The sequence below is a fragment of the Pseudomonas oryzihabitans genome, from assembly GCF_007665395.1.
In the GTDB taxonomy this organism is placed as follows: domain Bacteria; phylum Pseudomonadota; class Gammaproteobacteria; order Pseudomonadales; family Pseudomonadaceae; genus Chryseomonas; species Chryseomonas psychrotolerans_C.
In genome coordinates this window covers 56,515-165,120 of sequence record NZ_VDND01000010.1, presented here as the reverse complement: position 1 = coordinate 165,120, position 108,606 = coordinate 56,515, and the positions used below count along the sequence as shown (strand labels likewise).

General features: G+C 63.5%; 116 protein-coding genes, 1 tRNA gene and 1 pseudogene (2 of these 118 cut by a window edge). 65 read left to right on the top strand and 53 right to left on the bottom strand.

The features are described from left to right. The 14 genes from fliG to flhB form a co-directional block, all read left to right on the top strand. A protein-coding gene (fliG, locus tag FSV73_RS19650) for a flagellar motor switch protein FliG (RefSeq protein ID WP_145010165.1) crosses the window boundary here: on the top strand, window positions 1-410 show its 3' end. The gene continues 601 nt to the left of window position 1, outside the view; the window shows 410 of its 1,011 coding nt (coding positions 602-1,011); its start codon lies off the left edge, out of view; the stop codon is at window positions 408-410. Between the two features lie 67 nt (window positions 411-477). Then, complete coding sequence (gene fliH, locus FSV73_RS19645; protein WP_145010162.1) at window positions 478-1,257, top strand: flagellar assembly protein FliH; 780 nt, start codon at window positions 478-480, stop codon at window positions 1,255-1,257. Beyond that, window positions 1,247-2,593: a flagellar protein export ATPase FliI gene (gene fliI / locus FSV73_RS19640; protein WP_145010159.1), complete on the top strand. Its 1,347-nt coding sequence runs from the start codon at window positions 1,247-1,249 to the stop codon at window positions 2,591-2,593. Before fliH ends, fliI begins: the two co-directional genes overlap by 11 nt. A gap of 6 nt (window positions 2,594-2,599) precedes the next feature. Beyond that, window positions 2,600-3,043, top strand: a complete 444-nt coding sequence (gene fliJ, locus FSV73_RS19635) for a flagellar export protein FliJ (protein ID WP_145010156.1) — start codon at window positions 2,600-2,602, stop codon at window positions 3,041-3,043. A gap of 51 nt (window positions 3,044-3,094) precedes the next feature. Continuing rightward, on the top strand, window positions 3,095-3,451 hold the full coding sequence (locus FSV73_RS19630) for an Hpt domain-containing protein (protein ID WP_145010152.1): 357 nt from the start codon (window positions 3,095-3,097) through the stop codon (window positions 3,449-3,451). 78 nt (window positions 3,452-3,529) lie between these two features. After that, window positions 3,530-4,933 (top strand): flagellar hook-length control protein FliK, encoded by a 1,404-nt coding sequence (locus tag FSV73_RS19625; RefSeq protein ID WP_145010149.1) that lies wholly within the window; start codon window positions 3,530-3,532, stop codon window positions 4,931-4,933. Window positions 4,934-5,058: 125 nt separating this feature from the next. Further along, entirely contained in the window at window positions 5,059-5,580 is a 522-nt protein-coding gene (gene fliL, locus FSV73_RS19620; protein ID WP_145010146.1) for a flagellar basal body-associated protein FliL, read from the top strand. Window positions 5,581-5,588: 8 nt separating this feature from the next. Further along, window positions 5,589-6,560: a flagellar motor switch protein FliM gene (gene fliM / locus FSV73_RS19615; protein WP_145010143.1), complete on the top strand. Its 972-nt coding sequence runs from the start codon at window positions 5,589-5,591 to the stop codon at window positions 6,558-6,560. A 55-nt stretch (window positions 6,561-6,615) separates the two neighbouring features. Further along, complete coding sequence (fliN, locus tag FSV73_RS19610; protein ID WP_145010140.1) at window positions 6,616-7,071, top strand: flagellar motor switch protein FliN; 456 nt, start codon at window positions 6,616-6,618, stop codon at window positions 7,069-7,071. 3 nt (window positions 7,072-7,074) lie between these two features. Then, window positions 7,075-7,488: a flagellar biosynthetic protein FliO gene (gene fliO, locus FSV73_RS19605; RefSeq protein WP_145010137.1), complete on the top strand. Its 414-nt coding sequence runs from the start codon at window positions 7,075-7,077 to the stop codon at window positions 7,486-7,488. Beyond that, a complete protein-coding gene (gene fliP / locus FSV73_RS19600) occupies window positions 7,485-8,282 on the top strand; it encodes a flagellar type III secretion system pore protein FliP (RefSeq protein WP_145010134.1) in 798 nt (265 codons plus the stop codon). Before fliO ends, fliP begins: the two co-directional genes overlap by 4 nt. A gap of 27 nt (window positions 8,283-8,309) precedes the next feature. Beyond that, the gene (gene fliQ, locus FSV73_RS19595; RefSeq protein ID WP_027597972.1) at window positions 8,310-8,579 is read left to right on the top strand and encodes a flagellar biosynthesis protein FliQ; all 270 of its coding nucleotides are present in this window, start codon (window positions 8,310-8,312) and stop codon (window positions 8,577-8,579) included. 3 nt (window positions 8,580-8,582) lie between these two features. Next, entirely contained in the window at window positions 8,583-9,359 is a 777-nt protein-coding gene (gene fliR, locus FSV73_RS19590) for a flagellar biosynthetic protein FliR (protein ID WP_145010131.1), read from the top strand. A 12-nt stretch (window positions 9,360-9,371) separates the two neighbouring features. Beyond that, complete coding sequence (gene flhB, locus FSV73_RS19585; protein WP_145010128.1) at window positions 9,372-10,520, top strand: flagellar biosynthesis protein FlhB; 1,149 nt, start codon at window positions 9,372-9,374, stop codon at window positions 10,518-10,520. Here flhB and sodC read toward each other — a convergent pair. Further along, a complete protein-coding gene (sodC, locus tag FSV73_RS19580) occupies window positions 10,513-11,040 on the bottom strand; it encodes a superoxide dismutase family protein (RefSeq protein WP_145010125.1) in 528 nt (175 codons plus the stop codon). The two genes, flhB and sodC, sit on opposite strands and share 8 nt — an antisense overlap. Before the next feature lie 250 nt (window positions 11,041-11,290). Here sodC and flhA point away from each other — a divergent pair, with 250 nt between their 5' ends. The 14 genes from flhA (at window position 11,291) to FSV73_RS19510 (ending at window position 25,551) form a co-directional block, all read left to right on the top strand. Beyond that, on the top strand, window positions 11,291-13,390 hold the full coding sequence (gene flhA / locus FSV73_RS19575) for a flagellar biosynthesis protein FlhA (RefSeq protein WP_260856124.1): 2,100 nt from the start codon (window positions 11,291-11,293) through the stop codon (window positions 13,388-13,390). 10 nt (window positions 13,391-13,400) lie between these two features. Further along, a complete protein-coding gene (gene flhF / locus FSV73_RS19570; RefSeq protein WP_145010118.1) occupies window positions 13,401-14,729 on the top strand; it encodes a flagellar biosynthesis protein FlhF in 1,329 nt (442 codons plus the stop codon). Window positions 14,730-14,821: 92 nt separating this feature from the next. Beyond that, window positions 14,822-15,652, top strand: coding sequence for a flagellar synthesis regulator FleN (gene fleN / locus FSV73_RS19565; RefSeq protein WP_145010115.1), 831 nt, complete (start codon window positions 14,822-14,824; stop codon window positions 15,650-15,652). Next, the gene (gene fliA, locus FSV73_RS19560) at window positions 15,649-16,389 is read left to right on the top strand and encodes an RNA polymerase sigma factor FliA (RefSeq protein WP_027597968.1); all 741 of its coding nucleotides are present in this window, start codon (window positions 15,649-15,651) and stop codon (window positions 16,387-16,389) included. The genes fleN and fliA overlap by 4 nt, the downstream gene beginning before the upstream one ends. Window positions 16,390-16,476: 87 nt before the next feature. Further along, the gene (locus FSV73_RS19555; RefSeq protein WP_169853335.1) at window positions 16,477-16,851 is read left to right on the top strand and encodes a chemotaxis response regulator CheY; all 375 of its coding nucleotides are present in this window, start codon (window positions 16,477-16,479) and stop codon (window positions 16,849-16,851) included. Between the two features lie 19 nt (window positions 16,852-16,870). Next, complete coding sequence (locus tag FSV73_RS19550) at window positions 16,871-17,659, top strand: protein phosphatase CheZ (protein WP_145010112.1); 789 nt, start codon at window positions 16,871-16,873, stop codon at window positions 17,657-17,659. Between the two features lie 26 nt (window positions 17,660-17,685). Beyond that, window positions 17,686-19,923, top strand: coding sequence for a chemotaxis protein CheA (locus FSV73_RS19545; protein ID WP_145010109.1), 2,238 nt, complete (start codon window positions 17,686-17,688; stop codon window positions 19,921-19,923). 82 nt (window positions 19,924-20,005) lie between these two features. Beyond that, window positions 20,006-21,130 (top strand): protein-glutamate methylesterase/protein-glutamine glutaminase, encoded by a 1,125-nt coding sequence (locus FSV73_RS19540; RefSeq protein ID WP_145010105.1) that lies wholly within the window; start codon window positions 20,006-20,008, stop codon window positions 21,128-21,130. 34 nt (window positions 21,131-21,164) lie between these two features. Further along, window positions 21,165-21,905 carry a flagellar motor protein gene (locus FSV73_RS19535; RefSeq protein WP_145010102.1) on the top strand — a complete coding sequence of 247 codons (741 nt, stop codon included), beginning with the start codon at window positions 21,165-21,167 and terminating at the stop codon, window positions 21,903-21,905. 11 nt (window positions 21,906-21,916) lie between these two features. Continuing rightward, complete coding sequence (gene motD, locus FSV73_RS19530) at window positions 21,917-22,780, top strand: flagellar motor protein MotD (protein WP_145010099.1); 864 nt, start codon at window positions 21,917-21,919, stop codon at window positions 22,778-22,780. Window positions 22,781-22,815: 35 nt separating this feature from the next. Next, on the top strand, window positions 22,816-23,604 hold the full coding sequence (locus FSV73_RS19525) for a ParA family protein (protein ID WP_145010096.1): 789 nt from the start codon (window positions 22,816-22,818) through the stop codon (window positions 23,602-23,604). A 57-nt stretch (window positions 23,605-23,661) separates the two neighbouring features. After that, on the top strand, window positions 23,662-24,582 hold the full coding sequence (locus FSV73_RS19520) for a chemotaxis protein CheW (RefSeq protein WP_145010093.1): 921 nt from the start codon (window positions 23,662-23,664) through the stop codon (window positions 24,580-24,582). A gap of 73 nt (window positions 24,583-24,655) precedes the next feature. Next, entirely contained in the window at window positions 24,656-25,135 is a 480-nt protein-coding gene (locus tag FSV73_RS19515; protein ID WP_007160357.1) for a chemotaxis protein CheW, read from the top strand. After that, entirely contained in the window at window positions 25,135-25,551 is a 417-nt protein-coding gene (locus FSV73_RS19510) for a DUF2802 domain-containing protein (RefSeq protein ID WP_145010090.1), read from the top strand. The genes FSV73_RS19515 and FSV73_RS19510 overlap by 1 nt, the downstream gene beginning before the upstream one ends. Before the next feature lie 34 nt (window positions 25,552-25,585). On the opposite strand, the gene FSV73_RS19505 is transcribed toward FSV73_RS19510, so the two are convergent. Then, complete coding sequence (locus FSV73_RS19505) at window positions 25,586-26,509, bottom strand: aspartyl/asparaginyl beta-hydroxylase domain-containing protein (protein ID WP_145010087.1); 924 nt, start codon at window positions 26,507-26,509, stop codon at window positions 25,586-25,588. Between the two features lie 171 nt (window positions 26,510-26,680). On the opposite strand from FSV73_RS19505, the gene FSV73_RS19500 reads away from it, so the two are divergent. Then, the gene (locus tag FSV73_RS19500; protein ID WP_145010084.1) at window positions 26,681-27,220 is read left to right on the top strand and encodes a DUF2058 domain-containing protein; all 540 of its coding nucleotides are present in this window, start codon (window positions 26,681-26,683) and stop codon (window positions 27,218-27,220) included. A gap of 9 nt (window positions 27,221-27,229) precedes the next feature. Here the strand turns inward: FSV73_RS19500 and FSV73_RS19495 are convergent, their stop codons facing one another. Next, entirely contained in the window at window positions 27,230-27,874 is a 645-nt protein-coding gene (locus FSV73_RS19495) for a YciC family protein (RefSeq protein WP_145010081.1), read from the bottom strand. 30 nt (window positions 27,875-27,904) lie between these two features. Continuing rightward, window positions 27,905-28,471 carry a cysteine hydrolase family protein gene (locus FSV73_RS19490; protein ID WP_145010078.1) on the bottom strand — a complete coding sequence of 189 codons (567 nt, stop codon included), beginning with the start codon at window positions 28,469-28,471 and terminating at the stop codon, window positions 27,905-27,907. Window positions 28,472-28,759: 288 nt separating this feature from the next. Here FSV73_RS19490 and FSV73_RS19485 point away from each other — a divergent pair, with 288 nt between their 5' ends. Continuing rightward, window positions 28,760-29,545: a DUF2076 domain-containing protein gene (locus FSV73_RS19485; protein WP_145010075.1), complete on the top strand. Its 786-nt coding sequence runs from the start codon at window positions 28,760-28,762 to the stop codon at window positions 29,543-29,545. A gap of 62 nt (window positions 29,546-29,607) precedes the next feature. On the opposite strand, the gene FSV73_RS19480 is transcribed toward FSV73_RS19485, so the two are convergent. Beyond that, window positions 29,608-30,045: an Lrp/AsnC family transcriptional regulator gene (locus tag FSV73_RS19480; RefSeq protein WP_145010072.1), complete on the bottom strand. Its 438-nt coding sequence runs from the start codon at window positions 30,043-30,045 to the stop codon at window positions 29,608-29,610. Between the two features lie 154 nt (window positions 30,046-30,199). Here FSV73_RS19480 and yedA point away from each other — a divergent pair, with 154 nt between their 5' ends. Together yedA and FSV73_RS19470 are read left to right on the top strand one after the other, a co-directional pair. Then, the gene (gene yedA / locus FSV73_RS19475; protein WP_145010069.1) at window positions 30,200-31,105 is read left to right on the top strand and encodes a drug/metabolite exporter YedA; all 906 of its coding nucleotides are present in this window, start codon (window positions 30,200-30,202) and stop codon (window positions 31,103-31,105) included. Window positions 31,106-31,364: 259 nt separating this feature from the next. Continuing rightward, on the top strand, window positions 31,365-32,030 hold the full coding sequence (locus tag FSV73_RS19470) for a YceH family protein (protein WP_145010066.1): 666 nt from the start codon (window positions 31,365-31,367) through the stop codon (window positions 32,028-32,030). On the opposite strand, the gene FSV73_RS19465 is transcribed toward FSV73_RS19470, so the two are convergent. From FSV73_RS19465 to FSV73_RS19440, 6 genes are read right to left on the bottom strand one after another with little or no spacing between them, the layout of a single operon-like run. Continuing rightward, window positions 32,018-33,598: a BatD family protein gene (locus FSV73_RS19465; protein WP_145010063.1), complete on the bottom strand. Its 1,581-nt coding sequence runs from the start codon at window positions 33,596-33,598 to the stop codon at window positions 32,018-32,020. The two genes, FSV73_RS19470 and FSV73_RS19465, sit on opposite strands and share 13 nt — an antisense overlap. Next, entirely contained in the window at window positions 33,595-35,274 is a 1,680-nt protein-coding gene (locus FSV73_RS19460) for a vWA domain-containing protein (protein WP_145010060.1), read from the bottom strand. The genes FSV73_RS19465 and FSV73_RS19460 overlap by 4 nt, the downstream gene beginning before the upstream one ends. Beyond that, the gene (locus FSV73_RS19455; protein WP_145010057.1) at window positions 35,271-36,269 is read right to left on the bottom strand and encodes a VWA domain-containing protein; all 999 of its coding nucleotides are present in this window, start codon (window positions 36,267-36,269) and stop codon (window positions 35,271-35,273) included. Before FSV73_RS19455 ends, FSV73_RS19460 begins: the two co-directional genes overlap by 4 nt. Then, a complete protein-coding gene (locus FSV73_RS19450; protein WP_145010055.1) occupies window positions 36,262-36,756 on the bottom strand; it encodes a DUF4381 domain-containing protein in 495 nt (164 codons plus the stop codon). The genes FSV73_RS19455 and FSV73_RS19450 overlap by 8 nt, the downstream gene beginning before the upstream one ends. Next, window positions 36,753-37,691, bottom strand: coding sequence for a DUF58 domain-containing protein (locus FSV73_RS19445; protein WP_145010052.1), 939 nt, complete (start codon window positions 37,689-37,691; stop codon window positions 36,753-36,755). The genes FSV73_RS19450 and FSV73_RS19445 overlap by 4 nt, the downstream gene beginning before the upstream one ends. Window position 37,692: 1 nt before the next feature. Next, window positions 37,693-38,652, bottom strand: a complete 960-nt coding sequence (locus tag FSV73_RS19440; protein ID WP_145010049.1) for an AAA family ATPase — start codon at window positions 38,650-38,652, stop codon at window positions 37,693-37,695. Window positions 38,653-38,967: 315 nt separating this feature from the next. On the opposite strand from FSV73_RS19440, the gene FSV73_RS19435 reads away from it, so the two are divergent. After that, window positions 38,968-41,058, top strand: coding sequence for an LTA synthase family protein (locus FSV73_RS19435; RefSeq protein ID WP_145010046.1), 2,091 nt, complete (start codon window positions 38,968-38,970; stop codon window positions 41,056-41,058). A gap of 69 nt (window positions 41,059-41,127) precedes the next feature. On the opposite strand, the gene FSV73_RS25850 is transcribed toward FSV73_RS19435, so the two are convergent. From FSV73_RS25850 to FSV73_RS19425, 3 genes and pseudogenes are all read right to left on the bottom strand, one after another. Further along, window positions 41,128-41,343 (bottom strand): cold shock domain-containing protein, encoded by a 216-nt coding sequence (locus tag FSV73_RS25850; protein WP_160923550.1) that lies wholly within the window; start codon window positions 41,341-41,343, stop codon window positions 41,128-41,130. Window positions 41,344-41,463: 120 nt separating this feature from the next. Further along, window positions 41,464-41,772, bottom strand: a pseudogene (locus FSV73_RS25930) (cold shock domain-containing protein membrane protein); the annotation flags it as partial. A 166-nt stretch (window positions 41,773-41,938) separates the two neighbouring features. After that, a complete protein-coding gene (locus FSV73_RS19425) occupies window positions 41,939-42,409 on the bottom strand; it encodes a Dps family protein (RefSeq protein ID WP_145010043.1) in 471 nt (156 codons plus the stop codon). Window positions 42,410-42,621: 212 nt separating this feature from the next. Here FSV73_RS19425 and aspS point away from each other — a divergent pair, with 212 nt between their 5' ends. The 15 genes from aspS to FSV73_RS19350 all read left to right on the top strand — a co-directional run bounded on the left by aspS (window position 42,622) and on the right by FSV73_RS19350 (window position 54,521). After that, on the top strand, window positions 42,622-44,397 hold the full coding sequence (gene aspS / locus FSV73_RS19420; RefSeq protein WP_145010040.1) for an aspartate--tRNA ligase: 1,776 nt from the start codon (window positions 42,622-42,624) through the stop codon (window positions 44,395-44,397). A 109-nt stretch (window positions 44,398-44,506) separates the two neighbouring features. Further along, a complete protein-coding gene (locus tag FSV73_RS19415; RefSeq protein WP_059226922.1) occupies window positions 44,507-45,253 on the top strand; it encodes a YebC/PmpR family DNA-binding transcriptional regulator in 747 nt (248 codons plus the stop codon). Beyond that, window positions 45,253-45,813: a crossover junction endodeoxyribonuclease RuvC gene (gene ruvC, locus FSV73_RS19410; RefSeq protein WP_145010037.1), complete on the top strand. Its 561-nt coding sequence runs from the start codon at window positions 45,253-45,255 to the stop codon at window positions 45,811-45,813. Before FSV73_RS19415 ends, ruvC begins: the two co-directional genes overlap by 1 nt. 47 nt (window positions 45,814-45,860) lie before the next feature. Beyond that, window positions 45,861-46,463: a Holliday junction branch migration protein RuvA gene (ruvA, locus tag FSV73_RS19405; protein ID WP_145010034.1), complete on the top strand. Its 603-nt coding sequence runs from the start codon at window positions 45,861-45,863 to the stop codon at window positions 46,461-46,463. Window positions 46,464-46,467: 4 nt separating this feature from the next. Further along, complete coding sequence (gene ruvB / locus FSV73_RS19400) at window positions 46,468-47,520, top strand: Holliday junction branch migration DNA helicase RuvB (RefSeq protein ID WP_145010031.1); 1,053 nt, start codon at window positions 46,468-46,470, stop codon at window positions 47,518-47,520. 51 nt (window positions 47,521-47,571) lie between these two features. Further along, complete coding sequence (gene ybgC, locus FSV73_RS19395) at window positions 47,572-48,021, top strand: tol-pal system-associated acyl-CoA thioesterase (RefSeq protein WP_145010028.1); 450 nt, start codon at window positions 47,572-47,574, stop codon at window positions 48,019-48,021. 2 nt (window positions 48,022-48,023) lie between these two features. Next, entirely contained in the window at window positions 48,024-48,716 is a 693-nt protein-coding gene (gene tolQ, locus FSV73_RS19390) for a protein TolQ (protein WP_145010026.1), read from the top strand. 11 nt (window positions 48,717-48,727) lie between these two features. After that, complete coding sequence (gene tolR, locus FSV73_RS19385; protein ID WP_145010022.1) at window positions 48,728-49,174, top strand: protein TolR; 447 nt, start codon at window positions 48,728-48,730, stop codon at window positions 49,172-49,174. Continuing rightward, window positions 49,174-50,277: a cell envelope integrity protein TolA gene (tolA, locus tag FSV73_RS19380; protein WP_145010276.1), complete on the top strand. Its 1,104-nt coding sequence runs from the start codon at window positions 49,174-49,176 to the stop codon at window positions 50,275-50,277. Before tolR ends, tolA begins: the two co-directional genes overlap by 1 nt. Then, window positions 50,274-51,572, top strand: coding sequence for a Tol-Pal system beta propeller repeat protein TolB (gene tolB / locus FSV73_RS19375; RefSeq protein ID WP_145010019.1), 1,299 nt, complete (start codon window positions 50,274-50,276; stop codon window positions 51,570-51,572). Before tolA ends, tolB begins: the two co-directional genes overlap by 4 nt. A 59-nt stretch (window positions 51,573-51,631) precedes the next feature. After that, a complete protein-coding gene (gene pal, locus FSV73_RS19370) occupies window positions 51,632-52,153 on the top strand; it encodes a peptidoglycan-associated lipoprotein Pal (RefSeq protein ID WP_007160328.1) in 522 nt (173 codons plus the stop codon). A 6-nt stretch (window positions 52,154-52,159) separates the two neighbouring features. Continuing rightward, window positions 52,160-52,987 (top strand): tol-pal system protein YbgF, encoded by an 828-nt coding sequence (gene ybgF, locus FSV73_RS19365; protein WP_145010017.1) that lies wholly within the window; start codon window positions 52,160-52,162, stop codon window positions 52,985-52,987. A gap of 71 nt (window positions 52,988-53,058) precedes the next feature. Next, window positions 53,059-53,709, top strand: coding sequence for a 7-carboxy-7-deazaguanine synthase QueE (gene queE / locus FSV73_RS19360; protein ID WP_186309287.1), 651 nt, complete (start codon window positions 53,059-53,061; stop codon window positions 53,707-53,709). A gap of 2 nt (window positions 53,710-53,711) precedes the next feature. Further along, on the top strand, window positions 53,712-54,386 hold the full coding sequence (gene queC, locus FSV73_RS19355; protein WP_145010011.1) for a 7-cyano-7-deazaguanine synthase QueC: 675 nt from the start codon (window positions 53,712-53,714) through the stop codon (window positions 54,384-54,386). A gap of 59 nt (window positions 54,387-54,445) precedes the next feature. Beyond that, a tRNA-Lys gene (locus FSV73_RS19350) sits at window positions 54,446-54,521 on the top strand. A 178-nt stretch (window positions 54,522-54,699) separates the two neighbouring features. Here the strand turns inward: FSV73_RS19350 and FSV73_RS19345 are convergent. Together FSV73_RS19345 and mobH are read right to left on the bottom strand one after the other, a co-directional pair. Beyond that, window positions 54,700-55,830 carry a tyrosine-type recombinase/integrase gene (locus tag FSV73_RS19345; protein WP_186309285.1) on the bottom strand — a complete coding sequence of 377 codons (1,131 nt, stop codon included), beginning with the start codon at window positions 55,828-55,830 and terminating at the stop codon, window positions 54,700-54,702. Further along, window positions 55,827-57,692: a MobH family relaxase gene (gene mobH / locus FSV73_RS19340; protein WP_145010006.1), complete on the bottom strand. Its 1,866-nt coding sequence runs from the start codon at window positions 57,690-57,692 to the stop codon at window positions 55,827-55,829. The genes FSV73_RS19345 and mobH overlap by 4 nt, the downstream gene beginning before the upstream one ends. A 381-nt stretch (window positions 57,693-58,073) precedes the next feature. Between mobH and FSV73_RS19335 the strand changes: the two genes are divergently transcribed. The 5 genes from FSV73_RS19335 to FSV73_RS19315 all read left to right on the top strand — a co-directional run bounded on the left by FSV73_RS19335 (window position 58,074) and on the right by FSV73_RS19315 (window position 65,354). Next, a complete protein-coding gene (locus FSV73_RS19335; protein WP_145010003.1) occupies window positions 58,074-58,331 on the top strand; it encodes a hypothetical protein in 258 nt (85 codons plus the stop codon). Between the two features lie 1,351 nt (window positions 58,332-59,682). Beyond that, window positions 59,683-62,145, top strand: coding sequence for an ATP-binding protein (locus FSV73_RS19330; RefSeq protein ID WP_186309288.1), 2,463 nt, complete (start codon window positions 59,683-59,685; stop codon window positions 62,143-62,145). Window positions 62,146-62,335: 190 nt separating this feature from the next. Beyond that, window positions 62,336-64,435: a hybrid sensor histidine kinase/response regulator gene (locus FSV73_RS19325; RefSeq protein WP_145010000.1), complete on the top strand. Its 2,100-nt coding sequence runs from the start codon at window positions 62,336-62,338 to the stop codon at window positions 64,433-64,435. A gap of 93 nt (window positions 64,436-64,528) precedes the next feature. Beyond that, entirely contained in the window at window positions 64,529-64,897 is a 369-nt protein-coding gene (locus FSV73_RS19320; RefSeq protein ID WP_145009997.1) for a response regulator, read from the top strand. An 88-nt stretch (window positions 64,898-64,985) separates the two neighbouring features. After that, the gene (locus FSV73_RS19315) at window positions 64,986-65,354 is read left to right on the top strand and encodes a response regulator (protein ID WP_145009994.1); all 369 of its coding nucleotides are present in this window, start codon (window positions 64,986-64,988) and stop codon (window positions 65,352-65,354) included. Here FSV73_RS19315 and FSV73_RS19310 read toward each other — a convergent pair. The 3 genes from FSV73_RS19310 to FSV73_RS19300 form a co-directional block, all read right to left on the bottom strand. Beyond that, window positions 65,351-66,718 carry an IS3 family transposase gene (locus FSV73_RS19310; protein ID WP_145009991.1) on the bottom strand — a complete coding sequence of 456 codons (1,368 nt, stop codon included), beginning with the start codon at window positions 66,716-66,718 and terminating at the stop codon, window positions 65,351-65,353. The two genes, FSV73_RS19315 and FSV73_RS19310, sit on opposite strands and share 4 nt — an antisense overlap. Window positions 66,719-66,848: 130 nt before the next feature. Next, complete coding sequence (locus tag FSV73_RS19305) at window positions 66,849-67,202, bottom strand: type II toxin-antitoxin system RelE/ParE family toxin (RefSeq protein ID WP_145009989.1); 354 nt, start codon at window positions 67,200-67,202, stop codon at window positions 66,849-66,851. Window positions 67,203-67,205: 3 nt separating this feature from the next. Continuing rightward, window positions 67,206-67,487 carry a type II toxin-antitoxin system ParD family antitoxin gene (locus FSV73_RS19300; RefSeq protein ID WP_145009986.1) on the bottom strand — a complete coding sequence of 94 codons (282 nt, stop codon included), beginning with the start codon at window positions 67,485-67,487 and terminating at the stop codon, window positions 67,206-67,208. Window positions 67,488-67,611: 124 nt separating this feature from the next. Here FSV73_RS19300 and FSV73_RS25995 point away from each other — a divergent pair, with 124 nt between their 5' ends. Next, the gene (locus tag FSV73_RS25995) at window positions 67,612-67,968 is read left to right on the top strand and encodes a DUF3742 family protein (RefSeq protein WP_145009983.1); all 357 of its coding nucleotides are present in this window, start codon (window positions 67,612-67,614) and stop codon (window positions 67,966-67,968) included. 47 nt (window positions 67,969-68,015) lie between these two features. On the opposite strand, the gene FSV73_RS19290 is transcribed toward FSV73_RS25995, so the two are convergent. From FSV73_RS19290 to FSV73_RS19270, 5 genes are read right to left on the bottom strand one after another with little or no spacing between them, the layout of a single operon-like run. Next, window positions 68,016-69,554 (bottom strand): conjugal transfer protein TraG N-terminal domain-containing protein, encoded by a 1,539-nt coding sequence (locus FSV73_RS19290; RefSeq protein WP_145009980.1) that lies wholly within the window; start codon window positions 69,552-69,554, stop codon window positions 68,016-68,018. A 22-nt stretch (window positions 69,555-69,576) separates the two neighbouring features. Continuing rightward, window positions 69,577-69,957 (bottom strand): hypothetical protein, encoded by a 381-nt coding sequence (locus FSV73_RS19285; RefSeq protein ID WP_186309284.1) that lies wholly within the window; start codon window positions 69,955-69,957, stop codon window positions 69,577-69,579. 2 nt (window positions 69,958-69,959) lie between these two features. Next, window positions 69,960-71,330 carry an integrating conjugative element protein gene (locus FSV73_RS19280; protein ID WP_145009973.1) on the bottom strand — a complete coding sequence of 457 codons (1,371 nt, stop codon included), beginning with the start codon at window positions 71,328-71,330 and terminating at the stop codon, window positions 69,960-69,962. 17 nt (window positions 71,331-71,347) lie between these two features. Continuing rightward, window positions 71,348-72,295, bottom strand: coding sequence for a TIGR03756 family integrating conjugative element protein (locus FSV73_RS19275; protein ID WP_186309283.1), 948 nt, complete (start codon window positions 72,293-72,295; stop codon window positions 71,348-71,350). Beyond that, on the bottom strand, window positions 72,292-72,729 hold the full coding sequence (locus FSV73_RS19270) for a TIGR03757 family integrating conjugative element protein (protein ID WP_145009970.1): 438 nt from the start codon (window positions 72,727-72,729) through the stop codon (window positions 72,292-72,294). Before FSV73_RS19270 ends, FSV73_RS19275 begins: the two co-directional genes overlap by 4 nt. A 384-nt stretch (window positions 72,730-73,113) precedes the next feature. Between FSV73_RS19270 and FSV73_RS19265 the strand changes: the two genes are divergently transcribed. Beyond that, window positions 73,114-75,408, top strand: a complete 2,295-nt coding sequence (locus FSV73_RS19265; RefSeq protein ID WP_145009967.1) for a PAS domain-containing protein — start codon at window positions 73,114-73,116, stop codon at window positions 75,406-75,408. Between the two features lie 172 nt (window positions 75,409-75,580). Here the strand turns inward: FSV73_RS19265 and FSV73_RS19260 are convergent, their stop codons facing one another. From FSV73_RS19260 to FSV73_RS19195, 14 genes are all read right to left on the bottom strand, one after another. Continuing rightward, on the bottom strand, window positions 75,581-75,979 hold the full coding sequence (locus tag FSV73_RS19260) for a hypothetical protein (protein ID WP_145009964.1): 399 nt from the start codon (window positions 75,977-75,979) through the stop codon (window positions 75,581-75,583). Next, complete coding sequence (locus tag FSV73_RS19255) at window positions 75,963-76,142, bottom strand: hypothetical protein (protein ID WP_145009961.1); 180 nt, start codon at window positions 76,140-76,142, stop codon at window positions 75,963-75,965. The genes FSV73_RS19260 and FSV73_RS19255 overlap by 17 nt, the downstream gene beginning before the upstream one ends. Further along, window positions 76,123-76,818 (bottom strand): DsbA family protein, encoded by a 696-nt coding sequence (locus FSV73_RS19250; RefSeq protein ID WP_145009958.1) that lies wholly within the window; start codon window positions 76,816-76,818, stop codon window positions 76,123-76,125. The genes FSV73_RS19255 and FSV73_RS19250 overlap by 20 nt, the downstream gene beginning before the upstream one ends. Continuing rightward, window positions 76,815-77,123 carry a hypothetical protein gene (locus tag FSV73_RS19245; protein ID WP_145009955.1) on the bottom strand — a complete coding sequence of 103 codons (309 nt, stop codon included), beginning with the start codon at window positions 77,121-77,123 and terminating at the stop codon, window positions 76,815-76,817. The genes FSV73_RS19250 and FSV73_RS19245 overlap by 4 nt, the downstream gene beginning before the upstream one ends. Beyond that, entirely contained in the window at window positions 77,120-80,128 is a 3,009-nt protein-coding gene (locus tag FSV73_RS19240) for a conjugative transfer ATPase (protein ID WP_145009952.1), read from the bottom strand. Before FSV73_RS19240 ends, FSV73_RS19245 begins: the two co-directional genes overlap by 4 nt. Then, on the bottom strand, window positions 80,128-80,535 hold the full coding sequence (locus FSV73_RS19235; protein WP_260856120.1) for a TIGR03751 family conjugal transfer lipoprotein: 408 nt from the start codon (window positions 80,533-80,535) through the stop codon (window positions 80,128-80,130). The genes FSV73_RS19240 and FSV73_RS19235 overlap by 1 nt, the downstream gene beginning before the upstream one ends. 16 nt (window positions 80,536-80,551) lie before the next feature. Continuing rightward, window positions 80,552-82,072 carry a TIGR03752 family integrating conjugative element protein gene (locus tag FSV73_RS19230; protein ID WP_145009946.1) on the bottom strand — a complete coding sequence of 507 codons (1,521 nt, stop codon included), beginning with the start codon at window positions 82,070-82,072 and terminating at the stop codon, window positions 80,552-80,554. Continuing rightward, entirely contained in the window at window positions 82,056-82,967 is a 912-nt protein-coding gene (locus FSV73_RS19225) for a TIGR03749 family integrating conjugative element protein (RefSeq protein ID WP_145009943.1), read from the bottom strand. The genes FSV73_RS19230 and FSV73_RS19225 overlap by 17 nt, the downstream gene beginning before the upstream one ends. After that, window positions 82,964-83,620: a PFL_4703 family integrating conjugative element protein gene (locus FSV73_RS19220; protein WP_145009940.1), complete on the bottom strand. Its 657-nt coding sequence runs from the start codon at window positions 83,618-83,620 to the stop codon at window positions 82,964-82,966. The genes FSV73_RS19225 and FSV73_RS19220 overlap by 4 nt, the downstream gene beginning before the upstream one ends. Next, window positions 83,617-83,997, bottom strand: a complete 381-nt coding sequence (locus FSV73_RS19215) for a TIGR03750 family conjugal transfer protein (RefSeq protein WP_145009937.1) — start codon at window positions 83,995-83,997, stop codon at window positions 83,617-83,619. Before FSV73_RS19215 ends, FSV73_RS19220 begins: the two co-directional genes overlap by 4 nt. A gap of 15 nt (window positions 83,998-84,012) precedes the next feature. Then, window positions 84,013-84,381 (bottom strand): TIGR03745 family integrating conjugative element membrane protein, encoded by a 369-nt coding sequence (locus tag FSV73_RS19210; protein ID WP_145009933.1) that lies wholly within the window; start codon window positions 84,379-84,381, stop codon window positions 84,013-84,015. 19 nt (window positions 84,382-84,400) lie between these two features. Next, complete coding sequence (locus tag FSV73_RS19205) at window positions 84,401-84,640, bottom strand: TIGR03758 family integrating conjugative element protein (protein ID WP_145009930.1); 240 nt, start codon at window positions 84,638-84,640, stop codon at window positions 84,401-84,403. Then, complete coding sequence (locus FSV73_RS19200; protein WP_145009927.1) at window positions 84,637-84,990, bottom strand: RAQPRD family integrative conjugative element protein; 354 nt, start codon at window positions 84,988-84,990, stop codon at window positions 84,637-84,639. The genes FSV73_RS19205 and FSV73_RS19200 overlap by 4 nt, the downstream gene beginning before the upstream one ends. A 107-nt stretch (window positions 84,991-85,097) precedes the next feature. After that, window positions 85,098-85,457 carry a hypothetical protein gene (locus FSV73_RS19195; protein ID WP_437179301.1) on the bottom strand — a complete coding sequence of 120 codons (360 nt, stop codon included), beginning with the start codon at window positions 85,455-85,457 and terminating at the stop codon, window positions 85,098-85,100. A 118-nt stretch (window positions 85,458-85,575) separates the two neighbouring features. On the opposite strand from FSV73_RS19195, the gene FSV73_RS19190 reads away from it, so the two are divergent. From FSV73_RS19190 to FSV73_RS19175, 4 genes are all read left to right on the top strand, one after another. Then, a complete protein-coding gene (locus FSV73_RS19190; RefSeq protein WP_145009924.1) occupies window positions 85,576-85,875 on the top strand; it encodes a hypothetical protein in 300 nt (99 codons plus the stop codon). Window positions 85,876-86,005: 130 nt separating this feature from the next. Continuing rightward, complete coding sequence (locus FSV73_RS19185) at window positions 86,006-86,368, top strand: response regulator (protein WP_145009921.1); 363 nt, start codon at window positions 86,006-86,008, stop codon at window positions 86,366-86,368. A 458-nt stretch (window positions 86,369-86,826) separates the two neighbouring features. Next, window positions 86,827-87,078: a hypothetical protein gene (locus FSV73_RS19180; protein ID WP_145009918.1), complete on the top strand. Its 252-nt coding sequence runs from the start codon at window positions 86,827-86,829 to the stop codon at window positions 87,076-87,078. 173 nt (window positions 87,079-87,251) lie between these two features. Next, a complete protein-coding gene (locus tag FSV73_RS19175) occupies window positions 87,252-87,482 on the top strand; it encodes a hypothetical protein (protein ID WP_145009915.1) in 231 nt (76 codons plus the stop codon). A 90-nt stretch (window positions 87,483-87,572) separates the two neighbouring features. Here FSV73_RS19175 and FSV73_RS19170 read toward each other — a convergent pair whose 3' ends face one another. The 11 genes from FSV73_RS19170 to FSV73_RS19125 all read right to left on the bottom strand — a co-directional run bounded on the left by FSV73_RS19170 (window position 87,573) and on the right by FSV73_RS19125 (window position 95,750). Then, window positions 87,573-87,836, bottom strand: a complete 264-nt coding sequence (locus FSV73_RS19170) for a hypothetical protein (RefSeq protein ID WP_145009912.1) — start codon at window positions 87,834-87,836, stop codon at window positions 87,573-87,575. A 171-nt stretch (window positions 87,837-88,007) separates the two neighbouring features. Next, entirely contained in the window at window positions 88,008-88,196 is a 189-nt protein-coding gene (locus tag FSV73_RS26215; protein WP_437179300.1) for a hypothetical protein, read from the bottom strand. 6 nt (window positions 88,197-88,202) lie between these two features. Then, the gene (locus FSV73_RS19165; RefSeq protein ID WP_437179299.1) at window positions 88,203-89,468 is read right to left on the bottom strand and encodes a UvrD-helicase domain-containing protein; all 1,266 of its coding nucleotides are present in this window, start codon (window positions 89,466-89,468) and stop codon (window positions 88,203-88,205) included. Window positions 89,469-89,576: 108 nt separating this feature from the next. Next, the gene (locus FSV73_RS19160; protein ID WP_145009909.1) at window positions 89,577-90,323 is read right to left on the bottom strand and encodes a TIGR03747 family integrating conjugative element membrane protein; all 747 of its coding nucleotides are present in this window, start codon (window positions 90,321-90,323) and stop codon (window positions 89,577-89,579) included. After that, window positions 90,323-90,805, bottom strand: a complete 483-nt coding sequence (locus FSV73_RS19155) for a hypothetical protein (protein WP_145009906.1) — start codon at window positions 90,803-90,805, stop codon at window positions 90,323-90,325. Before FSV73_RS19155 ends, FSV73_RS19160 begins: the two co-directional genes overlap by 1 nt. Beyond that, window positions 90,802-92,958 carry a type IV conjugative transfer system coupling protein TraD gene (traD, locus tag FSV73_RS19150; protein WP_145009903.1) on the bottom strand — a complete coding sequence of 719 codons (2,157 nt, stop codon included), beginning with the start codon at window positions 92,956-92,958 and terminating at the stop codon, window positions 90,802-90,804. Before traD ends, FSV73_RS19155 begins: the two co-directional genes overlap by 4 nt. 2 nt (window positions 92,959-92,960) lie before the next feature. After that, the gene (locus FSV73_RS19145; RefSeq protein ID WP_145009900.1) at window positions 92,961-93,218 is read right to left on the bottom strand and encodes a hypothetical protein; all 258 of its coding nucleotides are present in this window, start codon (window positions 93,216-93,218) and stop codon (window positions 92,961-92,963) included. An 8-nt stretch (window positions 93,219-93,226) separates the two neighbouring features. Further along, window positions 93,227-93,721: an integrating conjugative element protein gene (locus FSV73_RS19140; protein ID WP_145009897.1), complete on the bottom strand. Its 495-nt coding sequence runs from the start codon at window positions 93,719-93,721 to the stop codon at window positions 93,227-93,229. Beyond that, window positions 93,718-94,284 carry a transglycosylase SLT domain-containing protein gene (locus FSV73_RS19135; protein ID WP_145010264.1) on the bottom strand — a complete coding sequence of 189 codons (567 nt, stop codon included), beginning with the start codon at window positions 94,282-94,284 and terminating at the stop codon, window positions 93,718-93,720. Before FSV73_RS19135 ends, FSV73_RS19140 begins: the two co-directional genes overlap by 4 nt. After that, window positions 94,281-95,033 carry a TIGR03759 family integrating conjugative element protein gene (locus tag FSV73_RS19130; RefSeq protein ID WP_145009895.1) on the bottom strand — a complete coding sequence of 251 codons (753 nt, stop codon included), beginning with the start codon at window positions 95,031-95,033 and terminating at the stop codon, window positions 94,281-94,283. The genes FSV73_RS19135 and FSV73_RS19130 overlap by 4 nt, the downstream gene beginning before the upstream one ends. A 12-nt stretch (window positions 95,034-95,045) precedes the next feature. Beyond that, window positions 95,046-95,750: a hypothetical protein gene (locus FSV73_RS19125; protein ID WP_145009892.1), complete on the bottom strand. Its 705-nt coding sequence runs from the start codon at window positions 95,748-95,750 to the stop codon at window positions 95,046-95,048. 909 nt (window positions 95,751-96,659) lie between these two features. Between FSV73_RS19125 and FSV73_RS19115 the strand changes: the two genes are divergently transcribed. Then, complete coding sequence (locus FSV73_RS19115; RefSeq protein WP_145009885.1) at window positions 96,660-97,928, top strand: OprD family porin; 1,269 nt, start codon at window positions 96,660-96,662, stop codon at window positions 97,926-97,928. Between the two features lie 33 nt (window positions 97,929-97,961). Here FSV73_RS19115 and FSV73_RS19110 read toward each other — a convergent pair whose 3' ends face one another. Then, window positions 97,962-99,200, bottom strand: coding sequence for a LysR family transcriptional regulator (locus tag FSV73_RS19110; RefSeq protein ID WP_145009882.1), 1,239 nt, complete (start codon window positions 99,198-99,200; stop codon window positions 97,962-97,964). 132 nt (window positions 99,201-99,332) lie between these two features. On the opposite strand from FSV73_RS19110, the gene galB reads away from it, so the two are divergent. From galB to FSV73_RS19095, 3 genes are read left to right on the top strand one after another with little or no spacing between them, the layout of a single operon-like run. After that, window positions 99,333-100,070, top strand: a complete 738-nt coding sequence (gene galB / locus FSV73_RS19105; RefSeq protein ID WP_144959534.1) for a 4-oxalmesaconate hydratase — start codon at window positions 99,333-99,335, stop codon at window positions 100,068-100,070. Beyond that, window positions 100,067-100,783, top strand: a complete 717-nt coding sequence (locus FSV73_RS19100; protein ID WP_145009879.1) for a 4-carboxy-4-hydroxy-2-oxoadipate aldolase/oxaloacetate decarboxylase — start codon at window positions 100,067-100,069, stop codon at window positions 100,781-100,783. The genes galB and FSV73_RS19100 overlap by 4 nt, the downstream gene beginning before the upstream one ends. Before the next feature lie 2 nt (window positions 100,784-100,785). Continuing rightward, on the top strand, window positions 100,786-101,874 hold the full coding sequence (locus FSV73_RS19095) for a 4-oxalomesaconate tautomerase (protein WP_145009876.1): 1,089 nt from the start codon (window positions 100,786-100,788) through the stop codon (window positions 101,872-101,874). 423 nt (window positions 101,875-102,297) lie between these two features. Here the strand turns inward: FSV73_RS19095 and FSV73_RS19090 are convergent, their stop codons facing one another. Beyond that, window positions 102,298-103,557, bottom strand: a complete 1,260-nt coding sequence (locus FSV73_RS19090) for a gallate dioxygenase (protein ID WP_145009873.1) — start codon at window positions 103,555-103,557, stop codon at window positions 102,298-102,300. Window positions 103,558-103,577: 20 nt separating this feature from the next. Then, window positions 103,578-104,915: an MFS transporter gene (locus FSV73_RS19085; RefSeq protein WP_145009870.1), complete on the bottom strand. Its 1,338-nt coding sequence runs from the start codon at window positions 104,913-104,915 to the stop codon at window positions 103,578-103,580. Window positions 104,916-105,493: 578 nt separating this feature from the next. Between FSV73_RS19085 and FSV73_RS19080 the strand changes: the two genes are divergently transcribed. Both FSV73_RS19080 and FSV73_RS19075 read left to right on the top strand, forming a co-directional pair. After that, window positions 105,494-106,810, top strand: coding sequence for a cation:dicarboxylate symporter family transporter (locus tag FSV73_RS19080; protein ID WP_145009866.1), 1,317 nt, complete (start codon window positions 105,494-105,496; stop codon window positions 106,808-106,810). Continuing rightward, window positions 106,807-107,700: an NAD(P)-dependent oxidoreductase gene (locus tag FSV73_RS19075; protein ID WP_145009863.1), complete on the top strand. Its 894-nt coding sequence runs from the start codon at window positions 106,807-106,809 to the stop codon at window positions 107,698-107,700. Before FSV73_RS19080 ends, FSV73_RS19075 begins: the two co-directional genes overlap by 4 nt. A gap of 440 nt (window positions 107,701-108,140) precedes the next feature. On the opposite strand, the gene FSV73_RS19070 is transcribed toward FSV73_RS19075, so the two are convergent. Beyond that, window positions 108,141-108,606, bottom strand: partial view of a hypothetical protein gene (locus FSV73_RS19070; protein WP_145009861.1) — the 3' portion only. Its footprint extends 380 nt past the window's final position; only the last 466 of its 846 coding nucleotides appear in the window; its start codon lies beyond the right edge, outside the window; its stop codon occupies window positions 108,141-108,143.

Below are 108,606 nucleotides of genomic sequence, written 5' to 3'. Positions count from 1 at the left end.
AGCGCGCGGCCGACATCATGAACTACCTGGACAGCTCGGTCGAAGGCCCGCTGATGGATGCGATCCGCGACGCGGACCAGGATCTGTCGGGACAGATCGAGGACCTGATGTTCGTCTTCGACAACCTGTCCGACGTCGACGACCGTGGCATCCAGGCGCTGTTGCGCGAGGTGTCTTCCGATGTGCTGGTGCTGGCGCTCAAGGGCGCCGACGAGGGTATCAAGGAGAAGTTTTTCCGCAACATGTCCAAGCGCGCGGCCGAGCTGCTGCGTGACGACCTGGAAGCCAAGGGGCCGGTTCGGCTGTCCGAGGTGGAAGGGGCGCAGAAAGAGGTGCTGGCCGTGGCCCGGCGCATGGCCGATGCCGGCGAGATCGTGCTCGGTGGCAAGGGCGGCGAGGAAATGGTCTGACGGCTTGCGGGGATTGGCCTGCGCTTTGCTAAGGTCTGGTTAGTAGCGGTTTTCTGACGGACAGGTAATGAGCAAAGAAGCGGCGAGCGAACTGATCAGGGCGCGGGACCTGGAAGCGGTCGATGTCTGGCGACTGCCAGCCTTCGACAGCTTCGACGAGCCCGACGTAGTGGCTGCGCCCGCCGCTGTCGAACCCGAGCCCCAACCGGAACCCCAGATCGAGGAGGTGCCGGTCGAAGAGGTCCAGCCGATCACCCTCGAAGAGCTGGAGGCGATCCGCCAGGAAGCCTACAACGAAGGCTTCGGCACCGGCGAGCGTGACGGCTACCACGCCGGCCAGATCAAGGCACGCCAGGAGGCCGAGGCGGCGCTGACCGCCCGGCTGGCCAGCCTGGAAACCCTGATGAGTCATTTGCTCGATCCTATCGGCGAGCAGGACCAGGCGCTGGAGGCCGGCATGGTGCAGCTGGTCCGCCACATCACCCGCGAAGTCATCCAGCGCGAACTCACGCTAGACTCCAGTCAGTTGGTTCAGGTGGTGCGCACGGCGCTGAAGCTGCTGCCCATGGGTGCCGAGAACATCCGTATCCAGGTCAGCCCCCAGGACTTCGAGTTGATGAAGGCCCTGCGTGACCGCCACGAGGAAAAATGGCGCATCCTTGAGGACGAGACCCTGATGCCTGGCGGTTGCCGGATCGAGACCGAGAGCAGCGTCATCGACGCCAGCATCGAGACCCGCCTGACCCAGGCATTGACGCAGCTGGCCGAACAGCAGCGCCACCAGGCGACCCAGCCGCAGGAAGCCGATCTGCACATCGATATCGAGGATGCCCCCCATGCGTCTTGAGCGTCTGAGTTTCGAACGCCGTCTTGGCGGCTACGATGAAGCCATCCGCGTCGAGCAGCAGCCGGTGATCGAAGGCCGCCTGCTGCGCATGGTCGGCCTGACCCTGGAGGCCGAAGGCCTGCGTGCCGCCGTGGGCAGTCGCTGCCGACTGATCAATGGCGGTGGCTACCAGCCGGTGGAAGTCGAAGCCGAGGTGATGGGCTTCAATGGCAACAAGACCTTTCTCATGCCGGTGGGCAGCCTGGCCGGCATCGCGCCCGGCGCTCGCGTCGTCCCGGTGCCGGACACCGGCCGCCTGCCCATGGGCATGTCGATGCTCGGGCGGGTGCTCGATGGCCTGGGCAATGCGCTGGACGGCAAGGGCCGCATGCGCGCCGAAGACTGGGTGCCGATGGATGGGCCCACCATCAACCCGCTCAAGCGCGAACCCATCAGCGAGCCGCTGGATGTGGGCATCCGCAGCATCAACGGTTTGTTGACGGTGGGCCGTGGCCAGCGCCTCGGCCTGTTCGCCGGTACCGGCGTGGGCAAGAGCGTGCTGCTCGGCATGATGACCCGGCTGACCAAGGCCGAGATCATCGTCGTCGGGCTGATCGGCGAACGGGGTCGCGAGGTGAAGGAATTCATCGAGCACATCCTCGGCGAGGAGGGCATCAAGCGAGCGGTGGTGGTGGCCTCGCCGGCGGACGATGCGCCCTTGCTGCGCCTGCGTGCCGCCATGTACTGCACCCGCATCGCCGAATACTTCCGCGACAAGGGCAAGAATGTCCTGCTGCTGATGGATTCCTTGACCCGCTATGCCCAGGCGCAGCGGGAGATCGCCCTGGCCATCGGCGAGCCGCCGGCCACCAAGGGCTATCCGCCGTCGGTGTTCGCCAAGCTGCCGCGGCTGGTGGAGCGCGCCGGCAATGCGGAAAAGGGTGGGGGTTCGATTACGGCGTTCTATACTGTGCTTTCGGAAGGCGACGACCAGCAGGACCCCATCGCCGACTCGGCGCGGGGTGTGCTGGATGGGCACTTCGTGCTGTCGCGGCGGCTGGCCGAGGAAGGTCACTATCCAGCGATCGATATCGAGGCGTCCATCAGCCGGGTGATGCCCCAGGTGGTCAGCCCTGAGCACCTGCGCAACGCCCAGCGCGTCAAGCAGCTCTGGTCGCTCTACCAGCAGGCCAAGGACCTGCTCAGCGTCGGTGCCTATGTGCCCGGCGGGAACGCCGAAACCGATCTGGCCATCGCCCGCTACGCCCCGATGCAGCAGTTCCTGCGCCAGGGCCTGCGCGAGAGCGAGTCGCTGGAGCAGAGTTCCGCCAATCTCCAAGCCGTATTGGGAGGCTGATAGATCATGAAGGGCAGAGCCGAGCGTCTGGGTCCGGTGGTGGAGATGAGCGAGCGCGAGGAGCGCGACGCCGCCCAGCGCCTTGGGCAGTGCCAGCAGCAACTGGCCCAGGCCGAATTCAAGCTGGGTGAATTGCAGCGCTATCGCGAAGACTATCAGCAGCGGTTGGTGACCAACGGCAGCCGTGGCGTCACCGGGCAGTGGCTGATCGGTTACCAGCGCTTTCTCAGCCAGCTGGAAGAAGCCATCGGGCAGCAGGAGCGCAATGCCCAGTGGCACCGTGACGTGGTGGCCAAGGCCCGGACCCAGTGGCAGGAGCGCTACGCCCGCCTCGAAGGCCTGCGCAAGCTGGTCGAGCGCTACAAGCAGGAGCAGCGCCTGGTCGAGGACAAGCGCGAGCAGAAGCAGATGGACGAGTATGCCCAGCGGGCGCGCTCGGCCTATCTCTAGGTCCTGGGCTGGCGGCTTCCGTCCTTCGCCCCGTCGTCAGTGAGAGTCTCGATGTTTTCTTCGCATCTCGATCCGGAAACCCTCGCCGCCCTGCGCGACTGCATGGAGGAGGAGTATCCCGGTCTCATCGACACCTTCCTCCTCGATTGCGAGGAGCGACTCGCCGACCTCAAGCGCAGCGTGATCGCCAACGATGCCGAGCAGGTTCGTCAGCTGGCGCACAGTTTCAAGGGCTCGGCCGGCAATATGGGCGCCATGCCGCTGGCGGAATTGTGTCGGGACGTGGAGGAGGGCGCGCGCCGCCGGGCCGCCACGGCCGAACTGGCCATGGGCGTGTCCGCCATGGAGCGCGAGTTCGCCGTCGTCCGCATTCTGTTCAGGGTCGAGCGGCAACGCTACGCTCCCTGAATCCTCGTCAAAGCCCTGGCGGTTTCGACTGGCGCGCAACTTGCTAGATATCGGAAAACCCGTCATTCGGAGCATTCCATGGCCGTCGTGCCCGATTTCCTGTTGAACACCACGACCTCCGCCGTCACTGCCGGCCGGGGCACCGTCAAGACACCTTCCGCGCAGGATCGTCCAGCCGCGCAGGAGCGCTTCGCCGATGTCTTCGCCCAGGAGCAACCCCGGGAGAGCGCGCGCAGCGAGAAGCCGCGTGACCCCAACGACGCCAAGGCTGCGAGCCAGACGCGCCAGGGCGACGCCGCGCGCGCGCGGGACGGCGACGATCACGTCAAGCGCTCCGCCGATGACGACCGTAACGCGGACGCCAAGTCACCGGCGGATGCGGCGGCAACGAGCGATCAGCCGCCGGCAACCGCTGCCGACGATACCGGCAAGGCCTTGCCGGTGGCCGAGGGCGACAATCCCCAGCAGCCCGCTACGGCGGTACTGGATCCGCTGTTCCTGCTCGGCATGACCGGCCAGTTCCCGCCAACGGCGACCCCCGCCGCGGCAGCACCGGCGCCCGCTACCACGGCGACGGCCGGCGCGGTCACCACCACCGACACGCCCACCCTCGATCCGGCCATGCTCCTGGGCACGGCGGTGACCGGGGGCACCCAGGCCAGCGCCGGCGTCGCGACCGGCCCCGCGGCCACCACGGCCCAGCCCGGTGACCAGGCGGCCCAGGCCGATGGTCTGGCGCAACTGCTCGGCCAGCTAGCACCCGGTCAGGGCGAGGCCGGCAAGGCGGGCAACGCCGCCAACAACCTGGCGGCGACCCAGCTACAGGGCCTGCTGCCAGGCGATGGGGCGCCCGTTCCCGGGGCCGACCAGGCCGCCAGCGCGGCCCTGGTCGCGACCCTGGACTCCAGCGACACCAAGGACGCCGCCGTGCCGAGCAAGAGCGAGGCCTTCGCCGACAAGCTCACGGCCCTGTCGCAGGCGCTCAGTACGCCGGCGGCAACCGCTCGCCCGGTCACCGCCACGGCGCCTGGCCAGGCCCTCAATCCCCAGGCCGGCAATTTCAGCGAGGCGGTGGTGGACAAGGTCATGTGGATGTCCAGCCAGAACCTCAAGACTGCCGACATCCAGATGGAGCCAGCGCAGCTGGGCAAGCTGGAGGTCCGCATCGACATGACCCAGGACCAGACCCAGGTCACCTTCGCCAGTCCCCATGCCGACGTCCGGGAGGCCCTGGACAATGGCAGCCAGCGGCTGCGCGAACTCTTCGCCCAGCAGGGCATGAACCTGGCCAACGTCAACGTCTCCGACCAGTCGTCCGGTCAGGGCTGGCAGCAGGCGCAGCAGGGTACCCAGCAGGAGGGCTCGCGGCGGGGACGTGGCGGCGTCGCCGGGGGCAGCGAAGAGGAGCCGGTGGCCAGCGTGGCGGAGACCCGCGGCACCACCAGCCTGGCGGCCCGCAGCCTGGTCGACTACTACGCCTGAGGCCAACGAGCTGCCGGGCGCCAGGTGACAGTCCTCGCTGTACCTGCTATATCCCCTTCGTATCAATAAGTTAGCTGCGTCACTCGTGGAGAGTGACGCCTGGCACAGGATTCGGTCGAGCATCTATGGCGAAGAAGCAGGCGCCCGCGGCAGAGGGTGCCGCCGCGGAAGGCAAGGGCAAAGGCAAGCTCAAGCTCATCATCATCATCGTCGTGGCCCTGCTGCTGGTCATCGGCGCCTCGGTGGGCGCGACCTGGTTCCTGCTCGGCAAGAAGGGCGCCGAGCCGGAACACGCGGCGGCAGCCGCGCCGGCGGCGCCGGTGCACCTGGCGGCGGTCTACCAGGCGTTGGTACCGGCCTTCGTGGTCAACTACAACGCCGAGGGTCGCCAGCGCTACATGCAGGTGACGGTCACCCTGATGGGACGTGACCAGGCGCAGATGGATGCGCTCAAGGCGCAACTGCCCCAGGTCCGCAACCAGCTGGTCATGCTCTTCTCCGGGCAGGACTTCAATAGCCTGATCACCCCGGTCGGCAAGGAAATGCTGCGCCAGCAGGCGACCAGCAAGGTTCAGGAGCTGGCGAAGAAACTGACCGGCCAGACGGCCATCGAACAGGTATTGTTCACCAACCTCGTCCTGCAATAGGAAACCCCATGGCCGTGCAAGATCTGCTCTCCCAGGATGAAATCGATGCCCTGCTGCACGGGGTCGACGATGGCATCGTCGAGACCGAGACCGATGCCGAGCCGGGCACCATCAAGGGCTACGACCTCACCAGCCAGGATCGTATCGTCCGCGGACGCATGCCGACCCTGGAGATGATCAACGAGCGCTTCGCCCGCTACACTCGGGTGAGCATGTTCAACCTGCTGCGGCGCTCGGCGGACGTGTCCGTGGGCGGCGTGCAGGTCACCAAGTTCGGCGAGTACATCCATTCGCTGTACGTGCCCACCAGCCTCAACATGGTCAAGATGAAGCCCTTGCGCGGGACCGCGCTGTTCATCCTCGACGCCCGGCTGGTGTTCAAGCTGGTGGACAACTTCTTCGGCGGCGACGGCCGCCACGCCAAGATCGAAGGCCGCGAATTCACCCCCACCGAGTTGCGCGTGGTACGCATGGTGCTGGACCAGTGCTTCATCGACCTCAAGGAAGCCTGGGGCGCCATGCTCGACTGCCAGTTCGAGTACATGAACTCCGAGGTCAACCCAGCGCTGGCCAACATCGTCAGCCCCAGCGAAGTGGTGGTGGTGAGCACCTTCAACATCGAACTGGACGGTGGCGGCGGCGAGTTGCACGTGACCATGCCCTATTCGATGATCGAGCCGATCCGCGAGATGCTCGACGCCGGTTTCCAGTCGGACGTGGACGACCAGGACGAGCGCTGGGTCAAAGCCCTGCGCGAGGACCTGCTGGATGTCCGGGTACCCCTGGAGGCGACGGTTGTCCGGCGCCAACTCAAACTCCGCGATATCCTCAACATGCAGCCCGGCGATGTGATTCCGGTGGAGATGCCGGAGGAAATGCTGATGAGGGCCAATGGCATGCCGACCTTCAAGGTCAAGATGGGGGCGCGCAAGGGCAACCTGGCCCTGCAGATCCTCGAACCGGTCAGCCGCAGTCGCTGAGCGAAAACAGTTTTTCCGTTCGGGCCGAGGCCCGGCGTAGCACGAGACCCAGACGATGGCAGACAACCCCGAAGAACAAGCCCTGGCGGACGAATGGGCCGCGGCCCTGGTCGAGGCCGGCGATGCCAGCCAGGATGACATCGACGCCCTGATGGCCCAGGGCACCCAGGTGGAAGCCCCCAAGCCACCCAAGGCACCGGTCGAGGAATTCGGGCACAGCAGTGGCGGCCTGGCGGTGAGCGGCATGGAAGGTCCCAACCTGGACGTGATCCTGGACATTCCGGTGACCATTTCCATGGAGGTGGGCCACACCGACATCTCCATCCGCAACCTGCTGCAACTCAACCAGGGCTCGGTGATCGAGCTCGACCGTCTGGCTGGCGAGCCACTGGACGTGCTGGTGAATGGTACGCTGATCGCCCACGGTGAGGTGGTGGTGGTGAACGAGAAATTCGGGATCCGGCTGACCGACGTCATCAGTCCTACGGAACGTATCAAGAAGCTGCGGTGATCCATGAAGAGTCTGCTCCTGCCGCTGGGTCTCCTGCCCCTGACCGCGCGCGCTGCCGAAGCCACCAGCCCGGGGTTGGATGTAGGGGCCCAGCTCGGGCAGTTGCTGCTGGGCCTGCTGCTGGTCATCGGCCTGATCCTCGGCCTGGCCTGGCTGGTGCGCCGCGTGCAGCAGCAGGGCCCGCGAGGCCAGCAGGCGATCAAGGTGATCTCGACCCAGCATCTGGGTCCGCGCGAGCGCCTGGTGCTGGTCCAGGTCGGTCAGGAGCAGTTGCTGATCGGCGTCGCGGGCGGCCGCATCACGCCGCTGCACACCCTGCGCGAGCCGGTACGGCTGGGCGAGACGGATACGCCGCCGCCGGAATTCGCCCAGCGGCTGCTGGAACTCATCAGCCGCGACCCCAAGGCGAAGCCATGACCCTTTCGCGTCTACCGGCCGGCCTGGGCCGTAACCTGGGGTGGCTGTTGGGGCTGGCCGTGCTGCTGTTCGCGCCCCTGGCGCTGGCGCAGCAGGCCGGGCAGGGCAATCCGCTGTCGGTGCCGGCCATCACCCTGAGCACCAACGCCCAGGGCCAGCAGGAGTACTCGGTCAGCCTGCAGATCCTGCTGATCATGACGGCGCTGAGCTTCATCCCGGCGTTCGTCATGCTGATGACCAGCTTCACCCGCATCGTCATCGTCTTCGCCATCCTGCGCCAGGCGCTGGGCCTGCAGACTACGCCGTCCAACCAGGTGCTGGTGGGCATGGCGCTGTTCCTGTCGCTGTTCATCATGGCGCCGGTGTTCGATCGCATCAACACCACCGCCGTGCAGCCCTACCTGAACGAGCAGCTCAGCGCCCAGGATGCCATCGACCGCGCCCAGGTGCCGATGAAGGACTTCATGCTGGGGCAGACCCGGCAATCGGACCTGGACCTGTTCATGCGGCTGTCCAAGCGCACCGACATCCCCAGCGCCGACCAGGCGCCGCTGTCGATCCTGGTCCCGGCCTTCGTCACCTCCGAACTCAAGACCGCCTTCCAGATCGGCTTCATGATCTTCATTCCCTTCCTGGTCATCGACCTGGTGATCGCCAGCGTGCTGATGGCCATGGGCATGATGATGCTGTCGCCGATGATCATCTCCCTGCCGTTCAAGCTGATGCTGTTCGTGCTGGTGGACGGCTGGGCGCTGATCATGGGCACCCTGGCCAGTAGCTTCGGCACCGTCTAGCGGTGCCCCTAAGCGTGGAGAAGCGCAATGACCCCTGAAGTCGCCGTCGATCTGTTCCGCCAGGGTCTCTGGCTCACCGCCCTGCTGGTGGCGGTATTGGTGGTGCCGAGTCTGATCGTCGGCCTGATCGTGGCGGTGTTCCAGGCCGCGACCCAGATCAACGAACAGACCCTGAGCTTCCTGCCGCGCCTGATCGTCACCCTGCTGACGCTGATCGTCCTGGGGCCCTGGATGGTCAGGCAGCTGATGGAATTCATCCAGACCTCGGTCGCCAACATCCCGCGGCTGATCGGCTAGCCCATGCTCGCGCTCAGCGACGCCCAGATCGGCGGCTGGGTCGGCAGCTTCCTGTTCCCGTTGTTCCGCATCGCCGCGCTGCTGATGACCATGCCGATCATCGGCACCACCCTGGTCCCGGTGCGGGTGCGGATGTACCTGGCGCTGGCGCTCAGCCTGGTGCTGGTCCCCACGCTGCCGCCCATGCCGCAGGTGGACGCCATCAGCGTCCAGGCGCTGCCGCTGATCGTCGAGCAGATCCTCATCGGCGCAGTGATGGGGTTCAGCCTGCAGCTGTTCTTCCATGTCTTCGTGGTGGCGGGGCAGATCATCTCGACCCAGGCCGGCCTGAGCTTCGCGTCCATGATCGATCCGGTCAACGGCGCCTCGGCACCGGTGATGGGCCAGTTCTTCACCATGCTGGTGACCCTGCTGTTCCTGGCCATGAACGGCCACCTGGTGGTCTTCGAGATCCTCGCGGAAAGCTTCGTCACCCTGCCAGTGGGCGACACCCTGAGCGTCGAGCACTTCCGCCAGCTGGCGGGTCGCCTGGGCTGGGTGATAGGTGCGGGAATCCTGCTGGTATTGCCGGCGATCACCGCGCTGCTGGTAGTCAATATCGCCTTCGGCATCATGACCCGCGCGGCGCCCCAGCTGAACATCTTTTCCGTTGGCATGCCGCTGATCGTGGTGCTGGGCATGGTGATCGTCTGGCTCGGTACCGCGGATATCCTGTCCCATTACGAAAGTCTCGCCAGCGAGGCGCTGCAATGGCTGCGCGAACTCGCCCGAGCCCGCTAGGAGGGCTATCGCATGGCTGAATCCGATGGCGAAGACCGGACAGAAGACCCCACCGAGAAACGCAAGCGTGAGTCTCGGGAGGAGGGTCAGCTCCCGCGCTCACGCGAACTCGGCACCGTGGCGGTCATGCTGGCGGGGGTGGGTGGCCTGCTGATGTATGGCGCCTTCCTCGGCGGCAAGCTGCTGGAAGTGATGCGCGCCAATTTCTCACTCCGCCGGGAAGAGGTGATGGACGAGCGCTTCATGGGCACCTTCCTGCTGGCCTCGGGCAAGGCGGCGATGCTGGGCATGCTGCCGATGATCGTCCTGGTGGTGATCGCGGCCATCGTCGGCCACATCGCCCTGGGCGGCTTCCTGTTCTCCAGCAAGGTGCTGGCGCCCAAGGCGAGCCGGATGAACCCGCTGTCCGGCATCACCCGGATGTTTTCCAAGAATTCCCTGGTGGAGTTGCTCAAGGCGCTGGGCAAGTTCTTCATCATCCTCGGCGTGTCGGTGCTGGTGCTGATGAACGAGCGCACGGCGCTGCTGCAGATCGCCAAACTGCCGGTAGAGCAGGCGCTGCTGCACAGCATCCAGGTGGTCGGCCATGCCACCCTGTTGCTGGCCTTCGGCCTGCTGATCATCGCCGCCATCGACGTCCCCTTCCAGATCTTCAGCAACCGCAAGAAGCTGATGATGACCAAGCAGGAGATCAAGGACGAGTACAAGGACAGCGAGGGCAAGCCGGAGGTCAAGGGCAAGATCCGCCAGATGCAGCGGCAGATGGCCCAGCGGCGGATGATGGCGGAGGTGCCCAACGCCGATGTGGTCATCACCAACCCGACCCACTTCGCCGTGGCGCTGAAATACGATGCGGCCAAGGGCGGGGCCCCGGTGCTGGTGGCCAAGGGCAGCGACTTCACCGCCCTGAAGATCCGCGAGATCGCCCAGGAGCATCAGGTCTCGCTGCTGGAATCGCCCGGCCTGGCGCGGGCGGTGTACTACTCCACCGACGTGGACCAGGAAATTCCCGCCGGTCTCTACGTGGCGGTGGCCCAGGTACTCGCCTACGTCTATCAGCTCCGGCAATTCCGCGCCGGGCGCGGCCGCAAGCCCAAGCTCGCCGACCTGCCCATCCCGCAGGATCTGCGACGGGACGAGCAGGGCAAGGCTCCTACTTGATGACGCCGCAGATGATGCGGGCGCCGCCACCGCCCAGGGGCTTGGGCTGGTCGGCGTAGTTGTCGCCGCCGGCGTGGATCATCAGGGCATGGCCCTTGAGTTCTTCCAGGCGCTTCAGGCGCGGGGCCAGCACCGGTTGGGTCGCCTGGCCATCGGCCGTCACGTACAGAGCCGGCAATTCTCCCAGGTGGCCGTCATCCGACCAGGGCGCGCTGTGCTTGCCGGTGTTGCGCGGATCGAGGTGGCCGCCCGCGGCGCCTCCGGCGGTCGTCTTGCCATCCACCTCGGCCGGGCCGCAGTTGGGCTTGGTATGCACATGGAAGCCGTGGATGCCAGGTTCCAGGCCCTTGAGCTCGGGCGTGAACACCAGGCCGTACTTGGAGCGGGTCACCTGGACGCTGCCGACGCTTTCGCCCACGCCGTCGGTCGAGATCTTGTTCATGGGAATGCTCAGGGAGTCGGCGGCCTGGGCGGTACCGGCCAGGCAGGTGGCCAACAGCGTCGCGGTCCAGATTTTCATGGTGATGATGCTCCGATGGGCGCGCTAGCGCGGGTCCTAGACAGACCCGCGTCCTTCCCGCGCGGTTCAGCGAGCGCCGCGAGCGATCCGTTACCAGTCCTGTAGCACCCGTGGAAAACCTCGCTGATTCAAGGTGTTGAGCAGTTGGCCCGGAGCTTGCTCAAGCCCCTGCGAACAGTGCGCTGCGTCAACTTTCCGTGACGACGGCGCCGCCAAGCGAGGAATGGGTGTGAAAGTCGACAAATCCCTGATGATGGGCAACATGCGCGGTCTGGCCCGTGGCAACCTGGGCGTGCCGCTGGCCGTCCTGGCGATGCTCGCCATGATGACCCTGCCGATGCCGCCGTTCCTGCTGGACGTGCTGTTCACCTTCAACATCGCCCTGTCGATCGTGGTCCTGCTGGTCAGCGTCTATGCCCTGCGGCCGCTGGATTTCGCCGTCTTCCCGACCATCCTGCTGGTGTCGACCCTGCTGCGCCTGGCGCTCAACGTGGCCTCCAGCCGTGTGGTGCTGCTGCACGGCCAGGACGGCCACGATGCCGCGGGCAAGGTCATCCAGGCCTTCGGTGAGGTGGTGGTCGGCGGCAACTACGTGGTCGGTGCGGTGGTGTTCGCCATCCTCATGATCATCAACTTCGTGGTGGTGACCAAGGGTGCCGGCCGGATCTCCGAGGTCTCGGCCCGTTTCACCCTGGACGCCATGCCCGGCAAGCAGATGGCCATCGACGCCGACCTAAACGCCGGCATCATCGACCAGGCCGAAGCCAAGAAGCGCCGGACCGAAGTGGGCCAGGAAGCCGACTTCTACGGCTCGATGGACGGTGCCAGCAAGTTCGTCCGCGGTGACGCCATCGCCGGCCTGCTGATCCTCTTCATCAACCTCATCGGCGGCATGGCCATCGGCATGGCCCAGCACGGCCTGCCGTTCGGCGACGCCGCGCGCATCTACGCCCTGCTGACCATCGGTGACGGCCTGGTCGCCCAGGTCCCCTCGCTGCTGCTGTCGGTGGCCGCCGCCATCATGGTTACCCGGGTGTCCTCCGCCGAGGACATGGGCCAGCAGGTCAACCGCCAGATGTTCGCCTCGCCCAAGGCGCTGGCGGTGTCCGCGTTCATCATCATCGCCATGGGCCTGGTGCCGGGCATGCCGCACCTGCCGTTCCTCGGCCTGGGCGGTGGCGCCGCCGCCGGTGCCTGGATGATCTACAAGCGTCAGCGCCAGGCCAAGCAGACCGCCGAGGTGGAAGCCAAGAAGCAGCAGGAACTGGCACCGGTGCAGCGTCCGGCGGAGGCCAAGGAGCTGGGCTGGGACGACGTGACCCCGGTGGACATGGTCGGTCTGGAAGTCGGCTACCGCCTGATCCCCATGGTCGACCGCAACCAGGGTGGCCAGCTGCTGGCGCGGATCAAGGGCGTACGCAAGAAGCTCTCCCAGGACCTCGGCTTCCTCATGCCGTCGGTGCACATCCGCGACAACCTGGACCTGCTGCCCAACGCCTATCGCCTGACGCTCATGGGCGTCAGCGTCGCCGAGGCCGAGATCTATCCCGACCGCGAGCTGGCCATCAACCCCGGCCAGGTCTATGGCACCCTCAATGGTGTCGCCGCCAAGGATCCGGCATTCGGTCTGGAAGCCGTCTGGATCGACGTCACCCAGCGCGACCAGGCCCAGTCCCTCGGCTACACCGTGGTCGACGCCAGCACCGTGGTCGCCACCCACCTCAACCAGATCCTCTTCAAGCACGCCCACGAGCTGATCGGCCACGAGGAAGTCCAGCAACTGCTGCAGGTGCTGGCCAAGAGTTCGCCCAAGCTGGCCGAGGAGCTGGTTCCCGGCATCGTCTCCCTGTCAACCCTGCTCAAGATCCTCCAGCAGCTGCTGCAGGAGCAGGTGCCGGTGCGCGACATCCGCACCATCGCCGAAGCCATCGCCAATGTCGGGCCGCGGAGTCAAGATCCCGCCGCCATTGCCGGTGCCGTGCGGGTCGCGCTATCGCGCGCAATCGTCCAGAACATCGTTGGAATGGAGCCTGAGCTGCCTGTTATCACCCTTGAGCCAAGGTTGGAACAGATGTTGCTAAGTAGTATGCAGAAGGCCGGTCAAGGCGCCGAGGACGGCATGTTCCTCGAGCCTGGCATGGCTGAAAAACTGCAGCGTTCCCTCGTCGAGGCGGCGCAGCGTCAGGAAATGATGGGTAAGCCAGTGGTGCTGCTGGTGGCCGGTGCGATCCGCGGGATGATGTCCCGCTTCGCACGGATGGCGGCGCCGAACATGAGTGTACTGGCCTACCAGGAAATTCCGGACAACAAGCAGGTCACCATCGTCGCTACCGTTGGCCAGAATGGCTGAGGTCTAGATCATGCAAGTCAAACGTTTCTTCGCCGCCGATATGCGTCAAGCCATGAAGCTGGTACGCGACGAGCTGGGCCCCGACGCCGCCATTCTCAGCAACCGCCGGGTCGCCGGCGGGGTCGAGTTGACCGCGGCGCTGGACTACCAGGCTCCCGCACCGGCTGCGCCCAACGCGGAGCTGCAGGCGGAGTTGCGCAAGACCCACGCGAAGATCGCCCAGGCCCATGCCGACCTCAGCATCCGCGCACCGGGTGTGCCCTCGGCCGCGCCCAAGGACAAGCAGCTGCTCGGCGCCATCAGCGCTGCCGACAGCCGTCGCGAGCCGCTGCTCGACGCCCCCCGCGCCGCCCAGTCGGCCGCCGCCGCTCCTGCCGCCAGCGCCGCGCCGGAAGACCGTCGCGCCCTGGAAGCCATGCGCAGCGAACTCAGTGGCCTGCGCGAACTGCTGGAAGTCCAGCTCGGTTCCATGGCCTGGACCCAGGTGCAGTCCACCCGTCCGCAGCAGGCCGGCCTCTGGCGCCGCCTGCAGCGCATGGGCCTGCCGGCCGACCTGGCCCGCCACCTGCTCGACAGCGTCGCCAAGATCCAGGACCCGCGCCACGCCTGGCGCATGCTGCTGGCCAATTTCGCCCAGCTGGCCAAGACCACCGACGCCAAGATCCTGGAGGAGGGCGGCATCGTCGCCTTCGTCGGTCCGGCCGGCATGGGCAAGACCACCACCCTGGCCAAGCTCGCCGCCAGCTACGTGCTCAAGTACGGCCCCCAGAGCCTGGCCCTGGTCAGCATGGACAGCTTCCGCATCGGCGCCCAGGAGCAGATCAAGACCCTCGGCCGCATCCTCGACGTACCTGTGACCCTGGTCGATCCGGGCCAGTCCCTGGCCCAGGCCCTGGCGCCCCTGGCGCGCAAGCGCCTGGTGCTGATCGACACCGCGGGCATGCCCGCCAACGATCCGGCGCTGAAGGCCCAGCTCGAAGCCCTGGCCAACCGCCAGCTGAAGATTCGCAACTACCTGGTGCTGGGTGTCACCAGCCAGAGCCAGGTGCTCAAGGCCGCCTACCACAGCTATCGCCGCTGCGGCCTGAGCGGTTGCGTGCTGACCAAGCTGGACGAGGCCGCCAGCCTCGGCGAAGCCCTGGGCCTGGCCATCAGCCAGCGCCTGCCGGTGGCTTATATCGCCGACGGCCCGCGCATCCCGGACGACCTGCATCCGGCCCGCAGCCACCAGCTGGTGAGTCGTGCGGTGAGCCTGCAGGCGCCGGAAGAGCCGAGCGAAGAAACCATGGCCGGGATGTTCGCCGGTCTGTACCAAAGCAATGCCCGCCGCGCCGGTTAGCGCAGACGAACGGTAGTGGTGCATTGCATGCCTGGGCACGCCAAATGCACTTAGTCTAAAGTGTGACGGATTTCAATCAAAGGTATCAGGCAATGGGTAGCATGCATCCCGTCCAAGTCATCGCGGTAACGGGCGGTAAAGGCGGTGTCGGCAAGACCAACGTGTCGGTCAACCTGGCCTTGGCCCTGGCCGATATCGGGCGGCGCGTCATGCTGCTCGACGCCGACCTGGGCCTTGCCAACATCGACGTTCTGCTGGGGCTCTCGCCCAAGCGCACCCTGGCCGACGTCATCTCCGGCGAGTGCGACCTGCGCGACGTCCTGCTGCAGGGACCGGGCGGCATCCGCATCGTCCCAGCGGCCTCGGGCACCCAGGCGATGGTCAATCTGACGCCGGCCCAGCACGCCGGCCTGATCCAGGCCTTCAGCGACATCAGCGAGAACCTCGACGTGCTCATCGTCGACACCGCGGCCGGTATCGGCGATCAGGTGGTCAGCTTCGTGCGCGCCGCCCAGGAAGTCCTGGTGGTGGTGTGCGACGAACCCACCTCCATCACCGATGCCTACGCCCTGATCAAGCTGCTCAATCGCGACCATGGCGTCACCCGTTTCCGGGTCCTGGCGAACATGGCGCTGACACCCCAGGAAGGCCGCAATCTCTTTGCTAAGCTGACCAAGGTGACCGACAGATTCCTGGATGTCGCCCTGCAGTACGTAGGTGCCATTCCGTTCGATGAAGCGGTGCGCAAAGCCGTGCAGAAACAGCGCCCCGTGTTCGAAGCCTTTCCGCGTGCCAAGGCCTCGCTGGCCTTCCGTGCGGTGGCTCAGAAAGTCGATGGCTGGCCACTGCCGGCCAATCCGCGCGGCCATCTCGAGTTTTTCGTCGAGCGCCTTGTGCAACCAGCCATCGGTACCCACGCATGACAGCATCCAGCGGGCTTCGCATGTACAGCAAAACCTCGGAACGTACCCAGCAGGAGCAGCTCATCAACCGCTATGCGCCGTTGGTGAAACGCATCGCCTACCACCTCCTGGCGCGGCTGCCAGCCAGCGTGCAGGTCGAAGACCTGATGCAGGCCGGCATGATCGGCCTGCTGGAGGCCTCGCGCAAATACGATGCGGGCAAGGGCGCCAGCTTCGAGACCTACGCCGGCATCCGCATCCGTGGCGCCATGCTCGACGAGGTCCGCAAGGGCGACTGGGCACCGCGCTCGGTGCACCGCAACACGCGCATGGTCACCGACGCCATTCGGGCGGTGGAAGCGCGCACCGGTCGCGACGCTAAAGATTCCGAAGTCGCGGCCGAACTTAAATTGAGTCTGGATGAGTACTACGGCATCCTTGGCGACACCATGGGGAGTCGCCTGTTCAGTTTCGACGACCTCATGGAGGGTGGTGAGCATGGGCTCGAGGAGAGCGGTTCGCATGAACTCGAACCCGGTCGCGGTCTGGAAGACGAGCGCTTCCGCAAGGCCCTGGCCGACGCCATCGCCAATCTTCCGGAGCGTGAACGCCTGGTGCTCTCGCTGTATTACGACGAGGAACTCAACCTCAAGGAAATCGGCGAGGTACTGGGCGTGAGCGAGTCACGCGTCTGCCAGCTCCACAGTCAATGCGCGGCACGCCTGCGGGCGCGGCTGGCGGAATGGCGTTCGCGTTAACCGGCTGGTACTCAGGCTACTACGATTGCTTAGGCGCGCCTCACGGCGTGTGTGCGGATTAGGACGGAGGTCGACTTGGACAAGAACATGAAAATCCTCATCGTGGACGATTTTTCCACGATGAGACGCATCATCAAGAATTTGCTGCGCGATCTGGGCTTCACCAACACCGCCGAAGCGGATGACGGCAACACCGCGCTGCCGATGCTGCAGAGCGGCAACTTCGATTTTCTCGTCACCGACTGGAACATGCCGGGCATGACCGGGATCGACCTGCTGCGCCAGGTCCGTGCCGACGCCCGCCTGAAGACCCTGCCGGTGCTGATGGTGACCGCCGAGGCCAAGCGCGAGCAGATCATCGAAGCCGCTCAGGCCGGGGTGAACGGCTATGTGGTCAAGCCTTTCACCGCCCAGGTGCTGAAAGAAAAGATCGACAAGATCTTCGAGCGGGTGAACGGCTGAAGAAAGCCGCGGGGACGTTATGGATCAGGTTGGCAGCAACAGCTTCAGCGACTTCGAGTCGAATCTAAAACAGCACGCCCAGGAACTGGTGAAATGCCTGGAGGGCGGCGACTTCGCCCAGGCCGTGCAGGTCATCAATGAACTCAATCAGCTTCGCGACCGGGGTCTCTACCAGGAAGTCGGCAAGCTGACCCGCGAGCTGCACAACGCCATCGTCAACTTCGAGATCGATCCGCGCGGCATGGCCGGCGAAGAGGTCTCCCAGATCAGCGATGCCACCGATCGTCTTTCCTACGTGGTGAAGATGACCGAGAACGCCGCCAACCGGACCATGGATCTGGTGGAGGAGAGCGCGCCCCTGGTGGGCAACTTCGGCGACGAGGCGCGCGCCGTGCACGCCGACTGGAAGAAGTTCATGCGCCGGGAAATGGGCGCGGACGAATTCCGCGAATTGGCCAAGCGCGTCGACACCTTCCTCAGCCACAGCGAGAGCAGCGCCGGACAATTGTCGGCCAAGCTCAACGACATCTTGCTGGCGCAGGACTACCAGGACCTCACCGGTCAGGTGATCAAGCGCGTGGTGAACCTCGTTGGCCAGATCGAGAAAGACCTCGTCAAGCTGGTGATGATGGCCAGCCAGGTCGATCGTTACACCGGCTTCAGTCACGATCACACCGCGCTGATCGAACAGAATCGAAAAGAAAAGACGATGAAGGGTGAAGGTCCGCAGATTCATGCCGATAAGCGTGAAGACGTTGTGGCTGCTCAGGTCGACGTCGACGATCTTCTATCCAGTCTGGGCTTCTGACCCAGACCCTTTTGGGGAGTGCAGGAATGAGCTTCGACGCCGATGAAGAAATCCTCCAGGATTTCCTGGTAGAGGCCGGCGAGATTCTCGAACAGTTGTCGGAACAATTGGTCGAGCTGGAAAGCCGCCCGGATGACATGGATCTGCTGAACGCCATTTTCCGTGGCTTCCATACCGTCAAGGGCGGTGCCGGGTTCCTGCAGCTCCATACCCTGGTCGAGTGCTGCCATATCGCGGAAAACGTGTTCGACATCCTGCGCAAGGGCGAACGCCGCGTGGATGCCGAATTGATGGATGTGGTGCTGCAGGCACTGGATTCCGTCAACGAAATGTTCAGTCAGGTCCGGGAGCGCCAGGAACCGACCCCGGCGACGCCCGAATTGCTGGCGGCGCTGGCCCGGCTGGCCGATCCGGCCGGCAGCGAGCCGGCTCCGGTCCCGGTCGCCCCCGTGCCTGCCGCGCCGGTGGTGGCTGCGCCAGCGCCCGCACCGGTCGCCGCCGAGGCGGCCACGCCGGAACTGAGCGACGCCGATTTCCAGAATCTGCTCGATGCCCTGGGCAGCGAGCCGGGCGCTGCGGTGGAAACCACCGCGAGCGCCGGTGGCGACGACATCACCGACGACGAGTTCGAAGCCCTGCTCGATCAGTTGCATGGCAAGGGCAAGTTCAACGATGCCCCGGCGGCGACGCCGACCGCCCCCGCCGTGGCCGCTGCTCCCGCAGCCGGCGCCGCGAGCGGCGACGACATCACCGACGACGAATTCGAAGCCCTGCTCGACGAGCTGCACGGCAAAGGCAAGTTCGTGGCGAGCGAGGCTGCAGCATCGGTTGCCTCCGCGCCCGCTGCCGCGGCGCCGGCAGCGGCCGGTGGCGACGACATCACCGACGACGAATTCGAATCCCTGCTCGACGAATTGCATGGCAAGGGCAAGTTCAGCGGACCCGCCGCGGCGGCCGAAGCGGTCGTGGCACCGGTTGCCGCGGTACCGGTAGCCGCTGCGCCACCGGCGCCTGCGCCGAAACCCGCTGCCGTGGCCGAGGCCGCCGCGCCCAAGCCGGCAGCGGCGCCCCCGGCCGAGCGCCCCACCAGCGAAGCGGAGACCACCGTACGGGTCGATACCGCGCGGCTGGACGAGATCATGAACATGGTCGGCGAGCTGGTACTGGTGCGTAACCGCCTGGTGCGCCTCGGCCTGAACAGCGGCGACGAGGCCATGGCCAAGGCAGTGTCCAACCTCGACGTGGTCACCGCCGATCTGCAGACCTCGGTCATGAAGACCCGGATGCAGCCGATCAAGAAGGTCTTCGGTCGCTTCCCGCGCCTGGTCCGCGACCTGGCGCGCAGCCTGAAGAAAGAGATCAACCTGGAGCTGGTCGGCGAAGAAACCGACCTGGACAAGAACCTGGTCGAGGCCCTGGCCGATCCGCTGGTGCACCTGGTGCGCAACGCGGTCGACCACGGCATCGAGGGGCCGGCCGAGCGCGAAGGCAACGGCAAGTCCCGCGCCGGGCGCGTGGTGCTCTCCGCGGAACAGGAAGGCGACCACATCCTGCTGTCGATCTCCGACGACGGCAAGGGCATGGACGCGGACCTGCTGCGCAACAAGGCGGTGGAGAAGGGCCTGCTGGACCGCGACGCGGCCGACCGCCTGACCGAGACCGAATGCTTCAACCTGATCTTCGCCCCGGGTTTCTCCACCAAGGCCGAGATCTCCGACATCTCCGGCCGTGGCGTGGGCATGGACGTGGTCAAGACCAAGATCAGCCAGCTCAACGGGACCCTGAACGTCTTCTCGACCAAGGGCCAGGGCTCCAAGATCGTCATCAAGGTGCCCCTGACCCTGGCGATCATGCCGACGCTGATGGTGATGCTGGGCAACCAGGCCTTCGCCTTCCCGCTGGTCAACGTTAACGAGATCTTCCACCTTGACCTGTCCCGCACCAACGTGGTGGACGGCCAGGAAGTGGTGGTGGTGCGCGACAAGGCGCTGCCGCTGTTCTACCTCAAGCGCTGGCTGGTGCCCAATGCGGCCCACGTCGAGCAAGGGGAGGGCCACGTGGTGATTCTCTCGGTGGGCACCCAGCGCATCGGCTTCGTGGTCGATCAACTGGTGGGCCAGGAAGAGGTGGTCATCAAGCCGCTCGGCAAGATGCTGCAGGGCACCCCCGGGATGTCCGGCGCCACCATCACCGGTGATGGCCGCATCGCACTGATCCTCGATGTGCCCAGCATGCTCAAGCGCTACGCCCGTCGCGGGCTCTGAGTCGGCCGAGTACGAGCGGCGTCGGGCCTGCGCCCGGCGCCTTCGGGTGGCCTGCGCCGCCCCAGGTTAGGAGTTTCAAGGTATGCCGGTAAAAGTACTGGTGGTGGACGATTCCGGCTTCTTCCGGCGTCGGCTCAAGGAAATCCTGGCGGCCGATCCCAACATCTCGGTGGTGGGCACGGCCAGCAACGGGCGCGAAGGGGTCGACCAGGCCCTGGCGCTGCGGCCCGATGTCATCACCATGGACTACGAGATGCCGATGATGGACGGCATCACCGCCGTTCGCCACATCATGCAGCAGTGTCCGACCCCGGTACTGATGTTCTCCTCGCTCACCCACGAAGGCGCCCGGGTCACCCTGGATGCCCTGGATGCCGGCGCGGTCGACTACCTGCCGAAGAATTTCGAGGACATCTCGCGCAATCCGGCCAGCGTGCAGAAGCTGCTGTGCGAGAAGATCCATCATATCGCCCGTTCCAACCGGCGTTTCGCCGTGGCGCCCAGCGTCGCCGCCGCGCCGGCCGCTGGGGCACCCGCTGCCCCGGCGAGTGCCCGTCCGGCCGCGCGTCCGGCGCCCAGCGCCGGCGCCCAGGCCCAGGCGCCGCATGCCCCGGCTGCGCCCTCGTCACCGCCGCCCAAGCGCAAGCACTACCGGCTGGTGGCCATCGGCACCTCCACCGGTGGCCCGGTGGCGCTGCAGCGGGTCCTGACCCAGCTGCCGGCCAATTTCCCAGCGCCGCTGGTGCTGATCCAGCACATGCCCGCCGCCTTCACCAAGGCCTTCGCCGAGCGCCTCGACAAACTCTGCCGCATCAGCGTCAAGGAAGCCGAGGATGGCGACCAGCTGCGCCCGGGACTGGCCCTGCTGGCACCCGGTGGCAAGCAGATGATGGTGGATGGCCGTGGCACGGTGAAGATCCTGCCCGGTGACGAGCGCCTCAACTACAAGCCCTGCGTCGACGTGACCTTCGGCTCGGCCGCCAAGGCCTATGCCGACAAGGTCCTGGCGGTGGTCCTCACTGGCATGGGCGCCGATGGCCGGGAAGGCGCGCGGATGCTCAAGCAGGTGGGTAGCCAGGTCTGGGCCCAGGACGAAGCCAGCTGTGTCATCTACGGCATGCCCATGGCCATCGCCAAGGCCAACCTGGCCGATGCCATCTATGGCCTGGACGATATCGGCCGGCACCTGACCGAGGCCTGTTCGTGACGGCAGGCGTTCCCCCGCGAGCAGGTCGTTGAGCGTGGACGTCCTCAGCCTCATCGGCATCCTGCTGGCCTTCACCGCCATCATGGGGGGCAATCTGCTCGAAGGCGGTTCCTTCGCCGCCCTGGCCAACGCCCCGGCGGCGTTGATCGTGGTCGGCGGTACCCTGGGCGCCGTGCTGCTGCAGACCCGCTTGCCGGTGCTGCGACGGGCCCTGACCATGCTGGCCTGGGTGTTCGTGCCGCCGCGCCTGGACCTCCCTGGTGGCATCCGCAAGGTGGTCAACTGGAGCACCGTGGCGCGCAAGGAAGGCCTGCTCGGCCTCGAGCCGCTGGTCGCCCGGGAAGCCGATCCCTATGCTGCCAAGGGCCTGCAACTGCTGGTCGACGGTACCGAGCCCGAAGCCCTGCGCAGCATTCTGGAAGTGGACCTCTACGGCCAGGAAGACCGTGACCTCGCCGCTGCCAAGGTCTACGAGGCTATGGGGGGCTATGCGCCCACGGTCGGCATCATCGGCGCGGTGATGGGTCTGATCCACGTCATGCAGAATCTGGCCGATCCTTCGCAATTGGGCAGCGGCATCGCCGTGGCCTTCGTCGCCACCATCTATGGTGTCGGCTTCGCCAACCTGCTGCTGTTGCCGGTCGGCAGCAAGCTCAAGGCGCTGGCGCAGCAGCAGTCCCGCTACCGGGAAATGCTGCTGGAAGGGTTGATGTCTATAGGCGAGGGCGAGAATCCCCGCTCCATCGAAATGAAGCTGCAAGGTTTCCTGGACTAGGAGAGCCCCGCATGCCTCGTCGTCGCCGCCGTCCCGAGGAGCACGAGAACCACGAGCGCTGGCTGGTCTCCTACGCGGACTTCATCACCCTGCTGTTCGCCTTCTTCGTGGTCATGTATTCCATTTCCTCGCTGAACGAGAGCAAGTACCGGGTGCTCTCGGACAGCCTCTCGGGCATCTTCAGCCAGCCGGATCGTTCGCTCAAACCCATTCCCATCGGCGATCAGCGGCCGACGGGCGTGACACCGGCGGTGGTGGAAGCCAACGCCGGCCAGCCGGCGAAGAGCGCCGCCGCCGATCCGCTGCAGCAGATCGCCGACAGCGTGCGGGCCACCTTCGGCGATCTCATCGCCGGCGATCAACTGAACATCCGGGCCAGCGAGATGTGGCTGGAAATCGAGCTCAGCTCCAATCTGCTCTTCGCCAGTGGCGATGCCCTGCCGAGCAATCCCGCCTTCGGCCTGCTGGAAAAGGTGGCCAAGATCCTGGCGCCCTTCGGTAATCCGGTCCAGGTACAGGGTTACACCGATGACCGCCCCATCAGTACGGCGCTCTATCCCACCAACTGGGAGCTGTCAGCGGCGCGCGCCGCCAGTATCGTGCGCCTGCTGATCGGCAACGGCATCGCGCCGCAACGCCTGGCGGTGGTGGGCTACGGGGCCTATCAGCCGGTCACCGACAATGGCAGCGAGGCCGGCCGGGCGCGCAACCGGCGAGTGGTGCTGCTGATATCGCGTAATCTCAACCTGTTCCGGCCGCAGAGCAGTTTGCAAAATCCGTCGACTGGCACACAATCTGCAGCATCGCCTGGAGAACCGGCGCCCAAGGTGGCGCCCGTCAAATCTTCGTCGCCGGCCGCCATGCCGGCCCCTTGACCCGGCCGGTCGTGTCGTCGGGAGGAAGTCTGCACATGAGAGTCTGGGCTGTCGCCAATCAGAAGGGTGGGGTGGGCAAGACCACCACCACCGTTGCCCTCGCCGGTCTGCTCGGCGATGAGGGCAAGCGCGTCTTGCTGGTGGACCTCGATCCCCACGGCTCCCTGACCAGCTATTTCGGTCAGGATCCGGACAGCCTCGAGCACAGCGTGTTCGACCTGTTCCAGCATGGCGGCCAGGTTCCCGAAGGGCTGCCGAAGCGCTTGCTGCTACCCACCAGTCACCCGCAGCTGTCCATGCTGCCTTCCAGCACCGCGCTGGCTACCCTGGAGCGCCAGTCGCCGGGGCAGAGCGGCCTCGGCCTGGTGATCTCCAAGAGCCTGGCGCAACTCTGGAACGACTTCGACCATGTGCTGATCGACAGCCCGCCGCTGCTCGGGGTGCTGATGGTCAATGCGCTGGCGGCCAGCCAGCACCTGGTGATTCCGACCCAGACCGAATTCCTCGCGCTCAAGGGCCTCGAACGCATGGTCAACACCCTGACCATGATCAACCGCTCGCGCAAGCAGGCGCTGCCCTACACCATCGTGCCGACCCTGTTCGACCGCCGCACCCAGGCCTCCATCGGCACCCTCAAGGTCCTGCGCCATACCTATCCGGCACAGCTGTGGCAGGCGTTCATTCCCATCGACACCCGGCTGCGCGATGCCAGTCGTTCCGGACAGGTTCCCTCGCGCTACGAAGCCAATAGCCGTGGGGTGATCGCCTACCGGGCGCTGTTGCGGCACCTGCTAGAGGGTGCGCCCAGTACCCAGGTCGCCTGATTCAAGTTTTCCACCTCGCCGGCCGATAGGCTGGACAACTCACTCACGTAGATCGCCATGAGCCAACCGACGACCCTCGACAATCGCCCTCAGCGGGTCCTGCAAGGCTATCTCGATGCCCTGCTGCTGGACGCGTTCCTGGAGCTGCCGACCGCCGACGTCGCGCCCGTCGTGGCGCCGGTGGTCGCGCCGCCCGAGCCGATCGCCAGCGTGAGCGAAGACGAATTCGCCGCGGCCGTGCGCGAGGAGCTCGAGCGGGATGCGGCGCGCCCGCCCCGCGTGGTGCCGCTGGCCGCGCGCCGCGCCGGAGTGGCCCTGGCCGAGCGCCCCCTGCCGGAGGTGCTGCTGCCAGCGCCCCAGCCCTTGGTGCTGCCGGAAAGCGACATCGAATTGGACTGGCGCGTCCCCGCGCTGGCGCCGGTCGCCGAGCCGGTCCGTCCGGCGGTGGCTGGTATCGCCCTCGGCAGCGAGGCACCACAGGCATCGCTCGCCGGTGGCGTGCCGCCCGCTGGGGTGCGTCTCGAGGGCCGCCCCGAATGGGGCGAGGAGCCCTTCGAGTGCCTGCTGTTCGACGTGGCCGGCCTCACCCTGGCCGCGCCCCTGGTGTGCCTGGGCTCCATCTATCCGCTCGCCGACGAAGAGTTGACGCCGCTGTTCGGTCAGCCAGACTGGTTCCTGGGCCTGCTACCCTGCCAGGCGGGCAATCTGCGGGTGCTCGACGCGGCGCGCTGGGTGATGCCCGAACGCTACCGCGACGACTATCGCGAGGGGCTGAAATTCGTGATATCGCTGCAGGGCCTGGACTGGGGCCTGGCGGTGCATGGGGTCAGCCACTCGGTACGTCTGGATCCCGCCGAGGTCAAATGGCGGAACCAGCGAGCCACCCGTCCCTGGCTGGCCGGGACGGTGATCGATCAGATGTGTGCGCTGCTGGATGTAGCGGCGCTCGCTGAACAGGTGGTGGGTGGCCGTCGCTAGGGCCGCCCGCCGCAACTAACCAGCGGGTTCGCCCGCTTCGCCGCACGTGCGGTATTTGACGAGGCTAGGGAACATGAAAAAAACGTCCGCACAGGGTTCCGAAGATCCGGTCCTGCAATGGGTTACCTTCCGCCTGGATAACGAGACCTATGGCATCAACGTGATGCAGGTCCAGGAAGTCCTGCGCTACACCGAAATCGCCCCGGTCCCCGGTGCGCCGAGCTACGTGCTGGGCATCATCAACCTGCGCGGCAACGTGGTGACGGTGATCGATACCCGTCAGCGCTTCGGCCTGCTGCCCACCGAGGTCACCGACAACACCCGCATCGTCATCATCGAGGCCGACAAGCAGGTCGTCGGCATCCTGGTGGACAGCGTCGCCGAGGTGGTCTATCTGCGCCAATCCGAGATCGAGACCGCGCCGAACGTCGGCAACGACGAATCGGCCAAATTCATCCAGGGCGTGTGCAACAAGAACGGCGAGCTGCTCATCCTGGTCGAGCTGGACAAGCTGATGACCGAAGAAGAGTGGTCGGAGCTGGAAAGCATCTGATGCTCGTCGGGCTGATCCTGCTCAGCGTGGCGCTGGGGCTGGCGTGCGCCGGCCTCGGCGGTTGCTGCTGGCTGCTCTGGCAACGCCAGCGCCAGCAGACGGCCAAGCTGGCCGAGCGGGAGGCCCTCGTCGACAAGCGCATGCAGATCCTGCTCAAGCGCCTGGAAACCTACCAGGCCGGCCAGGTGCGCATGGGTGAGCAGGTGCAGGGCCTGGCCCAGGTGGTCGCGCCCTTGCCCGATCGTCTGACCCAGATCGAACAGAGCGACCCCACCAGTCTGTCGTTCTCCCAGGCCGCCCGCCTGGTGGGTCTCGGCGCCAGCGCCGACGATCTCACCCAGGCCTGTGGTCTCTCCCAGGCCGAAGCCGAGCTGGTCGCCCGACTGCATCGGCAGCGCCAGCAGCGTTCCGGCTAAGCGCCCTTACCGCTGCCCGCATGGGATCGCCGCCCTAGCTGACGATCCAGTGGTACAGCGCAATCACCACCAGCACGGCCAGCACCGGCTTGGCGATGCGATAGGCCTTGGGGTGACGCCGCTTGAATTTCTTCACGCCGCCACCGATGCGGTCGCCGAATCTCTTGCTGAAGGCATAGGCCTGGTTGATACCGCCCACGCGTTCGCCTTCGACGTTCTGCGGCGCCGTGGCGCTGCCGAGGAAGCGGCTGACCGCCTGGTTGAGGCGGGTCAGCAGGCGATTGCGCAGCGGCCGCTCGACGTCGCAGAACAGGATAACGCGGGTCTGGTCGGTCTCGTTCTTCACCCAGTGCACATAGGTTTCGTCGAACATCACGTCCTCGCCGTCGCGCCAGGCGTAGGGTTGGCCGTCGACGTAGATGCGGCAGGCATCCGAGTTGGGCGTGGCCAGGCCCAGGTGATAGCGCAGCGAACCGCCGAAGGGGTCGCGGTGCGGATTCAGATGGCTGCCGCCGGGCAGCAGGGCGAACATGGCGCCCTTGACGTTGGGGATCTGCCGCACCAGTTCCACGGTACGCGGGCACAGGGTCTGGGCGGAAGGCAGCGGCTCGCCGTACCAGGTCAGGTAGAAGCGCTTCCAGCCCTTCTTGAAGAAGGAGCCGAAGCCGGCGTCGTTGTCCTTCTCAGCCGCGCGGATATAGCCTTCGTCGAACAGCCGCAGGGCCTCGACGCGAATCTCCTGCCAGTTGTCCTTGAGCACGTCCAGCTCCGGAAAGCGGCTGCGATCCAGGTAGGGCTTGGACGGTACGCTGGAGAACAGGTACATCAGGGCGTTGTAGGGGGCGAAGACCGCCGAGTGGTTGACCAACTGGCGCAGGAAGGGCAGGCGCGCTTGTCCGCGAAGGTGGACGAAGAGCACGCTGGCGACGAAGAGCAGGACGATCGCGAGAGTAATCATGGGCGAATTTTTATCGGCAGCGCCCTAACCAGGGGCGGGATAGGTAATGGTCGCATTATTTCACCCCCGCGAAAGGCTTGCACTCGGTTCGTCGGCTGCGCAGGATGGACACCCTGGCGCGCGGCCGCTCCCGAGCCGCGCCCTCTTGGATGATCTAGACGAGTCGTATCGATGAGCATGTCCCTACGCGACCAGCTGCTGAAAGCCGGATTGGTCAATGAAAAGCAGGCCAAGCAGGCCGTCAAGCAGAAGCAGAAGCAGAACCGCATGGAGCATCGCGGGCAGGCGGAAAAGGATCGCTCCCAGGAGTTGGCCGTCCAGCAGGCCCAGGCGGACAAACTGGCCAAGGACCAGGAGCTCAATCGGGCCCAGGAAGACAAGAAGAAGCGCAAGGCCGAGCAGGCGCAGATCAAGCAACTGATCGAGACCAGCCGCCTGCCCAAGCTGAGCACCGAGGATTACTACAATTTCGTCGACGACAAGAAGGTCAAGCGCCTGTCGGTCAACGTCATGATGAGAGACAAGCTCAGCAAGGGCAGCCTGGCCATCGTGCGCTACGAAGGCCGCTACGAGGTGGTGCCGCGGGCCACCGCCGAACGCATCCAGGAGCGCGATCCCAAGCGGGTGGTGCTGCTCAACGTGCAGAGCGGCGAGCCGGATCCGGACGATCCCTACGCGGCCTATCAGGTGCCGGACGACCTGATGTGGTAAGGCGCCTGGTCAGGCGTTCTGCCTGACCAGCATGTAGAGGCGATAGACGGCGATGCTGGGGATCAGCTGCAGGAAGCCCGAGAGGGTCTGCAGGGCGATCTCCAGTGCCGCGGCATCGGCGAACTGGCGGGTGATCCAGCCATCGAGCAGCCAGGCCGGCAGCACCGTGGCCAGGATGCAGGCCAGCAGGGTGAAGAAATAGCCGCGGGTCAGGCGCAGGCTGCCGCGCAGCGCATCCAGCGGTGCCCGGCCTTCCAGCACCAGCAGGTTCTCGGCGAAGGCCAGCTTGGCCATGATCAGAAAGCCCGGGACGATCAGCAGCGAAAAGCCCAGCATCACCAGCCCCGAGGTGATCGCCGCCAGCAGGGCGAAGCGCGGCCAGAGCAACAGTGCGGCGCCCCAGGCCCCGCTCAGCCGCGGGGTGGTGCCCTGGGTCCGCGCCTCCAGGAAGATCAGCAGCCCGGCGGTGTACAGCGGATAGCAGAGCAGGCTGACCAGCATGTCCCAGAGTCCGCCGTTCACGCCGAAGCGTTCCAGCACCTGATAGCGCAACAGGGCCTCGAGCAGCAGCCAGGGCAGGGTGAGGACGGCCAGGGGACGCAGGTTGCGGGCGAAGAAGGAGAGCGAGTCGCGCAGGATATCGACGGGGGTCATGCAGCTATTCCGGACGGGCAAGCGGCCAGTCTAGCAGGCCGACCCGTCCGCTCGCAGGCGTTCGAGCAGGGCTGCGCTGGCGCTGACGGTCGCGTATTCACCCTGCAGGTTGGCCATGGCCATCGCATGGACCTCTTCGGCACTGCGCGGGCGACCGGCGTAGTCGGTCTTGGCGAAGGTATAGCAGGCGTCCTCGACCACCCAGGTACGGAAGCCGAGGTTGCCGGCGCTGCGCGCCGTGGCTTCCACGGAATTCTCGCTGGCTACGCCGCAGATCACCACGTCCTCGATGCCACGCTGCAGCAGCCAGCGCTCCAGGGCACTGTGGATGAAGGCGTCCGGTACCTGCTTGTCGAATACCGTCTCGCCAGGCAGCGGCGCCAGGTTCGGCTGGAAGAGCACACCGGGCTGGCCCGGCCAGAACACCGAGCGCGGATCGCGGGAGAGATGGCGGACGTGCACCAGCGGGGCCCGGGCCTGGCGCCAGGCGGCCAGCAACTCGGCCATGCGCAGCTCGGCGTCGGGATGGTTGCGGGGGCCCAGGTGTGCAGCCCGGATGCCTTGCTGCTGGTCGATGAGAAGGAGCACGGGCGCCATGGGCGAGCCTCGGGGGCGGGGGGGAAGTCAGATTCCCGCAGCGCCGGCCGGTTGTCCAGTCGCGGCGGCCAGCCCGGAACTCGCCGCCGTGGCGCCCCTTCAGATGGACAGGGCTCATCGCCGCGCCAGCGCGGCTGGCTGAATCCAGGCTGAACGTAGTGCTTGTCCGTCTTGAAAAGCCTTGGTTTCGCCATTATCTGGCTTAGCAGCGCGCAACCTTGCGCCTTTCGATATCCAGGCCGTTCCCGTGGGGAACGCCGTCAGTAGACCGTCTGCGGGAGGGTCATCATGCAACGCGAAGAAAGCCAGCTGATCGAGGGTCTGTTCGACCGTCTCAAGACCACGGAGTCGCAGACCGCGCCCCGTGACCGGGAAGCCGAGGCACTGATCCAGCAGCGCCTGCGCGAGCAACCCGCGGCGCCCTATTACATGGCCCAGGCGATGCTGATCCAGGAGGCCGCCATCAAGCGGCTGGACCAGCGCGTCAAGGAGCTGGAAAGCCAGATGGCCCAGCTGCAGCAGAACCGTCCGAGCAGCGGTGGCTTCCTGTCCAGCCTGTTCGGTGGCGGTAGCAGCCAGCCAGCGGGCGGCCAGGCACCGGCCAATGCCGCGCCGTCGCGTGGCTGGAATGATCCGGGTCCGGCGGCCTCGCGGCCTGCCAATCCGGGGTATGCCCAGCCCAATCCCGGCTATGCCCAGCCCGCGCCGGGCTATGGCGCGCCCCAGGCAGCGCCCTCGCGCATGGGCGGCTTCATGGGCGGCGCGCTGCAGACCGCGGCCGGGGTGGCCGGCGGTGTGTTGGCGGCCCAGGCGATTTCGGGCCTGTTCCACCACTCGCAGCCCGAGGAGATCGTCAACGTCATCAACGAGACCCCGGCTGCCGACCAGGGCCTGGCCGATACCGGCTCCCAGGGAGGCTGGGCGGACAACGCCAGCTACGACAATGGCGGCGGATTCCAGGATGCCGGTGGCTATCAGGATAATGGCGGCTTCCAGGACGCCGCCGACTATGGCGATACCGGCGGCGGTGGCGGCTTCTTCGACGACAGTGGCGACGACGACTCCTTCATCTGACCGAACCTCGCGCTCCGCCAGCCCTGGTGCCGCGAGGCACCGGGGCTTTTTTGTGCACGCCGTCAGCCGGGCAGGAGCGGCAGGGGGCGCTCGAAGGGGGTCGACAGCACCACCACGGTCCGGCTCATGCCGAAGCGGGTCAGCTGATCGATGAGGGCCTCCAGTTCGCCCATGTCGCGTACGGCGGCGCGTAGCATCAGACAGTCTTCACCCGTGACCCGGTGGCAGGCGAGCAGCTGGGGCAGGGCTTCCAGCTTTTTCAGCAGGGGGCCCTGGGCGGTCGTGTGCAGGCGCAGGGAGATCAGGCATTCGGTGCCGTAGCCCAGGGCACGGCGGTCGATGCGGGCCCCATAGCCGGTGATGATCCCGGCGTCCTCCAGCTTGGCGATGCGCTCGGCGATGGCCGGCGCGGAGAGGCCCAGGCGTCGCCCCAGCTCGGCGTAGCTGGCCCGGCCTTCCACCAGCAGCAGGTCGATGAGGCGTCGATCCAGGTGATCCAAGAGCTACTCCCTTAGCCTTCGAATCGAAGGCACTTGTGGCTAAATACCGCCGAATCCAAGGTTGGTCGGGGCTTTTCTCCGGCGACTCTATCTTAGTTGGCCGCGCGTCCGCTTCTACAATGTCGACCTGACACCCCTGGAAGCCCTCTCGCGCATGGATACCTCCGTCTCACCCTGCACCGCGCCGCGCCTGCCCAGCTGGCTGCCCCTGGTGGCGGCCTTCTTCGCCCTCTACGTGGTCTGGGGCTCCACCTATCTGGTGATCCGTATCGGGATAGGCCATTGGCCGCCGCTGCTGATGGCGGGATTGAGATTCCTGATCGGCGGAACCCTGCTGCTGGGCTGGCTGCGCTGGCGCGGCGCGCCCTGGCCGACCCTGCGCGAGACCCTGGCCGCCGGCGTGATCGGTATCCTGCTGCTGGCCGTCGGCAACGGCGGGGTGACCCTGGCCGAGCACTGGGGCGTGACCTCGGGCATCGCCGCCCTGTCCATCGCCACGGTGCCACTGTTCACGCTGCTGTTCGGTCTGCTCTGGGGGCAGCGCAACACCCTGCTGGAGTGGGCGGGTATCGCCCTGGGACTGGTCGGGATCGCCTTGCTCAACCTGGGCAGCACCCTGAGCGCGACGCCGCTGGGTGCGGCGGTGATCCTGCTGGCCGCCGCGGCCTGGGCCTTCGGCTCGATCTGGAGTCGCTACCTGCCGTTGCCGCAAGGCGCCATGGCCAGTGCGGTCGAGATGCTGGTGGCCGGCGCGGTCCTGCTTGGCGCCAGCTACCTGAGTGGCGAGCGGTTGCAGCACTGGCCCGGTCTGGGTGGCTGGCTGGCGCTGGGCTACCTGGTGGTGTTCGGCTCCCTGATCGCCTTCAGCGCCTATCTCTATCTGCTGGGGCGGGTGCGGCCGGCCGCGGCCACCAGCTACGCCTACGTCAATCCGGTGGTGGCGGTGCTGCTCGGTACCCTGTTCGTCGGCGAGCGCATCGGTCCGGCGGAGATGCTGGCGATGCTGGTCATCGTCGGCGCCGTGGTACTGATCGGGCTGCCGCAGTGGCGACGCCGCTGACAGCCTGCTCAAAGGCTGCGGCGCGTCGGCCGAACGGCGTCGAAAAGGGCCTGGAAGGCCGGCCTCACCTGGGCGGCCCCGTCGCGATGCTCGTTTACCACTCGTGAACTCGTTTGCGAGCCCGGTCGTGCGCCAGTCCGATCCGCTTCTTCGGCCATTTTCGTGGGGCTGCCTAGGCCTTGTTTGGCTCTCGCTCGCGAGACGTTGAACGGGCCCTGAGGTCAGGCTAGGCTGGCGCGTCATCCTTGCGGAGTCCGCCATGAGTCCAGAAGCCACCCCCGCCTTTGCCGAAGCGCCGCTGGAGGTCGCCGAGCTCCGCGTCCTCGGCAGCCTGATCGAAAAGCAGCTGACCACCCCGGAAACCTATCCGCTGACCCTCAATGCGCTGGTGCTGGCCTGCAACCAGAAGACCAGTCGCGAACCGGTGTTGAATCTCACCCCGGGCGAGGTGGGGCAGGGGCTGCGGCGGCTGGAGGAGCGCGGCCTGGCCCGCCTGGTCATGGGCAGCCGGGCGGATCGCTGGGAACAGCGCCTGGACAAGGCGCTGGAGTTGCCGCCACCGCAATGGGTGCTTTGCGCGCTGCTGTTCCTGCGGGGTCCCCAGACCCTGGGCGAATTGCTCAGCCGCAGCGCTCGCCTGCACGCCTTCGATGACATCGAGCAGGTTCGCCATCACCTGGAGCGGCTGATCGCCCGCGGCCTGGCCATCGGCCTCGGTCGGCAACCGGGCCAGCGCGAGGAGCGCTATCTGCATCTGTTCGGCAGTGCCGCCGAGCGCGAGGCGCAGGTCGCCCAGCTGGGCAGCGCGGCGGACGGCGGCGGGTCCGGTGGCGGCCGCGAAGGCCGGCTCGAGGCGCTGGAAGCCCGGATCGTGGCGCTCGAAGAGCGCCTGGCGCGCCTGGAAGAAGCCGCTCAGCGCGGGTAGAGCGGCGGCAGGGTGTCATGTACCGCCGCCGGCGTCAGCGGCGGCAGGGCGTTGATCGCCTGCCACAGGGTCTCGCCCTGCCAGCGCTGGCCGGCCTCGCTGTAGAGCGCGCCATTGAGGTCGTCGAGGGCGGCCGCCAGCGGTTCGAAGCGGGCGCCCATGGCCGCCAGGGTTTCCGGCTGCTGGCGGGCCCAGGCGTCCAGGGCATGGCGGGTGGCATGGGGGTCGTTGCTCTGGCAGGCGCGGCGCAGCTCTTCGCGCTGCAGACGACTGTCGACATCCGGCACGCTCGGCAGCACCGCCGGCTGGCGCCGGGCGCGCCACCAGAGGCCGAAGCCGAGCAGGGTGGTCAGCGCCAGGATCGCGGTCGCCAGTTGCCAGCGCCAGAGGCCCCGGTCGCTGCTGGTCGACTTCGTCGCCGGTGCCACGACGGGCTGCAGTGTCGGATCCTCGGCGACGACCAGGGTCTGGGCCGGCAGGGTCGCCCGCTCCAGGGTGTCGGTCTCGGTGTTCCACCAGACCACCTCCACCGGTGGCAGCCGCTTGTCACCGGTGGTGGCGGGAATCAGGGCGATGCGTTCTTCGCGTTGCCCCACCAGCCCCCGCGCCTGGGTCTGCATGGACAGCCGCGGCTGCTCGGCATAGCGCTTCACGCCCTCGACGTCGGGCAGCACCAGCGGGGGCAACTGGCCGGGCGCCAGGCCTTCGGCGCGCAGTTGCAGGGTCCGGGTCAGGGCGCTGCCTTCGCGAGCGTCTTCCGGGGCGGGATTCCACTGTTGCGTCAGGCTCAGGCTGCGTGCCGGTAGCCAGGGCGTCTGCGGGGGGTAGCTGGCGGGCTGTGGCTGGACGTCCAGGGTCAGGGCCGGCGTATGCAACTGGATCGGCTGGCCGGCGCGCGAGCTGTCGGCGATACCGCCCGCCAGGGTGGCGCTGAAGGTCTGGGGTGGCAGGACCAGGGTGCCGCTCTGCAGTGGATGGATGGCGTAGCGCCATTCGATCACCCCGTGGCGCACGCCGTCGACATCGCGCTCATACACCTGCGGCGTACCCAGCAGGTCCACGCGCGCTTCCTTGGGGGCGGGCGGGGTGAGCACGTGATCGTCGTAGAGCGCCACGGCATGGTAGAGGCGGATGGTGAGGAGGGTTTCCGCCTGCACATAGAGCCGGGGGCGATCCACCGAGGCTTCCAGGTAGACCGGCTCGCGGGTCTGGCGCCGGGCGGCGGTCGCCGCCACGGTGACGGTCAAGGGTTCGCTGCGGGCGCCGTCGAGGGTCAGGGCGGGAATGGTCAGGGCGCCTGTGGCCTTGGGCTGCAAAGTGACGTTCCAGCGGGTGGTCACCCGTTCGCCGGGCGGCAGGCTGTTCTGCCGCACCCCGAGCACCTTGAAGTCCTGCGCCAGTGGCTGCAGGTCGGGCTTGCCGAACTGGGCGGGATCGGTGGTCTCGATAATGAGTTCGAGGGTCTCGTTCTCGCTGACCTGGCTACGCTCCAGCCGGGCACTGAGGTCGGCCGCCTGGGCGAGCGGCACCAGCAGCGCGAGGGGCAGGAGCAACGGGTGGGCCTTCATTGCAGCGCGTTCTCCTCGCGTTGTTGCTGTTGGTACCAGAATTTGCGGCGCAGCAGCTCCGCCGGATTGTCCGGGATCTCCCGCAGCCACTGTTCAGCGGCCTGGCGTTGTTCCTCGGCCAGCGGATCGTCGGCGAACGCGGGGCTGACCAGCCAGTCCGCACCGGCCTGGGCCTGCCGCTGCGGACTGGCCGTGGCGGTCGTCTCCGGGGTGGCGGTGCTGGTGCTGGCCGGTTCGTCCGCCTGGGCGCTGGTCTGGCTGGAGGCCTGGGCCTGGGCCTTGCGCTGGCGGGCAGCGGCCTCGGCCTGGGCCGCGGCGCGTTGGGCGAGCAGGCGCTCGAGGCGGTTGCGATTGCGCAGGGCGGCGGCGAGGTCCGGACGCAAGACCAGGGCGGCCCGATAGGCAGTCAGGGCCTCCTCCAGGCGACCGGCCATGGCCAGGGCATTGCCGCGGTTGTAGTGGCCGTCCGCCGAAGGATCCCGGGCGAAGGCGGTGGCGGCGCCGCCGTAGTCGCCGGCGCGGTAGAGCGCGACGCCGCGCCAGCGCTCGTCGCTGAAGAGATCGGCGGCGGCGGCGGGCTGCTCGTCGGCGAGCAGTTGCAGACCCTGTTGGTCGCGTCGCAGCCAGAGGTCGTCCCAGCTGCCGGCCTGCGCCGGCGGCGGCGTCAGCAGCAGACAGAAGGGCAGGCACAGCAGCCAGCCGCGGCGGGCGCCGCAGGCCACCAGCACCAGCAGGGGCAGGAGCAGCAGGTAGCCCTGGTCGCGCCAGCCGGAGGGGCCCTGGCCATCGCTGGCGCGGACATCGTCGGGTCGCTGCAGCAGACCGAGCTGGCGCAGGTCGCCATCGTCGCGCTGCAGGCGCTCGTAGCGCCCGCCCAGGGCCCGGGCAACGTCGCGCAGCCGGCCCTCGTCCAGGCGTGCGATGCGGATGCCGCCGGCGGCATCACTGAGATAGTTGCCGCTTTCGGCGGCCACGGGAGCCCCCTGGGGCGTACCCGGCCCGAGGATCGCCAGCTGGCGCAGCCGGCCCTGCAGCTGCTGCTCGATACCCAGGCGTTCGCGGTCGTCCAGGTCGCTGGCGATCAGCAGCAGGCGGGCGCTGGGGCTGGGCGCCGGGCCGAGCAATTCCAGCGCCTGGGCGATGCCCAGGTCGGCGCGCTGGCCGGGTACCGGCATGATCGACGGACGCAGGGCCGCGAGCAGGTTGTCCATGGTCGCCCGGTCGTCCGTCAGCGGGACCAGGGTGTGGGCGCTGCCGGCATAGACGACGATGGCGGTCTCGCCGTCCTGGCGCGCCCTGAGCAGGTCCTGCAGCTTGCGCTGCACGGCCAGCAGGCGGTTGGGGACGACGTCGGTGGCGAGCAATTCCGGGGTCAGGGCCAGCACCACCACCAGCGGATCGTTGCGGCGGAAGTTCTGCTGTTCGCCCTGCTGCCAGCTGGGCCCGGCCAGGGCCAGGCAGGCCAGCAGCCCGGCGCTGCCCAGCAGCACCAGGCCGAGGGGCGAGCGCTGGCGTTCGCTGTCGCTGAGCAACCAGGGGTGCAGGGCGGGGGGCAGGAGCGCCTGCCAGCGGCCATGGCGATGACGGCGCTGACGCAATGACCAGAGCACCAGGGCGACCGGCAGGATCGCCAGCAGCCAGGCCGGACGCAGGAACAGCGGCAGCCAGTCGCTCATGGCGCCTTGCCTCCTCGTCGCCAGTGCCCCGGCCAGGGCAGACGACCGAGCGCCAGCGCCAGGCCGAGCAGCAGCGCCAGGGCCAGCGGCCAGGCATAGAGCTCCCGGGTGGGGCGCGCCTGGTCGGGCTGCTGGCGGATGGGTTCGAGGCGGTCCAGCTGGCGGGACACCGCCGCCAGCTCGGTGCTGGATCTCACCCGGAAGTAGGCGCCGTTGGTGACGTCGGCGAGATGCCGCAGCATGGGTTCGTCGAGGTCGCTGGGCGTCGCGCCGGCGCCCAGGGCGTCCGGTTCGGCGCCGATGCCCAGGGTATAGACGCGGACCCGCTCGCTGGCCGCCAGCGTCGCGGCCACCGCGGGTGTCACCACGCCGCCGTTGCTGGCGCCATCGGTGACCAGGATCAGCGTCCGGCTATTGTCCGGGCGCTTGCGCAGGTGCTTGACCGCCAGGCCCACGGCATCGCCCACTGCGGTGTTGCGCCCGGCCAGGCCGATCTGGGCTTCCTCCAGCAGCGCATGCACCGTCCGGCGGTCGGCGGTCAGCGGTGCCTGGAGGTAGGCCTGGGAGCCGAACAGGATCAACCCGACACGGTCACCCTGGCGGCTGTCGATGAAGCGGCCGAGCAACTGCTTGACCAGGGTCAGGCGGCTGACGTTCTCGTCGCCCAGCAGCATGTCCGGGGTGTCCATCGAGCCGGAGATATCCACCGCCAGCAGCAGGTCGCGCCCGCTGACGTCCAGCGGCTGGGGCGGCCCCACCCACTGGGGACGGGCCGCCGCCGCCAGGATCAGCAGCCAGCCCAGCAGATAGGGCAGCAGCCGGCGGGCGCCGGCGAGGCCACCCGCGCGGCTGACCCGACCGCCGAGGTGTTCGAGTTCGCCGAGGAAGTCGACGCGCAGCGCCGCCTGGCCGCTGTCCGCCGCCGGCAACAGCGCGCGCAGCAGCCAGGGCAGCGGCGCCAGCAGCCAGAGCCAGGGCCAGGCGAATTCAAACATGCTTGCGGATCCAGGTGGCGACGGCGTCCTGCAGGCCATCGATGATGCGGTCTTCGAGCCGGAGATCCGGGCGATAGCCACCATCCACCAGGATCATGTAGCGCGTCAGGCCGGCCGCCGGACAGCGTGAATCGAGAAAGGCCAGCCAGTCGCGCCCGCTGAGGGTCTGGCTGATCTGGTCCGGATAGCTGGCGCGGCAGAGCCGCTTGAGCAGGGCATTCAGGGCCTGCAGCCAGGGCCCGGCCGGGGCGCCATAGGGACGCGGCAGGCGCTCCAGCTCGGCCAGGGCGGTGGTGCGCAGGTCCTCTTCCGGGCTCGGCTCGGCGACGGTCGCGCTCACCAGCGGCCGCCGGCCGTGGCGATGCCGCAGGAAGAAGGCCAGCGCCACCACGACCAGCACCAGCAGCCACCAGCCCGGGGCCGGCGGCCAGAAGGGCGCCTCCGGCGGCAGGCGAAGCGGGTCGAGGTTGGGTGCGCCGGGACTCACGAAGCGTACCCCGGGCGGTGCTGGCGCAGCAGATGGCGCAGCTGCTCGACCAGGTCGTCCGCCGTGGACAGCGGCAGCAGCGGGATGCCCAGGCGCAGGCTGAGCTGCGTCCAGCGTTCGCGGCGTTGGGCGGCCTGTTCGGCGTACCCCTGGCGCACGTCGGCGCGATCGGTGTCCAGCTCGACCTCGGCCTGGCCGCTGGTGAAGCGCAGCAGGCCGGCTTGCGGCAATTCATGGTCGAGGGGATCGGAGAGCGGCAGCAGCACCAGGTCGCTGTGCCGGGAGAGCAGGGTGAGATGCTGCTCGGTGGCCACGTCCAGGCTGCGCTCGTCGCAGATCACCAGCGCCAGGCTGCCGGGTCGCAGCACCTCGCGGGCCCGCCGCAGGACCTGGTTGAAACTGATGCGCGGCACCTGCGCCAACGCCGGATCCTGCAGCACCCGGTTGGCGTTGATCAGATGATCGAAGAAGCGCAGCAGATTCTGCTTGCTGCGTCTCGGCCGTACCTCGTGCAGGCGCTCGCCGCCGAAGATCATGCCGCCGATGCGGTCGTTGTGCTCCAGCACCGCCCAGCCGATCAGGGCGGCGAGGCGGCCGGCGAGGACCGACTTGAATTGCTGGCGGGTGCCGAAGAAGGTGCGCGGGCTCTGTTCCAGCAGCAGATAGACCGGGCGTTCGCGTTCTTCGTGGAACAGCTTGGTATGGGGCTCGCGGGTGCGCGCGGTGACGCGCCAGTCGATGGCCCGCACGTCGTCGCCGGGCTGGTAGGCGCGGACCTGGTCGAAGTCCACGCCGCGACCGCGCAGGCGCGAGTGGTGCAGGCCGATCAGCGGGCTGCGCCGGCCGGCGGCGGAAAACAGCTGCACCTCGACCACCCGGTGGCGCATCTCGATGAGCTCGGCCAGGCCCAGGGTCACGCCGTCGCGCTCGGCCATCTCAGGCCACGGCCACCAGATCGAGGATGCGTTGCACCACCCGGTCATGGTCGATGCCGGCGGCTTCCGCCTCGAAGGACAGGATGATGCGGTGGCGGAGCACGTCGAAGACCACCGCCTGGATGTCCTCCGGGCTGACGAAGTCCCGCCCGGCCAGCCAGGCATGGGCGCGGGCGCAGCGATCCAGGGCGATGGAGCCGCGCGGACTGGCACCGTAGGTGATCCAGTGCGCCAGGTCCTGGTCGAAGCGGCCCGGGGTACGGGTCGCCATGATCAGCTGGATCAGGTATTCCTCCACGGCGTCGGCCATGTACAGCCCCAGTACCTCGCGCCGCGCCGCGTTGATGGCGGCCTGGGTGACGCGCTGGGTCGGCAGGGTTTCACCGTCCAGCGCCTCGCCCCTGGCCTGGGCCAGGATGCGGCGCTCCACCGCGGCATCCGGGTAGCCGATCTTGACGTGCATCAGGAAGCGGTCGAGCTGGGCCTCGGGGAGGGGATAGGTGCCTTCCTGCTCGATGGGGTTCTGGGTGGCCATCACCAGGAAGAGGTCGGGCAGGGCGTAGGAGGTGCGGCCGATGCTCACCTGCCGCTCGGCCATGGCCTCCAGCAGCGCGGACTGGACCTTGGCCGGCGCCCGGTTGATCTCGTCGGCCAGCACCAGGTTGTGGAAAATGGGGCCCTGCTGGAAGGAGAAGCTCGCCGTGTCGGGTCGATAGATCTCGGTGCCGGTGATGTCGGCCGGCAGCAGGTCGGGAGTGAACTGGATGCGGTGGAAGTCCGCTTCCAGGCCTTCCGCCAGGTCCTTGATGGCCTTGGTCTTGGCCAGCCCCGGGGCGCCCTCCACCAGCAGGTGACCGTCCGCCAGCACCGCGATGAGCAGGCGCTCCACCAGGGTTTCCTGGCCGAGGATCTGGCTGGTCAGGTAGGTGCGAAGCACCTGCAGAGCGTCACGGTGAGCCATGGGGCATCCTGAATACGGCGCGGGAGCGGTGGAGGGGCGGCAATTTTACTGCAAGCGGCGGCTGCCGCCCATGCCTACGCCGAGGTCGCCGGCAGCGCAGCCCTTGACGAATTTTTGACGATCCCTGGCGCAGGCTGGGCGATCGCCGGCGCGGCGGAGGTCTCGCTTCGCCCATTCGCCGGCTTCCCAGGCTGGCGCCCTGCCGTCGGACGGTTAAACTCCTTCGCCTGCCGACGCGCTCGGGGCCTCTGGCTCGCCGATCCCGAGCGGCTCGCCACCGCCGCGAATCCTCGCTCCCTTTGACAAGGTGTTTTCATGTCGCAAACGGAAGTCCCTCAATCCCCCCGCGCCGCTGGCGTCCGGCCCCTGCCGACGCTGGGCAGCCACCTGAGTTTCGTCCTGGGCTGCGGCCTGGCGCTGATGGTCATGTTCAGCCTGCTGCGCCTGGCGCTGCTGGGCTACAACACCGATCTGATCGGCACCTCGCCGTTCGCCACCTTCGCCGAGGCCTTCTTCAACGGCGCGCGCTTCGACCTGCGCCTGGTGGTCTATATCTGCGTGCCCTCGCTGCTCTGCCTGGTCAGCGTCCGGGCCATGGCCGCGCGGCGGTTGCAGGCCGGCTGGTTCACCCTGGCGGCGAGCATCTGCCTGCTGCTGGGCGTGGCCGAGCTGAACTTCTATCGGGAATTCCACCAGCGACTGAACAGCCTGGTGTTCCAGTACCTGCAGGAAGACCTGCACACCGTCACCAGCATGATCTGGAACGGCTTCCCGGTGGTGCGCCTGCTGCTGGCCTGGGCCGTGGCGACCCTGCTGCTGGGCCTGGTGTTCTTCGGCATCGAGCGGGCCACCCGCCGCCATGCTCCGGCGCGGCCGGCGGCCTGGTATCGCCGTGGCGCGGTGTTCCTGCTGTGCCTGGTGGTGGCGGTGATCGCCGCCCGAGGCACCCTGAGATCCGGTCCGCCGCTGCGCTGGGGCGACGCCTACACCACGGATTCGATGTTCGCCAACCACCTCGGCCTGAACGGCACCCTGACCCTGATCAATGCCGCCGAGAACAGCTTCTCCGACCACCGCGACAACAGCTGGAAGGCGACCATGCCGGCCGCCGATGCCCTGGCGGTGACCCGGCAGACGCTGCTGACCCCGCGCGATGAGCTGATCGATGCCGACAAGGCCGCCATCCGCCGGGTCTACACCCCGCCCACCGAAGGCCAGTTGCCCCAGGTGCGCAACGTGGTGGTGATCCTCATGGAAAGCATGGCCGGGCGCTACATCGGCGCCCTCGGCAACCAGGATGGCATCACGCCGAACTTCGATGCGCTGGCCAAGCAGGGCACCCTATTCACCCGCTTCTTCTCCAACGGCACCCATACCCACCAGGGCATGTTCGCCACCATGGCCTGCTTCCCCAACCTGCCGGCCTTCGAATACCTGATGCGCACGCCCGAGGGTGCCCACCAGTTCTCCGGGCTGCCGCAGCTGCTCAGCACCCGCGGCTTCGACGACGTCTACGTCTACAACGGCAACTTCCAGTGGGACAACCAGTCCGGCTTCTTCAGCAACCAGGGCATGACCAGCTTCGTCGGACGTGAGGACTTCGTGAATCCGGTGTTCATGGACCCGACCTGGGGCGTCTCCGACCAGGACATGTTTGATCGCTCGGTGCTGGAGCTGGACAAGCTGGCCAAGGCACCGGACGGCAAGCCCTTCTATGCGCTGCTGCAGACCCTGTCCAACCACACGCCCTATGCCCTGCCCAAGGACCTGCCGGTCACCCCGGTCACCGGTCACGGCTCGCTCGACGAGCACCTCACCGCCATGCGCTACGCCGACTGGTCGCTGGGGCAATTCTTCGCCAAGGTGAAGAACGAGCCCTGGTACAAGGACACCCTGTTCGTCATCCTCGGCGACCATGGCTTCGGCAACAACGAGCAGATCACCGAGATGGACCTGTCACGCTTCAACGTACCGCTGCTGCTGATCGGTCCGGGCGTGCAGGAAACCTTCGGCGCCCGCCGCGACACCGTGGGCAGCCAGATCGACGTGGTGCCCACCGTGCTGGCCCGCTTCGGCCAGCCGACCCAGCACCAATGCTGGGGTCGCGACCTGCTCGGCCTGCCCCAGGGCGACCAGGGCGTCGCCGTGATCAAGCCCTCGGGCAGCGACCAGACCGTCGCCCTGGTGACCGGTGATCGCATCCTGGTCAAGCCACGTGACCGCGATGCCGTGCTCTATCGCTACCACCTGGGTACCGAGGCCGGCGGCGAGGTGATCAAGGGCGATGCCAGCGTGCCTGAGCTGCAGAAGCGCCTGGAGGCCTTCATCCAGACCGCTACCGCCAGCCTGCTGGGTAACACCACCGGCATGACCGACAGCAAGGCCGCCGCGGCCCAGCGTCAGTAACGGCCGCCCTGGGATTCTTGCTTCAAAACAAAGGCCGCCCGAGGGCGGCCTTTGTTCTTGCCGGCAGGATCAGGCCGCGATGACCACGTCTTCGGCCTGCAGGCCCTTGTCGCGCTGGATCACCGAGAACTCCACGCGCTGGCCTTCCATCAGCACCCGATGGCCTTCGCCACGGATCGCGCGGAAGTGCACGAAGATATCGTCGCCGGTGTCACGGGAGATGAAGCCGAAGCCCTTGGAGGTGTTGAACCACTTCACCGTGCCGCGCTCGCGGTCGTCGGCCAGCGGCCGTGCCGGGGCGGCGACGGCCACTGCGGGGCGAGCCGCCGGACGCGGACGATTCTCCACCTCGGCAGCCGGCGCGGTAGCGGCCGGAGCACGAAACTTTTCCGGCAGGCTGGCCAGGGCGGCGACCAGGGTCAGCCCCAGGGGCAGCAGTTCGGCGGGCAGACCGCCGATGTGGGAGAGCGGGGCGAGCAGGATGAAGGTCTGCATCACGACGGCGAGCACCAGTAGGACGCTGGCGAGCTTCTGCACGCCACTGCTGCGGCTGCGGGAAAAGGGCGTGAAGAGGAGGGTGGCGAGACCCAGCAGGGCCAGGTGGATGGACTCGGGTTGATCGAAGGACGAGGTGTCGGACTGCAGTCCGGGAATAGCCGATAACAGGAGCGCGGCTGCGCCCACCACGACATGGACAGTAGATAACGTGTTCAATGTGAAATCACCTTGGGGTCAAGAACACGGGTCTGCCGAAACTGCCGGGATGAAGACCGACAGCGGAATGACCCGGCGCGGAACGCGCGTTCTTATTAAACCCAAAAGGTGAGGGGCACTCAATCGTGGCGCCGTCGCGGCACGCGGTCCGCGACGGCGCGGTGACTCAGGCGGCGAGCAGGCTGCGCAGCATCCAGGCGGTCTTCTCGTGGGTCTGCATGCGCTGGGTCAGCAGGTCGGCGGTGGGTTCGTCGCTGACCTTGTCCAGCAGCGGGAAGATACCGCGCGCGGTACGCACCACGGCTTCCTGGCCCTGCACCAGCAGGCGGATCATCTCCTGGGCGTCCGGTATGCCTTCTTCTTCCTTGATGCTCGACAGGCGCGCATAGGCGGCATAGGTGCCCGGTGCCGGGAAGCCCAGGGCGCGGATGCGCTCGGCGATGTCGTCCACCGCCACGGCCAGCTCGGTGTACTGGGTCTCGAACATCAGGTGCAGGGTGTTGAACATCGGCCCGGTGACGTTCCAGTGGAAGTTGTGGGTCTTCAGATAGAGGGTGTAGGTGTCGGCCAGCAGGCGCGACAGGCCCTCGGCGATCTCGGCGCGATCCTGTTCGGCGATTCCGATGTTGATTTCCATGCTGACGGCTCCTTGTGCGTCGGTTGCGAAGGGGGTCGAGGCTATCACAGAACCGCTGGCCGTTTAGCCAGTGTTCGCATGTCGAGCTGCGTGCCCGGCTACGGTAAAATCGTGACGGATGATATAGAATCTCCCGTTCAGTCGAGCGCCCGGTCTTGCCGGCCCGGCGCCTCCACGCATTCAGCCTGTTCTAGAGAAGCGAAACCACGACCATGATGCGCAGCCACTATTGCGGCCAGTTGAACGAGAGCCTGGACGGCCAGGAAATCACCCTCTGCGGTTGGGTCCACCGCCGCCGTGACCACGGCGGGGTCATCTTCCTCGACATCCGCGATCGCGAAGGCCTGGCCCAGGTGGTGTTCGATCCGGATCGCGCCGAGACCTTCGCCAAGGCCGACCGGGTGCGCAGCGAGTACGTGGTCAAGCTCACCGGCAAGGTGCGGCTGCGTCCCGAAGGCGCCCGCAACGCCAACATGGCCTCCGGCGCCATCGAGGTGCTGGGCTACGAGCTGGACGTGCTCAACGAGGCGGAAACCCCGCCGTTCCCGCTCAACGAATACACCGACGTCGGCGAGGAAACCCGCCTGCGCTACCGCTTCATCGACCTGCGTCGTCCGGAGATGGCCGAGAAGCTCAAGCTGCGCTCGCGCATCACCTCCAGCATCCGCCGCTACCTGGACGAGAACGGCTTCCTCGACGTCGAGACGCCGATCCTGACCCGTGCCACCCCCGAGGGTGCCCGCGACTACCTGGTGCCCAGCCGCACCCACCCCGGCAGCTTCTTCGCCCTGCCGCAGTCGCCCCAGCTGTTCAAGCAGCTGCTGATGGTCGCCGGCTTCGACCGCTACTACCAGATCGCCAAGTGCTTCCGCGACGAGGATCTGCGCGCCGATCGCCAGCCGGAATTCACCCAGATCGACATCGAGACCAGCTTCCTCGATGAACAAGACATCATGGACATCACCGAGACCATGGTGCGCAACCTGTTCAAGGAAGTACTGGACGTCGAATTTGGCGAGCTGCCGCACATGACCCTGGCCGAGGCCATGCGTCGCTTCGGCTCGGACAAGCCGGACCTGCGCATCCCGCTGGAACTGGTGGACGTGGAAGACCAGCTCAAGGACGTCGACTTCAAGGTCTTCGCCGGTCCGGCCAACGATCCCAAGTGCCGCGTCGCCGCCCTGCGCGTACCGGGCGGGGCGAGCATGCCGCGCAAGCAGATCGACGACTACACCAAGTTCGTCGGCATCTACGGCGCCAAGGGCCTGGCCTACATCAAGGTCAACGAGCGCGCCGCCGGCGTCGAGGGCCTGCAATCGCCCATCGTCAAGAACATCCCGCTGGACAACATCAACGTCATCCTCGACCGCGTCGGTGCGGTCGACGGCGACATCGTCTTCTTCGGTGCGGACAAGACCAAGATCGTTTCCGAGGCCCTGGGCGCGCTGCGCATCAAGCTCGGCCACGACCTGAAGCTGCTGACCTGCGAGTGGGCGCCGCTGTGGGTAGTCGACTTCCCGATGTTCGAGGAGAACGACGATGGCAGCCTGACCGCCATGCACCACCCCTTCACCTCGCCCAAGTGCAGCCCGGCCGAGCTCCAGGCCAACCCGGGTGCAGCGCTGTCGCGCGCCTACGACATGGTGCTCAACGGCACCGAACTGGGCGGCGGTTCCATCCGTATCCACGACAAGAAGATGCAGCAAGCCGTCTTCGAGGTGCTGGGGATCAGCGCAGCGGAGCAGGAAGAGAAGTTCGGTTTCCTGCTGGACGCCCTGAAATTCGGCGCGCCGCCCCATGGTGGCCTGGCCTTCGGCCTGGATCGCCTGGTGATGCTGATGACTGGCGCCTCGTCCATTCGCGAAGTCATCGCCTTCCCGAAGACCCAGAGCGCCGCCGACGTCATGACCCAGGCGCCCGGCGCGGTCGACGCCAAGGCGCTGCGCGAACTGCACATCCGCCTGCGCGAGCAGCCCAAGGCGGAATAAGCCTTACCGGAGGAGGGCGGCCCGGGTGGGCGCCTTCCGTTTCCTTCGTTTCACTGCGCCGCGGCCCTCGTCGTCGGGCGCAGTCTTCGTCAAGACAGTGGAGTAGCTCATGGCCGGTCATTCCAAATGGGCCAACATCAAGCACCGCAAAGAGCGCCAGGACGCCAAGAAAGGCAAGATCTTCACCAAGATCATCCGTGAACTGACCGTGGCCGCGCGCCAGGGCGGCGGCGTGCCGGCGGACAACCCCCGCCTGCGCCTGGCGGTGGACAAGGCGCTCACCGCCAACATGACCCGCGACACCATCGACCGGGCCATCGCCCGTGGCGTGGGCGCCGGCGAAGGCGAGAACGTCGAGGAACTGACCTATGAAGGCTATGCCCCGAGCGGCGTCGCCATCATCGTCGAGGCCATGACCGACAACCGCAACCGCACCGCGGCCGAAGTCCGCCACGCCTTCAACAAGTGCGGTGGCAACCTGGGCACCGACGGCTCCGTCGCCTACCTGTTCGAGCGCAAGGGCCAGATCAGCTACGCGCCCGGCCTGGACGAGGACGCCCTGATGGAAGCTGCCCTGGAAGCCGGTGCCGACGACGTGGTGGCCAACGACGATGGCTCCATCGACGTCTTCACCAGCTTCGCCGACTTCATCGCCGTCAACGAAGCCCTGACCGCCGCTGGCTACAAGGCCGACGAAGCCGAGGTGACCATGATCCCCTCGACCTCCGCGACCCTGGATCTGGAAACGGCGCAGAAGGTGCTCAAGCTGATCGACATGCTCGAGGACCTGGATGACGTGCAGAACGTCTATTCCAACGCCGACATCCCCGACGACGTCATGGCGCAGCTGGGCTGATGTCCCTCTACGAGCGCCTGCCGCCGGATGCCGCCGGTACCCTGGTCCTGGGCATCGACCCCGGTTCCCGGCTGACCGGCTTCGGCGTGGTGCGCGACACCGGCCGTGGCTGCGAATACGTCGCCTCCGGTTGCATCCGCACCGGCAATGGTCCGCTGCCGGAACGGCTGCAGATCGTCTACCGCGGTGTGCGCGACGTCATCGCCCAGTACGGGCCGGTGACCATGGGCATTGAGCAGGTGTTCATGGCGCGCAACGCCGACTCGGCGCTCAAGCTGGGCCAGGCCCGCGGCGCGGCCATCGTCGCCGGTGCCGAGGGGGGGCTGGAGATCTGCGAATACACCGCCAGCCAGGTCAAGCAGGCGGTGGTCGGCAATGGCGGGGCGGACAAGCAGCAGGTCATGCTGATGGTCATGCACCTGCTGCGGCTGACCGAGAAGCCCCAGATCGACGCCTCCGACGCCCTGGCCATCGCCCTCTGCCACGCCCACACCCGACAGAGCCTGGTGCCCCATGGCCTGCTCGCGACCCGGCGGCGCGGCGGTCGCCTGCGTCTCTAGTCCGCTCCCCCCAAACATCTCGCTCCAAGGTTGAGGAAGGTATCCCTGTGATCGGTCGTCTACGTGGCACCCTGGCGGAAAAACAGCCGCCCCATCTCCTGCTCGACGTGGGTGGAGTCGGCTACGAGGTCGAAGTGCCCATGACGACCCTTTATCGGCTGCCGGCCCAGGGCGAGGTCGTCACATTGCATACCCACCTCGTGGTACGGGAAGATGCGCACCTGCTGTACGGGTTCGGGGAAAAACGCGAGCGTGAGCTGTTTCGCGAGCTGATCCGGCTCAACGGTGTCGGCCCCAAGCTGGCCCTGGCGTTGATGTCCAGTCTCGAGGTGGATGAATTGGTTCGCTGTGTGCAAGCCCAGGACACCTCCGTCCTGGTCAAGGTGCCGGGGGTTGGCAAGAAGACCGCTGAGCGCCTGCTGGTTGAGCTCAAGGACAGGTTCAAGGCCTGGGAAAATCTGCCCGCTATCGCCCCTCTGGTATTGCCGAACCAGGCGCCCGCCGCCGCCAGCGCCGAAGCGGACGCGGTCAGCGCCCTGGTGGCCCTCGGCTTCAAGCCCCAGGAGGCCAGTCGAGCCGTCGCCGCCGTGGAAGGCGAAGACCTTTCCAGCGAGGAACTCATCCGTCGCGCCCTGAAGGGCATGGTCTGACCCCATGATAGAAACCGATCGTCTCATCTCGGCCGGTGGCCGCGACCGTGAGGAATTCCAGGACCGCGCCATCCGCCCGGTGCGCCTGGCGGACTACATCGGCCAGCCGGTGGTGCGCGACCAGATGGGGCTGTTCATCCAGGCCGCCAAGGGTAGGGGAGAGGCGCTCGACCACACCCTGATCTTCGGTCCGCCCGGTCTGGGCAAGACCACCCTGGCCAACATCATCGCCCAGGAAATGGGCGTGTCCCTGAAGAGCACCTCCGGCCCCGTGCTGGAACGGCCGGGCGATCTCGCCGCGCTGCTGACCAACCTGGAAGCGGGCGACGTGCTCTTCATCGACGAGATCCATCGGCTCTCGCCCATCGTCGAGGAGGTGCTCTATCCGGCGATGGAGGACTACCAGCTCGACATCATGATCGGCGAAGGCCCGGCGGCACGTTCCATCAAGCTGGACCTGCCACCCTTCACCCTGGTGGGCGCCACCACCCGCGCCGGCATGCTGACCAATCCGCTGCGTGACCGCTTCGGGATCGTCCAGCGCCTGGAGTTCTACGGCACGGCGGATCTCGCCACCATCGTCACCCGCTCGGCCGGCATCCTCGGTCTTGCCATCGAAGCCGAAGGCGCCCTGGAGATCGCCCGCCGGGCGCGGGGCACGCCGCGGATCGCCAACCGCCTGCTGCGCCGGGTGCGGGACTTCGCCGAGGTGCGCGGCAAAGGTCATATCAGTCACGACATCGCCAGTCGTGCCCTCGACTTGCTGGACGTCGATGCCCAGGGCTTCGACCACCAGGATCGGCGCCTGCTGCTGACCATGATCGACAAGTTCGACGGCGGGCCGGTCGGCGTGGACAGCCTCGCCGCTGCCATCAGCGAAGAGCGTCACACCATCGAAGACGTGCTGGAACCCTATCTGATCCAGCAAGGCTATATCATGCGCACGCCGCGCGGGCGGGTGGTCACCCGGCATGCCTATCTGCACTTCGGGCTCAACCTGCCCGCCCGTCTGGCCCAGGGTGGTACGCCCGATCTGTTCGAGGTCAATGGTAACTGAATGCAGTTGCGAATATTTCTGATTGGCAACGGCGAGGCTAGGTTCTAGAGTATGCACGCGCAACCGCGGAGCCCGTCGCCGCCCGTCCTCAGGTGTCGTGTCTATTACGAAGATACCGATGCCGGCGGCATCGTCTATTACGTCAATTACCTCAAGTTCATGGAGCGCGCCCGCACCGAGCGATTGCGCGGGATGGGCTATGCCCAGTCCGAACTCGCTCGGGACAATCTGCTCTTCGTCGTCCACAGCAGCGAAGCGCGCTACCATGCGCCCGCGCGCCTGGATGACGAACTGCTGATCGGCGCCGAGGTGGTCGAAGCGAAGCGCGCCAGCCTCAGGTTCCATCAAGAGGTACGACGCGCGAAGGATGATGTCCTGCTCTGCGAAGGGTGGGTGACGGTCGCCTGTGTGCGTGCCGATAGCTTCAGGCCCAGGGCGATGCCCGAAACCATGCGAACGGTTCTTGCCGGAAATCCGGCTTCTATTCAATCAGGAGATTAAGCGTGCAACCCAACGTCGACCATACGTCCATGTGGAGCCTCATCGCCAACGCCAGTCTGGTGGTGCAATTGGTGATGCTCATCCTGGTCGCAGCTTCCGTCACGTCCTGGATCATGATCATCCAGCGTGGCAACGCCATGCGCGCCGCCAAGCGTTCCCTGGATGCCTTCGAGGAAAAATTCTGGTCGGGCATCGACCTGTCCAAGCTGTATCGCCAGGCCGGTAGCAATCCCGACCCGGATTCCGGCGTGGAGCAGATCTTCCGTGCCGGCTTCAAGGAGTTCTCCCGTCTGCGCCAGCAGCCCGGCGTCGATCCCGATGCGGTCATGGAGGGCGTCGCCCGGGCCATGCGCGTGGCCATCTCCCGTGAGGAAGAAAAGCTCGAGCAGGCCCTGCCGTTCCTGGCCACCGTCGGTTCCACCAGCCCCTACGTGGGTCTGTTCGGTACCGTCTGGGGCATCATGAACTCCTTCCGCGGCCTGTCCACCGCCCAGCAGGCGACCCTGGCCACCGTGGCTCCCGGCATCGCCGAAGCCCTGATCGCCACCGCCATCGGTCTGTTCGCCGCCATTCCCGCCGTCGTGGCCTACAACCGCTTCGCCTCCCGCTCGGAAATGCTGATCAACCGCTACTACACCTTTGCGGATGAGTTCCAGGCCATCCTGCACCGCAAAGTCCACACCAGCGACGAATAAAGAGGTATCCCATGGTCCCTCGCCGCCAGAAACGCAAGCCCGTCGCCGAGATGAACGTGGTGCCCTACATCGACGTGATGTTGGTGCTCCTCGTCATCTTCATGGTGACGGCGCCCATGCTCAACCAGGGCGTCAAGGTCGACCTGCCCAAGGTCGACAGCCAGGCCCTGCCGCAGGACAACGACAAGCAGATCCTCACCGTGTCGGTGAAGGCCGACGGTACCTACTACTGGAACGTCGGTTCCGAGGTGGATACCGACCAGAAGGCCAAGTCCGAGACCGCGGTGTCCTTGCCACAACTGAGTCAGCAGGTCGGTGCCATCATGCGCCAGCGTGCCGACACCCAGGTGTTCATCCGCGGTGACAAGGCCGCCAACTATGGAGTCGTCGCCGGCGCCATGGGGGCCTTGCAGCAGGCCGGCGTGCCCAACGTCGGGTTGATTACCGAGGCGCCTTGATGCGACACCGCGAGCGTTCGTCGTCCGAAAGTTATTTCTGGCCGGTCATCTGGGCAGTCGCCCTGCATGTGCTGATCTTCGGCCTGCTGTTCGTCAGCTTCGCCTTCACCCCTGAGTTGCCCCAGTCCCGCCCGGTGGTCCAGGCGACCCTGGTCCAACTCAAATCCAAGAGCTCGGCGCAGGTCCAGACCGAGCAGAAGCTGGCCGGGGAAGCGAAGAAGACCGCGGCCAAACAGTACGAGCAGGAACAGCTGGAGCAACGCCGCCAGCAACAGGAAGCCCAGCGTGAAGCGGCGGCGGCCAAGGCGGCTCAGCAACAGAAGGAAGCCCAGCAGCAGGCCGCGGAACAAAAGAAAGCCGACGACGCTCGAAAGGCGCAGCAAGCGGAAGCGGCGGCGAAAGCCGCCGAAGCCAAGGCTGAGGCCGAGAAACAGGCGGAGGCCGCCAAGGCGACTGCGGAAGCCAAGCAGGCCGCCGAGCAGAAGAAGCAGGCGGACATCGCCAAGAAGAAAGCCGACGAAGCGGCCAAGCAGAAGGCGGCTGACGAAGCGGCGAAGAAAGCCGCGGCAGAGGCGGCCAAGCAGAAGACCGCGGAAGAAGCCAAGCAGAAGGCTGCGGCCGAGGCTGCCAAGAAAGAGGCAGCGGCGGAAGCGGCGAAGAAGAAGGCAGCTGACGACGCCAAGAAGAAAGCCGCCCAGGCGGCCGCCCGCAAGGCGGCGGAAGACAAGAAGGCGCAGGCCCTGGCCGAACTGTTGTCCGACGATACCCAGCGGCAGCAGGCGCTGGCCGATGAGCAGGGCGACGAGGTGGCGTCGAGTTTCGATGACCTGATCGTGCGTCTGGTCAGCGAGCAGTGGACGCGTCCGCAATCGGCCCGCAATGGCATGAGCGTCGAGGTGCAGATCAACATGCTGCCCGATGGCACCATCACCGGCGCGACCGTGACCCGTTCCAGTGGCAACAAGGAATTCGATAATTCAGCGGTGTCGGCCGTGCGTAACGTCGGTCGTATCCGTGAGCTGCAGCAGCTGGATCGCAAGAGCTTCGACCAGCTGTACCGTCAGCGCCGCATGATCTTCAAACCGGAGGACCTGAGTCTGTGAACACCCTGATCCGTTACATCCTGCTGGGCCTGGTCCTGGTGGTGGGCTCCGCCCAGGCGGCCGATCCGCTGGTGATCTCCAGCGGTAGTGATCGCGCCATTCCGATCGCCGTCGTGCCCTTCGGCTGGCAGGGTGGTCAGCCGCTGCCGGAAGACCTGGCCAATATCGTCAGTGACGACCTGCGCAACTCCGGGGTGTTCTCGCCGATTCCGCGGCAGAACATGCTCAGCCAGCCGAGCCAGGCCAGCGAAGTCATCTTCCGCGACTGGAAGGCGCTGGGCGCCAACTACGTGCTGGTCGGCAACGTCGTGCCCAATGGTGGCCGGCTGCAGATCAGCTACGCCCTGTTCAACGTCTCCACCGAGCAGCAGGTCCTGACCGGCAACGTCGGCGGCAGCACCGATCAGCTGCGCGACATGGCGCACTTCATCTCCGATCAGGCCTATGAAAAGCTCACCGGGGTGAAGGGTGCCTTCTCCACGCGCATCCTCTATGTGACCGCCGAGCGCTTCTCCGCGACCAATACCCGCTACACCCTGCAGCGCGCCGACTACGATGGCGCGCGTGCCGTGACCCTGCTGCAGTCCCGCGAGCCGATCCTGTCGCCGCGCTTCGCCCCGGACGGCAAGCGCATCGCCTATGTCTCCTTCGAGCAGCAGCGTCCGCGCATCTTCATGCAGTACATCGACACCGGTCGCCGCGAGCAGCTGACCAACTTCGAAGGCCTGAATGGCGCTCCGGCGTTCTCGCCTGACGGCAATCGCCTGGCCTTCGTGCTGTCCAAGGATGGCAATCCCGAGATCTATGTGATGGACCTCGGCTCCCGTGCCATTCGTCGAGTGACGAATGACTCGGCCATCGATACCGAGCCCTTCTGGGGCAAGGATGGTCAGACCATCTACTTCACCTCCGACCGTTCCGGCAAGCCGCAGATCTACAAGACCAGCGCCAATGGCGGGGGTGCTGAGCGCGTGACTTTCGTCGGTAACTACAACGCCAACCCGAAACTCTCGGCGGATGAAAAGACCCTCGTCATGGTGCATCGCCAGGAAGGTTTCACCAACTTCCAGATCGCTGCCCAGGACCTCCAGCGCGGCTCTGTACGGGTACTTTCCAACACCAGCCTGAACGACTCGCCCACTGTTGCACCCAATGGCACCATGCTAATCTACGCCACCCGCCAGCAGGACCGAGGCGTACTGATGCTTGTCTCCATCAATGGTCGCGTCCGGATTCCTATTCCCACCGCCCAGGGCGATGTGCGCGAGCCTTCCTGGTCTCCTTACCTGAACTGACGGCTAATTAGAAAAGTCCTTAGATACACCAACATTGCGGTTCTTTTAGGAGTTACATGATGGAAATGCTGAAATTCGGCAAGTTCGCCGCGCTGGCTCTGGCCATGGCCGTGGCCGTGGGCTGTTCCTCCAAGGGCGGCGACGCCTCAGGTGAAGGCGCTGGTGCTGGCGCTGGCGCCGGTGCTGTTGATCCGAACGCCGGCTACGGCGCCAACTCCGGTGCCGTCGACGGCAGCATGGGCGACGAAGCCGCTCTGCGCGCCATCACCACCTTCTACTTCGAGTACGACAGCTCCGACCTGAAGCCGGAAGCCATGCGCGCTCTGGACGTCCACGCTCGTGACCTGAAGGCCAGCGGCCAGCGTGTCGTGCTGGAAGGCAACACCGACGAACGCGGCACCCGCGAGTACAACCTGGCTCTGGGCGAGCGTCGTGCCAAGGCCGTTCAGCGCTACCTGGTGCTGCAGGGCGTGTCCCCGGCTCAGCTGGAACTGGTTTCCTACGGCAAAGAGCGTCCGGTCGCCGTCGGTCACGACGAAGCGTCCTGGGCTCAGAACCGTCGCGTCGAGCTGAAGAAGTAATAATCGATGTCTAAGCGCCTGCAATTCTTGATCGCCCTGACCCTCGGTGTACCGGTTGTCGCCGGGGCTCAGGTTCCCGTCCAGGATGGTAGTTATGGCACCACCCAGTCCGCTGGGCAGGGCTATGGCAACTCAGGCGCGGCCAGTGCCGGAAACGGGGCTCCCGTTTCCGGCATGGGTCAACTGTTCATGCAGTTGCAACAGATGCAGGACGACATCGCTCGCCTGCGTGGCCAGGTCGAGGTTCAGGAAAACGAGATCCGCCAGCTCAAGCAGGAAGGATTGGATCGTTACCAGGATCTGGATGGCCGTATTTCCCAGCTTTCTTCCGCCCCGGCCGGTGCCGGTGCTGGAGCGGCTGCAGGTGCCGCCCAAGGAGGCGCCATCGCGGCCAACAGTGCGCCGACGCCGCCCGCTGCGGCTGGAGCGCCGGCAGCCAGTAGCGAACCCGGTGATCCGGCGAAGGAAAAGCTGTATTACGACGCTGCCTTCGATCTGATCAAGGCCAAGGATTTCGACAAGGCCAGCCAGGCGTTCAACGCCTTCCTGCGCAAGTATCCCAATAGCCAGTATGCCGGCAATGCCCAATACTGGTTGGGCGAAGTGAATCTGGCCAAAGGCGATCTGCAAGCCGCTGGCCAGGCCTTCGCCAAGGTCAGCCAGGCGTATCCCACCAGCAACAAGGTGCCGGATTCGCTGTACAAACTGGGTGGGGTCGAGCAGAAGCTTGGTCGCACCGACCGGGCCAAGGGCATGTACCAGCAGGTCATCAGCCAGTATCCCGGAACCTCCGCTGCGCAGCTTGCGCAGCGGGATCTGAAAAGCCTGCCCTAGCGCAGGCTTTTTTCTTCTATCTACCGCAACGGAGGCGGATGGCCTGTTTAGCCGTCACGCCCGTGGCTTCTATGCAAAAAGATACCTTACGTCTTACCGAGATTTTCTATTCGCTCCAGGGTGAAGCCCGCACCGCCGGCCTCGCTACCGTCTTCGTCCGCCTGACCGGCTGCCCCCTGCGGTGCCAGTACTGCGACACGGCCTATGCCTTCACCGGCGGTGAGATCCATCACCTCGATGCCATCCTGGAGCAGGTCGCGAGCTATCGGCCACGGCACATCTGCGTGACCGGCGGCGAGCCCCTGGCCCAACCCAATTGCCTGGTCCTGCTCCAGCGCCTGTGTGACGCTGGCTACGAGGTATCGCTGGAAACCAGCGGCGCCCTGGATGTCAGTGGCGTCGACCCGCGCGTTAGCAAGGTGGTCGATCTGAAGACCCCGGGCTCGGGCGAGGTGGGCCGTAACCTCTATGCCAACATGGCGCACCTCACGCCCAACGACCAGGTCAAGTTCGTCATCTGCTCCCGCGAGGACTACGACTGGGCGGTTTCCAAGCTGATCGAGTATCGCCTGGAGCAGCGCGCGGGCGAGGTGCTGTTCTCGCCCAGCCATGGCCAGGTCGTGCCGCGTGAGCTGGCGGAGTGGATAGTCGCCGACAACCTGCCGGTACGCTTCCAACTGCAGCTGCACAAGATTCTCTGGAACGACGAGCCTGGACATTGAGCATGAGTCAGCCCAAAGCGGTCATCCTTCTTTCCGGCGGTCTCGATTCCGCCACCATCGTCGCCATGGCCAAGGCCCAGGGCTTCGCTTGCTATACGATGAGCTTCGACTATGGCCAGCGGCATAGGGCCGAGCTGCACGCCGCCGAGCGTGTGGCGCGCCAGCTGGGTGTCGTCGAGCACAAGGTGATCGGCCTGGATCTCAACGGCATCGGCGGTTCGGCCCTCACCGATCCGGACATTGCCGTCCCGGAAACGCCAGGGGAGGGTATCCCCGTCACCTATGTGCCGGCGCGCAATACCGTGTTCCTGTCGCTGGCGCTGGGCTGGGCCGAGGTGCTGGGCGCGCGTCACCTCTTCATCGGGGTGAATGCGGTGGACTACTCCGGTTATCCGGATTGCCGCCCGGAATTCGTCGAAGCCTTCGAGCGCCTTGCCAATCTTGCCACCAAGGCCGGTGTGGAAGGGGACACCTTCAAGATCGAGGCGCCGCTGCAATTCCTCTCCAAGGCGCAGATCGTCCAAGCCGGTACCCAGCTCGGCGTGGACTACGGCCTTACCGTGTCCTGCTACCAGGCCAGTGCCGAAGGCGAAGCCTGCGGCCGCTGTGACAGCTGCCGCCTTCGCGCCGACGGCTTCCAGGCGGCCGGAATTCCCGACCCTACGCGCTACCAATAAAAATTTTCATCTAGGGTGTTGATTATCCTGAGGAAATCGCTAGAATGGCGGCCACTAACGGGTCGTTAGCTCAGTCGGTAGAGCAGTTGGCTTTTAACCAATTGGTCGTAGGTTCGAATCCCACACGACCCACCATCTTCACCAGGAACCCTCCGCAAGGAGGGTTTTTGCGTTTCTCGCAGCTAAGACAAGCAGCCGTCTGGAGCGGAATCTAGCCCTGCGCCTCGATGATGTCAAACTGCACATGCCATGACCAGGAGCCTCAGGCGCGCCTGGTCTCAGCACCTATCTATAAAACTTCAACGCTGATGAGCTATCCGCGTCTGGCTGATGCGAAGGGTTGGGCTCCGTTGCTGATCCATTCAGCCAGCTGATCGAATGCCTCCTGAGAAAAAGATCCAGCTGCATTTGCTGACTGCAGGGCGGGCACTGCCATCGGTTGATTCAGGTGCTTCTGTAAACGCTCATGAGGCAGTCGAGCGCTGGTATCGACGCGTGCGAGCAAACTCTTTGGCATCTTGGTGGCACGGTCTTCCAGAACATTGCGCATCTGATGTGGATCGGTCTCGATGTACTCCATCGTTGTGACAATGCTGGAGTGATTAAGCAGGGCTTTGGCCACATGGATGTTTCGATCCGATTGCCGCATCAAGTCAGTCGCCAAGGTGTGCCTGAAACGGTGTGGCGTCATGCGCGTTCCCACGAGGGTAGTCAATTTTTTATACATTGACTCAATTTGGTTTATATCCATAGTGTCGCGTTTGTAATGTGGCGAAAATCTGTTCACGTTGAATAGTTGGTCTGTGGCATTGAAATGCAAAGAATCCGCCCAAGCCGTTAGCCTATCAATATGCTCATAGAGCGGGCCGGGAATAGGTAAAACGAATTCTTTGTGTGTCTTGTCGCTTTCACTTCTTATGTTGATGGTCTTTCGTTTCAGGCAGACGTCCTTTCGCTGCATCATTAGCAGTGAGTTAAGGCGAATTCCTGTGTAATGGAACGTCTCGTAGACTGATAGCCAGAACCAGGCAGGCGTGATACTGCTGCGTTTCCCAGAGACTCTCTCACTTTCCTGGAGTCTGAGCAGCAGCGATCGGCCTTGGGTGATAGCCTCGTGCGGCACAGTCTTCTTGCGTTTCTTAGGCGGAACTACGGAAGTTTCAGTAAATGGATTTTGCCGCATGCTCAGTAAATCATGCTTGATCGCATACTGGAAAAGCGTTTTAAGATGACTCGCGTACGTATTCCAGCTGCGCTTTGCTAAGCCGGAATCAAGAATTTCCTTTCTCCAAATTAAGACGTCTCGGTTATGGAGTTTTTCCAGTGCGAAATCTTCACCAAATCTTCGCTCTAGTGCTCTTGCGGCAGCCAAGTAAATGGTTCTAGTAGCAGACCTTAGATCGTGAGTCTCGTTGTACTCGCCGGCGATTTCGAGGATGTTCACTTTTCGACCGCCCCCGTTTCCTGCAAGCGCAAACTGCAATTGTCAAAAGGCGGTTGATTGAAAATTAGTGTTGGATTTTCTAGCAGATAGCCCTTGAGGCTCTTTGTCTTGCGGGGGCCCACGACTTCGCACGTCCAGATGTTGAGGTTGTCTGCTGTCTTTCTGTGCTGCTTCAGCTTTTCGAAAGCACGTTGCACCAGTTGCCAGGGATCTAGCTGTCTGGCCTTGGCGTCGATTTCTAAGTGGGGATGCTCTTGGGCGTATCGCTTGAACAGGCCTGGGCTAACCAGGAACGCGGTGCCATCTACCGTGTGGATCATCGCTTTGGCATCGTTGATCAATAGCTTGTGTGAAAGCACGCCTTGGCGGCTCCAGGCTATGAATGCCTGGCCTAAGTCGGCTGTAGTGATCGATTCAGCTCTTGGATGGGTTATGGCAGCGATAACGTGTTCTGGAAGGTTATCCACGTCTTGGAGACCTGGCGCTTCATGGGCTGAAACTGCTGGGGCATGAGCTGTTGCAGCGAATAGGTCGTCTGCGAGTGCGAGTATGTCTTCCATGGGGTCCAAACCGGTCTGGAATGCGGGCTGCGGCAGTGTTTCGGAATAGGCCATCGCTTGTGAAGATGTGACATTCGTCACATCTTGTGATATCGGATGTGATGGCAAAGTGATATCGCTCGTTGTGCCAGGGTGCGCTATTTCTGGCGGTCCGTCCTCGGTCTGCTCGAGCGTGAAAATTCCTGAAAAAGGGGCTGGGCGATCTGCAGGATCCGGCCAGACCAGCGCAGGCGAGACCTTGAGAAGGGTAAAGGTGTTCTTCCATCCGTGACCGGTATCGATCGTGGCCTTCCAGATAGCCTTGTCCTGAGCGTTGACCTGGATGATGGCCTGATCCTGGATCAGGTTGAAGAACGGTGCATTCGAGGTGGGAATGCCCTCCACACCCTGGGAGAGCATCAGTGCTCGCAACTGGTCTGAGGCAGGCTTGCTCACGAGCCATAGCGCATCTTGGGTCAGCCACCCGTCCGACGGCCCATCTGGTTGGTTCAGCTTGAATTTCTCGATGACCAGGGTACGTAGCCCATCAGCCAGTTGACGCTGGATCGTGTTCTTGGGTGCTTCCATCGCACGTTGCGGGTTGGCGCCAAGCTCTTGGGCAACACTCGCCTGGTCGGCCTGGACGATCATCTCGCCCAGTACGCCGGCATGCTGGTATTGCCCGGCCAAGACGAAGATCAGCGATGACCATAGCTCGCGGTAGCCACTGAGCCAGTCCAGCACGTGGGGCGGCAGCACCTGGAAATAGACAAGGGCTGAGGCAGCACCATGGAGCTGGTAGTCCCGACCTTTGACGTACCGAAAACGGTAGGGCTTTTCGATCCTGCCATGCCAGGGGTGCCAGGGCTTGCCATCTTCATGGACAACCTCGATGTCGACGGCGATCTTGCCTAGGTCATGGAGGAGGGCGCCGTAGGCGACCGCTGCAGACCAGGCCTCTGCCTGGGCCGCCTGTGACTCCGGTGGCGCGCCGATAGGGAGGAGGTAGTTCTGCCGGATCTTGAGGGCGTAGGCGACGATCTCCAGGCCGTGATCGAGGAGGCCCCCGGGGTAGGCGTGGTGGTGGTTTTCCGAAGCAGGAAGCTGCTGTACCAGGTCAGCGTAGCGTTCAAGGGGATCTCGGTAGAGCGAAGCAAACTGCTCGCGTGACAGTGACGTCCGCTGCCAGATGTTCTCGATGAGCTTCTGTCGGCGGGGGAGGGCAAGGAGATCCCTACCTATGGACGGCTGCGTGAAGCCCTGTTTGCCAGGGCCGGTTGGTGGGGATGGTGGGGCTTTCTTCCTGAAAAAGAGATCGAACATGGCATGCCCTTGGTAGTTCTTGGGCCTGCGTTGTCGATCAGCGGGGTCGTGCGGACAATGGTAAACCGCTATCACTGTCCAGAAGGTTGAGGCGGCGGATGGCCACTAGGATCGAGAGCCGGGGCACCCTTTGCTCTTCGCAGCCATGAAGTGACCCCCAAAATTTGGACACGAAGCTAGGGCTACGTCAGCCGGGTCATTCAAAGCAGTACATCTTCCTCGTCAGGAAAAAGGCCATAGCGGAGAGGCCGCCCAACACATGATGCCAGTCGCTAGCACCGCCGTTGCTTGCGTGTGTATTGGACTTATCGCCACAACACATTGCGCCCTATCCATTGCCGGCTAGTCTTAAATTGCATCGTTTCAACCGAGGGACATGAGATGGATAGCTTGCGTGAACGCTTGGAGGCGCTGGATCCTCCTGTGAAATCTTTTTTGGAATGGCGCGCTGACGGCTGGCTCGTCTGCCTGGTAGATCCCTCGGTGCCCGCGATGGTATCCCGGGTCATCGAATGGTCGGTCATGAACGATCTGGGTCAGACCAATATGATCATCCTGCATGCGGTCAACGAGCTGCGGCGCAAAGGGTCGCATCTACCACTGGAAGCCGACACCGCTCTCTTGGCAAAGCGGTTGTAAACGTCCTAGGCGCCAAAGAAAAGGCCAGAACTCCAGTGCTGGCCTTGGCTCAATACCTTGGGGGCTGACCGAGCCCAAGGCATGAGTGTAGGCCGATCAGTGATTCTTGCAGTGAAAACGGCGAGTTACCGACCAGTGGAATGAGGCTTGGCGTCAGGTTCATTCAACTGACTAAAAAGTTGTTAGCGCCTATCTATTCCGGACAACCCTGAACCTGCTTCAGCTTTCGTTGGTCGGCGGATGCTATCCATCCTGTAGATCGCAGGCCTCATGTCCCTCTAATGATTTTGATGACGACCCATAATCCAAGAGGGGTCAGCACTGGGGCCCGGCCTAAGCGGCTACCAGAAGTCGAAGAAAAATGAGAGGAGCGCGATGCCGATCACCAGATTTGCGAATGTTAGCACGGCGGTGGCCACCCGCTTTTCGGGGTCCATCACCCAACGAACCTCTGCACGCTTTGGGTCGAGCTTGCACCGTTCAGGAAAACTGACTCGTCATCCGAACGCTCAGCCGAACAACCCTTTTCAAGCCCTCCGGTGAGCCGCTGAAGAAAGACAGAGTCAGCGCTCGATTGGCCCATTATGATGCTGATGTTCAGATGATTGTTGAGCATGACGCGTGTGCGAAGCCTCCTAGTGGCGATGAACAGGGTGGTCTCGAGTCGCGTACGCATCTCAGTCGGTGAGGCTTGCAATAGTCATAGGTTGGACTCGAATAGTGCAGGTCTTTTGATTCGAAAATGGATAGCTTGTGACAACGATTGGCGAATCAGTTGCTACAGCTACTGAATCTGATCCTTGTCGGCTACACGTTAACTGGCCTAAAGCCATCTGGTCGCGATGGCATTCTCAATCGACCCACGAGCCACGTGGCGCTATAATTTGACTCAACGATAATCGCGATAAGCATGGCCTTTTGCCAGTGAGCCCCTGATAAATGTCAGCTAGCCTACCTCCACTGCCTAACGACCGTGCAGCTTCTGCTATTTCAGGCTTCATTGCTGACATGGATCGCGCGCTGGATTGGACGACCCTGGAACCTCACTTTCGCCGTGCGGGTGCCCATTTGGCCGCGTTGAACGACGTCCAGACCATTTCCGGCGCAATTCTTCAGGGCTGCACCTTGGTGCTCGACAGGCTCTATCACGAGCACTCTCGTCGCTTGTGCTGTGACGCTCCCCATCCCTGGTTACTCCTCTTCCCCGAGAGCTATTGCAGTGCTTGATCACACGCTTCCGCACCTGCCTGACAGCGACATGGTTACCGCTTTGCGCGAGCATGATTGGTCCGCCTCTCCATTAGGAGCGGTGAAGGACTGGCCCGCCTCGCTGCAGTCCAGTGCCGCGCTCATGATTAGCACGGCCGGCCCGATGTTCATCGTTTGGGGAAAGGACCTTACCTATCTCTACAACGATGCCCTCATCCCCATTCTTGGTCTGCGTCATCCAATTGCCTTTGGCCATAGCTTCCAAGATGCCTGGCCAGAGGTATGGACGGAGCTTGAACCCTTGGTGGCACGTGCGTACCGGGGCGAAGCTTTTACACAAAAGGATCTCCTTCTGCGGCTCGAACGAAGGGGCTACGTCGAAGATGCCTTTTTCACTTACTTTTGGACCCCTATTCGCCTGGATGACGGCACAGTAGGGGGGTTCCTAGGGGGCTGCATTGAAACGACGGGACCGGTCCGACAGCAGCAAGCCCTAGAAAGCGTCAACCAGCAGCTGCACCAGCAGATCCAGACTAGCCAGAAGGAGCAAGATCGGCTCAAGTCACGTGATTTGCTGAACGTATTCAAGGACCGTATCCGGGATCTGGATGATCCACTGGACATGGCGGCCATGGCTGCTCAGGTGATGGGAGCGCGGCTCGATCTTCAAGCCGCGGCCTATGCCGTCATGGATGAGGACGGCGTCTATGTCCACGTGGAGCGTGACTGGACGGCGGGAAGCGGCACGCGCTTGGCCGGCCGCTACCTTTTCGAGGAGTACGGCTCCTATGTGGAAGATCTGCGCCGGGGTCAAACGGTGGTCATCCACGATGTGGCGTTTGATCCCCGCACTCGCGATCAGGTCACTCGGTTCTCGGCCATCAACGTCCACAGCCTGATCAACTTTCCGATCATGGAGCACGGGCGTTTTGTCGCCGCGTTTTTTGTCGTGTGCGCCCACGCCCGTCAGTGGCGAGAGGATGAGATTGCCTTCGTCAAGGATATCGCAGAGCTGACGCGCTATGCCGTCGAGCGCCGGCGGGCGGAGCAGCGCCTGCAGGCGCTGAATGCAACGCTGGAACAACAGGTCGTGCACCGCACACGCGAGCGCAACCGGGTCTGGGAAACCACTAATGACCTCATGGGCAGCGCGACCCTGGCAGGCTACCTCAAGGTCGTAAACCCTGCCTGGCAGCAGGTGCTGGGGTGGAGCGAAAGCGACCTACTGGGTCGTCCCTTTATCGATTTTGTAGATCCAGATGATCACCCTGGCGCGCTTAAGGCATTAGAGCGTTTGGCTCAAGGCGAGACGATCACGGGCTTCGTAGATCGCCTTATCACCCGTGAGGGCAAGCGTCGCACCATCATGTGGACCGCCGCGCCGGATCCCGGCACCGAACTGTTCCACTTTGTCGGCCGCGACCTAACTGACCAGCGTGAGATCGAAGAGGCTCTGCGTCAGGCGCAAAAGATGGAGGCAGTCGGACAGTTAACGGGGGGATTGGCTCACGACTTTAACAATTTGTTGGCCGGCATCTCAGGGTCGTTGGAGCTGATGACCGCGCGGATCAGCCAGGGACGAGTCAATGAGCTGGATCGGTACCTCACAGCTGCTCAGGGCGCCACGAAGCGCGCCGCGGCGCTGACTCATCGCCTGCTCGCCTTTTCGCGTCGGCAAACGCTTGCCCCCAAACCAACCGATATCAATCAACTGGTGAGTGGCATGCTGGACCTCATTCAACGCACGGTTGGCCCCGCCATCGAGGTGCAAAGCGTGGGCACCGTCGGGCTATGGCCAGCGCTTGTGGATGCATCGCAGCTGGAAAATGCCCTGCTCAATCTCTGTATCAATGCACGTGATGCCATGCCCGGCGGTGGCAAGATCACCATCGAAACCGGCAATCGCTGGATTGATCGACGCGGTGGCCAAATGCACGACATTCCGGCCGGTCAATACCTGTCGCTCTGTGTCTCGGATAATGGCTCTGGCATGTCCAAAGCCACGATGGCCAAAGCCTTCGATCCCTTCTTTACCACCAAGCCGATGGGGATGGGGACTGGCCTGGGGCTGTCGATGATCTATGGGTTCGCTAAACAGTCCGGAGGCCAGACTCGCCTCTACTCTGAAGAAGGCGATGGGACCATGGTCTGCATCTACCTGCCCAGGTATGTTGGTGCGGCTGGTATCGAAGTCATAGACGACGCTCTCGGCCAGCGTGAGACCGCGCGTGAGGGTGAAACCGTTTTGGTGGTCGACGATGAGCCCACGGTGCGCATGCTGGTCACAGAGGTGCTGGAGGAGTTGGGTTACGTCGCGATTGAAGCCGCCGACAGTGTCTCCGGACTCAAGGTGCTGGAGTCGGATGTCCGCATTGATCTGCTGGTGTCCGACGTCGGCCTGCCGGGCGGGATGAATGGCCGGCAAATGGCTGATGCTGCACGGGCCAGTCGACCTGATCTGAAGGTCCTGTTCATCACCGGCTTTGCCGAGAATGCGTTACTCAACAACGGTCAACTAGAACCCGGTATGTCGGTGCTGACCAAGCCCTTCGCCATGGACGTCTTGGCCGCGCGTATGCGGGAGTTGATCGGGACGCCGTCATGATGTCGGTGGTCACCGGATAAGGGCAGTGGCATTGGCAGCCCCTAACTATCATCTTAATCTGACCGCGTTAAGGCGCTCAGGCGATATTGCGCTTGAGCTGCCCCGTCAAGCATGCCGGCATCGGGCTTCGCAGCGCTGCCCGCTGGCACACCTTCACTTTTAGCCGTCACTCGCTGACAAGGCGCTTTCTTTGGCTTCGGATCAAAACGCTCCCTCCCTCGACGAATTGCGTCGGGAAAACGCTGACCTGCGCAAACGGCTCGATCGTGCCGAGCGCTCCAGTCGTCTGGTACTCGACAGCGCACTGGACTACGCCATCGTCGTGGGTGATATGACCGGCAGAATCACTGAGTGGAGCGCAGGCGCCCACCAGATTCTGGGGTGGTCACGGGACGACATGCTGGGTGAGTCCATGCATCGCTTCTTCACCGCGGAAGACCGGGACATGGGCGTGCCTGAGCGCGAGATTGGCTTGGCGGTCAGTCAGGGGCGGGCCATTGATGATCGCTGGCACCTGCGCGCGGACGGCGAATGCTTCTGGGCCAGCGGCGTGATGATGCCCATGTGGGACGAGGGGTATCTCGTGGGTATGGTCAAGATCATTCGCGATCTGACCGACCGGGTGGAAGCCGAACAGCGTCGCCAGCTGCACACGGAACAGCTGGCTCAGCAATTCCAACAGCTTGCGGAGAGCATTCCCCAGCTAGTGTGGATCTCTGATGTAAAAGGCCACGACCTTTACTTCAATCCTCAATGGGAGACCTTTTCCGGCCTTTCGACCGAACAGCTTGTCAATAACGGCTGGCATTCACTCATTGGCGAAGAGGCGCGAGACCAGATACTCGCTGAGCGCGCTCAGACCCTGGCTGATGAGCGCGAATGGGAGGCCACCTTCCAGATGCAGACCGTAGGTGACGGGTTGCACTGGTGCCTCTGCCGCGCGGTGCCCATCCGCAATTTGGAGGGAGAGGTCATCCGCTGGTTCTCGACCTGTACAGACGTCGATGCCATGCAGAACCGCGCGAGTGGCTTTGAGCAGGACGTGGTGGCCTTGCGCTCGCTCACCGCCAGTCAAGAAGTCGCGCTGGGCCAGTCGCACCAAGACCTGCGAGATGAGCGACATACCCGCGAGTTCGCCGAGGACCAGGTCCGACAGCTTCAGAAGATGGAGGCTGTTGGCCAACTCACCGGTGGCATCGCCCACGACTTCAACAATATGCTGACCGTCATCATGGGCGGCCTGAACATGCTGCAGGCGCGGCTGCGGCGGGGCGATACCCAGGTGGATCGCTACGCAGATCTGGCGCTGGAAGGCACCACCCGCGCAGCGGAACTGACGCACCGGCTGCTGGCCTTTTCCCGCCAGCAAGTCTTGTCGCCGGAGCCGGTCGATCTCAATCGGCTGGTTACCGGTCTCTCAGGCATGTTGCAGCGAACCCTGGGCAGCGCTTATCAGGTGGAATTCGTCCAGCATGCTGGGCTGTGGCTGACGCAGGCCGACATCGGTAGTCTGGAGCAGGCCATCCTCAACCTGTGCGTGAACGCTCGGGATGCCATGGAAGACGGGGGCCGCATTACCGTCGAGACCGGCAACGTCTATATCGACGACTACTACGCAGACCAGCATCAGATTGAGCCAGGTGAGTACGTCCTGGTGGCGGTGACGGATACCGGGAGCGGGATCGACGAAGCAACACTTGAACGGGTATTCGAACCCTACTTCACCACCAAGGGTGTAGGCCGAGGCACAGGACTCGGGCTCTCGCAGGTTTATGGATTCGTCAAACAATCGCTAGGTCACATCAAGCTCTACAGCGAGCTGGAGCATGGTACGGCGGTCAAGATCTACTTGCCGCGCTATCGGGGTGATGCCAAGCCAGCTGAACGTTTCGACGTTTCGACCGATGTCATTCCGATCGCCCATGAGGGCGAGCTGATCCTCGTGGTAGAAGACGATCCGCGGGTGCGCGTCATCTCGGTGGAATCCTTGCTGGAGCTGGGGTATCAGGTGCTCGATGCCGACAGCGGCGCGATGGCGCTCAACCTGCTCACCCAGCATCCGGAGATCTCCCTGGTATTCACCGACGTTGTCATGCCTGAGATGACGGGGCGTCAATTGGCCGACCAGATAGGCTTGTCCCAGCCCTCCATGCGCGTGCTCTACACCACGGGCTACACACGCAATGCCATCGTTCATAATGGAACCCTGGATCCAGGTGTTGCCCTATTGCCCAAGCCCTTTACGCTGCGGGATCTGGCCATCAAGGTCAGACAGGTGCTCGATAATTGACCACCCGTCATTTTGCAGCAACGTCACCAAGATTGGGCAGTCTACAGGTCCCTGCCTTCCGATATGTCGGCTGTTGCCTTCAAGTGATGAATTTTGCTCCCACTTCAGATACTAGTCGTCGACGACGAACCGCTTTTACTATTGCTGCTTTCGGAAATCGTATCTGATATGGGTGCTACTGCGGTGACGGCTGATCGCGCCGACAGTGGCTTGTCTTATTTAGAACAACATGCCGATGAGATCGCCCTAGTGGTCACAGACGTGATGATGCCCGGGCGGCTCAACGGCTTTGACCTGGCGCAGATCGTGGCGGACCGTTGGCCCGCGCTGCCGGTAGTGCTTACGTCCGGCTATAGCGGTACTCAACATCATGTCCTGGCCCCTAACGCGGCTTTCATCGCCAAGCCCTGGTCTTATCAGCAGATCGAAGAGATCATTCGTAAGCAATTGTTGGCAGCGTAGTGGCTGCTGACATTAGCGAAGTCAATGATTAGGTAAGCCTTTACAGCTGCTGCTAAAATGAGTGTTTGACCTCCCCCTCGAGCAGCTGATGCTGAACCTTACGTCTGTACGTGTTGTGGTAGTGGAGGACAATCTGATGTTGGGTCAGATCTTGGACGATTTTCTCGCGGACAGCAGAGCGACACTACATCACTTCACCACTGGTGATGATGCGTTGGTCGCTGTCCTGGGCGGTTTGCGTCCTGACTTGCTGATCACCGACCACCTGATGCCTGGACAGCTCAAAGGGGCAGAGCTTGCCCAGATGCTCTTGAGCCGCTGGCCGGACATGCCAACGATCATCACGACAGGCTATGAGTACTCGGTGAGTGCCGAGCTTCCCGCCCACGTCGTCTTTCTGCAAAAGCCTTGGCTGTTCGCAGATCTCGAGAGAGCGATACGGCAAGCGCTCCACTAGCTACCGCCACCGCGGGCTGCCGCTTTTGCCATGCGGTATCCGACGGGACTGCGGCTTCCCAGTAGCAGCTTGATGCGCTCGTGATTGTAGTAGTGGATGTATTCTCGAATTGCCGCCGCTAACTGTTCCACTGTGGCAAATTTTGCGCAGTGGAAAAGCTCGGATTTCAGCACTGCGAAGAAGCTTTCCATCGCGGCATTGTCGAGACAATTGCCTCGCCTGGACATGCTCTGGGTAATGCCGTGCTGGCGAATCGTCTGTTGGTAGGCAGGGTATTGATAGTGCCAACCCTGATCGGAGTGGATCAGCGGTTTCTCGTCAGGTCGAAGCGTTTTTAGTCCGCCTTTCAACATTCGCAAGACCATGGTGAACGTCGCTCGCTCACTTATCTCATAAGCCACGATTTCTCTATTGAACAGGTCAAGGATCGGCGACAGGTACAGCCGGTTTTGATTGACGCGGAACTCGGTGATATCAGTCGCCCATCGCTGATTGGGCTGCGGTGCGGTAAAGCGCCGCTCAAGAAGGTTGGGGGCAACGTAGGACTCTGGCCCTGTAAAGGGGCGGTAACGGCGACGTCGCGACGTGCACTTCAAAGACATTTCGCCCATCAAACGTTGTACCGCTTTATGATTGATCTGCTGCCCTTCGTTGCGCAATGCCTGGGTGATTCGTCGATAGCCATAGCGCCCCCGATGACGGGTGAACATCGCTCGGATGCTCTCCTTGCGCGCACCCTGTTTGTCCGGTTGGCGTGCAACGTTGAGGTGGTAGTAAAAGCTGCTTCGAGGAAGCCCGGCCCCCTGAAGAAGCGCATCCAGCGGATACCGTGACCGTAGTTCCTGCACGATAAGTGCCTTTTGCCGATTGTCCAGGTCACTGTCTTTGAGACCCAGGCTCATGGCCTTGCGCAGAAAGACGTTTTTCACCTGCAGATAGGCAACCTGCTTTTCCAGTTCTCGGACGGGGCTTGCGCTGTGGGACTTGAAAGCGGATGGATTTGGAACAGTGGGATGGGGCAAGGCATCACCTCTACGTTTGCTAGCCAATCCCTCGATACCATACTGCTGCCACGCGTTGACCCAACGCTGCATTTGCGAGCGATTGAGGTTGAATCGCTCGCTTGCCCGTCGGATTGATAGCCCTTCGGCGATCTGTCGTACAACTTCGATCTTAAAATCGACACTGTGGTACCGATAGCGCTTTTGTAGACCTGCTTTTCCGTGCCTGGCGTAGGTGCCAATCCACTCCTTTACCTGTACCACACTGACGCGGTGCTCTCTAGCAAGCTGGCCGTAGGTGCAGTCTCCCCTTTGATACTGGGCGACGATCTTCATTTTGAAAGGAAGGGGATACTTGGGCATTGGCACCTCCAAGGTGGTGTCCAGCTTTCGGGGGTCACTTCACCAACGGCGGAGCCCTTTCTGGTAGGGCTTTTACCCTTATGGCCCCCTTCCATTACGTCCTTTGCGCCAGCCCCTTCGCCCCTTTTGGCTACTCAGGGTTGACCAAGTGCTCCTTGGGCTCCATCACCTCATGCAGCAGCCGGACGATCTCGATGAGGTCTTCGGCCGCGATCTGGTAGAAGACCACATGGCGAGGCTGGCCGACGCGCTGATCTGCCGGAATACCCCTTTGGGTATGGGCCAGATGGAGACTGCGTAAGCCCTCGTGCAGCTCATCACGGGCACGAGTGACCGGCGCGTAGGGCTCGGCTGCGATCAGATTGAAGCTGTTGACCAGCAGGCTCTGGTAGCGCTTGCGCGCCGCAGGGCCGAACTGCTGGGCGGAGTACACCAGGATGTCAGCGAGATCCTGACGGGCCTCGGCGGAGATACGGTACTTCATGGGTCAGCGGCCTATGCGGCTGTCATCAACTCCCAGGCCTTCCAGGTACTGCTCCAAATCCTCGGCAGGCACCTCGTCGAATGTTCCCTGCTCCAGTTGCTGGATCGCTGAGCCTGTGGCGTTACGCAGCGCCTCGATCTTGGCGGAAACCATGGCCTCTTGTTGAATCAGCAAGCGGAGCCCGTTGCGTACCACCTCGCTGGCGTTCTGGTAACGACCGCTCTCCACCAAGCGATCGATCTCGTAGGAAAGCGGGTCGGGGATGACGATGTTCCGGGTGGGCATGGCTGCTCCAGAGTAGGTAATGTGGGGCTATGGCAGTTTATGCCATGCCTCTTGTAGTGTCATCGATTGCGGCGTATAAGTGCCAGCATAGAGCCAACACTTTCCATGGAATGAGGCATTATCCATGACCACGCGCAAATCGGGATCGACGGAAGATTGGACCCACCTCGGGAAGCTGGATACGAGTCGTGTGCTCGTCCGGGCTGAGGGCGCTATTTGGAATGGCTTGGCTATGGTGGGCGTGCCGGCGGGCATCGCTAAACCGCTGAAATGGTGCGTGCGGGCTGTTGTCTTAGTAGCTGCTGCAGTTTACTCGCTATATCTCTTTGTGCCGCTGATGCTTGCACTCGGGTACCTGTGGCTGGCGTCTAATGCTTCTCCAAGTAGCACTAGCGACACAGATCCTGATGCACCTTATGGGCGGGATGCTTTGGGCCACCCCTTGAACTCGTTGGGTAGTAGAGATGAGTGGCGGCTTTAGAAAGCTAGTTTCGAGTCGAGCTCTTAACTAGCTTTCTAACTTTCGAGTTACTTAGCGCCGACTGCCTTTGTCACAACATCTCCCCCCGTTTGGCCTGCTACCTTCGCGCTATTCGTTCCTTCCGTAAGCGCCTGGGCGAGGTTACCTACCTTCGCACCCGCCCAGCTCATTGCCGTTATCCAAAACGCCGGCAGCACCAAGAACATCGTTCCCATCACGAAGTCCAGCAGCAGATCCCCCTGCGCATTGTTCACGCCCATCATGATGTTGAAGTTCAGATGGGGAGAGGCCCCCATGATGTTGCCGTACAGGGCGTCCAGGATCGTGCTGTCGACCCAGCGTGCCAACTGCAGCCAGAAGTCGACGAAGACCAAGGCGAACTGCGCGAAAGTCAGGGTCATGGCTACCTTCAGATCGTAGGTGCCCAGCACCAGCACGATGGGGATGCAGATGATGAAGGCCATCATCAGAAAGGCCAGTACCATAGGCGCAGCCTGCCGCACGCTGTCTATGGCCGGATACATCGCAATCGAGCCCACCGCCTGACCTGCTGTGGCTGTGATGCGAGAAAGGCTGCTTCCGAAGCTACCCCCCACCTGGCCACCGTAATCGCCATACACCTGGCCCTGGGTCAGTACCTGTTTGCGAGGTGATACCAGGTCACGGATCACCTGGTCTTCTACTTCCTGTTTGCTCATCAGTTTGGCCCACTGCGCGAGCTGAGTGATCAGGCTGGGCTCCACGGCCGCCAAAAGCCGCGCACGCAAGCCAACGGACGAGTCACTCCACCACTGGTTGCAGGTCGGGTACCCGCCACCGCCCGAGGTCTGTGCCAGCCCCGCATCGCGGGTGGTGTCGTAAGGCCAGGATGGCCGGGGAGTGTGTGAGCGAAAGCCGGAAGAGCCGTCGTTGTAGTACCCATTGATGGTCAGGAAGTATTTGGAGCCGATCCAGCTGACATCTTCGAATTCAGCATCGGAGAGTTTCGGCTGGGTCATGAAGAGCTTGGCTCTGGCCTGGGCGTAGCAGTCGTTGGTGAAATCCGCGACCTCCTGAGCGAGAAGGGGACTGCCTATCCGGTTGGCATTTACCTCCATGCGAAGTTGCTGCAGATCCTGGCCACATGGGATGCCTGCGACCGCCCCGGCGGTGAAGCCTTTGGACAGAGCGTGGACGACTGCCCACCAGAGCGGAATCTGGGCACTCTTGCCGTTGAGGGTACTGAAGCTTGTACCCCAGCCGGTCTCGGACGGCTTGAGCACGTCGACCTGGCATTGCTGGGAGCGCGTCTTATCGTACTCCAGGGTCGAAAAGCTCAAGGTCGTCCCGGGGGTTGGCATCAGCCCGAGCAGGATGACGAATATGGCCACGTAGAAACGATTTTCGATCCTGGCCAGACTGAGCACTCCCTTGTTGCCCTCGTCCTGGCCCTCGCCGCGGGCGCGGAGCCACTCCTGGATAACGATGGCAGCGAAGGGCGCCGCGAACAGACCGGTGCTGCCGATCATCTCCCAGATGGCACTGTTGATCAGCCAACCCACAAGGGTCAGGTAATACTCGAGGTAGTGGTTGGTATAGAGCGTCATAGGTCTTCTTTCCTAGCTCGAGCTACAGGTGGAGACGCAGTTCGTAGAGCGCGATGACCAAGACAGCCAGGCTCTCGCATCGGACGAGGCGTGACGGTCCACCTGGCAGGCGACCGAGACGCCTGCGGATTGGCCACCAACCGGCGGCGAGGGCTGCGTAGATGCCCATCCGCCAGGCCTGGAGGAAGCCAGCATGGTCCGCGGTCCAGCGCTGGTAGCCCGCCACATCGCCGAATAGCCACTGGATCATCTGGGTGCAGGCCAGGGCGAGCAGCACGGTGGTCAGCAAGACAGTCACTGTCCAGGTCAGGCTCTTGAGTCCGCCTTTGGCGAGACGAGATGCCCAATGCTGCTTGCGCATAGAGGGACCAGGTTGTCCGGTTTCGCCGGGAAGATGGCTCATGGTCATTGGCCCTTGCTCGGACTCTCGACACGATCCAGCCGCTTCGGCAGAGGATCGCCCTGGAAGATGCCCTTAGAAGCATCCTTGCGGATCGAGGCGCGCTGCAGGATGGTGGTCGGCGAGTTGCCGGCCAGCTCTCGGCGCATGTCCAGCTCGGTCTTGAGGTTCTGGATCTCGGCCTGCAGGTTGGCGGCGTTTTGGTCGACCTGCGTCTGGGCGACCTGGTTGGCGGCGACGTTGGGCTCCTGGCGGCCAGCGGCCAAGGTCCGGACCAGAGACAGCGCCTTCTCGATGACATCGGCCAGGGCGACCTCGGACACCAGTCGCTTGGCCAGCACGTCCTGGTCTTGCTCGGTACGGAGCGATTCGATGATGCCGCGAGTGATCGGGATGGAGTTGCTGCCTGCCGCGGCCAGGTTCTCTGCCGTCATCGGCTGGGTGCCGGCGATGAGCGCGTTCACCGCCTTGAGCTTGGTGTCGTATGTCTCCTGGATAAGCGGGGTGAGCCCGACCCCGACCTGGGTCACCGTCTTCTGGCAGTTGTCGCAGGTCTGCTGCTGTTGCTCGCCCAGGACGCGGGTCGCAAAGGTCGCGGCCTCCTGCGGTGATGACCAGGTGCTGCAGACGAGGCCGCCGTTACAGCTGCTGGCAGGGATACTCCCCGTGCTGGTGGGCGCCCGGCCGCTGAGCATGTTGTAGCCGGCCTTGGTGACGTCGCCGACTACCTTGATGGGCTGCTGGCCGGTGCCCCCAGCCTTGCTCCCGCCAACCCAGGTCACGCCCTCGTTCCCGCTCTTCTGCTCGACCTGGTTGATGGCCGCGACGGCATCGGTGGTGCTGGCAGCGGCCGACTTCATCGCCTCACCCTCGGCGAGCTTGTTCCAGCCGACCTGGCCGCCGGCGACATCGAGCATCTTGTCGGCGATGGCGCGGCAGGTGCCTTTCGAGCGATCAAAATCCAGGCGGGCCTGGCCAATGCCGTTGGTGATGAGGTTGTACAGGCCTGGGTTGGCGCGCTGCAGGATCAGGCCGGGGAGGGAAGCGACGGCGCTGGTGGCGTTCTGCAGCACCGAGCTCATGATGGTCTGAAAACCCTGGGTGGCGCCGTTGAGCTGGTTCTGCAGGGTGTTCGTCAGGCTCATGTTTCCGCAGATCAGGTTGGTGTTCCAGCCACCACCGATCTGGATGCTATCCATGTTGCCGACGCTGCCCATGGACACGGCGTTGCCGCCGCCGATGCTGTAGAGCACGTCGTCACCGATGACGCTGCCCTGGGACTGCACGCGGTAGGGCTCGACCGCCTGGACAGCGCTGCCGAGGAGAAGGCCGGCCAGGCAGGTGCTGGCCAGCAGGGTGAGGCGAGTGGTGCTCATGATCGACGGCTCCCTGATCATTGAAAGTCGGTGCTGCCCAGGAAGACCTGGCCTTCACGCTTGCAGCAGCTATAGGGGCGCCACAGGGCCCAGGCATAGGCGCCGACGGCGTCCTGGACTTGTGGGCCCGGGTTGGGAAAGGCAGCGCAGCTCTGGCTAAGCGTGGGCGTGAGCTCCTGCCACTTGCCGGTGGTGGCGTCGCTCTCGACCAGCTCGCCCGCAGGCCAGTAGCCGTCCTCGGCCTGGGCTAGCAGAGGCTGGTAGACGTGGATCTGGCCAGAGCGCGTGACTACGTCGCCGGCGCGCTGGGCCATGACCGCCGCCGCCTTGTAGTCGTCGGGCTGATGCAAGAAGCCGCTGCGCGGATAGACATTGCCCCACAGGTCGCCGGACAAGGTGCCGCCCACTTCGCGCTTGCCCGGGATGAGGGCCTCCGGATACACGACCTCGGGAATGCCGTACCGCCAAGCCAGGTAGTCGTAGTTGCTGAGCAGGTAGGGCATGTAGGCGGTACCGGCGCCTTTGCAGGTGTAGCCGGAGCCGCTGGCGAACTGACTGAAGGCGTAGCCACCCGGGTGGCCGATGACGTCGGTGTTCTTGAACCGGGCGCTGACGGTGGCGTTCGCCTGAGTCGCGCTGTCGCCTGGGTCATTGCCGCCGGCGGCGACACTGCTGACTGGGCTGAAAGAGGCCATCTCGGTCCACGGGTTCTCGCCGGTATTGGCGTAGCTGGACACCACCGCATCGGGCACGAAGTGCCGTACCTTGGCCGAGGTCTTCACCTTGCAGCCGAACGGCGTGCAGAACAGCCAGTAGCAGATGCCGACCACCTTGTATTCGAGGCACTCGTGGGAGAGCGAAGACGACACGATGGTCGCGGTGGTGACCGCTGCCGTGGCCTGCAGGCTGGTGGCCAGCGGGAGGGCCAGTACGAGGCGCCGGAAGCGCTGCAGACGCAGCGTCATCGTCCAGTGCTCCGGAAGCGCTCGATGCTGGCCACGGCGGCCGCCACGTCGGGCTGGCCGTAGACCACATACTGGCGATCGACTACCACGGCAGGAAGCTTCGTGACGCCCAGGCTCCAGACGTCGGCGACATCCTGGTGCGCCTTGGCGAGATCCCGGCCCAGCTGCTCCGCCGACGCCGAGCGCATCCGCTGTTGCATGATGGCTGCGGCTTGCCGCGGGTCCGCCGGCAGACCTTCGGAGAGCTGCTGCTCGAGGCGCTCGGGGGCGTCCAGAAGAATGACGCGAGCTCCAGCGCTGTTGGTCAGGGGGTGAGCGGCGTTGGAGATGGCTAGCACGTCAGCCACCGCGAGGGGCGCGCTGCAGGCGGCGAGTGCATAGGTCAGCCAGCGGAGCGGCGGCCCAGCTAGCGAGCGGGAACGTAGAGGGAGCATGCGCAGTACCAGGCAAAGGGATGACTGGTACAGGGAACGCGATTGGGCAGGCCTAGGTCAGTGGGAAACCGTATCTGGAGCGCCGGAGGTTAGGATAAGAGTTGTGCTGATCGACCAAGACTAGGAATGCTCGGGCTGGACAGACTCGATAATCTACCTTCGGCATCATAGGTCTCTGAGTGCGAGCTTACCTGCCTATAGGGCGACGACATACCTCCTGGGTGGAGAAAGCTCAACTCCCAGAGTGAGCTGTTCGCGCCAAATTACCTACACGTCTAAAGAGTAAACGCCGTGCCCGAGTCGTCTAGTCCACGTGGTCCAAGGTCAGCCTATGATCGTACGCTTGACGCACTGAGCCGATCCTCATCCGAGGCCCGGTTTCGCATGAGCGCAGATTGGCGCTGTCTCTATGAGCTGTCCGGGGGAGACTTCATTGCGAATACTCCACTTGAAGACCTCCAGTGGCTTAATAACTACGTTCCGCTCGAAGATCATGAGGCTGTACGGGCAGAGATAGTACGTGCGCGCTTGGCTAATGATACGTACAGAATCGAGCATCGGATCAAGCGGAATGATGGCGAGATTGGCTGGGCCCGGTTTCTCGCAATGCCATTGTTTGACGACTCCGGAGAGATAGTCGAATGGCTCGGAACTGTCTTTGATAATACTCATTTCAAACAGATCGAGACGGCGCTTCGTGAGGGTGAAACAAGACTTCGGTTAGCTATCGAGGCAGGCCTCATAGGCGAATGGGAGCTTGATATCCGAAGCAATACATCCGTGCGTGCTCTGCGGCACGACCAAATATTCGGCTATTCTGAGCCTGTTGCAGATTGGGGTATCGAAACTTTTCTAAGTCACGTATTTGCTGAGGATCTGGCAGTTGTCACGTCTGCGTTTGACGCGGCAGCGGCAAGTGGGAATGGCTGGAACTTTCAATGTCGAATTCGCCGCAAGGACGATGGGTCCATACGCTGGATTGCTGCTTACAGTGCTCCTCAATTTGATCAGTCGGGACAGCTTATAAAGCTTCACGGGATGGTACAAGACATCACTGCTCATAAGGCAGCTGAAGCTGCTTTACGGACAATGAATGAAACGCTGGAGCAACAGGTGATTGAGCGCACGGCGGAAGTGCAGCTGTATAGTGATATAATTCAGTCTCATACGGCTCCGATTTGCGCATTCGATAACGACTTTAAATTGATCGCGTTTAATCAATCTCATAGTGACGAGTTCTACCGTATTTATGGGTATCGAGTGCGGTTGGGTGAGGTTTTCCATACGCAACTTCCTGCTGGTCAAGCTGATATAATGCATGGTTTCATGAGGCGCGCGCTCCGTGGCGAAGTGTTCACGGTGACAGAGAGGTTTGGTGATTCTGAAATAGCAAAGCCGTATTGGGAGCTCTCTTATACACCGCTGCGTGATAAAAGCGGCGATGTGATCGGCGCATTCCATTATGCTCGAGATGTGACCGATAAGTTGCGAGCTGAGACTGAACTTAATCTTGTTCAGGAAGCCCTTCGACAGAGTCAAAAAATGGAAGCGGTTGGGCAGTTAACCGGGGGGCTGGCTCACGACTTTAATAATTTGCTCGCAGGGATTTCGGGATCGCTGGAATTGATGCACTTGCGATTGCAACAAAATCGCTTCCAAGACGTACAACGTTACGTCGCGATAGCCCAGAACGCCGCCCAGCGTGCAGCAGCGCTCACCCATCGTCTGCTTGCATTCTCCCGGCGACAGACGCTTAAGCCTAAGCCTACCGATGTTGCGCTTTTAGCCCACGGCATGCTTGAGCTGATACAGCGAACAGTGGGAAAAGGCATGCCTATTACCGTAAGGGGATCATCCTCTGACTGGCCTACACTTGTGGATCGAGCACAGCTTGAGAACGCTCTTGTTAATCTTTGCATCAATGCTCGTGACGCAATGCCTAGCGGTGGTGAAATTGTTATCAAAGTTGATAACGCCTTTGTGGATGGAAGTTCTGCTGCCCGGCTAAGCATGCGCGAGGGCCAGTATGTACGGTTGGTCATAACTGACAACGGCGAGGGCATGCCCCCCGAAGTGATTAGCCGCGCTTTTGAACCATTTTTTACAACGAAGCCTACGGGTCAAGGTACTGGCTTAGGGCTTTCCATGATCTACGGTTTTGTTCAGCAATCTGGTGGGTCCATTCATCTTGAGTCTAAAGTGGGCCAAGGCACTGATGTAATTATCTATCTTCCTCGCTACGATGGAGTGGCGGAGAAGGATGTGGGCGGTTCAAAGCCCCTCGATTTGGTCCGGCTTGCTAGCGATAAAACAGTTTTAGTAGTGGACGACGAGCCGTCAGTTCGTACTCTATTGATGGATATTTTGATAGAGCTCGGTTATGCAGCGATTGAGGCTGCAGATAGTGCGTCAGGTTTGAAGCTTCTCCAATCCGATTTGTCCATTGATCTTTTGGTGACGGACGTTGGATTGCCAGGAGGGATGAACGGAAGACAGATGGCAGATGCAGCCCTAGTCAGTCGCCCGACACTTAAGGTCCTATTTATCACCGGCTATGCCGATAGCGCGGTGCTCGGCGGCGGATGTTTCGAGCCTGGTCTGGCTGTAATGACTAAGCCTTTTACAGTCAGCACGATAGCTGCACGGATACGGGCGCTTGTCGACGGTTCTCAGGAATAATGTGTTCATGAGCTGCCATTGATCATTGAAGAGGTCCTGCGTGCGTTAGCAAAGTCACATAATAATGCGTCGGCTTTGAAATGCTCTAAATCAAACGAGGTGGATCAACGGAAAATCGTGTTTGGAGCAGAAAAAGTTGGAAGCGGCTTCTACCTTGAGGTCGTGATCTGGGTCAGCTGAGGTATCTCAACACAGCGAGCGCACTACCAACGGCAGCCTGGTGCAGGTGCTTTTCGTCCTGTCGGCCGTGCCAGTACCCACGGCGTTCAGCGAAACGAAAGGCCAGGGCGGTATCACCGCGGCGAAGGGCTGCCTTCTGCTGATCATCGGCGATGTCACTGAAGAGCGTGAACAGCAGACGTTCCGCTGACTGCATCGCCTCCCGCTCGCTGTCGTAGGCTTCCTGATGCTCATAGACGCCCACGCGGAACAGCCAATGCTCATGGAACAGATGAGTGACCTGTGCCAGCTTGATCGGAGGAAGTGCGTCTCTGGATTCGAAGACGATCCGGGCTTTCGGAGTCGAGGCGCCTACTGCCGACGAGGGGGATGACTTAGCGGGATGACTCATCGGGGGTGCCTGCTGAGAGGGAATGTCGGCGCTGGGCTTCACGATGTTGTCTCTCGACATCGATCATCCGCAGCAGATGGGTGAGGCGGCTGTTGAGCCGCTGCAGGGTTTTATCGGAGAGGCTGGCCAGCCACAGCGTGATGTCATTGGCGCTGCTGCGCATCGGCCCCCTCCTGGGTAGCCAGCCAGTCCATGGCGGACAGCATGCCGGCGGCGTCCAGCAGCGCTGGCAGGCGGATGAAGCTGCCAGAGCTATTGTCCTTCAGCTCAAAGGTCGGCGTAGCTTCGATGCGCTGCTTTGCCGCAGCGCTAGTCTGTTCCGCGATTGCTTGGCGTACCGCAGCGTTGTCTTCGACGCAGGCCTGAAGGTGCTGCAGCGAAACGGCGGGTTGTAGGCCCAGTTGATCGATCGGCACCGCGAGGCCAGCGCCGTTGCCACGGCTATGCTGGTAAACGGCTTCGATGGCTTGCCAGAACACCGGATTGCCTCCATACCAACCGGCGCAGGTCACCAGCCGTGCTTCGTACTGGGCTGCCTCCCCATGCATCGGTAGCGGTAGGTGCTGCCATTGCCAATTCAGCTGGTCGTGCCGCGCAATCAGCTGCTTTAGCTGCGGGAAGGCGTCCTTGCAGTAAGGGCACTCCAGGTCGCCGTACTCGATCAGCGTGAAGCGCGCGAAAGCATTTCCGTAGACGAAGGTCGGTGGTTTGGAGCTAGTTTGGACAGATTCCGGCGTGCTACGCCCCTGGATGGCATGCACGGCTAAGACGCAGGCGAGCACCGCGGCCAAGATTCCGTAGAGGCCCCATGGGGTAGCCAGGATGTCGGGCTTCTTCATGCTGAAGCCTCCCTAGCCGTAGTCTCATCGCTGTCCCTGCCCAGCACATCTCGATGCAGGGCCTCGAGCAAGGCCTGCTGCGCTTCATCCGGCTGCGGGTGCTTGGCCAGCCAGTCTTTGAGCGCCGTATCAAGCTGGGCCTCGATCTCCCGGCGATCCACTGCGCGCGCTTTAACCACCTGCAGATTGGTGATTAGTACCGGAGCGCAGATCTGCAGCGCGGTCAGGGTATCCTGCCCGGGTTGGCTGAGTAGCTGTGTCAGGCTGTCGATGAGGTCCTGGGTAAAGCGGTCCATCGCCCTCATCCGCGTGCTCCCGAAGCGGGTGGCAGATCGAAGGGGTAGGGCTCGATGCCGCGCAGCCGATCCAGTCGCGCCGCCACGGCGACGGCCGCGCCCAGCTCGTCGGTGCCGAGTTCCTCCATCAGCTGCGCACGTTCAGCCTTCTCTTCCGGCTCCGTCATTGCCAGGGCCAGGAAGAGGCTCGGCGGAACCGCGCGAAAGAGGATCTCCATGGATTTGGACAGCACCACGCCTTCGGTATAGGCGCCGCTCTGCTTGCGTGCTGACAGCATCAGCTCCTTCTGCGCAGGGGTGAGGGAGCGGAATTTGGAAATCTTCTCGACCTCATCCGGCGGCATGTTGAGGCAGATCCACCACTCGATCATGTTGAGCATCGGCGCGCCGGAGAGCGGGATATCGTCGATGTTCTGGGTAGCCAGCCAGAACCAGGCGCCGAGCTTTCGCCACATCTTGGTGATCTTCATCGCATAGGGCAGTAGCAGCGGGTGCTTGGTGATGATGTGGCCTTCATCGGTCAGCTTGATCAGCGGGCGACCTTTGAATTGGTCACGCTCGGCGATGTTGTTGATCGAGTTGAGTAGCGAGATGTAGGCAATGCCGAGTTGCGCCTGGTAGCCCTCGCGGGCGTAGGTGGCAAAGTCCACAACGGTCAGGTCGGCTTCCGGCCAGGGCGTACCAGGGCGATTGAACATCTCCCCGTCAGCGCCCATGCAGAACATATCCATGGATTCAGCCATCTCTTGCAGGCGCTCCCGCCGCGCCGCAGGAAGGCCTTCGTCCCGTGCGGCCCCACTCAGAGCATCGCGGACGTCCTGGGTCAGCACGGTCTTCTCGGCCTTGGAACAGGTCGTAGCCGCATTGATGATGGCGTGACGGATAGCCGCGCGATCAGCGCGGGTCAGACGAGCGTCCTCCTTCTCCTCACCGCCGGTGATCATCAGGCGAGCCACAATCTCCATCTCACCGAGCACGTCGCGCTGATCGTCCTCGAGGTTGGCCTGAGGGGTACTGTTGCGATCCGACGCCTCCAGGTCTTCGGCATCGAGGACGGCAACACGAGCCGGGTCGTCCGCAAGACGGATAGCGTCAGCAAAGGGCGCCAGGCTGACGCCGGATCCAGGAGAAAGGCGCACGCGATGCACGGTGAGACCCAGACGTTGTGCGAAGTCCGCCAACAGCCCAAAGCTGTTACCGGCCTCGGCGACGAACATGCGCGGCCGGTAGCCGGCCAGCCACTGAATCATCAGGTTATTAAGAGTCGCCGACTTGCCAGCCCCGGTGGGGCCGAAGACGAACCCGTGGGCGTTCATCTGACGATCTTCCTTGTTGAAGGGGTCGAAGGTCAGCGGCGCGCCGCCGCGGTTGAAGACGGTTGTTCCAGGATGCCCAGTGCCGGTGTGGCGACCCCAGACCGGGGCCAGGTTGGCAACGTGCTGGACGAGCAGCATCTGGGCATACCACTGCAGGGCACGGGGCTGATTCGGATCGAAGTTGGCCGGGAGCCATCTCAGGTAGCTGGAAAGGCCGGCGACCTCATCGTCCGGCTGCACGGGCTCCATGCCAGCCCCCAGCAGGATGTTCGTCAGGTTCATGCAGCGCTGCGTCAACTCCGCTTCATGTTTGCCGCGGACGTAGAATGCGACGCTGCCCTTGTACAGCTTGTGCTTGCGGCCAATGAGGTATCGCGCATCCTGAATGGCTTCCCGGGTCAGCGCCGAGGCCTGATTGTCACCCACGGCTTTCTTGTGCAGGTCGTTGAGGTGGGCTTCCAGCGTGTCTTGAGGTGTAACCACCAGGGTGATGGCCAGCACCGTGTCCTCAGGTAGCTTGTCCATCAGGGCATTGAGCGCATCACTGCCCTGGCGCGTCTCGCCCGTCAAATGTCCGGTCTTGGGCGCCTCGCGCAGCCGATCGAGCATAATCACCCGGGTGGGTTGGCCATCGAAAAACCAGATGCCCTTGGCTGCGTCCGAGCGAGGCTCGCGGTACAGCAGGCACTGTGAGAAGTCCGTGCCACTGGCCAGCACCGGGATGGTGCCATCCTCGACTTCGGTCGGTGTATTCACCAGCTCGAAAAAGCGGTCATGGTCCTTGCGCGTGGTGCCTAGGTGATCGGGGCAGGGATTGAACCACTGCAGGAGCCAGTGCCGGATCGCACGCTCTTCCATGCGGATGGCTCGGACGCCGGCGTTGGCCAGCGAGCCGACCAGGCGTTCACAGGTATTGCGCAGATAGAGCGCGGGATCCTGGCCACGCATCAAGCCGTCGCCGACGCTGCGTCGTGAAACCACCAGGCGTACGCGACGCTGCTGGCCACGCCAGGGCAGCTTGGAAACCACTTTGTCCTCGAACAGGCCTCCAGGCTTGGAGATGGCGGAGAGGTGGTGCTTCATCAGCCCCTGGTAGAGCTCGGTAAAGGCCGAACCTTGGGCGCGTGGTTTGACGTAATTACGGAAGCCTTCGAGATAGCTGTCGAACTGGATCTCGTCGTAGGCGTACATCTGAATAACCCAGGGACTGACCTCGAGCTCATCGAAGCTGTCCTGCAGGGCGTTCTCCAGGGCATCCCGCGCCTGGCGTAGCCAGGCCGGTGAGCGGCCTTCGGTGCCGATCGGCACGATGTCGAAGAACGCAGCCAGGGACTTGCCGTCCTCGAGCAGCATGGCCTGGTGCTCGGGCAGATATTCGACCCAGGGCAGCAGGTTGGTGAAGCTGGGATTGACATCGTAGAGCCTGGCGACATCGGCTACCGTCGCGGGCTTTTCCTTGCCGGTCATCCAGGCACCGGGCTCCGGGATGCCATGAGCCTTTAGACGATCCAGATGGCGTTGATAGGCGGCTTCCTCGTCGACCTCGAGGGCACGAGTAGCTCGGATGGATTCGGGATGGATGACTGGCTCAGCGTTATCTGCCGGTTCATCAAGCTCTTGAGGGCTTTGCACCACGTCTGACTCAGCAGCCGAAGTATTGGCTGTCTTCTTGCCACGCAGGCGTTCGAAAATACCCATCAGTAATTCTCCACCCGCTCACCGGGCATGGCGTATTGCACACGCTGGTAGAGCGGGAAAACGGTGGTGTAGCCGGGGATGGGTGCCGGGTCGGAGCCCGCCAGGTGTGGGAACACGTACATGACCAGGTCCGGGTTGGGCAGGCGCTTGAACTGGCTGTAGATCTCGTTCTGCGCGGTGCGCGAATAGCCGGCGTTATCCGCCAGCGGCCGGGCCTCGATCGTGTTGATCGGGCGGCGCAATTCAGCACGCGCGTCGACGAGCTGACGGCCTTGGCTGCTGCCGGCCGAGCCAGTGGTGCCGGCGTTCCAGACGTCCATCATGGTCTGGTCGCCATGCGGCAGCATCTTCTCCTTGTTGACCGAGCAGCCCGCGGCCAGCAGCGTTATGGCCAGCACAGCCGCCATCTGTAGTCGTGCGTGATTAGTCGAGATCAGCCGAGGCATGGCGAGCTCCCTTGCGATAGTCGACCTTGCGGCCCTTGAGTTCGTAGTCGATGGCCAGTTCCTGGTCGAGGTGGATGGCCACCTTCGCCCCGGGCTGGACGTAGATGGCGGCAAAGGCCTGGCCGTAGAGCTTGTTCACCCAGGTGGAGATGTCGCTGACGCCCTGGTTCAGGATCTTGCCCATCGCCTCGTTCCCCGAGATTCCGGTCGTGCCGATGGTGCCGCTGGAGGTCTGCACGTAGCTGGAGCTGCTGCCATCGCTCTTGATGAGTGAGGCCGCGCCGGCACCGGCGGCCGTGATCAGCGCCTGGGAGCCGATGTACTGGGCAGCATTGCTTCGGCGATCGCCGGCAATGCACGGGATGCCATAGGGATCGCTGATCCAGCCCATACCGCCCTGGACCGCAGCCGGTTGGCCATTGGTGGAGCTGTTCTGGTTGTTCTGGCCGTTGTTCTGCTGACCACCATTCTCCTGGGGGGCGGGTAGGGTACGTACGGTGCCGTCGGTGAAGACAAAGGTCATGCTGCGGATCTGCCCGCGCACGCACGACAGGGTCCAATCGCCCGAGGCGGTACCACTCACCACGGCGCCGGCGACGTCGGGCAGGTCGATGCCGTTGGCAGTCAGGTTGTCGGGACCGATCAGCACCTTGAAGGGGTAGGGGTCGTTGACCGTGCCGTCGACCGGTACGCGGCCCACTAGGGCGGTCATAGATACCGAGCCCATCAGGGTCGAGTTCTGGGGCAGGGTGTAGACCTTACGGACCTTCTTGCGCGTCTGTTCATCGCCGCCCACCCCATCCGCCACGCGCTGCGCACCGCCGGACGCCGCGTCCAGGGTCTTCTGGCCAGCGGTGCCGAAGGAGGTTGGGAAAGCAAAGCCACTGGCCGCCTGACCACTGCCGGCAGCGAGGGGCTTGCCATTGGCATCGACGGCCGTGCCGTCCTGCGGCTCGATCCAGACCAGGTCCGAGCTGCCACTGCCTTTCTTGAACTGATTACCTTCGCCCGGGTTGATGCCGAGCCCGATTGGCATATCGCCGCCGGAGCCTGCAGCGCCCCCCAACTGACTGCCCATCTGCGACAGGGTGTTGAGCTGCTTCTGCAAATTATCAACGAGCCCTTGGGTCTGCTTCTGCTGATTCTCCATGCCCTGGTTGATGCCCGCCTGGACGCGGTTGTCGACCGTGCTGTTGATGTTGCTCAGCTGAGCCTTGAGGCCCTCGTTCTCCCGCTTGGCCTCTTCGTTGTCTTTCAGGACCTTGCTCATCTGCTCCTTCAGCTGGCGACTCTCGGCGACGATGGTGCGCAGGGTGTCGTTGGCCGTATCGCCTTCAATGCCGAGCGCCTTGGCCTGTTCGGGGGTGAGCTGGGCGGATTGCGGCTGCTCAGGCTCCGCCGACTTGCCGCGGCCGAGCATTTTCACCCCGACGAAGACCACTAGGACGAGTAGGGGTAGCAGAGCGTACTTGAGGAGCGGATTACTTCTGAGCTGCATGGCGTACCTCCGGGCTTACCCGAGGATCAGCGGCGCTCAGGCTGGGCAGCAGCGACTGGCCGAGTCCGTGGTCCTTGGTGACCAGGTAGAGCACTGTGGTGTCGCTGGCATCGCCGCGGGCACCGAGGTAGGGGTGCTGAAAGGTGGCGGTGGCGAAGTCGCCCATCAGCTCGCGGGGATCCAGGGCCAGGCGCTGGCCGGTCTGGTTACGCAGCTTCACGGCAGTCACCCAATGGTCGTCCAACCGCCAGGCGCCCAACTGGCTGGCTTCAACGGGCAGTGCCGGCAGCAGCGTCGACAGGTCCAGGCGCTTGTCGACTTTGACCTGGGCGACGCCGTCGACCGGCTCCACCGTACGCAGCGGTGCATAGAGCATCTGCGCGGCGTAGCGGGTGAGCACGACGGGGATCGGCGTCTCGCGCTTCGGCGGGGCCGGTTCGTCTTCGTCCTCACCCGCCTGGCTGTTGGTTTTTGCCGGTGATTTGGCAGCAGGGGTGGCGGCGCTGGTCTGTCCATAGCGTGTGGGCGTGGTATCCCCCGGCACGATCTTAATGGCTTCCAGCGGCGCGTGACCTTCCTGGGCGGGGGTGGCCGCGATATCGGCCAGCATGATTTCGCCGGTGGCCGCGTTCTGCAGCTGCAGGCGGCTGGGTTCGATAGCATCCTTGGCCAGCAGGTAGATGGCGCCGCCGGTGCTTTGCACCCGGATCTTGTCGGCGATGGCGGGAGGCACGCCAACGCGGACGTTGGCGTCGACGAACAGGATCCGCTCCTGACCCACCACCAGTGGGATGGCCATGGGGACGCGCTCCCATTTGCGGATCTCGATGGCCTGGGCCAGGCTGCTCAGCAGCAGGCCGCCCAGTACCAGGACGAGGGAATGACTGGACCTCATGGCGTACCTCGGGCTTTGACTTCGATCCCGGCCTCGATCCGCTGGGGTTGACCGCTGTAGCAGTCCCACTTCATGCCCCAGGGATTTTTCTCGGGATCGACGTCGGCTTTGACGACGTGCAGCGGGTAGCGCGTGAGGGCCGTCTTGACCTTCTCGCCGCCCAGGTACTCGTTCGCGACGACATCGAGCATGACGGTCCACTCGCTGTTGCCCAGCACCTGGACGCGCCGGGTGGGATCATCGCCGTAGCCCGAGCCGGGAATCTCCGCCACGTTGCGGACGCGCCTACGCAGTTCGCCGGCATTGCGCTTGAGCGCCTCATCGCCTTCCAGGTAGACCTTGCAGGACGGGGTGACGAAGTTGGCCAGCCGCGCGATGTTGTCGCTGTAGTTCTTCTCGCCATCGGACGGCCAGCTGTTCATCTGCTGGAAGATGTAGAAGGCGTAGGCATAGACCGACTCAGGCGGTATCTCCCACCAGGGACGTGTGCTACCCGAGCGCAGGTCCGGGGGCACATGGACGGTCAGGTCCTTCGGCGCCGTGGACCAGCCGTAGCCGTTCCACATGGCGATACCGGTCATGAGACCCAGAGCCAGGCGCAGGGTGGTGATATGAGCACGCTGGGAATCGGACAGCTTCCAGGCGCGGCTCATAGCCCCACCATCCGCTTGCAGGTCCAGCTGCCGCTACGGATCACCAGGCGGCGGCCGGCAATTCCCCAATGTGCCAAGCGGCATTCCACCTGCCGCCACAGCCAGGTTTCCGGTCGGCCGCGCTTCCAGCGACGGAGTAGGCGGCCGGCAAGCCCAAGGCCCAGGGAGCCACAGGCTAGCGCGGCAAAGATCGGCATCGCCGGAGTCGTGAAAAACGCCAAGGGGATGCCAACCACAAAGCCGAACGAGGCGCAGACGATGATGGTGGCGAACATCTCGTCGGTGGTCAGGCCGCCCACGACGACGGGTTGGGTATTGAGGCGATTCGGCAAGAAGCGAAGCGTGCCGTCCTCATGCAGGTCCTGCGTAATATCCATCTGCGCCGTCTCGAACTACATGATGGTGGTGGCTTTGGTGACAATGAAGATCACCAGGCCAATGAGGACTACGCCGACGACTGCAGTCGCGCCCAGGTCTTTCCAGGTTTTCTTTTGCGTGTGGATTTCGTGGTAAACGCCGATAGCGTGGGTGGCGACGACAATCAGCCCTAGCGCACAGAGCAGTAGGCCAATAACCATGAAGCCGTCGTAGCCGCAGTTCTTGAGCGTTTCAAGCCAGGTGGAGCCTTCGCCGCGCGAGGGCGCTTGAGCGCTGGGTAACGCGGCTTGGCTGACGGTCGGCAGCAAGGCCAGGCTGGCTACCGCAGAAGTGAAGCATTTGGCGCGAGCGCCGAGGGTGAACAGACGTTTGAGGGACAGCATGGATTTCTCCTCGAGGGGGTTAATGCAAGATCAGCCAGGACAGGACGAAGTAGAGGATCAGCCCCTTGATCAGGGCGCCCTTGGCCGCGGCGGGTTTGAGGTTCTGATTCGCCCAGCCCTTGTAGAGGCTGATGGCGAGCCAGGCGAACCAGAGGGTGGTAACCGCCATGGCCGCGGAGAGCCAGAACAGGTTGCTGGCGGAGGGCGGAATACCGCTCGCCGCTTGAAAGGCAGAGGTCTGCGCCGCGGTCATGCTCATGGCTGGGCGCCTTCGCGCTGGTACTGACCGGAGAGCTCGGCCGCATCGCGCGGCTGGGCGCGGCTCGGTGCCAGGTAGTCCTGCAGGCCCTGCCGGATCCGTGCGATGTCAGCGGCCAGGCGGTTGTAGTCCAGGCGGTAGCGGGTGCTACCGTCGCTGGGCAACTCTGCGCTGCGCCTGGCGACGGTCTCGACAGCGTTGAGCTGCCTGATCATCACGTCGACGTTGGCCTGCTCGGAGGCGGTGCCGGCGGCCTGGACCTGGCTCGTCAGGATCCCGAGCGCGATGGTCAGACTGCCGGCAACGGCGAAGCGGCGGGTTGGCGTGCGAGGGTAGAAGGACAGTTTCACAGCGGGGCCCTGGGCTAGCGGGTGGATGCCGCACAGGATGCCGAGGGCCATAGGCGAGGTCAGCGGGAAACCATTACTGCACCCAAATAGGTTGCAAACCCGCTTGGTTACTGACTTTGCGTCGGGGTGATAAGCCGCTTGAAAAACAGCAGAAAGCCGGTGGCCACCGCGTAGCCAACGCCCCAGCCCTGGTTGCCCTGGGCAGTCTGCTGACCAACCTGGGCGCGGCCTTCCAGCACCGGCTGTACGCTGACCAGCTCCCAGCCGTCGGCGCCGAGGGCCTGCAGTCGTGCCTGCCGCTCCGGGTCGGCCAGGAAAGCCGCGATGTCAGGTGTACCGGTCTGCTCTTCGTGCTTGAACAGCAGCCAGCCGCGCTCCTGGACGCGGTAGGTGAGGGGGGCGAACTCGGTGTGGTATTCGAAGCGGGCAGAGGACATGGACAGCTCCAGTTCGATGGGATCGGCCATCCTCACCTCGCAACCTGAAGCTCACTAGGCGAAACCATATCTAGGCCCGAAATGGTTACAAACCGGCCTGAACAAATCTTGCGACTAAGCTGTCATCAGGAAAATCACGGGAGGTCGTATGACCGAGATTGCGTTTCTCCCCGAAGAAGCCAAACAACGGTGGCAAGACCTGACTCATGCCATGGCCATCATGGGCTTGGGGCATCTAGCCAAACTCTATGGTCAGCTCGAGGGCTACATTCTGGCCATGCTTGATTTCAATCGGATTACGGCACCGCAAGGCAAGCAGTTACTCAAGGCTGCCGCAGAGCTATTCGACCAATGCCGATCTGAGTACCTGAAGCACAAGCAGAAGCCACAACGGCGTATCGCTCGTGCGGTAGCAGTTAGCATGAGAAAAAGCCAGCACAGGGATTGATGAGGCTAGCGCGGGTGAAACCGACAGGCGCTTCAGGAGAGCAAGGTAATTGCCGCTTGGCACTCAGTTTTCAAGTCCCAATAGCTTATGATTAGACGACGCGATCGCGTTGTATGAGAACTGTAAGCCTATGAATCGGGTAGTGATAGCAGAGGATGAGCACTTGCTCGTCGAAATGCTGACCGAGCTGTTTGCTGAGGAAGGATTCTCCGTGGCTGCCTTTGCTACCGCAGATGACGCTTGGCAGCATCTGCAGGCACAGCAGTCTCCTCCGGACCTGCTATTCACTGACGTCAAGATGCCAGGGCAGATGGATGGCTTGGCGCTCGCTAAAGCCTTCTCTGCGGTCTGGCCATCAGTACCCGTCATCATATCGTCTGGTCATGTTCAGGAATCTGACCTGCTCCAGACCCAGACGCTCTATTTGGCCAAACCCTGGTCGTTCGATGCTCTCAGCGAGGTTTGCCGTAACGTTCGGGCGAATGCTGTTTAGGGCCCCCAAACGAAATCTCTAGGGGTAGAGGAGGCGCATCTCCCCTAACAGAAGCTTCACGGATTGGCCTGGAACTCGGCAGATATTGACGGCTGAGCGCCATTGCTCCGGAGAGATGCCCAGCACGCTGCAGGCCTTCCAAGACCATGCCTGCTAGTTGAGATCATCCAAACTGTTCCATGGCCACGCATCGACATAGTCTTCGGACACGAGGTACTGCCGCTCTGCCTCTTGCGCCACCCTAGCCAGCAATCGCGCTTGGTACTCTTTGGAATGAGCCACCGCGTTTAGCTCCTTCACATAGGGGGTTGTACGGTATATCCATACAGTCTCTCATGGTGAGAGCACCTGAGAAAGATGCCGTTGCGCTTCCGATTCATATCGATGTTAGTGCGATGAGTTGGGAACCCCTCTGACCATGCGACGCTCGAACTGCCATCTTTCATTGAGGCACGTCCATGGACGCCCTGGGCACTCAGCTAGCTGTTCTAGATCCACCGCTCAAGCACGAGCTGGAGTCCCAAGGCCACAACCTCGTTATCACGCTCATAGATCCGGCGAGGCCTGCCAAAGTCACGCGAACCCTGAACAGGGCTCTCGTCGCTAACACGCCCTTGCTGTACGACGTGATCCGCGATGCGATCAATGAGCTTCGGGCCGTCGGCAGCCATCAGCCGATTACTGAAAATGAGGTCTTCCCTGACGACTAGCATGCGGTGCGCCTCAAACGCATGCTCCTTCCGGTACGATCCTTAGCACTACAACATCGCGTCGGTTAAGAGAACGGTGGCCGTTGGGACCAAACGGCTTACGCTTGATCGAAGCGATTACTCATCTGGCACAATGCACCCGAGCTAGCATTTACATGGCTAAGGACTCGGTCGTGCTGCCTGAACATCACTCTCGTTTCTCACGTTACATTGCGGACTACTTTCCGGCTGACTACCACATTGATGTGGCCTATGCCTCTGGGCTTGATGAGACGCTATTGATCAGGATCGCGACCCCAGAAGGCGCTTTGGCTTCGTGCGAAACGACGGTTGCCCAGGCGCTCGACATCATGGCTATGGGTGACATAGCCGAATCGCTCAAGCTGCGAGTCGGTCATTCATGACGTATTTATCCTGCCATGACTAGTCAGGGGCTGATTGGGTGAGAGACCCATGCGTCAGGCACCGTCGAGTTAGCTGGAGTAGTCGAAGGGTCAGTTGACCAGGGCACGCAGCAGCGCCGTCTCGTTTTCCTCGATATCGAGCAGCGCCGCGCGCGCGTCTTCCGTCAAACCACTTTTGGTCAGATGAGCAAGTTGCACCAGCGTCATCAGTGCAATGTGGTTTTCTTCGAAAGCCTCGGCATCCTCCGCGGTGACACTACCCTGATGACGTTTAGCACTGTATCCCAGCACATCGGCCAGACAGTTGGTAGCGATGTCGATCAGCGTTTGCTCTAGCTGGGTGATGGTGCTCATAGGTCAATTTCCTTGTCGCCGGTAGTACTGGCGCGTCAGTGGTGAAGTATCTAGCGGAGTCCTATGCTGTCATGGACTACGCCAATCATTCATCCTTCCGTCGGACCGTAGCGTTCAGCATCTGTAGGAGCGTCCGTTTCTAGCCCGTTCAGTAAAACCAGAGCGTGCCCATCAGGACGCCGCTAGGCTTTCATGCAGATCCTTGTACCGCTGCATGATGTCGATCACCAGCGAGTTCACTGCCAGGATCTGCATGGCTCGGGTCACCGAGACGTACAGCAAGTTCAGCTCGTCGTCGCGCTTTGCCCGGTCGATCTCGGGTGCAAGTGGATCCGCGGTGAAGTCGTCGTAGAGCCCCACGAAGTCTCATTCCAGGCCCTTGGCCTTGTGCGCCGTGGTTAGGGTGACGGTAGCGTCCAGCTCGCTGGCCACCGCGCAGCGCCGCAGCTGCTCGATGCGCTTGGGTAGGTCGAAGTAGGCCTCAATGATCCGCACCGAGCGCTGCATCTCTGGATCCTGGGTGGCCTTGGCGATCTCCTCGTACTGCTCGAAGTCACGATAGTCGCGCAAGAGCTTCTTCTGCTGCACCAGGTCGTTGCGACCTCGGCTGAACTGAAACAAGTCCTCGAGCTCGCGCAGCGAGTAGCTGTCGATCCCGCCAATCCAGAACATGCGGTGGCCACCTTGCTTCTCCAGGCGCAGGGCGTTCTCGATCACGCCGCTGACCGTGCGATGCAGCCAGGTTCGGTGGGCGAGGTCCTCCGGCAGTGAGCGCTTCACCAGGGTGCGCTGGCCGAGTCCCTGCAGCTTCACCGTCTCGCCCTTAAACGACAGGATGACGTTGGCCACGTGGGCGACGGCCGGGCCGAAGCGGAAAGACTGGGTCAGGTAGTGCTTCTCGGCGTCGGCCATCCAGGTTGCGCTGAGGGCATCCTGGGCGCCACGAAAGCGGTAGAGCTGCTGGTGGCGATCGCCCACCATCACCTGGGTGGTGCGCTGCCGCTGCACCAGGTCGGCGATCACCGGATTCACGTCCTGGCCCTCATCGAGCAGGATGGCGCCGAAGCGGTTGGACAGGTCCGGGCGGCTCATCTGGTAGAGCTTGAGGTAGCCGTCGTGGGTGATCTGCACGCCGGCGTCCTGCAGATCGATCATGCGCTTCCAAACGCTGATGGCCATGCCCACCACCTGGGTGATGCGCCGCTCCTGTAGTTGCGTCAGGCCGCGACCGTCGTAGCGGGTGAAGTGACGACCGTCCAGGGCCATGTCGGCGCTGGCCATGAAGGTGTTGAGGGTGTTGACCACATCCCGGGCGAGCTCCCAATCCTGGGTATCCAGCACCCGGGCGACCTCGGTGATACGCAGGTTGCCCGCCTGCTTGTGCTGGTACTGGGTGCCGTAGACCGCATAGGCCAAGCCGTGGGCGGTCTTGCAGGTGACATTGCGCGGGAAGCGACTCTTGGCCGCCATCTCGACCGACTTGTTGTAGCAGAGATAGAGCATCTTCACGTCAGCATGGGCACTTGCGTAGCCCACCAGTGTGGTGGTCTTGCCGGTGCCGGCAAAGGCCTGGATCAGCAGCTTGCGTGCATTCGACGCGATGGCGGGAGCTTGCTCAGGGGTCCACTGCATGGGGTAACTCCAAATCGGCTGGGACAGGGATTCAATACCACCCCTGCATGCTGATGGGCGTGCGGGCGCTCCTTGTGGCCAGGTTGCGGCCCCGGAGCACGCCGGTGACTACAGGTATTTCTTAAACGAGGCGGTCGTAAGGTTCACTGATAAGGCCAGTAGCGCCGCACAGGGCAATAGCACTAGAAGCGGGCTCACACTGATCGGCAAGGCCAGGTACAGTGACCACGGCAATAGGGCGAGCGGCAACATGGTGCTACGGGCCTTGTGGTAGAAGTAGCTCGACTCACGGCCCGCGCTGAACTTGCGGATGTCCCGCCGCACCAGGCCGTCGATGAAGCCCACCAGGGCGGCCATGGCGAAGAGCGGCACGGCGAGCACCAAGATCACCAGGCGCACGCAGAACACCAACACAGTGAAGAGGGCGGACAGGCCGTAGGTCTGCACCGTGGTGATGCCTTGCGCGGCCATGTAGCGCAGATCCAGCTCGCCGCGCGGACCGGCGGCAGCCAGCTGCTGCATCCCGGTCAGCCACTGGACCAAACCCGTCTTTACGAATAGCCAGTCATAGAGCAGCCCCACCAACCAGGTGGCGGTGTGCCCGGGCTCCTGGACCACCACGCTGGATAGGAAGCCTTGAGACAGCCAGGCCAGCTCGTGATCGAGCATGCCCTTGGCGTGGTGCCAGCCGGCCTCTGGCCAGAGGAAATACAGGCAGAGCCAGTCGACCAGGATGGCGCCGCCGAGGGACAGGAACATCACGCCGATGAAGTGGAAGGGAAAGCTGAGCACCGACCCGATGAAGGTCTGCTCCTTGACCTGCTGTTGCTGAGCGCGCTGGGCGACGTCGGCCATTATCGGCGTCCTCGAGGAGCGGCGCTGGCGCGCCGGGCAATGGAGAAGAGCGCCTGGCGCTCGGCGGCCAGATCCGGCTGATGCTGGAAGGCTTCCCACTCGGTACCACCAGCTCGCCCTGCCGGCGGCCAGAGGTTGCCGCGGGGCCGCACGACCTCGGCCACCTGGCGGCCGGTGGCTACCAGCAAGCCCCAGCCCGACGGTAGGTCAGCCGCCTGCAGCAGCCCCTCGGGACAGAGGTAGAAGCGATAGAGCCCTAGCCCGCCGGCAGCCCGCTCAGGCTTGTTGCGATCGGCCAGGAAGTCGGCCCGGCTGGTCTTCACCTCGATCAGCGTCGAGCAGTTGCTGCGAAAGCCCAGCACGTCGGGCTGCTCGCGCGAGCCGAAGCAGCGCAGCTCGGTAGCGACGAGAGGAAAGCCCTGCCGGCGCAGCCAGGCGGCGCCCAGGGCGACGAGACGGGTATGATCAGGGCCGGTGGTCATGCCGCGTCCTCCGATCCCTGGGTCATCTTTTTGAAATCGTCCTGTAGATCCAGCGGGAGATCATCTGCCACCTGGCGCTGCCCCGGCGCCTCCCACCACTCGCTGCCGGTGGCCTGGCCCACCTGGTAGGTCTTGCGCATCTTCTCCGCGAGCTCCTGCAGGTCCTTGGGCATCGCCTCGTCCGGATCCACCGCCGGCAACGGCATCCGCACCTTCCACAGGTTGCCGCCTTCGATCAGTGCGTAGCACTGGCCCTTGGGCAGGCCCACCACATGGGCAGGTTCCAGCATGGGTACGCTGGTGGCACTGAGCTGGTCGTGGGTGTTGGAGGTGAAGGCGGTCTTGCCGTTGACGGCGTCGCTGGCGCTACTCGCCGGCGTGGCGGTGAAGACCTGTACCTTGGGCAACTGGTTGGTCAGCAGCTCAGCCGTCGCCGTCTCGCGGACCCGCAGCATGAAGAGGTTGTTGAAGTTGCCGATGATCTGCCCGGCCTTCGCGCGGTTGCCGATCTTGGCCTCGATGTCGGACAGGGTCTGGGTGTAGGCCGTGACCTGCAGGCCGGCGCCACCGCCCTTGTTGATCATGGGGATGAACTCATCGCCGATCAGCTCGTTGAACTCGTCGGCGTGCAGGTTGATGGCTACCTTGCTGCTGGCCTCCCCGGGCAAGCCATCATCAATGCCGTACTTGTAGATGTGGCCGGCAACCGAGACCAGGTCGGAGAACATGGAGTTGCCCACCGCCGCGGCAACCTCGGTGTCGGACAGGGCATCCAGGCCGACGTAGACCACGGCGCGTTTGCGCACCACCTGCATCCAGTCGAAGATCGGCCGCGGATCGTTGACGTCGTGGTAGTCCGGGGCAATCAGCTCAGCCATGCGGCCGGTCGTCAGCTTTTCCAGCAGCGGCAGCAGCGAGGCGACAATCTTGTCGAAGTAGGTCTTGTCGTAGCGCACGGCGCTGCGCAGGCCATCCATGACCGGATCCAGCACGCGGGTCTGGTTCAGGTACTGGTCGATGGCGATGACCCGCAGCGGTCGGCCCTTCATGTTGAAGGGGACGTTCTTATCGTTGAGCTTGCCCTCGATGAAGATGATCTTCTCCCATGCCTTGGGATCGTGCTCATCGAAGTATTTCTGGGCGTATTCCAGGAACAGTCCTTCGATGTTGATCACGTGCTGCTGGATCTGCAGGTAGTCCGGCCGCCGGCCAAGGGCGACCAGGGCGCGGGCGATGATGTTGACGAACCGCCAGGCGAACTCCTTGAACGCCGCTGAGTTGCCCTCGCTGGACAGCTGGCCCGCGACGCGGGTGGCCACCTCCGAGATCCGGCCGAAGCGCCCCACGGCGTTGTAGCGCGCGGACTGGTCCGGCCAGCCCAGGTGGAAGACGTAGAACTCGTTGGCCCGGCCGGCGCGTTCGCACTCGACGTACATCCGCTTGAGCAGATCGGCATCACCTTTGGGGTCGAAGACGATCACTACCTCATGCTGGCCGCGCCGCTTGCGGCGGATGTCCTGGGTGATGAAGAGTTCGGCCAGGCGCGTCTTGCCCACCCGCGTGGTGCCCAGGACGATGGAGTGGCCTACCCGCTCGCCCAGCGGCAGGCTGACGTCGTGCTCTTCGGGCTCGATGCCGTGCAGCCGCGGCAGGCCGCCCACTGGCGGCAACGGCCGGAACGGGTTCGCGGCGTTGTCCCAGGCCGTGGCCTTGGCCAGCAGGGTGAGGGGGAAGGGCGCGAATTCCAAACGAGCCTCGAGGCGACGGGCCTTGTTGGTCCACTCCGACGGCTCGACATAGGGCGCGTACTGCGGCAGGTAGGTGTCGACCAGGCGCTGGGTATGTTTCTGTTCCCAGCGAAAGCCCTTGCCCACGAACAGCCGTTCATTGCTGACCGGGATCTCCTTGCTGGTCATGCTGTAGAACGACAGGCGGCGGATGTTGCGCCGGTAGCGCAATACGCGCAGCGCCTGGCGCAAGCGGTAGATCCCGAAGCCTAGAAAGGTGACGGCCGTGACCAGGCCAAACAGCGGCGTCAGCGCGACGGCCCAGGGCGCGAACACGCACAGGAAGGCCATGGCCAGGCACACCTGCACCGTGTAGAGCTCTACCGCAGGCCGCAGCAGCGTATCCAGGGCATGGTTGCGGGCCATAGCTAGCGCTCCAGCTCGCCAGCGTCTGGCAGTGGCAGGCCACCGGCGTGCTCCTCACGGATAGCTTCGGCCTCGTCTGGCGGCAGTGCTGCTTCGAAGCGCTCACAGAGGGTCATCTCATCCTCCAGGGAACGCCTGGTGACCTCGCCACCATGGAGGTCGACCAGGACCTCGACATCGCCCGCCAGGGCCGCACGGGCGGCCTGGCCATTGGGCATCCGGATCACCAGGGTCAAGTAGGGGGAGTGGGGGCTGGGCATGTGGGCTCCTATTGCTCAAGTGCAGTAGCGGTGATGAGCACGGGGTAATGGGCAAGGCCCAGGCGGGCGGCTAGGTCATCGCCGACGACAGGGCTGACGGCGAGGCCGCCGGTCCAGCTGCGGATCACCGCGAGGCGTTCGGCGCTGGAGACGTTGACGACCAGGCCAACGGCGCCGAGGCGCTGCAGGGTTTCGCCACGGCTGGCCAGCCACTGGCGAGACAGCTCGTCGTCGCCGACCAGGAAGAAGGGCTGCAGGCCAGGTGCGTTGAGCGCGCGCCCCTGGACGGTGCCGGGAGTCAGCCGCTGCGATCGCACCGGGAAACCCTGTGCCAGGGTGGGCTGCGGCACCGGTGCCTGGTGCTGCGTCTGCGCAGGCTCTGCATTGAGGCCTTGGTAATAGGGCAGGGCGGAGACGCCGCCGCGGTCTTCGACCACTGTGAGGTTGGCGGCTTGGACGGCCAGCGGAAGAGATAGGACGATGAGCGAGAGGATCTGCTTCATGGGTTCGAGGCCAGGAGATTCAGGCCGGTGACCCGGCTCAGGTGTTTGGCGAAGAGTTCGCGGTACTTGGCGGCAGGCGCCCCGCCAGCAGGGCGGTGGTAGCGGCCGGCGACATTGATCCAGTCGCCGCCCTGGGCGCGCAGCTCGGCGAGCATCCGGGCCGCGACTTCCAGGTTCTTGTAGGGATTGAGCGCCTCGCACGGCGAGACGCCACGGCCGAAGCGGTGGCCGTTCCATCCCATGTTGACCTGAGCGATACCGACATCCACGCGCTTGGCGCCGGCGGTGTTGAGCGCGACCAAGAGCGCGGTACAGGCATCGGCGCGAGTGGCGAAGCGATAGCCGGCGCCGGCGACGTTTAGCGTCCAGGGCCAGGGCACTAGTTGCGTGCCTTGGCCGCGCAGGCGGGTACCACTTTCCTGCAGCGCAACCGAGTACAGGACTTCTGAAGGGATACCGGCTTGGTAGGCGGCCAACTGATAGGCCGGCGGCGGGGTCTCGGCTGCCAGCGCGCCTATCGCGATCGCCTGCAGCAGTGCGCCGGCGCCGATCGCCTTGATCATTGCCTGAGCCATTGCCCGTTCACCTCGCGGACAGCCGCTGGCAGCTCACCGCCCAGGCCGAGCTGGACCCATCGGCCAGCATCATGGTTGAGGGTGATCTGCCGTGTGCGCACCTTGGCCGGATCGATGCCGGCGAGCACCGCCCAGCGGCGGATCTTGGCATCGTCGTTCTGGCTGCCGATCAAGTACAGGTCGAAGGCCTGGCCAGCGCTCTGCAGCGCCTGAACCCGCTCGGTGCAGGCGGCGCAGCTATCGGTCACGAACACGGCGAGTCGCCCGTTGCCGCGTACGGCAGGGCTGGCTAGAGGCGCCGTCTGGCCGCCGGCTTGCACCGGCTGCAGGTTCGGGTAGAGACGATTCCAGGCGTCGCGGTAGGCCTGGTCATACGCCAGCTCCTTCTGCACCCGCTGCGCCTCGGCGCGAACCTGCAACTCGGCATAGCGGCGTCGCTCGGCATCGGACTGGGCTTCGATGCCCAGGGCGGTGAGCGGATCCAGACCGGGTGAGTAGACGCCACGGCTGCCCTGCATCAGGGTCCGGTAGCGCTGGAATTCCTGGCTGCTCAGGCCCCATTCCTGGGCGATGGCACTGTCGTTACGTTGAACCGCGCTTTGGCGCTCAGCACTGCCTGTTTCGCCCGAGAAGGCTTGGGGCGCGACCAGGTCAGCGGTGAGCGCGGATGCGGTCTGAGAAAGCAGAACGAGGGCGATCGCGAGGCTCGCCGCAGGGAAAGGGGATTGTGGACGCATGGGTTGCCTCTACTACTTGACGGAAAGGATGCGGGTCGCGCCGTCGACGCTGAACTGCGCCTGGCGGTCGTCGAGGTTGGCCAGCCGCCAGCGGGTGCCGCCGACGTTGTCGCCCGGGCGCACCAGGTAGAGCTCGCTGAGCTGGGTGCTGCCGGGCGGTGCGACGGAGAGGAACCGCTCGCCGCCGCGGTACTCGATGCCGACGACGGTGAAGGGGGGAGGGGGATCAATCGGCTTTTGTGGCTCGGCCTTGCGCGCGGCTAATGGAGCACTGCGCTGCTTGGGAACGATCAGCGGGGGCGGTGCCTTGGCAGGCTCCGCTGCTTTCCTGCGAAGGTCGCCAAGGTCGTTCTGCAGGCTTTCGATCTTCGCCTCGAGCACCACCAGATCGCCGGACTGGGCCATCCCCTGCAGCGCGGTCTGATTGGCACGCTGGATCTCCACCAGCATGGCCTGGGCGGCGTCGATTCGCTGGGACAGCGCTTGCTGACTGGCCCGGAAATCGGCGTCTTGCACAGGCTTGCCGCCGGCGAAACCATCCATCTGATCCTGCATCTTGTCTAGACGCTGGGTGATGGCCTGGACCGTGTTCTGGTCAGCTGTCGCGTTCAGGTCACGATTGACGTGAGACAGCTCGACGTAGAGATAGAGACACGCACCCGACAAGGCAGCGAAGCCTACGGCGGCAAGCGTTTGAGAAAGGGAAGGGCGCTTCATAAGGGACCTCGCATAGGATGCCGTGCACGGTCGCAGAAGCGCGGAATGAGGTCAGTAGGAAACCTAATCTAGGTCTCAGTAGGTTAGGTTTCGTGCTCGATCTGGCCATAGGTCGCCACTCGGCCGGCTGAGCAAAGCAGGTAGGTTATGCTGTTGGCTTTCGCCAAGGGGCTATCTGGATGCTGGTGATACGGCTGGAAACGGGGAGGGTAATTAACTTGGAGCGCCAGGTAAGTACCTCGAATGGGTATGGGATCTGGGAATACCATCGGAGCCAAAGCTCGACGATGTTCAGACCAGACTTCACAGTCTATCGTCACGTGGCCTTGAGGCCGGCTGATCCGCAGGCCGGGCAACAGGTGACCGTGGCGATTTGCCTTCCCGGTACTCCAGAAAATGAGTGGAAGCCGTTCCGGACCGGGGTCGCCGGCTTCGACGGCATGTGATTTGTCCGTCGTATATCTCCATTGCTATTTTCTGGTTGGCTTAGGTTATATCTAGTTTATTCGCCGAGCGCGTTATACTTCTTCAGGTATGCAGAAATAGAAAACGGCGTTGGAGGAATATTGGCCTGAACGCAAGATTTATTTCGAGAGACTGCATGCAACTAGACACAGTAGTGGTTAGGTAGGCGGCTCATAATATTTTCACAAGATAAGTGCGGTCGGAAGACGGGCCTAAAATTATTCTAGGCTCGCGATGTTTTTCCTTTCCCTTGAGTCGCTTTCGGAATGGAATGGTGCTATCTGTCTTCTTCAAAATGTTTATTTGTGTATGCTTTCTTTTTATAAATGGTCGCCGGAGTAGCTGTGCGGTGGGTATAAAGGACTGCCCCCTGTAGCGGTTCGATCAATAAATTCGCCGTTTCGGTGTATTCCTGGCTAACAACAAATAAAAGAAAGGAAATGTATGCGCAATGTATTCCATGTGAAGGTTGTAAGAGCAAAGGCTGCTGTGCTTTCGTTGATCATCCTTTCGCCGATCGTTTACGGTGAAGAAGTGGGCTTCATCGAAGGCACCAAAGCCACTCTCAACCTGCGGAACTTCTATTTCAATCGCAACTTCGTCGATCCGGCCTACACCGCGCAGAACAAGGCCGAGGAATGGACCCAGAGCTTCATCTTCGGCCTGATCTCGGGCTACACCCAGGGTCCAGTAGGCTTTGGCATCGATGCCCTCGGCCTCTACTCGGTCAAGCTCGATGGCGGTGCCGGCACCTATGGCACCCAACTGCTACCGACCCATGCCGGCAACGAACCCGCCAAGGACTTCGGCCGTCTGGCGGTGGCGGCCAAGGCCAAAGTCTCCAAGACCGATATCAAGGTCGGCGAGTGGTTCGCCGTACTGCCGATCCTCAGATCCGACGATGGTCGTTCGCTGCCGCAGACCTTCCAGGGCGCGCAGATCCACTCCACCGAGATCCGGAACCTGGAACTCTGGGGTGGCCAGATGCGCCAGAACAGCCCGCGCAACGATGCCAGCATGGAAGACATGTTCATGCAGGGTATCGCCAGTGCCACCTCCGACCGCTTCAACTTCGTCGGCGGCGAATACACCTTCAACGAGAAGCGCACCCGAGTTGGCCTCTGGTATGCCCAGCTCGAAGACATCTACCACCAGAAATTCATCAACCTGATCCACTACCAGCCAGTGGGCAGCTGGACCCTGGGCGCCAACCTCGGCTACTTCATCGGCGACGACGACGGCTCCGCCCGCGCCGGTGCCCTGGACAACCGCACTGCCTATGCGCTGCTCTCGGCCAAGCAGGGTGGCGGTACCTTCTACGTTGGTCTGCAGCGCGTCAGTGGCGACAGCGCCTGGATGAGGGTCAACGGCACCAGCGGCGGCACCCTGGCCAACGACAGCTACAACTCCAGCTACGACAACGCCCGGGAACGCTCCTGGCAGGTGCGCTACGACCACAACTTCGCGGCCTTCGGCGTACCGGGCCTGACCCTGATGAATCGCTATCTCAGCGGCGACAACGTCCATACCGGCAGCATCACCGACGGCAAGGAATGGGGCCGCGAATCCGAGGTGCAATACGAGGTGCAGAGCGGTCCGCTGAAGAAGCTGCTGATTCGCTGGCGCAACTCAAGCATGAGACGCGACTACAGCGCCAGCGGCTCCTTCGACGAAAACCGTATCATCTTCAACTATCCGATCTCGGTGCTTTAAGCGACCAGATAGCGTCAGAAGTCCGGCCCGAGATCAGAGCGCGCTCTGATCTCGGGCGTCACTTGAGCTGATCGGTAGCCCAGAGGCTACAGAACGAATAGCCGTCATGAGCGCTATTGCTGCTGGGGAAGGCAGAGCACCGTTACGTTGAATCAGGCCGATGGATCTCCTCGTACCCGTTAGTGGAATATCGAGAGGCGCGAGTGCGTGGCTGGCCAACTCGTAATCCATCTGGTGCGCTGAAACGACGGCGAGCAGATCGGAATTCATAAGCAGTCCTCTGATGACTGCGAGGTCTCCGGTCTCCACCGCAGCGCGAGGAAGTGTCTGTCCGGCCTGAGCGAGGTGCTGATCGAATAGCTCGCGAGAGGGCGACCCTGTGCGAGGCAGTATCCATTGCGCGTCGTGAAGGTCTTTCATGACCAGCTTCCGGTCGGACAGAGGATGGCCAGCGCGGGCTACGACCAACAGCTCCTCGGTAAGTAGCGTCTCGCCGTATAGGTCACTGGCATACCCGCTGGGTCGCAGTGCACCCAGGATGAAATCGAGATCGCCGTAGCGTAGATCTGTCGCGAGCGTTTCGAAGGCACTTTCATTGGTCACGACCTGAACCTTGGGATGTGCGGATATCAGACGCAAGACAGCATCCGGCAGGATCGTCGTTCGGCACAGCGGGAGGGCGCCGACCGCTACCCGTCCCTCGAGTTGGCCGTTCAAGGCGGCAAGATCGCTATCCAGGTGACGCAGTTCGTTGACCGCTCGACGAACCGACACCGATATTTCGCGACCGGCGCGCGTAGGCAGCAAGCCTTTAGGCGAGCGCTCGAACAGCAGCGTGCCTGTTCCTCCCTCAAGCACCTTGATCGCTGCGCTTACCGCCGGCTGGGTCAGGCCGAACAGGTTGGCGACCGTCTGCATATGGTGCGTATCGCAGAGCTTTATGAAGATTTCCAAGCGCCTGGTATGCAAGAGGTACAGCGGTTCGACAGAGACCTTGTGTGGCACATCGAGCAGTGACGGAACCCGGTTGAGTTCATCCAGGGCGCGTTGAGCGCGCGGACGTATACAAGCTCCCTGGGCAGTGAGACGCATACCGTTCGCATGCCTTTCGAACAGCGGCGCGTCCAGACGTAGCTCCAGATCTCGGATGGCTCGGGTGACCACGGATTGAGCGCGATAGAGCGTGTCGGCTGCGCGCGACACGCTCTCGTGCTGCGCAACGCGGAGAAAGGCACGTAACTGCATCAGGCTGGGGAGCTCACGCATCAGCATCTGCCTCTGAGACCGGAGCCCACTATGTCTCGCTCAGTGACATAAGTAAAACGTATACCCCCTGTGCTCAATCGCAGTGGGCCGGGCGCAAGCTCCATGCGAGCCTCTAGCGAAACAACAGGAGTACCTCCCATGAACTCGAGTTCCCCCCGGACCGCACTGGTCGTTAGCGCCCACTCTGCCGATTTCGTCTGGCGCGCTGGCGGCGCTATCGCCTTGCACGCGCAGCAAGGCTATCAGGTGCACGTCGTTTGCCTGTCCTTCGGCGAGCGTGGTGAGTCCGCCAAATTGTGGCGCAAGGGCGAGATGACTGAAGCGCGGGTTAAGGCCGCTCGCCGTGAGGAGGCGCAGGCGGCGGCGGAGATTCTGGGTGCCAGCATCGAGTTCTTCGATATCGGGGACTACCCCATGCGCGCAGACAAGGAGGTGCTCTTTCGCCTGGCCGATGTCTTCCGTCGCGTGCAACCTGAGTTCGTCCTGACCCACTCGTTGAAAGATCCGTACAACTACGATCACCCGTTGGCCACGCACCTGGCGCAAGAAGCGCGGATCATCGCTCAGGCCGAGGGCTATCGCCCTGGCGAGCCCATCATCGGGGCTCCACCGGTCTATCAGTTCGAGCCGCATCAGCCTGAGCAATGCGAGTGGCGCCCTGACGTGCTGCTCGATATCACCGACGTCTGGGACAAGAAGTTCGCCGCTATCCAGTGCATGGCAGGACAGGAACACCTGTGGGAGTACTACACCCGGGTCGCCCTGCAGCGCGGTGTGCAGGCCAAGCGCAACGTCGGCATTACCTCGTCCAAGAACATTGTCTACGGTGAGGGATATCAGAGCATCTTCCCGCGCGTGACGGAGAATCTGTCGTGAGCGGTCTGGTAGGCAGGACCGGCGTAGTCGTACGCCATATCGAGCGCGCCGCGCTGAATGTGCTGGATCGGCTGGCGCTGCACGGGGTCGCTACCGTGCACGAGGCCCAGGGTCGCAAGGGGCTGTTGAATCCCGGATTGCGCCCGATCCAGCAGGATGTCGGGATCGCGGGCAGCGCGGTGACGGTGCTCGTGGCGCCGGGAGACAACTGGATGTTTCACGTTGCCGTTGAGCAGTGTCAGCCAGGCGATATTCTCGTGGTGGCACCCAGCTCCACCTGTCATGACGGCTACTTCGGCGATCTGCTGGCGACCTCGTTGCAGGCTCGCGGCGTTCGGGGCCTGGTGGTCGATGCGGGTGTCCGGGATACCCGAACCCTGCGGGAAATGGGCTTCGCCGTCTGGTCGAGCGCCATCAATGCCCAAGGCACAGTCAAGGAAACCGTGGGATCGGTAAATGTGCCGCTGCTCTGCGGTGGTCAACTGATCCAGCCGGGTGACGCCATCATCGCCGACGACGATGGCGTCGTCGTGGTCAGGCGCCTGGAGGCAGAGACCGTACTGGCGGCTGCCGATCGCCGCGCTGCGGCAGAAGAGGAAAAGCGCCAGCGCCTAGCTGCCGGGGAGCTCGGGCTGGACATCTACGGTATGCGCCCCCGTCTGGCTGAAAAAGGGTTGCGGTACGTGGATCGCCTGGCTGACCTGGAGGACTAGAGATGCCGCAGACTCGGATACCTTGCATGCTCATACGGGGTGGTACGTCCAAGGGGGCCTTTTTCCTGGCGGCTGACCTGCCTGAAGAGTGGGATCAACGGGACCGGGTACTGCTGGCTGCGCTGGGTTCGCCTGATCGCCGCCAGATCGATGGGATTGGTGGCGGCGACTCCCTTACCAGCAAGGTGGCCATCGTTCGCCCTTCGCAGCGTCCAGACGCTGACGTCGACTACCTGTTCGCCCAGGTCGTCGTGGACGAGCCGCGGGTCGACTACGGCCAGAATTGCGGCAACATTCTCGCCGGGGTAGGCCCCTTCGCTATCGAGAGGGGCCTTGTCCGTGCCAGTGGGGCGGTTACGCCGGTTCGCATTTTCATGGAGAACACCGGGCAGCTGGCCGTAGCTCATGTCCCTACGCCCGAAGGGCAGGTCGAGTATGCCGGCGATGCACACATCGACGGTGTGCCTGGAAGTGCCGCTTCGCTGGTGATCGAGTTCGCCGATATCGCCGGCTCTAGCTGCGGTGCGCTGCTGCCCACCGGGGTGGTCCGCGATGAGATCGGAGGCATTGCCGTGACGTGCATCGACAACGGTATGCCGGTCGTACTGATCAAGGCGGCTGACCTCGGCCTTACCGGCGCGGAAAGCCCCGCGCAGCTAGATGCGGATACGGATCTCAAAGACCGGCTGGAAGCCATCCGCCTGCAAGCCGGACCCCGCATGCACCTGGGCGATGTGCGGGAACGTAGCGTGCCCAAGTTGAGTTTGATCGCTGCGCCGAGAGCCGGGGGCGCCTTGGCCACCCGCACCTTCATCCCGCATCGCTGCCATACCGCCATCGGTGTGTTTGGTGCCGTGAGCGTGGCCACGGCTTGCCTGCTCGAAGGGTCGGTAGCGGCCGAGGTTGCGGAAGTGCCAACAAGCGACCATCTCCGGCTATCGGTCGAACACCCTACCGGGGAGTTCACCCTCGAAATCCGTCGTGCCGGCGGGCAGGTCGTTGGTTGTGGTCTGGTGCGCACGGCACGGCTGCTATTCGAGGGCAAGGTGCAGATACCTTCGAGCATCTGGCGCGGTCCTTTGGAATCCTAACGTCGGACTGTCCTGCCGCCATTTGCTACCCGATACTGACGCACAACGCATCCAGTGAGTAGCAGATGGCGCGTCCGCATCTGAAGACGCGCACAGCGCTTAGCGCCGAACCCTGCCTTTCCTTGAGTCAGACGGCCATACCTGCCCAGCGCAAGAATCGAACTTTAGGCACCTCTCGCTAGCTTCCTCGCTCAATCCCAAGGTTGCTGTCTGGCCACCGCAGCACGAGCGCGCCAGTCGGTCACGGACCTATGGATCTGGAGAGATCACCGCATGGCCATAGCACCGCGGTTCACCTTTCGGCTTGAGTCCCTCCGGCAGGCATCGTCGTGCAGACAGGCCTTTGCTAGCCGAAAAGCAAATGGCCGCTGGGACAAATCCCAGCGGCCACCTACAGGACCTCATTCAGATCGTTGAAACCCGCTAATTCTTCTTGCCAGCTACCGAATAGGTGACCTGCTGATTGCGGGTCTTCTGGAAGTCTTCCAGGGACTGACCACGCATGGCGGCATAGATCACGAGGTTGGGTACGCCAACCACGGCGCCCAGCTTTTCCAGCAGGAAGAAGATGACGCCATAGCGAATCAATCCGCGCCAATCCCGTTCACGGACCAGTGCCCGCTCTTCCTCGCTCAGATCGGCCTCTGCAAACAACACCTCAGGCTCACTGAGAAAACGCTCGCGCCACTGTGGCTCGATCAGTTGGTGAAGGAATTTGTTCAGGCGATAGCCACGAGCACTTCTTTCCAAGGTGAACGGATAGGTCCCCTCCAGTTGCTCGATACCCGCCAGCTGATGCGCCATGTGCCGCCGGTGCTGATCGTGCAGATCGCTGGGAACCGGGCGCGCATGATTCTCCAGCAGTACCGTGGCGATACCGGTCATTGATGGCAGGTAGTAGTCCTGATGCTTGAGGCTCACCGTGGCGGAGAGCGCGCCGCGCATCACCAGCCACGCGATCACTTCAGAGCCTTCCATACCGCCAAGGGTTGCGTACTCGGCAAGGGTCAGGCGTGCCAGCTGGTCCGGATCGTGGACCAGGAGATCGACGAATTGATCGTCCCACTCCGGGTTGTTGAAGCCACAGCGTTCCCCATGGACCTGATGCGACAGGCCACCTGTGGCAACCACTACAACCTTCAGGTCTTCAGGAAAGCTTTCGATAGCCCGTCGCAGGGCCTTGCCGAGGTTGTAGCAGCGTCGAGCGCTGGGGATGGGAAACTGCAGCACACCCAGCTGCAGCGGAACGATTTCGACCGGCCAGCCGTTCTCGTGTGGAAGCAGGGCCGACATCGGTGAGAAGAAGCCATGGTCCAGCGGCCGGTCGCGGAAGACACTGATATCGAACTCGTCCGCCATGAGGCTTTCCGCGATATGCCGCGAGAGCGCCGCATGCCCGCCCACGGCCGGGAGGGTGCGAGGATTGCCGCCCTCATCGGCGACCTCGTAGCGATCATCCACGCCCAGCGCGAAGGGGCTGTAATGGTCGAAGAAGAACGAGGTGATGTGATCGTTGAAGATGTAGAAGAGGACATCCGGTCGCTGCTCTTCGAGCCAGGCCTGAACCGGGGCGAAGCCCTCGAAAATCGGCGCCCAAGCGGCTTCGTTGCGCTTGTCATGATCCACGGCGAAACCGATTGTCGGGGTGTGGGAGACGGCGAGACCGCCAAGAATACGAGCCATTTGAAGGTCCTTTTAGAGGGTCAAGGCGCAAGGGCCGGAGCAGCTTGGCGCCTGGCGATGCCATTGGCGAGGATGGCAAGGGCGGCCAGGAAGGCCGGCAAGCCAAGCAGGATGAAGAGGGTGGCCGTTGAGAGGCCAAGGCTGAGGATTGTCCCTCCGATCAGGGAGCCGAAAATGGCGCCGAAGCGACCGATGCCCAGCATCCAGCTCACACCGGTTGCGCGGAAGGCCGTCGGGTAATACCCCGGCGCGAAGGCATTGAGGCCCGTCTGAGCGCCACTCATGCAGAAGCCGGCCAAAGCCACGCCCACGGCCAGTAAACCCGACTCCAGGCCGAAACTGCCCAGCAGCAGGATGCAGGCACCGCCAAGTGCGTAGGCGAGGGCAATGACCCGGTTGGGATCGCGACGATCCATTACCCAGCCCACCACCAGCGCACCTACCGTTCCACCGAGCTGGAACAGGCCGGTAATGGTCGCAGCGCGCTCGATCGAAAGACCGCTATCGCGCAGCAGGGTGGGTAGCCAACCCATGGTCAGGTAGATCACCAACAATCCCATGAAGTAGGTGATCCACAGTGCGAAGGTACCCAGCCGGTAACGCTCGCCGAACAATTGACCCACGGGGGCTTTCGACTGGATGTCCACCGCGTGAGCGAGGAAGCGCGTCGACGCGGTGAAGTGGCCACCCAGCTTGTTGAGGGCAGACGCGATGCGTATGGATGGGAAGCCTTTATTCGCCATGAATCGTGCCGATTCCGGCAATAGCAACCAGAGGAAAGGCAGCAACGCTAATGGCAGAACGCCGCCAGCGATCAGCACCGCCTTCCAGCCGAAGTTGGGGATGAGGTAGGCCGCCAGGAAGCCGCCGCCGCCAGAGCCCAGATTGAAGCCGGTGAACATCAGGGTGATGAGAAGGGCACGCCGACGCTCGGGCAGGTATTCGGCGAGCAGGGTAGTGCAATTGGGCATCGCAGCGCCCAACGCGATACCGCAGAGAAAGCGCAGGATCCCCAGTTCCAGAGGTGTCCTTGCGAAGGCGCAGGCCAGACTCAGGATGGCGAATCCGCTGACCGCGACCAGCAGGACCGTCTTCCGACCAAACCGGTCAGCGTAGGGGCCTGCCGTCAAGGCGCCTACCGCGAGACCAATCATGGCGGCGCTCATCACGGGGCCGAAGGCTGCGCGTGACAGCCCCCACTCCTGCATCAGCGAGGGGGCGATGAAACCCATCACCGCGACGTCGAAGCCATCGAACATGACGATCAAGAAGCAGAGAACGAGGATGACCCACTGGTAGCGGGTGACGGGTTGCTGGTCGATCCAGCCCTTCACATCGACGGGAGCGTTGAGGCTCATGGGAGTACCCTATTTTTTTTATTGGTGGCGATCCCGTTGCAGTGCGACACAGGACCTATTTCCGCCTTTGCGGCACGCCCAATGTAGAGAGGAAGGCTGTTGGGCACCTCAGCCAAATCATTAACGAGGTATCTGTTTTTTTTGTGGGCATGTTTTTGCCTCAGTGCTCTCCATGGGTCACGGGGCCGTCAGGCGCGCTGGATCTTCTCGTGATGATGGCGGATCTGCCAGGCTAGCTTTGCGCTTCTGGTAGCACTGTCGGCAGAACAAGGTCGGCTGCGGAGCTGCCCAGCGCCGACCACTGCAGCAAGCCGTTGCAGGCGGCCCTCGGTAGGTGAGGAACGCAAGCTCGGATACGGCGCAGCTCACGTACGCGCCGGTCGATCAGCGGAGTGCCTGACACAGCAACGAAAGGGGCTGCCAGCCTGCCGGTGTGCGTTTATCACGCCGGCAAGCTGCGATGGCCAGGGCGCTCGATAAAAAAAACGTATGCCGGTGCCGCCTGAATGCATTGTCCCGGGCGGTGGGCCGCTGGCAGCGTTAAGTAAGACAAATAACAACAAATCGAAGAGGCCACCGTGAAGCTACTGGGCAAACTCTATGTGCAGGTGCTCATCGCCATCTTTCTGGCCATCCTGCTGGGACTCATCGACCCTGCATTGGCGCAGCGTATGAAGCCGTTTGGCACGGCGTTCATCTCCTTGCTCAAGATGCTGCTCGGGCCGGTGATCTTCTTTACGGTGGTCTCGGGCATTGCCCATATCCGTGACTTCCGCCGTCTTGGCCGGATCGGAATCAAGACGCTGATCTACTTCGAGGTGGTCAGTACCCTGGCGATGGTGGTTGGGTTCGTAGTGGTCAGTCTGGTGCGCCCTGGAGAAGGCCTTCACGCGCAGATGGGTGACAGCCTCGCCGCCAACCAGGCGCAGGCCGTTGAAGGAGCCCTAGCTGGCGGCGGCTTCAGTCTCGAGCATTTCCTGCTTTCCATCATTCCCAAGACCCTGGCGTCAGCCTTTACCACGGGCGATATCCTGCCGGTGCTGTTCGTCTCCATCCTGGTTGGCGTCGCGCTCGCTCATTGTGCCAAGCCGGATTGGCTGGCCCTGCGCCTGCTGGAAGAGGGACAGACGCTGACCTTCAAGCTGCTTGGTTACATCATGCGGCTGTCGCCCCTGGGCGCCTTTGGCGCGATGGCCGCAGCGGTCGGCAGTTTCGGCTCGGCCACGCTGCTCTACCTGCTGGGCTACATCCTGACCTATTACGCGAGCGTGCTGACCTTCATCCTGGTGATCCTGGGCGCGGTCTGCGCGATGGCCGGTCTGTCGCTGTTCGCCATCCTGCGCGTCATCAAGGAAGAGGCCATCATTGCCATGGGCACAGCCTCGAGCGAGGCAGCCTTTCCCAAGCTGGTGGAAAAGCTGGCGCGCGCCGGGTGCGACAAGGCCGTGGTCGGCTTCGTCTTGCCGGCTGGCTATAGCTTCAATATCGACGGCGCCTGCCTGTACATGGCGTGCGGCCTGGGCTTTCTTTCGCAAGCGACGGATACGGCGCTCAGTCCCTCGCAGGTGATCATCCTACTCGGCGTGATGCTACTGACGTCCAAAGGTGGAGCCGGCGCCGCGGGCGGCGCGGTCATCAAACTGGCCGCCACCCTGGAGTCGATCCGGGTGCTACCGCTGGGTAGCCTCGGCCTGTTGTTTGGCATCGATCGAGTGCTGGCCATCGCGACCTCGACAACCAATGTGATCGGCAATAGCGTTGCCGTATTCGTCATTTCGCGGTGGGAGGGTTTGTTCGATCGTAGTGCGTTCGACGCCTGTCTTCGGGGTCCCTCTCAATCCACGTCGGACGCGGCAGCGACCGCCTCTTCATCCCAGCTGGAGCCTACCAAATGACCTCTGTTTCCTTACCCCGCGTCACCTTTGTCGGCTATGGCGAAGCCGGTGGAATCTTGGCTGCAGATCTCGCTTCGCGAGGCATTGCGGTCAAGGCGTACGACCTGCTGGTTGCCGATCCTGAAGCCGGCAAACGACTGGTGGAAAAGGCTCGGATTGCCGGGGTCGAACTGTGCCGAACCCTCAGCGACGCTCTGATTGACACTGACCTGGTGTTCTCCACGGTGACCGCTGGATCCGCGTTGGAGGTCGCGACGCAAGCAGGCACGCTACTGAAACCCGGGCAGTGCTTTCTTGACCTGAACTCTGTCGCGCCAGCGACCAAGAAGGCGGGGGAGAGCGCTGTAACTAGAGGTGGCGCCGCCTACCTGGATGTCGCCGTCATGGCACCGGTGCCGCCTCAGCGCCTGGCTACGCCGCTCCTCCTGGGCGGCACCGACGCCGCCGCCCTTGCTGACACGCTAGGCGAGCTTGGCTTCAACGTGAAGGTGGTGGCCGAAGAGGTAGGCGTGGCTTCCGCCATCAAGATGTGTCGCAGCGTAATGATCAAGGGGCTCGAAGCCCTTACGACTGAATGCCTGTCGGCCGCCCGCCACTATGGCGCGGAAGAGAGGGTGCTCGCATCACTTCACGCGAGCTTCCCGCACATGGGTTGGGATGCTCGCCAACCGCACTATCTGATCAGCCGCGTGGCGGAGCACGGTCGGCGCCGGTCCGAAGAAATGGAGGAGGTCGCCAAGACCGTTGCCGATGCGGGTCTGGAGCCGCGCATGAGTCTGGCAATCAGTGCGGCTCAGCGTGATCTGGTGGAGCGGATGGCGGACCAAGATATTTCATATGCCGAGCCTTTTGATTGGCGAGTTTTGATCGACCGGCTTGCGGAGCGGTGAATTGACTGCCTACTACGTCTACGGGGCAGTAATGAGGAATTGCGCTTTCGCCAGTTCAATTCAACGCGCAAGGTGCAGATGAGCCTGCCGGCGCGCGTGAACCCAGATGAAGGCCAATGTCGAAGCGCGTCTTACTATCGAGCAGCTGCGCGACTAGGTTGGCCGATCGCAGATCAGGTCGAGTGACTGTTTCGCAAGCAGCTCGACATCGCGGCCACACGTTATTGCCTGGAACTGCCATCACCGAAGGCCGCCGCCCACTGTAGCATTCCGCTCTGTCAGGGTTAGAGGTGGCGGTTGCCCGCAGCTTCACCTCGGTCACCCACTTCATCGAGGAATACTCGGTTTGCTTTGGCTATCCGCCCTCTGAGGAGCGACAGCTGAAGTGTTGAAAAATGTACATGGTGCTCCGCAAGCCATTGAGTTGCAGGTCGTACCCTCTATCCTGGTGATCTGCGTTGGGAAAGGTAGCGAGCTTGATCGAGCTCAATTCGCTCGACAATTCCGCTAAGGCCTGCGGTGCGTAATCCATGCATTGCGTCTTGCCGCAACGTCGTCAACCAGGGCGCAGACCCGGAAAAGTGAGACCACAGCTCATGGTCGGCTGTGTGGCGATGAGACCGTCTTTTCTCTAGCCAAAGGGGGGTCAGCCCTTCATTACAGCTGAGCTTATTCAGCGCTCGTTGCCTAAGCGTAGAGCGCCACATGATTACTCCATGGCAGTAGGCTATGGCCTGCACTTGAACGAGGTGTATTAGGCTCGGACGATGATCGAAATGCGTACCCTCGCCGAGGTGATAGAAGCGCGATGCATCATCGACGCCGTCTTCTGGGATTACCTCGAGCACGATTGCGAAGTATCCGTGTGGCTGTTGAACGTCGTAATCGTCGGGAACAACGACGTGA

What these genes read in the sequence shown, in the direction of transcription:
- fliH (WP_145010162.1), top strand. Translation starts at nt 478, where the DNA reads ATGAGCAAAGAAGCGGCGAGCGAACTGATCAGGGCGCGGGACCTGGAA.
- fliI (WP_145010159.1), top strand. Translation starts at nt 1,247, where the DNA reads ATGCGTCTTGAGCGTCTGAGTTTCGAACGCCGTCTTGGCGGCTACGAT.
- fliJ (WP_145010156.1), top strand. Translation starts at nt 2,600, where the DNA reads ATGAAGGGCAGAGCCGAGCGTCTGGGTCCGGTGGTGGAGATGAGCGAG.
- FSV73_RS19630 (WP_145010152.1), top strand. Translation starts at nt 3,095, where the DNA reads ATGTTTTCTTCGCATCTCGATCCGGAAACCCTCGCCGCCCTGCGCGAC.
- FSV73_RS19625 (WP_145010149.1), top strand. Translation starts at nt 3,530, where the DNA reads ATGGCCGTCGTGCCCGATTTCCTGTTGAACACCACGACCTCCGCCGTC.
- fliL (WP_145010146.1), top strand. Translation starts at nt 5,059, where the DNA reads ATGGCGAAGAAGCAGGCGCCCGCGGCAGAGGGTGCCGCCGCGGAAGGC.
- fliM (WP_145010143.1), top strand. Translation starts at nt 5,589, where the DNA reads ATGGCCGTGCAAGATCTGCTCTCCCAGGATGAAATCGATGCCCTGCTG.
- fliN (WP_145010140.1), top strand. Translation starts at nt 6,616, where the DNA reads ATGGCAGACAACCCCGAAGAACAAGCCCTGGCGGACGAATGGGCCGCG.
- fliO (WP_145010137.1), top strand. Translation starts at nt 7,075, where the DNA reads ATGAAGAGTCTGCTCCTGCCGCTGGGTCTCCTGCCCCTGACCGCGCGC.
- fliP (WP_145010134.1), top strand. Translation starts at nt 7,485, where the DNA reads ATGACCCTTTCGCGTCTACCGGCCGGCCTGGGCCGTAACCTGGGGTGG.
- fliQ (WP_027597972.1), top strand. Translation starts at nt 8,310, where the DNA reads ATGACCCCTGAAGTCGCCGTCGATCTGTTCCGCCAGGGTCTCTGGCTC.
- fliR (WP_145010131.1), top strand. Translation starts at nt 8,583, where the DNA reads ATGCTCGCGCTCAGCGACGCCCAGATCGGCGGCTGGGTCGGCAGCTTC.
- flhB (WP_145010128.1), top strand. Translation starts at nt 9,372, where the DNA reads ATGGCTGAATCCGATGGCGAAGACCGGACAGAAGACCCCACCGAGAAA.
- sodC (WP_145010125.1), bottom strand. Translation starts at nt 11,040, where the DNA reads ATGAAAATCTGGACCGCGACGCTGTTGGCCACCTGCCTGGCCGGTACC.
- flhA (WP_260856124.1), top strand. Translation starts at nt 11,291, where the DNA reads ATGATGGGCAACATGCGCGGTCTGGCCCGTGGCAACCTGGGCGTGCCG.
- flhF (WP_145010118.1), top strand. Translation starts at nt 13,401, where the DNA reads ATGCAAGTCAAACGTTTCTTCGCCGCCGATATGCGTCAAGCCATGAAG.
- fleN (WP_145010115.1), top strand. Translation starts at nt 14,822, where the DNA reads ATGGGTAGCATGCATCCCGTCCAAGTCATCGCGGTAACGGGCGGTAAA.
- fliA (WP_027597968.1), top strand. Translation starts at nt 15,649, where the DNA reads ATGACAGCATCCAGCGGGCTTCGCATGTACAGCAAAACCTCGGAACGT.
- FSV73_RS19555 (WP_169853335.1), top strand. Translation starts at nt 16,477, where the DNA reads ATGAAAATCCTCATCGTGGACGATTTTTCCACGATGAGACGCATCATC.
- FSV73_RS19550 (WP_145010112.1), top strand. Translation starts at nt 16,871, where the DNA reads ATGGATCAGGTTGGCAGCAACAGCTTCAGCGACTTCGAGTCGAATCTA.
- FSV73_RS19545 (WP_145010109.1), top strand. Translation starts at nt 17,686, where the DNA reads ATGAGCTTCGACGCCGATGAAGAAATCCTCCAGGATTTCCTGGTAGAG.
- FSV73_RS19540 (WP_145010105.1), top strand. Translation starts at nt 20,006, where the DNA reads ATGCCGGTAAAAGTACTGGTGGTGGACGATTCCGGCTTCTTCCGGCGT.
- motD (WP_145010099.1), top strand. Translation starts at nt 21,917, where the DNA reads ATGCCTCGTCGTCGCCGCCGTCCCGAGGAGCACGAGAACCACGAGCGC.
- FSV73_RS19525 (WP_145010096.1), top strand. Translation starts at nt 22,816, where the DNA reads ATGAGAGTCTGGGCTGTCGCCAATCAGAAGGGTGGGGTGGGCAAGACC.
- FSV73_RS19520 (WP_145010093.1), top strand. Translation starts at nt 23,662, where the DNA reads ATGAGCCAACCGACGACCCTCGACAATCGCCCTCAGCGGGTCCTGCAA.
- FSV73_RS19515 (WP_007160357.1), top strand. Translation starts at nt 24,656, where the DNA reads ATGAAAAAAACGTCCGCACAGGGTTCCGAAGATCCGGTCCTGCAATGG.
- FSV73_RS19510 (WP_145010090.1), top strand. Translation starts at nt 25,135, where the DNA reads ATGCTCGTCGGGCTGATCCTGCTCAGCGTGGCGCTGGGGCTGGCGTGC.
- FSV73_RS19505 (WP_145010087.1), bottom strand. Translation starts at nt 26,509, where the DNA reads ATGATTACTCTCGCGATCGTCCTGCTCTTCGTCGCCAGCGTGCTCTTC.
- FSV73_RS19500 (WP_145010084.1), top strand. Translation starts at nt 26,681, where the DNA reads ATGAGCATGTCCCTACGCGACCAGCTGCTGAAAGCCGGATTGGTCAAT.
- FSV73_RS19495 (WP_145010081.1), bottom strand. Translation starts at nt 27,874, where the DNA reads ATGACCCCCGTCGATATCCTGCGCGACTCGCTCTCCTTCTTCGCCCGC.
- FSV73_RS19490 (WP_145010078.1), bottom strand. Translation starts at nt 28,471, where the DNA reads ATGGCGCCCGTGCTCCTTCTCATCGACCAGCAGCAAGGCATCCGGGCT.
- FSV73_RS19485 (WP_145010075.1), top strand. Translation starts at nt 28,760, where the DNA reads ATGCAACGCGAAGAAAGCCAGCTGATCGAGGGTCTGTTCGACCGTCTC.
- yedA (WP_145010069.1), top strand. Translation starts at nt 30,200, where the DNA reads ATGGATACCTCCGTCTCACCCTGCACCGCGCCGCGCCTGCCCAGCTGG.
- FSV73_RS19470 (WP_145010066.1), top strand. Translation starts at nt 31,365, where the DNA reads ATGAGTCCAGAAGCCACCCCCGCCTTTGCCGAAGCGCCGCTGGAGGTC.
- FSV73_RS19465 (WP_145010063.1), bottom strand. Translation starts at nt 33,598, where the DNA reads ATGAAGGCCCACCCGTTGCTCCTGCCCCTCGCGCTGCTGGTGCCGCTC.
- FSV73_RS19460 (WP_145010060.1), bottom strand. Translation starts at nt 35,274, where the DNA reads ATGAGCGACTGGCTGCCGCTGTTCCTGCGTCCGGCCTGGCTGCTGGCG.
- FSV73_RS19455 (WP_145010057.1), bottom strand. Translation starts at nt 36,269, where the DNA reads ATGTTTGAATTCGCCTGGCCCTGGCTCTGGCTGCTGGCGCCGCTGCCC.
- FSV73_RS19445 (WP_145010052.1), bottom strand. Translation starts at nt 37,691, where the DNA reads ATGGCCGAGCGCGACGGCGTGACCCTGGGCCTGGCCGAGCTCATCGAG.
- FSV73_RS19440 (WP_145010049.1), bottom strand. Translation starts at nt 38,652, where the DNA reads ATGGCTCACCGTGACGCTCTGCAGGTGCTTCGCACCTACCTGACCAGC.
- FSV73_RS19435 (WP_145010046.1), top strand. Translation starts at nt 38,968, where the DNA reads ATGTCGCAAACGGAAGTCCCTCAATCCCCCCGCGCCGCTGGCGTCCGG.
- FSV73_RS19425 (WP_145010043.1), bottom strand. Translation starts at nt 42,409, where the DNA reads ATGGAAATCAACATCGGAATCGCCGAACAGGATCGCGCCGAGATCGCC.
- aspS (WP_145010040.1), top strand. Translation starts at nt 42,622, where the DNA reads ATGATGCGCAGCCACTATTGCGGCCAGTTGAACGAGAGCCTGGACGGC.
- FSV73_RS19415 (WP_059226922.1), top strand. Translation starts at nt 44,507, where the DNA reads ATGGCCGGTCATTCCAAATGGGCCAACATCAAGCACCGCAAAGAGCGC.
- ruvC (WP_145010037.1), top strand. Translation starts at nt 45,253, where the DNA reads ATGTCCCTCTACGAGCGCCTGCCGCCGGATGCCGCCGGTACCCTGGTC.
- ruvB (WP_145010031.1), top strand. Translation starts at nt 46,468, where the DNA reads ATGATAGAAACCGATCGTCTCATCTCGGCCGGTGGCCGCGACCGTGAG.
- ybgC (WP_145010028.1), top strand. Translation starts at nt 47,572, where the DNA reads ATGCACGCGCAACCGCGGAGCCCGTCGCCGCCCGTCCTCAGGTGTCGT.
- tolR (WP_145010022.1), top strand. Translation starts at nt 48,728, where the DNA reads ATGGTCCCTCGCCGCCAGAAACGCAAGCCCGTCGCCGAGATGAACGTG.
- tolA (WP_145010276.1), top strand. Translation starts at nt 49,174, where the DNA reads ATGCGACACCGCGAGCGTTCGTCGTCCGAAAGTTATTTCTGGCCGGTC.
- pal (WP_007160328.1), top strand. Translation starts at nt 51,632, where the DNA reads ATGGAAATGCTGAAATTCGGCAAGTTCGCCGCGCTGGCTCTGGCCATG.
- ybgF (WP_145010017.1), top strand. Translation starts at nt 52,160, where the DNA reads ATGTCTAAGCGCCTGCAATTCTTGATCGCCCTGACCCTCGGTGTACCG.
- queE (WP_186309287.1), top strand. Translation starts at nt 53,059, where the DNA reads ATGCAAAAAGATACCTTACGTCTTACCGAGATTTTCTATTCGCTCCAG.
- queC (WP_145010011.1), top strand. Translation starts at nt 53,712, where the DNA reads ATGAGTCAGCCCAAAGCGGTCATCCTTCTTTCCGGCGGTCTCGATTCC.
- mobH (WP_145010006.1), bottom strand. Translation starts at nt 57,692, where the DNA reads ATGTTCGATCTCTTTTTCAGGAAGAAAGCCCCACCATCCCCACCAACC.
- FSV73_RS19335 (WP_145010003.1), top strand. Translation starts at nt 58,074, where the DNA reads ATGGATAGCTTGCGTGAACGCTTGGAGGCGCTGGATCCTCCTGTGAAA.
- FSV73_RS19330 (WP_186309288.1), top strand. Translation starts at nt 59,683, where the DNA reads ATGATTAGCACGGCCGGCCCGATGTTCATCGTTTGGGGAAAGGACCTT.
- FSV73_RS19315 (WP_145009994.1), top strand. Translation starts at nt 64,986, where the DNA reads ATGCTGAACCTTACGTCTGTACGTGTTGTGGTAGTGGAGGACAATCTG.
- FSV73_RS19310 (WP_145009991.1), bottom strand. Translation starts at nt 66,718, where the DNA reads ATGCCCAAGTATCCCCTTCCTTTCAAAATGAAGATCGTCGCCCAGTAT.
- FSV73_RS19305 (WP_145009989.1), bottom strand. Translation starts at nt 67,202, where the DNA reads ATGAAGTACCGTATCTCCGCCGAGGCCCGTCAGGATCTCGCTGACATC.
- FSV73_RS19300 (WP_145009986.1), bottom strand. Translation starts at nt 67,487, where the DNA reads ATGCCCACCCGGAACATCGTCATCCCCGACCCGCTTTCCTACGAGATC.
- FSV73_RS25995 (WP_145009983.1), top strand. Translation starts at nt 67,612, where the DNA reads ATGACCACGCGCAAATCGGGATCGACGGAAGATTGGACCCACCTCGGG.
- FSV73_RS19290 (WP_145009980.1), bottom strand. Translation starts at nt 69,554, where the DNA reads ATGACGCTCTATACCAACCACTACCTCGAGTATTACCTGACCCTTGTG.
- FSV73_RS19285 (WP_186309284.1), bottom strand. Translation starts at nt 69,957, where the DNA reads ATGAGCCATCTTCCCGGCGAAACCGGACAACCTGGTCCCTCTATGCGC.
- FSV73_RS19280 (WP_145009973.1), bottom strand. Translation starts at nt 71,330, where the DNA reads ATGAGCACCACTCGCCTCACCCTGCTGGCCAGCACCTGCCTGGCCGGC.
- FSV73_RS19275 (WP_186309283.1), bottom strand. Translation starts at nt 72,295, where the DNA reads ATGACGCTGCGTCTGCAGCGCTTCCGGCGCCTCGTACTGGCCCTCCCG.
- FSV73_RS19270 (WP_145009970.1), bottom strand. Translation starts at nt 72,729, where the DNA reads ATGCTCCCTCTACGTTCCCGCTCGCTAGCTGGGCCGCCGCTCCGCTGG.
- FSV73_RS19265 (WP_145009967.1), top strand. Translation starts at nt 73,114, where the DNA reads ATGAGCGCAGATTGGCGCTGTCTCTATGAGCTGTCCGGGGGAGACTTC.
- FSV73_RS19260 (WP_145009964.1), bottom strand. Translation starts at nt 75,979, where the DNA reads ATGAGTCATCCCGCTAAGTCATCCCCCTCGTCGGCAGTAGGCGCCTCG.
- FSV73_RS19255 (WP_145009961.1), bottom strand. Translation starts at nt 76,142, where the DNA reads ATGCGCAGCAGCGCCAATGACATCACGCTGTGGCTGGCCAGCCTCTCC.
- FSV73_RS19250 (WP_145009958.1), bottom strand. Translation starts at nt 76,818, where the DNA reads ATGAAGAAGCCCGACATCCTGGCTACCCCATGGGGCCTCTACGGAATC.
- FSV73_RS19245 (WP_145009955.1), bottom strand. Translation starts at nt 77,123, where the DNA reads ATGAGGGCGATGGACCGCTTTACCCAGGACCTCATCGACAGCCTGACA.
- FSV73_RS19240 (WP_145009952.1), bottom strand. Translation starts at nt 80,128, where the DNA reads ATGGGTATTTTCGAACGCCTGCGTGGCAAGAAGACAGCCAATACTTCG.
- FSV73_RS19235 (WP_260856120.1), bottom strand. Translation starts at nt 80,535, where the DNA reads ATGGCGGCTGTGCTGGCCATAACGCTGCTGGCCGCGGGCTGCTCGGTC.
- FSV73_RS19230 (WP_145009946.1), bottom strand. Translation starts at nt 82,072, where the DNA reads ATGCAGCTCAGAAGTAATCCGCTCCTCAAGTACGCTCTGCTACCCCTA.
- FSV73_RS19225 (WP_145009943.1), bottom strand. Translation starts at nt 82,967, where the DNA reads ATGAGGTCCAGTCATTCCCTCGTCCTGGTACTGGGCGGCCTGCTGCTG.
- FSV73_RS19220 (WP_145009940.1), bottom strand. Translation starts at nt 83,620, where the DNA reads ATGAGCCGCGCCTGGAAGCTGTCCGATTCCCAGCGTGCTCATATCACC.
- FSV73_RS19215 (WP_145009937.1), bottom strand. Translation starts at nt 83,997, where the DNA reads ATGGATATTACGCAGGACCTGCATGAGGACGGCACGCTTCGCTTCTTG.
- FSV73_RS19210 (WP_145009933.1), bottom strand. Translation starts at nt 84,381, where the DNA reads ATGCTGTCCCTCAAACGTCTGTTCACCCTCGGCGCTCGCGCCAAATGC.
- FSV73_RS19205 (WP_145009930.1), bottom strand. Translation starts at nt 84,640, where the DNA reads ATGAGCATGACCGCGGCGCAGACCTCTGCCTTTCAAGCGGCGAGCGGT.
- FSV73_RS19195 (WP_437179301.1), bottom strand. Translation starts at nt 85,457, where the DNA reads ATGGCCGATCCCATCGAACTGGAGCTGTCCATGTCCTCTGCCCGCTTC.
- FSV73_RS19190 (WP_145009924.1), top strand. Translation starts at nt 85,576, where the DNA reads ATGACCGAGATTGCGTTTCTCCCCGAAGAAGCCAAACAACGGTGGCAA.
- FSV73_RS19185 (WP_145009921.1), top strand. Translation starts at nt 86,006, where the DNA reads ATGAATCGGGTAGTGATAGCAGAGGATGAGCACTTGCTCGTCGAAATG.
- FSV73_RS19180 (WP_145009918.1), top strand. Translation starts at nt 86,827, where the DNA reads ATGGACGCCCTGGGCACTCAGCTAGCTGTTCTAGATCCACCGCTCAAG.
- FSV73_RS19170 (WP_145009912.1), bottom strand. Translation starts at nt 87,836, where the DNA reads ATGAGCACCATCACCCAGCTAGAGCAAACGCTGATCGACATCGCTACC.
- FSV73_RS19165 (WP_437179299.1), bottom strand. Translation starts at nt 89,468, where the DNA reads ATGCAGTGGACCCCTGAGCAAGCTCCCGCCATCGCGTCGAATGCACGC.
- FSV73_RS19160 (WP_145009909.1), bottom strand. Translation starts at nt 90,323, where the DNA reads ATGGCCGACGTCGCCCAGCGCGCTCAGCAACAGCAGGTCAAGGAGCAG.
- FSV73_RS19155 (WP_145009906.1), bottom strand. Translation starts at nt 90,805, where the DNA reads ATGACCACCGGCCCTGATCATACCCGTCTCGTCGCCCTGGGCGCCGCC.
- traD (WP_145009903.1), bottom strand. Translation starts at nt 92,958, where the DNA reads ATGGCCCGCAACCATGCCCTGGATACGCTGCTGCGGCCTGCGGTAGAG.
- FSV73_RS19145 (WP_145009900.1), bottom strand. Translation starts at nt 93,218, where the DNA reads ATGCCCAGCCCCCACTCCCCCTACTTGACCCTGGTGATCCGGATGCCC.
- FSV73_RS19140 (WP_145009897.1), bottom strand. Translation starts at nt 93,721, where the DNA reads ATGAAGCAGATCCTCTCGCTCATCGTCCTATCTCTTCCGCTGGCCGTC.
- FSV73_RS19135 (WP_145010264.1), bottom strand. Translation starts at nt 94,284, where the DNA reads ATGATCAAGGCGATCGGCGCCGGCGCACTGCTGCAGGCGATCGCGATA.
- FSV73_RS19130 (WP_145009895.1), bottom strand. Translation starts at nt 95,033, where the DNA reads ATGCGTCCACAATCCCCTTTCCCTGCGGCGAGCCTCGCGATCGCCCTC.
- FSV73_RS19125 (WP_145009892.1), bottom strand. Translation starts at nt 95,750, where the DNA reads ATGAAGCGCCCTTCCCTTTCTCAAACGCTTGCCGCCGTAGGCTTCGCT.
- FSV73_RS19115 (WP_145009885.1), top strand. Translation starts at nt 96,660, where the DNA reads ATGCGCAATGTATTCCATGTGAAGGTTGTAAGAGCAAAGGCTGCTGTG.
- FSV73_RS19110 (WP_145009882.1), bottom strand. Translation starts at nt 99,200, where the DNA reads ATGCTGATGCGTGAGCTCCCCAGCCTGATGCAGTTACGTGCCTTTCTC.
- galB (WP_144959534.1), top strand. Translation starts at nt 99,333, where the DNA reads ATGAACTCGAGTTCCCCCCGGACCGCACTGGTCGTTAGCGCCCACTCT.
- FSV73_RS19095 (WP_145009876.1), top strand. Translation starts at nt 100,786, where the DNA reads ATGCCGCAGACTCGGATACCTTGCATGCTCATACGGGGTGGTACGTCC.
- FSV73_RS19090 (WP_145009873.1), bottom strand. Translation starts at nt 103,557, where the DNA reads ATGGCTCGTATTCTTGGCGGTCTCGCCGTCTCCCACACCCCGACAATC.
- FSV73_RS19085 (WP_145009870.1), bottom strand. Translation starts at nt 104,915, where the DNA reads ATGAGCCTCAACGCTCCCGTCGATGTGAAGGGCTGGATCGACCAGCAA.
- FSV73_RS19075 (WP_145009863.1), top strand. Translation starts at nt 106,807, where the DNA reads ATGACCTCTGTTTCCTTACCCCGCGTCACCTTTGTCGGCTATGGCGAA.